At 45.7% G+C, this 115,343-nt stretch carries 95 protein-coding genes and 2 pseudogenes (2 of these 97 cut by a window edge); 75 read left to right on the forward strand and 22 right to left on the reverse strand.

Annotated features, from left to right (window positions below; genetic code table 11):
* The 5 genes from BMX45_RS23250 to BMX45_RS23270 all read left to right on the forward strand — a co-directional run.
* Positions 1-1,671 carry the 3' portion of a cache domain-containing sensor histidine kinase gene (locus BMX45_RS23250; protein WP_090912231.1) on the forward strand. 141 nt of this gene lie to the left of the window's left edge, so the window shows 1,671 of its 1,812 coding nt (coding positions 142-1,812); the start codon falls outside the window, past its left edge; its stop codon occupies positions 1,669-1,671.
* Positions 1,664-3,286, forward strand: coding sequence for a response regulator transcription factor (locus tag BMX45_RS23255; RefSeq protein ID WP_090912233.1), 1,623 nt, complete (start codon positions 1,664-1,666; stop codon positions 3,284-3,286). Before BMX45_RS23250 ends, BMX45_RS23255 begins: the two co-directional genes overlap by 8 nt.
* A gap of 62 nt (positions 3,287-3,348) precedes the next feature.
* Positions 3,349-5,313: a heparinase II/III domain-containing protein gene (locus tag BMX45_RS23260; protein ID WP_090912235.1), complete on the forward strand. Its 1,965-nt coding sequence runs from the start codon at positions 3,349-3,351 to the stop codon at positions 5,311-5,313.
* 18 nt (positions 5,314-5,331) lie between these two features.
* Positions 5,332-6,468: a glycoside hydrolase family protein gene (locus BMX45_RS23265; protein WP_090912237.1), complete on the forward strand. Its 1,137-nt coding sequence runs from the start codon at positions 5,332-5,334 to the stop codon at positions 6,466-6,468.
* Between the two features lie 102 nt (positions 6,469-6,570).
* On the forward strand, positions 6,571-8,457 hold the full coding sequence (locus tag BMX45_RS23270; RefSeq protein ID WP_090912239.1) for a DUF2264 domain-containing protein: 1,887 nt from the start codon (positions 6,571-6,573) through the stop codon (positions 8,455-8,457).
* A 149-nt stretch (positions 8,458-8,606) separates the two neighbouring features.
* Here the strand turns inward: BMX45_RS23270 and BMX45_RS23275 are convergent, their stop codons facing one another.
* Complete coding sequence (locus BMX45_RS23275; RefSeq protein WP_090912241.1) at positions 8,607-9,314, reverse strand: hypothetical protein; 708 nt, start codon at positions 9,312-9,314, stop codon at positions 8,607-8,609.
* A 286-nt stretch (positions 9,315-9,600) separates the two neighbouring features.
* On the opposite strand from BMX45_RS23275, the gene ilvA reads away from it, so the two are divergent.
* Positions 9,601-10,869, forward strand: a complete 1,269-nt coding sequence (ilvA, locus tag BMX45_RS23280) for a threonine ammonia-lyase IlvA (protein WP_009592278.1) — start codon at positions 9,601-9,603, stop codon at positions 10,867-10,869.
* Between the two features lie 121 nt (positions 10,870-10,990).
* Here the strand turns inward: ilvA and BMX45_RS23285 are convergent, their stop codons facing one another.
* The 3 genes from BMX45_RS23285 to BMX45_RS23295 form a co-directional block, all read right to left on the reverse strand.
* The gene (locus tag BMX45_RS23285) at positions 10,991-11,923 is read right to left on the reverse strand and encodes a hypothetical protein (RefSeq protein ID WP_090912243.1); all 933 of its coding nucleotides are present in this window, start codon (positions 11,921-11,923) and stop codon (positions 10,991-10,993) included.
* A gap of 126 nt (positions 11,924-12,049) precedes the next feature.
* Positions 12,050-12,712: a DUF1129 family protein gene (locus BMX45_RS23290; protein ID WP_090912245.1), complete on the reverse strand. Its 663-nt coding sequence runs from the start codon at positions 12,710-12,712 to the stop codon at positions 12,050-12,052.
* A 2-nt stretch (positions 12,713-12,714) separates the two neighbouring features.
* On the reverse strand, positions 12,715-13,050 hold the full coding sequence (locus BMX45_RS23295; RefSeq protein ID WP_009592352.1) for a PadR family transcriptional regulator: 336 nt from the start codon (positions 13,048-13,050) through the stop codon (positions 12,715-12,717).
* A gap of 266 nt (positions 13,051-13,316) precedes the next feature.
* Between BMX45_RS23295 and BMX45_RS23305 the strand changes: the two genes are divergently transcribed.
* The 3 genes from BMX45_RS23305 (at position 13,317) to BMX45_RS23315 (ending at position 15,448) form a co-directional block, all read left to right on the forward strand.
* Positions 13,317-13,571 carry a hypothetical protein gene (locus BMX45_RS23305; RefSeq protein ID WP_090912250.1) on the forward strand — a complete coding sequence of 85 codons (255 nt, stop codon included), beginning with the start codon at positions 13,317-13,319 and terminating at the stop codon, positions 13,569-13,571.
* A 195-nt stretch (positions 13,572-13,766) separates the two neighbouring features.
* Positions 13,767-14,594 (forward strand): alpha/beta hydrolase, encoded by an 828-nt coding sequence (locus BMX45_RS23310; RefSeq protein ID WP_090912252.1) that lies wholly within the window; start codon positions 13,767-13,769, stop codon positions 14,592-14,594.
* A gap of 77 nt (positions 14,595-14,671) precedes the next feature.
* Positions 14,672-15,448, forward strand: coding sequence for a DODA-type extradiol aromatic ring-opening family dioxygenase (locus tag BMX45_RS23315; RefSeq protein WP_090912254.1), 777 nt, complete (start codon positions 14,672-14,674; stop codon positions 15,446-15,448).
* Between the two features lie 332 nt (positions 15,449-15,780).
* Here the strand turns inward: BMX45_RS23315 and BMX45_RS23320 are convergent, their stop codons facing one another.
* From BMX45_RS23320 to BMX45_RS23330, 3 genes are all read right to left on the reverse strand, one after another.
* A complete protein-coding gene (locus tag BMX45_RS23320) occupies positions 15,781-16,320 on the reverse strand; it encodes a DoxX family protein (protein WP_090912256.1) in 540 nt (179 codons plus the stop codon).
* 839 nt (positions 16,321-17,159) lie between these two features.
* Entirely contained in the window at positions 17,160-17,684 is a 525-nt protein-coding gene (locus tag BMX45_RS23325) for a DoxX family protein (protein WP_090912258.1), read from the reverse strand.
* Between the two features lie 261 nt (positions 17,685-17,945).
* Positions 17,946-18,482, reverse strand: a complete 537-nt coding sequence (locus BMX45_RS23330) for a DoxX family protein (protein ID WP_090912260.1) — start codon at positions 18,480-18,482, stop codon at positions 17,946-17,948.
* A gap of 726 nt (positions 18,483-19,208) precedes the next feature.
* On the opposite strand from BMX45_RS23330, the gene BMX45_RS23335 reads away from it, so the two are divergent.
* From BMX45_RS23335 to BMX45_RS23365, 7 genes are all read left to right on the forward strand, one after another.
* Complete coding sequence (locus BMX45_RS23335; protein WP_090912262.1) at positions 19,209-20,315, forward strand: hypothetical protein; 1,107 nt, start codon at positions 19,209-19,211, stop codon at positions 20,313-20,315.
* A 122-nt stretch (positions 20,316-20,437) separates the two neighbouring features.
* Positions 20,438-20,887: a hypothetical protein gene (locus BMX45_RS23340; RefSeq protein WP_090912265.1), complete on the forward strand. Its 450-nt coding sequence runs from the start codon at positions 20,438-20,440 to the stop codon at positions 20,885-20,887.
* Between the two features lie 481 nt (positions 20,888-21,368).
* Positions 21,369-22,499, forward strand: a complete 1,131-nt coding sequence (locus BMX45_RS23345) for a DUF3048 domain-containing protein (protein WP_090912267.1) — start codon at positions 21,369-21,371, stop codon at positions 22,497-22,499.
* Positions 22,500-22,731: 232 nt separating this feature from the next.
* Positions 22,732-23,346 carry a DUF47 domain-containing protein gene (locus BMX45_RS23350; protein WP_012819132.1) on the forward strand — a complete coding sequence of 205 codons (615 nt, stop codon included), beginning with the start codon at positions 22,732-22,734 and terminating at the stop codon, positions 23,344-23,346.
* Between the two features lie 14 nt (positions 23,347-23,360).
* Positions 23,361-24,350, forward strand: coding sequence for an inorganic phosphate transporter (locus BMX45_RS23355; RefSeq protein ID WP_090912270.1), 990 nt, complete (start codon positions 23,361-23,363; stop codon positions 24,348-24,350).
* 108 nt (positions 24,351-24,458) lie between these two features.
* A complete protein-coding gene (gene corA / locus BMX45_RS23360; RefSeq protein WP_090912271.1) occupies positions 24,459-25,415 on the forward strand; it encodes a magnesium/cobalt transporter CorA in 957 nt (318 codons plus the stop codon).
* A 207-nt stretch (positions 25,416-25,622) separates the two neighbouring features.
* Complete coding sequence (locus BMX45_RS23365) at positions 25,623-25,988, forward strand: YrhK family protein (RefSeq protein WP_090912273.1); 366 nt, start codon at positions 25,623-25,625, stop codon at positions 25,986-25,988.
* 215 nt (positions 25,989-26,203) lie between these two features.
* On the opposite strand, the gene BMX45_RS23370 is transcribed toward BMX45_RS23365, so the two are convergent.
* Positions 26,204-26,794 carry a hypothetical protein gene (locus BMX45_RS23370; protein WP_090912275.1) on the reverse strand — a complete coding sequence of 197 codons (591 nt, stop codon included), beginning with the start codon at positions 26,792-26,794 and terminating at the stop codon, positions 26,204-26,206.
* Between the two features lie 292 nt (positions 26,795-27,086).
* On the opposite strand from BMX45_RS23370, the gene BMX45_RS23375 reads away from it, so the two are divergent.
* The 5 genes from BMX45_RS23375 (at position 27,087) to BMX45_RS23395 (ending at position 32,593) form a co-directional block, all read left to right on the forward strand.
* Positions 27,087-27,377 (forward strand): YerC/YecD family TrpR-related protein, encoded by a 291-nt coding sequence (locus tag BMX45_RS23375; protein WP_009592310.1) that lies wholly within the window; start codon positions 27,087-27,089, stop codon positions 27,375-27,377.
* A gap of 3 nt (positions 27,378-27,380) precedes the next feature.
* Positions 27,381-28,145, forward strand: coding sequence for a sirohydrochlorin chelatase (locus tag BMX45_RS23380; RefSeq protein ID WP_090912277.1), 765 nt, complete (start codon positions 27,381-27,383; stop codon positions 28,143-28,145).
* Between the two features lie 18 nt (positions 28,146-28,163).
* Entirely contained in the window at positions 28,164-29,045 is an 882-nt protein-coding gene (locus BMX45_RS23385) for a diacylglycerol kinase (protein WP_009592325.1), read from the forward strand.
* 619 nt (positions 29,046-29,664) lie between these two features.
* Positions 29,665-31,230 carry a 23S rRNA (uracil(1939)-C(5))-methyltransferase RlmD gene (gene rlmD, locus BMX45_RS23390; protein WP_090912279.1) on the forward strand — a complete coding sequence of 522 codons (1,566 nt, stop codon included), beginning with the start codon at positions 29,665-29,667 and terminating at the stop codon, positions 31,228-31,230.
* Between the two features lie 346 nt (positions 31,231-31,576).
* A complete protein-coding gene (locus BMX45_RS23395) occupies positions 31,577-32,593 on the forward strand; it encodes a carbohydrate-binding protein (protein ID WP_090912281.1) in 1,017 nt (338 codons plus the stop codon).
* 159 nt (positions 32,594-32,752) lie between these two features.
* Here BMX45_RS23395 and BMX45_RS31430 read toward each other — a convergent pair whose 3' ends face one another.
* Positions 32,753-33,511, reverse strand: a complete 759-nt coding sequence (locus BMX45_RS31430) for a hypothetical protein (protein WP_090912283.1) — start codon at positions 33,509-33,511, stop codon at positions 32,753-32,755.
* 415 nt (positions 33,512-33,926) lie between these two features.
* Between BMX45_RS31430 and BMX45_RS23405 the strand changes: the two genes are divergently transcribed.
* Positions 33,927-34,493 (forward strand): SF0329 family protein, encoded by a 567-nt coding sequence (locus tag BMX45_RS23405; RefSeq protein WP_090912284.1) that lies wholly within the window; start codon positions 33,927-33,929, stop codon positions 34,491-34,493.
* A 162-nt stretch (positions 34,494-34,655) separates the two neighbouring features.
* Here the strand turns inward: BMX45_RS23405 and BMX45_RS23410 are convergent, their stop codons facing one another.
* From BMX45_RS23410 to BMX45_RS23420, 3 genes are read right to left on the reverse strand one after another with little or no spacing between them, the layout of a single operon-like run.
* The gene (locus BMX45_RS23410) at positions 34,656-34,841 is read right to left on the reverse strand and encodes a hypothetical protein (protein WP_090912286.1); all 186 of its coding nucleotides are present in this window, start codon (positions 34,839-34,841) and stop codon (positions 34,656-34,658) included.
* A complete protein-coding gene (locus tag BMX45_RS23415; RefSeq protein ID WP_090912288.1) occupies positions 34,822-35,982 on the reverse strand; it encodes a hypothetical protein in 1,161 nt (386 codons plus the stop codon). Before BMX45_RS23415 ends, BMX45_RS23410 begins: the two co-directional genes overlap by 20 nt.
* 45 nt (positions 35,983-36,027) lie before the next feature.
* Positions 36,028-37,221, reverse strand: coding sequence for an MBOAT family O-acyltransferase (locus BMX45_RS23420; protein ID WP_090912290.1), 1,194 nt, complete (start codon positions 37,219-37,221; stop codon positions 36,028-36,030).
* Positions 37,222-37,760: 539 nt separating this feature from the next.
* Here BMX45_RS23420 and BMX45_RS23425 point away from each other — a divergent pair.
* On the forward strand, positions 37,761-38,741 hold the full coding sequence (locus BMX45_RS23425) for a tRNA dihydrouridine synthase (RefSeq protein WP_090912293.1): 981 nt from the start codon (positions 37,761-37,763) through the stop codon (positions 38,739-38,741).
* A 105-nt stretch (positions 38,742-38,846) separates the two neighbouring features.
* Here BMX45_RS23425 and BMX45_RS31975 read toward each other — a convergent pair.
* Positions 38,847-39,000, reverse strand: a pseudogene (locus tag BMX45_RS31975) (IS30 family transposase); the annotation flags it as partial.
* Between the two features lie 160 nt (positions 39,001-39,160).
* Here BMX45_RS31975 and BMX45_RS23430 point away from each other — a divergent pair.
* Complete coding sequence (locus tag BMX45_RS23430) at positions 39,161-40,216, forward strand: zinc-dependent alcohol dehydrogenase (RefSeq protein ID WP_090912295.1); 1,056 nt, start codon at positions 39,161-39,163, stop codon at positions 40,214-40,216.
* An 87-nt stretch (positions 40,217-40,303) separates the two neighbouring features.
* Here the strand turns inward: BMX45_RS23430 and BMX45_RS23435 are convergent, their stop codons facing one another.
* Positions 40,304-40,942: a GntR family transcriptional regulator gene (locus BMX45_RS23435; protein ID WP_254778207.1), complete on the reverse strand. Its 639-nt coding sequence runs from the start codon at positions 40,940-40,942 to the stop codon at positions 40,304-40,306.
* A 173-nt stretch (positions 40,943-41,115) separates the two neighbouring features.
* Here BMX45_RS23435 and BMX45_RS23440 point away from each other — a divergent pair, with 173 nt between their 5' ends.
* From BMX45_RS23440 to BMX45_RS23480, 9 genes are all read left to right on the forward strand, one after another.
* A complete protein-coding gene (locus BMX45_RS23440; protein WP_090912299.1) occupies positions 41,116-42,276 on the forward strand; it encodes a mandelate racemase/muconate lactonizing enzyme family protein in 1,161 nt (386 codons plus the stop codon).
* Between the two features lie 46 nt (positions 42,277-42,322).
* Positions 42,323-42,523, forward strand: coding sequence for a TRAP transporter large permease subunit (locus tag BMX45_RS23445; RefSeq protein WP_368087181.1), 201 nt, complete (start codon positions 42,323-42,325; stop codon positions 42,521-42,523).
* Between the two features lie 17 nt (positions 42,524-42,540).
* Positions 42,541-43,848: an ABC transporter substrate-binding protein gene (locus BMX45_RS23450; protein ID WP_090912303.1), complete on the forward strand. Its 1,308-nt coding sequence runs from the start codon at positions 42,541-42,543 to the stop codon at positions 43,846-43,848.
* A gap of 13 nt (positions 43,849-43,861) precedes the next feature.
* Positions 43,862-44,746, forward strand: a complete 885-nt coding sequence (locus BMX45_RS23455; RefSeq protein ID WP_254778213.1) for a carbohydrate ABC transporter permease — start codon at positions 43,862-43,864, stop codon at positions 44,744-44,746.
* On the forward strand, positions 44,743-45,567 hold the full coding sequence (locus BMX45_RS23460; protein ID WP_090912305.1) for a carbohydrate ABC transporter permease: 825 nt from the start codon (positions 44,743-44,745) through the stop codon (positions 45,565-45,567). The genes BMX45_RS23455 and BMX45_RS23460 overlap by 4 nt, the downstream gene beginning before the upstream one ends.
* Before the next feature lie 21 nt (positions 45,568-45,588).
* A complete protein-coding gene (locus BMX45_RS23465; RefSeq protein ID WP_090912307.1) occupies positions 45,589-46,293 on the forward strand; it encodes a PIG-L deacetylase family protein in 705 nt (234 codons plus the stop codon).
* Between the two features lie 26 nt (positions 46,294-46,319).
* A complete protein-coding gene (locus tag BMX45_RS23470; RefSeq protein ID WP_090912309.1) occupies positions 46,320-47,072 on the forward strand; it encodes an HAD family hydrolase in 753 nt (250 codons plus the stop codon).
* A 289-nt stretch (positions 47,073-47,361) separates the two neighbouring features.
* Entirely contained in the window at positions 47,362-47,916 is a 555-nt protein-coding gene (locus BMX45_RS23475) for an NAD(P)-dependent oxidoreductase (protein WP_090912311.1), read from the forward strand.
* Between the two features lie 75 nt (positions 47,917-47,991).
* Positions 47,992-49,152: a cobalamin-independent methionine synthase II family protein gene (locus tag BMX45_RS23480; RefSeq protein ID WP_090912313.1), complete on the forward strand. Its 1,161-nt coding sequence runs from the start codon at positions 47,992-47,994 to the stop codon at positions 49,150-49,152.
* A 198-nt stretch (positions 49,153-49,350) separates the two neighbouring features.
* Here the strand turns inward: BMX45_RS23480 and BMX45_RS23485 are convergent, their stop codons facing one another.
* Together BMX45_RS23485 and BMX45_RS23490 are read right to left on the reverse strand one after the other, a co-directional pair.
* Positions 49,351-50,523, reverse strand: coding sequence for an MFS transporter (locus tag BMX45_RS23485; RefSeq protein ID WP_090912315.1), 1,173 nt, complete (start codon positions 50,521-50,523; stop codon positions 49,351-49,353).
* 136 nt (positions 50,524-50,659) lie between these two features.
* Positions 50,660-50,957 (reverse strand): annotated as a pseudogene (locus tag BMX45_RS23490) (nitroreductase family protein); the annotation flags it as partial.
* Between the two features lie 189 nt (positions 50,958-51,146).
* On the opposite strand from BMX45_RS23490, the gene BMX45_RS23495 reads away from it, so the two are divergent.
* The 8 genes from BMX45_RS23495 to BMX45_RS23530 all read left to right on the forward strand — a co-directional run bounded on the left by BMX45_RS23495 (position 51,147) and on the right by BMX45_RS23530 (position 60,876).
* Complete coding sequence (locus BMX45_RS23495; protein ID WP_090912316.1) at positions 51,147-51,737, forward strand: TetR/AcrR family transcriptional regulator; 591 nt, start codon at positions 51,147-51,149, stop codon at positions 51,735-51,737.
* 264 nt (positions 51,738-52,001) lie between these two features.
* Positions 52,002-52,811, forward strand: coding sequence for an AAA family ATPase (locus tag BMX45_RS23500; protein ID WP_090912318.1), 810 nt, complete (start codon positions 52,002-52,004; stop codon positions 52,809-52,811).
* A gap of 237 nt (positions 52,812-53,048) precedes the next feature.
* Positions 53,049-54,224: a DUF4317 domain-containing protein gene (locus BMX45_RS23505; protein WP_090912321.1), complete on the forward strand. Its 1,176-nt coding sequence runs from the start codon at positions 53,049-53,051 to the stop codon at positions 54,222-54,224.
* A 305-nt stretch (positions 54,225-54,529) separates the two neighbouring features.
* Positions 54,530-54,985: a hypothetical protein gene (locus tag BMX45_RS23510; protein WP_090912323.1), complete on the forward strand. Its 456-nt coding sequence runs from the start codon at positions 54,530-54,532 to the stop codon at positions 54,983-54,985.
* Positions 54,986-55,289: 304 nt separating this feature from the next.
* The gene (locus BMX45_RS23515) at positions 55,290-55,994 is read left to right on the forward strand and encodes an ABC transporter ATP-binding protein (protein ID WP_090912505.1); all 705 of its coding nucleotides are present in this window, start codon (positions 55,290-55,292) and stop codon (positions 55,992-55,994) included.
* Positions 55,994-58,321, forward strand: a complete 2,328-nt coding sequence (locus BMX45_RS23520; RefSeq protein ID WP_090912325.1) for an ABC transporter permease — start codon at positions 55,994-55,996, stop codon at positions 58,319-58,321. Before BMX45_RS23515 ends, BMX45_RS23520 begins: the two co-directional genes overlap by 1 nt.
* A gap of 644 nt (positions 58,322-58,965) precedes the next feature.
* Entirely contained in the window at positions 58,966-59,637 is a 672-nt protein-coding gene (locus BMX45_RS23525) for a hypothetical protein (RefSeq protein ID WP_090912327.1), read from the forward strand.
* 210 nt (positions 59,638-59,847) lie between these two features.
* Positions 59,848-60,876: a Gfo/Idh/MocA family protein gene (locus tag BMX45_RS23530; RefSeq protein ID WP_368087177.1), complete on the forward strand. Its 1,029-nt coding sequence runs from the start codon at positions 59,848-59,850 to the stop codon at positions 60,874-60,876.
* A gap of 660 nt (positions 60,877-61,536) precedes the next feature.
* Here BMX45_RS23530 and BMX45_RS23535 read toward each other — a convergent pair.
* Complete coding sequence (locus BMX45_RS23535; protein ID WP_090912331.1) at positions 61,537-62,073, reverse strand: hypothetical protein; 537 nt, start codon at positions 62,071-62,073, stop codon at positions 61,537-61,539.
* A gap of 145 nt (positions 62,074-62,218) precedes the next feature.
* On the opposite strand from BMX45_RS23535, the gene BMX45_RS23540 reads away from it, so the two are divergent.
* From BMX45_RS23540 to BMX45_RS23590, 11 genes are all read left to right on the forward strand, one after another.
* Positions 62,219-63,067: a P-loop NTPase family protein gene (locus BMX45_RS23540; RefSeq protein ID WP_090912333.1), complete on the forward strand. Its 849-nt coding sequence runs from the start codon at positions 62,219-62,221 to the stop codon at positions 63,065-63,067.
* A 33-nt stretch (positions 63,068-63,100) separates the two neighbouring features.
* A complete protein-coding gene (locus BMX45_RS23545; protein WP_090912335.1) occupies positions 63,101-63,541 on the forward strand; it encodes a YhfM domain-containing protein in 441 nt (146 codons plus the stop codon).
* 124 nt (positions 63,542-63,665) lie between these two features.
* Positions 63,666-64,418: a superoxide dismutase family protein gene (locus BMX45_RS23550; protein WP_090912337.1), complete on the forward strand. Its 753-nt coding sequence runs from the start codon at positions 63,666-63,668 to the stop codon at positions 64,416-64,418.
* Positions 64,419-64,735: 317 nt separating this feature from the next.
* A complete protein-coding gene (locus tag BMX45_RS23555; protein WP_090912339.1) occupies positions 64,736-65,689 on the forward strand; it encodes a carbohydrate ABC transporter permease in 954 nt (317 codons plus the stop codon).
* Positions 65,686-66,531: a carbohydrate ABC transporter permease gene (locus BMX45_RS23560; protein WP_090912341.1), complete on the forward strand. Its 846-nt coding sequence runs from the start codon at positions 65,686-65,688 to the stop codon at positions 66,529-66,531. The genes BMX45_RS23555 and BMX45_RS23560 overlap by 4 nt, the downstream gene beginning before the upstream one ends.
* A gap of 111 nt (positions 66,532-66,642) precedes the next feature.
* A complete protein-coding gene (locus BMX45_RS23565; protein ID WP_090912343.1) occupies positions 66,643-68,364 on the forward strand; it encodes a cache domain-containing sensor histidine kinase in 1,722 nt (573 codons plus the stop codon).
* A gap of 113 nt (positions 68,365-68,477) precedes the next feature.
* Positions 68,478-69,803 (forward strand): ABC transporter substrate-binding protein, encoded by a 1,326-nt coding sequence (locus tag BMX45_RS23570; RefSeq protein ID WP_090912345.1) that lies wholly within the window; start codon positions 68,478-68,480, stop codon positions 69,801-69,803.
* A gap of 137 nt (positions 69,804-69,940) precedes the next feature.
* A complete protein-coding gene (locus BMX45_RS23575; protein ID WP_090912347.1) occupies positions 69,941-71,563 on the forward strand; it encodes a response regulator transcription factor in 1,623 nt (540 codons plus the stop codon).
* 15 nt (positions 71,564-71,578) lie between these two features.
* Positions 71,579-73,660: an alpha-glucuronidase family glycosyl hydrolase gene (locus BMX45_RS23580; RefSeq protein ID WP_090912349.1), complete on the forward strand. Its 2,082-nt coding sequence runs from the start codon at positions 71,579-71,581 to the stop codon at positions 73,658-73,660.
* Between the two features lie 213 nt (positions 73,661-73,873).
* A complete protein-coding gene (locus tag BMX45_RS23585; RefSeq protein ID WP_090912351.1) occupies positions 73,874-74,206 on the forward strand; it encodes a nucleoside triphosphate pyrophosphohydrolase in 333 nt (110 codons plus the stop codon).
* 15 nt (positions 74,207-74,221) lie between these two features.
* On the forward strand, positions 74,222-74,635 hold the full coding sequence (locus BMX45_RS23590; RefSeq protein ID WP_254778214.1) for a hypothetical protein: 414 nt from the start codon (positions 74,222-74,224) through the stop codon (positions 74,633-74,635).
* A 557-nt stretch (positions 74,636-75,192) separates the two neighbouring features.
* On the opposite strand, the gene BMX45_RS23595 is transcribed toward BMX45_RS23590, so the two are convergent.
* The gene (locus BMX45_RS23595) at positions 75,193-75,411 is read right to left on the reverse strand and encodes a helix-turn-helix domain-containing protein (protein WP_090912353.1); all 219 of its coding nucleotides are present in this window, start codon (positions 75,409-75,411) and stop codon (positions 75,193-75,195) included.
* Positions 75,412-75,622: 211 nt separating this feature from the next.
* Here BMX45_RS23595 and BMX45_RS23600 point away from each other — a divergent pair, with 211 nt between their 5' ends.
* From BMX45_RS23600 to BMX45_RS23655, 12 genes are all read left to right on the forward strand, one after another.
* Complete coding sequence (locus BMX45_RS23600; protein ID WP_090912507.1) at positions 75,623-76,501, forward strand: DUF4007 family protein; 879 nt, start codon at positions 75,623-75,625, stop codon at positions 76,499-76,501.
* A gap of 10 nt (positions 76,502-76,511) precedes the next feature.
* Positions 76,512-79,979, forward strand: coding sequence for a hypothetical protein (locus BMX45_RS23605; RefSeq protein WP_090912355.1), 3,468 nt, complete (start codon positions 76,512-76,514; stop codon positions 79,977-79,979).
* A 4-nt stretch (positions 79,980-79,983) separates the two neighbouring features.
* Positions 79,984-80,862, forward strand: coding sequence for a hypothetical protein (locus tag BMX45_RS23610; RefSeq protein WP_090912357.1), 879 nt, complete (start codon positions 79,984-79,986; stop codon positions 80,860-80,862).
* Between the two features lie 208 nt (positions 80,863-81,070).
* The gene (locus BMX45_RS23615) at positions 81,071-82,912 is read left to right on the forward strand and encodes a hypothetical protein (protein WP_090912359.1); all 1,842 of its coding nucleotides are present in this window, start codon (positions 81,071-81,073) and stop codon (positions 82,910-82,912) included.
* Positions 82,905-84,452 carry a methylation-associated defense system protein MAD7 family protein gene (locus tag BMX45_RS23620; RefSeq protein ID WP_090912361.1) on the forward strand — a complete coding sequence of 516 codons (1,548 nt, stop codon included), beginning with the start codon at positions 82,905-82,907 and terminating at the stop codon, positions 84,450-84,452. The genes BMX45_RS23615 and BMX45_RS23620 overlap by 8 nt, the downstream gene beginning before the upstream one ends.
* Positions 84,445-89,766 (forward strand): FtsK/SpoIIIE domain-containing protein, encoded by a 5,322-nt coding sequence (locus BMX45_RS23625; protein ID WP_090912363.1) that lies wholly within the window; start codon positions 84,445-84,447, stop codon positions 89,764-89,766. The genes BMX45_RS23620 and BMX45_RS23625 overlap by 8 nt, the downstream gene beginning before the upstream one ends.
* A gap of 17 nt (positions 89,767-89,783) precedes the next feature.
* The gene (locus BMX45_RS23630) at positions 89,784-91,040 is read left to right on the forward strand and encodes a DUF262 domain-containing protein (protein WP_090912365.1); all 1,257 of its coding nucleotides are present in this window, start codon (positions 89,784-89,786) and stop codon (positions 91,038-91,040) included.
* 19 nt (positions 91,041-91,059) lie between these two features.
* Positions 91,060-91,941: a protein kinase domain-containing protein gene (locus BMX45_RS23635; protein WP_090912367.1), complete on the forward strand. Its 882-nt coding sequence runs from the start codon at positions 91,060-91,062 to the stop codon at positions 91,939-91,941.
* 376 nt (positions 91,942-92,317) lie between these two features.
* Positions 92,318-94,468 (forward strand): McrB family protein, encoded by a 2,151-nt coding sequence (locus tag BMX45_RS31980; protein ID WP_254778216.1) that lies wholly within the window; start codon positions 92,318-92,320, stop codon positions 94,466-94,468.
* A gap of 370 nt (positions 94,469-94,838) precedes the next feature.
* Entirely contained in the window at positions 94,839-96,872 is a 2,034-nt protein-coding gene (locus tag BMX45_RS23645; RefSeq protein ID WP_368087178.1) for a DUF2357 domain-containing protein, read from the forward strand.
* A 235-nt stretch (positions 96,873-97,107) separates the two neighbouring features.
* Positions 97,108-99,060: an AAA family ATPase gene (locus tag BMX45_RS23650; RefSeq protein WP_090912371.1), complete on the forward strand. Its 1,953-nt coding sequence runs from the start codon at positions 97,108-97,110 to the stop codon at positions 99,058-99,060.
* Positions 99,057-100,316 carry an McrC family protein gene (locus BMX45_RS23655; protein WP_090912373.1) on the forward strand — a complete coding sequence of 420 codons (1,260 nt, stop codon included), beginning with the start codon at positions 99,057-99,059 and terminating at the stop codon, positions 100,314-100,316. The genes BMX45_RS23650 and BMX45_RS23655 overlap by 4 nt, the downstream gene beginning before the upstream one ends.
* 616 nt (positions 100,317-100,932) lie before the next feature.
* On the opposite strand, the gene BMX45_RS23660 is transcribed toward BMX45_RS23655, so the two are convergent.
* Entirely contained in the window at positions 100,933-101,274 is a 342-nt protein-coding gene (locus BMX45_RS23660; protein WP_090912375.1) for a helix-turn-helix domain-containing protein, read from the reverse strand.
* A 202-nt stretch (positions 101,275-101,476) separates the two neighbouring features.
* Between BMX45_RS23660 and BMX45_RS23665 the strand changes: the two genes are divergently transcribed.
* The 7 genes from BMX45_RS23665 to BMX45_RS23700 all read left to right on the forward strand — a co-directional run bounded on the left by BMX45_RS23665 (position 101,477) and on the right by BMX45_RS23700 (position 106,076).
* Complete coding sequence (locus BMX45_RS23665) at positions 101,477-101,971, forward strand: hypothetical protein (RefSeq protein WP_090912377.1); 495 nt, start codon at positions 101,477-101,479, stop codon at positions 101,969-101,971.
* 1,079 nt (positions 101,972-103,050) lie between these two features.
* The gene (locus BMX45_RS23675; RefSeq protein WP_090912379.1) at positions 103,051-104,316 is read left to right on the forward strand and encodes a WXG100 family type VII secretion target; all 1,266 of its coding nucleotides are present in this window, start codon (positions 103,051-103,053) and stop codon (positions 104,314-104,316) included.
* Complete coding sequence (locus tag BMX45_RS23680) at positions 104,316-104,645, forward strand: hypothetical protein (RefSeq protein WP_012819198.1); 330 nt, start codon at positions 104,316-104,318, stop codon at positions 104,643-104,645. The genes BMX45_RS23675 and BMX45_RS23680 overlap by 1 nt, the downstream gene beginning before the upstream one ends.
* A gap of 231 nt (positions 104,646-104,876) precedes the next feature.
* Entirely contained in the window at positions 104,877-105,029 is a 153-nt protein-coding gene (locus BMX45_RS31435) for a hypothetical protein (RefSeq protein WP_175495191.1), read from the forward strand.
* A gap of 127 nt (positions 105,030-105,156) precedes the next feature.
* Positions 105,157-105,246 carry a polymorphic toxin type 50 domain-containing protein gene (locus BMX45_RS32165; RefSeq protein WP_261979580.1) on the forward strand — a complete coding sequence of 30 codons (90 nt, stop codon included), beginning with the start codon at positions 105,157-105,159 and terminating at the stop codon, positions 105,244-105,246.
* A gap of 21 nt (positions 105,247-105,267) precedes the next feature.
* Positions 105,268-105,606 carry a hypothetical protein gene (locus tag BMX45_RS23695; protein ID WP_139212488.1) on the forward strand — a complete coding sequence of 113 codons (339 nt, stop codon included), beginning with the start codon at positions 105,268-105,270 and terminating at the stop codon, positions 105,604-105,606.
* Positions 105,603-106,076, forward strand: a complete 474-nt coding sequence (locus BMX45_RS23700; RefSeq protein WP_254778218.1) for a hypothetical protein — start codon at positions 105,603-105,605, stop codon at positions 106,074-106,076. Before BMX45_RS23695 ends, BMX45_RS23700 begins: the two co-directional genes overlap by 4 nt.
* 327 nt (positions 106,077-106,403) lie before the next feature.
* Here BMX45_RS23700 and BMX45_RS23705 read toward each other — a convergent pair whose 3' ends face one another.
* Together BMX45_RS23705 and BMX45_RS23710 are read right to left on the reverse strand one after the other, a co-directional pair.
* On the reverse strand, positions 106,404-108,011 hold the full coding sequence (locus BMX45_RS23705) for a response regulator transcription factor (RefSeq protein ID WP_090912383.1): 1,608 nt from the start codon (positions 108,009-108,011) through the stop codon (positions 106,404-106,406).
* Entirely contained in the window at positions 108,004-109,794 is a 1,791-nt protein-coding gene (locus tag BMX45_RS23710) for a sensor histidine kinase (protein ID WP_090912385.1), read from the reverse strand. The genes BMX45_RS23705 and BMX45_RS23710 overlap by 8 nt, the downstream gene beginning before the upstream one ends.
* A gap of 208 nt (positions 109,795-110,002) precedes the next feature.
* Here BMX45_RS23710 and BMX45_RS23715 point away from each other — a divergent pair, with 208 nt between their 5' ends.
* The 4 genes from BMX45_RS23715 (at position 110,003) to uidA (ending at position 114,969) form a co-directional block, all read left to right on the forward strand.
* Positions 110,003-110,896 carry a carbohydrate ABC transporter permease gene (locus tag BMX45_RS23715; protein ID WP_090912387.1) on the forward strand — a complete coding sequence of 298 codons (894 nt, stop codon included), beginning with the start codon at positions 110,003-110,005 and terminating at the stop codon, positions 110,894-110,896.
* Between the two features lie 13 nt (positions 110,897-110,909).
* Complete coding sequence (locus BMX45_RS23720) at positions 110,910-111,740, forward strand: carbohydrate ABC transporter permease (protein ID WP_090912389.1); 831 nt, start codon at positions 110,910-110,912, stop codon at positions 111,738-111,740.
* Between the two features lie 74 nt (positions 111,741-111,814).
* Positions 111,815-113,158: an ABC transporter substrate-binding protein gene (locus BMX45_RS23725; protein WP_090912391.1), complete on the forward strand. Its 1,344-nt coding sequence runs from the start codon at positions 111,815-111,817 to the stop codon at positions 113,156-113,158.
* An 11-nt stretch (positions 113,159-113,169) separates the two neighbouring features.
* Complete coding sequence (gene uidA, locus BMX45_RS23730; protein ID WP_090912393.1) at positions 113,170-114,969, forward strand: beta-glucuronidase; 1,800 nt, start codon at positions 113,170-113,172, stop codon at positions 114,967-114,969.
* A 240-nt stretch (positions 114,970-115,209) separates the two neighbouring features.
* On the opposite strand, the gene BMX45_RS23735 is transcribed toward uidA, so the two are convergent.
* On the reverse strand, positions 115,210-115,343 hold the 3' end of the coding sequence (locus tag BMX45_RS23735) for an ABC transporter substrate-binding protein (protein ID WP_090912509.1). Its footprint extends 853 nt past the window's final position; 134 of the gene's 987 nt are visible here — the last part of the coding sequence; its start codon lies beyond the right edge, outside the window; it ends in the stop codon at positions 115,210-115,212.

A 115,343-nucleotide genomic window follows, 5' to 3' on the forward strand; every position in this document is an offset into this window, starting at 1 on the left:
GCGGTATCCAACGCTAGCGATGCCCTTCAGCTGGTCCGCGGATCGGTGACGAATCTGCTCTTAAGCAAAATCAATATCGCCAACTATATCCAGATGAATTCCGGTTTGAATTCCTATTTCAAGCAGGTGGTCTCCGGCAACGAAGACCCGGATCCTTACCGCAGGTTCATGGAATCCAACCGGGTGCTGGAGCATCTGGACAGCTTGACGGTCGTCGGCGAGAAAAGTTATGTGACCGTCATTCTGGAGAACGGCTCCTATTACATGAATTATTCCGTAAGCGATTACAATCCGCTCGATTACAGGCAGCGCCCTTGGTTTGGCCAGATTTCGGGGCTGCAAGGCTTGGAGTCCCTGTGGACGGAGCCGGAAGCCACGATGTTCCGCCCCGACCAGATCGATCATCCGACGCAGCTATCGATGGTGCGCACGCTCCGGCTGCCGGATTCCGAGATATACGGCTACGTGATCGTGACGTTCATGGAGGATCAGATCAGCGGGATTTTCAACTCCCTTTCAGAAGGCAACGAGCTGGTGCTGCTGGATGCCGAGGGAACGATCGTTTCCGGCAGTCATCAGAACCAGATCGGAACGACCTTTGCTTATCTCGATGATTTGGATCAAGAGAAGCCGTATTCCATTGTGCCGATGAAGGGGGAGAAGCAGCTGATGGTACACCAGGACATTCCGTTTGCCGGATGGCGTCTGGTGCTGATGCAGCCGTACAAGGATGCGATCGTCAATATCAACTCGATTTTCAACCGCGTGTTTTGGTTCCAGATATGCTCCTTCCTGATCTTTCTGCTGCTGCTCATTGGACTTGTCCGCGCGTTTACCAAGCCGTTAGTCAAGCTCGGCAAAGTGGCAACCGCCGTGCAGCGCGGAAATCTGGAAGTGAGGTCGCATGTCCATGGCAATGATGAGGTTGGACGGCTGGGGCATTTATTCGACGACATGCTGGACCGGTTCAAAGCCATGATCTCGGAAATATCCGAAAACCAGGCGAGAAAACGAACAGCGGAGCTCCGAATGCTCCAAGCCCAGATCCATCCCCATTTTCTGTTCAATGTCCTGAATTCGATCCGGATGAAGGTCATGAAACGAGGCGATCCCGAAAGCGCCAAGATGATCGGCTCCCTGTCCGTGCTGCTCCGCATGACGATCAGCCGCGAAGAGGACGAGATTGCGCTACACGAAGAAATCGACCTGATCTCGCATTACGTCGCCCTGATGAACCTTCGGCAGAAGGAGGAGGTCAGGCTGGAGCTGGATATCGCGCCGGAGGCTTTCCTCTTCAAGGTGCCGCGCTTTTTTCTTCAGCCGATCGTGGAGAATGCATTAATCCATGGGCTCAACCAGCAGGCAGGGACGATTCGGATTACAGCCGCCATGCAGGGCAGGCATCTCGTGCTGGCGGTGAAGGACGACGGCATCGGCATGGATGCCGCGATGAGGGAGTCGATTGCCCGAAGAATCCAGGGCGGATCCGCCGGGTCTTCGATGCAGGAGGAGGCAAGCGGAGGCAGCTTCTCCCATATCGGTCTGCAAAATGTGATGGAACGGATGAGCATGGTGTTCGGCGAGGCTTTTCAATGCCGCGTCTGCAGCGAGCCTGGCCAAGGAACGGTGATCGAGATGTATATACCGGAAAGAGGGAATGCGGATGTATAACGTGATGCTGGTGGACGATGATTACCCGGTCATTGAGCTGTTGTCGGAGGCCATCTCGTGGAATGAGCTGGGCTTGAACCTGATGGGAAGCTATGAGAACGGAATGAGTGCTTGGGAGGAGGCGAAATCTTCGCCCCCGGACATTCTGATTACGGATATCGGCATGCCCAAAATGAACGGGCTTGAGCTGTCCGCACGCATCAAAGAAGTGAAGGCCGATGTGCGGATCGCCATTCTGTCCTGCCATAACGAATTCCAATATGCCCAGCAGGCCATGCGCCTGAACGTGCAGGATTATCTGCTGAAGGATGCGCTCGACCCCGAGGAGCTGGCACAGCTGCTGAGGCGGTTCAAGCAGGCGATGGACGAGGAGGCCCAGAAGGGCTGGGAGCGGTCGCGGATGATCCATCTGGTGGACGAATCCAAGGAGCTGCGGAAGGAGCAGAGCCTCAAAAATTTCATCCATCAGCCTCTCCTGTCTCCCGAAACATGGCGGCATGAGCTGTCGGAGTACGGAGTGCTGAAGCCGGGTTATCACTGCCTACCCGTGGTCGGCCATCTGGAGGATGTCCGGGAGATCAAGCACCGCTTCGCCTCCAATCAGACGCTGCATTTTGCCCTGGGCAACGTGCTGCGGGAGGTGCTGGATCAACTGAATCCGGATGCGGTACATGTCCTATATGATGCAAAGTCCTCGCTGCTCCTGTTCGCGTATCGACCCGGCTTGGGCAGCAACATATACGATGAGGCCGCCGCCTGCCTGAAGGAGGTGCAGCGGACGCTCGAGCGCGTGCTGCGAATCCGCATGTCGTTCCTGATCGGCCGGGGGTACGCGGAGCCGGAGGGATTAAAGGCAGGGCTCAATGAACTGCTGGCCTGCCGGCATCAACGATTCTATCTGGAGCCGCAGGAGATATCCAAACTGAACGGAGCGCTTGAACAGAAAAGTCTTAATGGGGATCCCGATCTCTTTGCTTATTATGACCGGGCCAGTTCGGAGCTGCGGGAATCGCTGCTCGGAAAAGAGGGGTTATGCGCGGTGCGCGACACAGTCGATCGGTGGATCGTTTGGATTCAAGAGAAGCGGTACGCACCGGAATCGGTCAAGGACTGGGTATTGAAGCTCCTGCTGGATCTAAAGCTGAGGCTTCATCTACTGCATTCCCTGTCACCCGCCTATACGGCCGATGCGCTTCATAAAGAGATCATGGACATGGATTCCCTGAACGAGCTGAAATCCTGGCTTCACGATTATTTGGAATCCACCCTGCAGGCTATGGACCGGGGATTCGGGGGCAGCAGACGATCGGAAGTGGCGGAGGCCTGCAAATACGTGTCCCTTCGGCTTGACCAGAGGATCACGCTGGATGACGTTGCGGGCTGCCTGCACTTGAATCCGAGCTACTTCAGCCGGATGTTCAAGAAAGAGACCGGCGTTACCTTCATCGAATACGTCACCCGCATGAAGATGGAGCGAGCCAAGGAGCTGCTGCGGCAGACGGACCGCACGGTCGGGGAAATCTGCGAAAGTCTGGCTTATGACAATGTGAGTTATTTCAGCAAAACATTCAAAGCGTATGCGGGGGTAACCCCCGTAGAATTCCGGAATGGTTGAAAGGATGTCTATCCGGCGTCACCAACAGGCGTTGAAACGGGAAGGAGGAGGGTCCTAGTCCGATGAACAGGTTACAAGAGCTGACAAGGATCGTGAACGGGATGGCTCCCGCCGATCTGCGGATGTATTACCAAAGCGGGGACCAGAGGTCCTTCTGGGAAGAGAACCGGCAAAGCGAAGATTACGAGCAGGACATATCCGAGATTCGCGAGGAGGGGGAGCGGCTGTTGTCTGTCCCGAACCCTCCGCTGACGTATGACTTATTCACCCGGTTTGCCCGGCAGGGAACGAGGCTGGATTATGAGAAGGTGTATTTTGAGCGTAGGCGCCGGCTGAATACCTTTGCTCTGCTGACCCTTCTCGAGCCGGATAAGGAAGCGTACCGGACGGCTCTCCAGGAGATGATCTGGTCCATCTGCGATGAGTATACCTGGTGTTTGCCGGCGCATGTGAACGCGGAATCGCCGGGCGGCATCAAAGGGACGATTGATCTGTTCAGCGCCGAGACCGGGTTTACCCTCAGCGAGATCCGCGTGCTGCTGCGGGACCGTCTGCCATCGCTGCTGATCTCGAGAATCGGGGAGGAGGTTGAAGCGCGGTTGTTCCTCCCTTTCCTAAGCCGTGAGCACGGCTGGGAGACGGCGACGCATAATTGGTCTGCCGTCTGTGCCGGTTCCATCGGCTCCGCGGCGCTGCTGCTTATGGAAAGCGGGGAATCGCTTGCAAAGGTTCTGCTGAAGACGGAGCGGTGCATGGACTATTACCTGCAGGGCTTTGGCCCCGATGGAGCTTGTCTGGAAGGGCTGGGATATTGGAATTACGGGTTCGGGTATTTCGTGTATTATGCCGATTTGCTGCGCAAGCGCACCCGGGGCGAGATGGACTGGTTCCGTGCGGAGAAGGTCGGCCGCATCGCCTTGTTTCAGCAGCAGGGCTTCTTGGGAGGAAAGGCCGTCGTCAACTTCTCCGATTCGCAGCCGGAAAGTACGGTACATATCGGCTTATCTCATTATCTGGCCGGATTGTACCCAGACTTCGAGTCTCCGCCGCAGTCTCTCCGGTCGGGTTACCGCGACGACCATTGCAGCCGCTGGGCTCCGGCTTTGCGCAACCTGATCTGGCGGAACCCCTTGCTGGCGGGAAGCGATTGGGAAGAGGCAAGTTATTATTTGCCCGATGCCCAGTGGCTGATCTCCCGCAGCTTCCATGGGGGCGAAGTGTACGCGTTTGCCGCCAAGGGCGGCAGCAACGGCGAGCCGCACAATCATAATGATCTTGGGCATTTTATCCTGTACGGCGCCGGGGAAGCATGGTGCTCGGATCTCGGCTGCGGCGAATACACGGCGGAGTATTTTGGCGAAGGACGGTATGGCTATGATTGCAACGGCTCCCAAGGCCACTCCGTGCCGATCATCGACGGCCATGTTCAGCAAGAGGGCCCGGATAGCGCCGCGGTTGTCTTGGAAGCGGTGACGGGTGAAGCCGTGGATCGGCTTGCGCTTGAGCTGACCTCGGCCTACCGGGCTCCTGCTCTACAGTCATTCACGAGGACGCTGGAGTGGAACAAGCAGGGGAAGCGGCCGGAACTGACGCTGAGCGACCGGTTTACGTTCGGTTCGCCCCCGGAGAGTCTGGTGGAGCGGATCGTCACCAGGATACAGCCCGAGCTGGTACTGATCGATGGCCGGCAGGCTGTTAGGTTGCGGACACCGGGTACTTATGAGCAAGCAGAGGCAGGGGGACCGGAGGTCGTTCAGGCCTTAGAAAAGAAGAAGGAGCCGATTGCAGCTGAAGAAGGGACCGGGGAGCAGCCTAAGGTACAGGACACAAAGACGGATCCTGCCTTTTCCGTGGATGACAGGCCCAGCCTGCTGATCCACTATGACAGCAAGCTGGTGGAGCCTAAGCTGACAAGCCATGTTTTCCGTGATCACTTCGGCAAAGAAGCGGCTTGGTATGCCGTGGATTTTAAAGTGAAGGCACCTGGCTTGCATGCAAATATCGAATTCAAATTTCAATTCATATGAACAGAGGAGTGGAGAGGAATGAAAACGGAGGTCGCTTTGGATTGGTTGACGGAGGCATGGGAAAAATCGCTTGCGAAGACGCGGCGGAACGTAGCGCGGATCGGAGCGAGGTTTCCGCATGCCAGCCAGAATGGCGTCTACCAGCTGGAGCCGCCGCATTGGTGGACGGCCGGCTTCTGGCCGGGCCTGCTGTGGCTTCTGTACAACGATAGCGGGGTGGCGGAGCTTAGAGCAACCGCCGAGCAGTGCGAGCTCATTCTGGATGACGTACTGAACCAGTATGTGCGCCTGGACCATGATCTTGGCTTCATGTGGACGCTGACCAGCATGGCTTCCTACAAGCTGACCGGCAGCGAAGAGTCCAAGGTACGCGTGCTCAAGGCAGCCAACTACCTGGCTGCACGCTTCAACCTGAAGGGACAGTATATCCGAGCCTGGAACCCGTGGTCGGAAGGGGAGGATAACGCGGGTCTCGCGATCATCGATTGCGCCATGAATACGCCCCTGTTGTTCCTGGCGTCGCAGATCAGCGGCGATCCCCGCTACCAGCATATGGCCGAAGCGCATATGGACACGGTGGTCCGGGACTTCGTCCGGCCGGATGGTTCCGTCTATCACATCGTACGGTACGATCCCGTTACCGGTGAGCGCCTGGAAGGGATCGGCGGGCAGGGCTTTGCGCCTGAATCCGCCTGGTCCAGGGGAACGGCGTGGGCGATTTACGGCTTGACGCTTGCCTACCATCACACGGGCAAGTCGATTTACCTCGATACGGCCAAAACGGTGGCGCATTTCTTTCTGGCGAATCTGCCGGAAGACCATGTGCCGTTCTGGGACTTCCGCGCGCCGGACGAGGCCCGCATCTACCGGGATTCGTCCGCCGGAGCTTGCGCCGCCAGCGGGCTGCTGCTGCTGGCTGACAAGGTGGAGCCGGGGCAGGCGGCCGTATACCGGACATCCGCGGTCCGGATTCTGGAATCGCTGTACCGGAATTACGGCACATGGGACAATGATGGGGAGGAAGGGCTGATACTCCATGGGACCAGTCATTATCCGGAGGGCAAGAATATCGACGTGCCCCTGATTTACGGCGACTTTTTCTTTGTGGAAGGGCTGGCGCGGCTGAGTGGGAAGGGGCCGTTTTACTGGGAATAACGGAGATTGAAACGGCGCTCGGGAATGAAATAGTGGGAGCAAGGCTAGGAAGAGGATAAGGGAACTAGAAGAAGCATTCCGGGAATGGAGTGAGAATGTTAGATGAGCATACAGGCTACTGGGAATCCTGAGGGCGGCTTAATCCATCCGGTCGCCCGGAATCCGTTGAGAACAAGACGGGACGTGCAGGAGGCGCTCTCGCAGCTGCTGGAGCCTTTAAGCAGATGCTACAGCGAGGGGCGCGCACGCTTAATCCTTGAGCGTTCGGGCGCCGATGCCTATGCCGATATTGCGGAGATGGAGGGTTTCTCTCGCGTCTTGTGGGGACTCGTTCCCGCCGTTGCCGGCGGCTCCCATGACGAGCTGTGGGAGCTGTGCCTGCAAGGGATACGCGCAGGGACGGATCCGGAGCATGCGGAGTACTGGGGGCAGGTTAATGACTATGATCAACGGCTGGTGGAGATGGCGGTGTTCGGATTGGCCTTTGCCCTGATTCCGGACCGCATCTGGCAGCCGCTGAGCGAAAAGGAGAAGGACAACCTCTATCAGTGGCTCGATCAAATCAACCATCATCCTTGCTATGATTGCAATTGGCTGTTCTTCCATGTATTTGTCAACGTTGGTTTCCGCAAGGCAGGCTTACCCTACGATGCCGGGCAGCTGGAGAGCAATCTCCGGCGCATTGAGGAATTTTATCTGGATGCAGGCTGGTATAGCGACGGGATCGGGGGGCACTGTGATTATTACGTGCCGTATGCTTTTCATTTTTATGGCTTGATCTATGCTCAGCTGATGGGAGACGAAGATCCGGACCGCGCCGGGCGCTACAGGGAGCGGGCAGCGTTGTTTGCACGCGATTTCATCCACTGGTTTGCTCCCGACGGGACGGCCGTTCCTTACGGACGCAGCTTGACGTACCGCTTTGCGCAGTCGGCCTTCTGGTCGGCTGCGGCTTATGCCGGGCTGGACGGGTTTAGTCCGGGCCAGCTGAAGGGACTGGTCCTTAGAAATCTCAGATGGTGGTTTAAGCAGCCTATATTCGACCGGGACGGCGTGTTGACGGTGGGCTACGCTTACCCGAACCGAATCATGTCGGAGAACTATAACGCAGCTGGCTCCGTGTACTGGGCGCTGAAAACGTTCCTGATCCTGGCTTTGCCGGACGGGGATCCTTTCTGGATGGCCGAGGAACAGGAACTGGCGGAGACGGAACATATTTCGGTGCAAGAGCCTGCACATCTGGTGCTTTGCAGGGAGCCGCAGACCGGCCATGTGGCCGCGTTCAATACGGGCCACCCGTCTACTAACGAGCATACGCATACTTCCGCCAAGTACGAGAAGTTCGTCTACTCTACCGCCTTTGCGTTCAGCGTGCCAAGGGCGGAATGGGGACTGGCCCAGGGGGCTTTCGATTCCATGCTTGCCCTTAGCGAGGGCGATCGGCTGTTTCGGGTCAAGCGCTTATGCGAGGAGACGCGGATTCAGGAGCATGTGCTGTATGCAAAATGGAGGCCGTGGAGAGACGTCGAGGTAAGGACCTGGATAGCGGCAGGGCTTCCATGGCATATTCGCATTCATCGGATCAGCACGGAACGAATACTCGATGCTGCCGAGGGCGGGTTTGCTTTAGGCTTGGGATCTCTGAGCAGCTCCATGGTTGGAGAAGAGGCAGCATCGGCTTCCGGGACCTTCGGCACGAGTGCCATCTATGGCATGCTCGGTTACGATACGGCAGAGCTTATCTATCCTCATGCTAATACGAACCTTCTGCGTCCCCGCACCGTCATTCCTACGTTGAGGGCGGCGCTCGAACCCGGAATCCATTGGCTCATCGCGGCCGTGCATGGCACCCCCAGCGATGCCGGAACTCCCGCCATTGAGGAGCCTTCCATGGAAGACATGAAAGAAAGGCTGGGCGTCGAGATAGGAGAGTGTGAGATTAAAATTACGACGCTGACGGGGAATATCATCGTGATTCCGATGGACTAACGGGCAGGTGGTCTCGCCCTAACAGGTATGAAGCCGTGGTTTGTCAGAGCTAATATAGATCATACAGATAGACAGGCGAAAGCCGGGGGTCATGAACCCCCGGCTTTCAATATCATGGACTTCCGCCCGCGCGAATCATCGCATAGACTTTATTTTGTCAAATAGGAACTGGTCAGAGGAACAAACAAGGAAGTGCCCGGACCTTCATCAACGATCTCCACAAAAATAAAATCGGCAGCCGATACATCGACGTCTACGCCGACCAGGCCATCTTCAGCAGCCAGGGACACCTTTTTGAGCGTTGAGTTGTTGTGGTCCATAATTACGATTTCTTGTGCACCGCCAGTCACGGCCAGCTCAAGATGCAGATTGGCATATTTTTTACCCGTCATGATCTGGAAGCTGTTGCCTTGTTTGGCCGAATCGGTATGTAAATAAACGTCTTTATAATCCTTGCCTTTGTAGACCGTATCGCTGGAATCTTTGGTGTGCCAGGCCGATGTCCCCAATACGGAGGCTCCGAGCGAGCTTAATGATAACGGACTGGAGGTTTCGGATGGGGATCCCTGATTGCCGCCAATCAGTACTGAAGAAGTTGCGCTGTCATAACGAATGTCGATATTCATCAGATCGCCTACAGCTCGCACAGGCAAGTACGTCGTGCCGTTGTAAGTAATCGGCAGCACGGTTTTGCCGCTTGCGTCTTTCGGCGTGACCACCGTACCGTTTAACTTCAGGGAAATCTTGCTGTTCAAATAGGCTTTGATTGGCTCCAAAGCTGACGACGCCATAGCGCCTGTACCGATCCCCAGCGTAAGTGTACCCGCCAATAACCCATACAATACTTTCTTCTTCATTAAAACCCCTCCCAAAATTTAGGTTAATTTTCATGCTTTATAGTAGTAAAGTGTCAGAAGGAAGTCAACCCTCTTTAAAGGGAAGGCCCGATCCTTCATTGCCATATCCGGGTAATGGCTGTGCATCCCGGCTAATGCTTGTTGCGAAAATGACTCTTTTGCGAAAGCTTGCCAGAAAAGGGCGGGATATTTTCATGAAAAGTGATACAATGATAGAAATACGTAAATAAGGGTAGCGGATGGATCAACGTTTACCTGGCAGCGAAGTGGGAGTGTGATCGAGAGAATGGAAGAGACGTATACGGCAAAACGGGCAGTCAGCATGGAGGACATCGTGCGCGCACACCACGTGCTTCGCGAAGTGATCGTACGCACGCCGCTGCAGCGGGATGCAGTACTATCAGCCAAGTATGACTGCGAAGTGTATCTGAAGCGCGAGGACCTGCAGGTGGTTCGCTCCTTCAAGATCCGCGGCGCTTACAATATGATTCGCAGCTTGTCGGAGGAAGAACGCAGCAACGGCATTGTGTGCGCAAGCGCGGGCAACCACGCACAAGGGGTGGCTTTCTCCTGCAACGCGCTGAATATCAAAGGCAAGATTTACATGCCGAGCACGACCCCGAACCAGAAGGTGAAGCAGGTGAAGCGTTTTGGCGGGGGCAGCGTCGAGGTCATTCTGACAGGGGATACCTTCGATGATGCATATGCCGAAGCGATTAAGGCATGCGACGAGTACGGCATGACTTTTATCCACCCGTTTGATGAAGCGAAGATCATCGCGGGCAACGGCACGATCGGGATGGAGGTTATGGAGGAGCTGGACGCACCTGCCGACTATATGTTTGTCACCATCGGCGGCGGCGGTCTTGCGGCCGGCGTGGCAACCTACGTCAAAACCGTCAGCCCAACGACACAAGTCATTGGCGTCGAACCGCTTGGCGCAGCGTCCATGATCGAGTCCAAGAAACAGGGCGAGGTCGTCACCATGCATGAGATCGACAAATTCGTGGATGGCGCCGCCGTGAAGCGCGTCGGGCAGCTGACGTATGACATCTGCTGCGAGTTGGTGGACGACATCGTGACGGTACCGGAAGGCAAGGCCTGCACCACCATCCTGGAGCTGTATAACGAGAATGCGATCGTTGTGGAGCCAGCGGGATCGCTGGCCGTAGCGGCGCTGGATATGAACCGGGACCGGATTCGCGGGAAAACGGTCGTCTGCATCATCAGCGGCGGCAATAACGATATCGACCGGATGCAGGAAATCAAGGAGCGCTCCTTGATTTACGAAGGGTTGAAGCATTACTTCATGATCAACTTCCCGCAGCGTGCGGGCGCACTCCGCGAGTTTCTGGAGGAAGTGCTCGGTCCCGACGACGATATCGCGCGCTTCGAGTACACGAAGAAGCATAACAAGGAAGACGGGCCTGCCCTGGTGGGCATCGAGCTCTTGAGGCCGGAGGATTACGGCCCGCTGGTGGAGCGGATGCAGCGCAAGGGACTGGATTACACGGAGCTGAACAAGAACATGAATCTGTTCAATCTGCTGATTTAAGAGGTACACGAAAGCACCATAAAAAGCCGGATTCCCCTAACGGGAACTCCGGCTTTTCTAGTTATTTCATGTATGTCCTCTTGCGATCCAGGGTGTCACCCGTCGTTAACGTCAGGATGGCTCAGTCAATGGGAACCGCCTTGGCACGGTACCGCTCCACTTCCTGGTTCAGCTTGTCTTTGTTGCTCTCCAGTACGTCGGACCAGGACTTGAGCTTTTTGAGGAGCGCGCTTTTGGAGACAGCATCGCTGTCCTTCAGTGCTTTATCGAATGCTTGCCTCACTTCCGGGTCCAGCAGATTGTCCTCGTATTTGAACAGCGGCGTGTTGTTATAACCGTAATATAGGCTAAGCTCGGTGAATCGAAGCTTCAGCTTCACGTCCGCAGTCCGATTGGATTTGGGATAAGAACTGATAAAGGCCTCTTGCGTCAGTCCCCGATCAATGACCTCGCTCCATGGGATCACCAAAGCGGCATCACTGACGGCCGGCTTCTCGGATTCAACGACCATGATGTCGATATAGGCTTGAATATCCTTGTTGATATAAGGCTTGTAGGGCTTCAGCGTGGTATAGTCGATAATCGGGAAGATCACGCCCTCGGTCGTATACAGCCTGTAGCCGCTGTCTCTCAGGTTGATGAGCACCTTTCGGAGCGTTTCATCTTTGGTTTTGTTAATGGTGGTGTTAATCGGCTCCCCGTATTTGTACAGGTTCATCAGTTTATCCTGAATGCCGATTTCGTACACCTTGTCGGTTTTTGCCGGGAGCGCATCATTCATCGCATTCTCCAGCTTAAGCACCAGCATGGTCGCCTGATACGCGGTCACGCTGCGAATATGCTTGGTGATGTAAGACTTGGCATAAGCCACGTCGGATTCCTTCAGCAGTTGATTGGCTTTGTTGTACACGGCATTGCCGAAGGCGGCAGCTTTGCTTGAAACTGCGTTTGAGCCAGCTTGGGATGCGGGTGCTGCGTTAGCGATAATGCCGGTCTGGAACGATAGAATAAGTGCAAGGATGGCAGCAATAGCGGATTTTTTCGACTTTAACATGGTTTTTCCTCCCTTACCACACATTACCCTTATCCTATCATCTTCTATAGAACATTACTTTACAAAGAACGAAAAAATATTAAAGATTTTGTTATGCGACGCACGCGAATTCATGACGAGTTTGTATTATTTGCTCGAAAAAAGAAGTTTGGTCCCTGCGATTCCGATGAGGAATATGACGAGGCTTATCCATGGCGCAACCGTCAGCACCGGCAGCAGCCGTCCCAGCCACACGCCCGCTACCAATATCAATACCGTGATGACGATATAAATCCCGATATTGCGAGCATTCACCTTGCGCTTGTCTTCCTCCGGCTTGAAGGTGTCGTTCTTCATCCATCTCAGCAATGCATGGATCAGCATATAGGAACCGCCTGCGATCAGAATCAGGGTCGATATGCGCACCTGCGTCATGCGTTCGACCGGCCCCCCGGCCCACATCGTGATGAACCCGACCAAGGCTTGAACGAAGAAAAACCAGGTTAAGGCCACCCAAGGGATCATGAGATGGAACTGGAGGCTGCTGAGGCCTTTCATTTTTGGCAGCTGCTCGACCAGCTCCTTGCAGTAGGATTCGGGATCGCTTCCGAATACCTCCTCGGCGCTTTTGCCTTTGGCTTGCGCGTCCAGCAGGTGCTGGGCGATTTCGAGCAGCAGTTCCTCGCCTTTTTGCTCCTGCACGGAGCTGCTGCGGATATAGACCACCATGTCTTGGTAGTAGCTCAGGTTGTTTGGGTTCATGGCATCCTGAAGTCGGTTGTTCTCTTTGATCATCTGTTTGGTATTCATCTTTATTGTCCTCCGCGGGTTAAAATGTGGTCCACACTATCTTTAAGCGTTCCCCAATGTTCCTTGAATTGTTGAAGAACCTGCCGGCCTTTATCGGTTAGATTGTAATATTTGCGTGGCGGTCCCCCGGCACCGGGCGCGGGCCTTAGGGTGCCTTCGATGAGCTGCTCTTTCTGCATGCGCAGCAGCAGGGGATAGATGCTGCCTTCGCTCACAAACGTTAGCCCGCTGTCTTCCAGCAGCGTGCTGAGCTCATAACCGTAAACCTCCCGATGCTCCATGAGCGAGAGGATGCAGCCTTCGAGAATGCCTTTTAGCATTTGACTTTGGGTGGTCATGAATGTGGGAATTCCTCCTTCAGGTATATTGCTATGCAAGGTAGTGAGGCGCAATGGGCCGGACTACTAGAAGGTACGATAGCAGACTACCTTGTTATGCAATATATCATAGCAGACAACATGCTTGCAATGCAAGGTAGTACTGCTGAATCTTGTCACATTCGTGAACAAGGTATAATTCTCCGGCTCCTATTTCACAATAATAAGCATTCTGAATCTATACACGACGCCCTGATCATTCAGGGACAAGAAGGAGGAGTTATCAGATGAGCGCTAGCTTTTTTGACGATGAATTGCACGGAGGAGACGCTGTGCCGGCACAAGGCCAGGAGGTAATCGCAAGCAGCGGTGCTCCGGATGGTTCACCGGCCCAGCCTGAAGGCGGATTCGTCTCCGAGCGTGAGGACCATGATCACTCCGCCGCATCCTTATGGGAGAATGATCCGGTCGGGAAAACCTGGATGAACGATTGGAGCGGGCGCGAAGAAACCCATGCGATGTTTCGCCAGAGCTACGAGTAAGGCTGGATTTAGTTGTTTACCGCCATTTCAGCGTTCATCACACCGTCACACCTATGCTCAGTTTGCGTTTGCCGGTGCTCAATTGCGTTGACAATCCATAATCACGATGCTAAGATAAGTTTAATTAATTCATATTAATCTTATCGGAATTATTAATATTATGATTACGGCGCGTTATCGCAAGGAGGAATCGGCATGGAGCGGCAAATTACAATCCGGCATAATCAAGAGGAACTTACGGCAACCATCCATTACCCATTGAAGGAATCGGCTCACGGAAGCCGGTGCAATCGGGTTCCGCTGGTCATCATCTGCCATGGCTTTGTGGGAAGCCGAATCGGCGTGGATCGGTTGTTTGTCAAAACGGCGCGCGAGTTTGCCGAAGACGGGTACATGGTGATTCGTTTCGACTATATCGGATGCGGGGAAAGTTCGGGCAATTACGGCAGCGAAGGTCTCGACTCGATGATTGCCCAGACGCGTTCCGTTCTTGATTACGGACTCAGCTGCGCGGATGTCGATCCGATGCGCATCACGCTCCTCGGACATAGCCTGGGCGGCGCCGTCGCCCTGCAGACGGCCGTTCGCGATCGACGGGTGAAGAATCTGGTTCTGTGGTCCGCGGTAGGATATCCGTTCAACGATATCGTCAAAATCACCGGTCGCGATGTGTACGACACCTCGGTTAAGTCGGGATCCGCCGATTATTTGGGATACTCGTTTACCCCGGTCTTTTTCGATTCGCTGGCTCAGGGGCAGCCATTCCAGGAAGCGATCAAGTTTACGGGCAATGTGCTGGTCGTCCATGGTACCTCGGATGAGGTGATTCCGGTGGACTACGCTTTCCTGTTTCAAAAAGTGTTCTGGATGCGTCAGGAAGGCCGCTGCGATAAGGAGATTATTTTCCAGGCCGATCACACGTACTCTGCCGGACCCCAGCGCCAGCTGCTCCTTGAGCGGACGCGGGATTGGTTGAACGGGCAGGAGAACATTCAGCAGGAATGGCAGCACTGGATGATTTAAGGGAGTTATTTGGCATAATGGGCGATTTAACGGTACAATAGAGTTGTCCCTTGATTTTGAAGCTGGAGGTGGCATCGATGACGTTACCTGCTTTATTTATTGCCCATGGTTCGCCGATGATGGCCCTGGAGGACAACGAGTACACCCGCTTCCTGGAGCAGTTGGGGCGGGAGCTGCCTGCACCTAGAGGCATTGCGGTATTTTCAGCCCATTGGGACGATCCTGATCAACGGTTGACCGAGGACGCCGAGCATGGAACCATGCATGATTTTTACGGATTTCCGGAAGAGATGTACAAGATTACGTACCCTGCCCGAGGCAGTGCGGAGCTGGCAGCTCAGATCCGTCAGCGTTTTGAGGCAAAGAATCTGCACGCCAAAGCCGTAACCGGCCGCGGACTGGACCATGGGGTATGGGTCATTCTGCGCAAAATGTACCCCGATGCGAATATCCCCGTGGTGGCCTTGTCCGTGGACTCCAAGCGCTCGCCAAGCGAACAATATTCCATCGGTGCGATGCTGTCCGATTTGCGTGATGAAGGCATTCTGATTATCGGCAGCGGCGGCTTGGTGCACAATCTGCGGATGGTGCATCAGAGCGATGAGCCGGATGCATGGGCGACTGAATTCGACGAATGGGTTGCGGAGCAGCTGTCGTATTGGGACCTCCACAATCTGTTTGCGTATGACAAAAAAGCGCCTCATGCCAGCGACGCCGTACCTTCCTACGGACGGGAGCATTTTGTTCCCTTGTTCTATGCGATGGGGGCTGCGGACAACGGCCGCAAGGCGAAGCGATTGTTTCAATCTTACCAATATGGCAGTTTGAGCCTGAACTGCTGGTCATTCGAATAATGAGAAGCCGAGCTTGGATCACAAGCTCGGCTTTTGTTGTTGCTGGGGGATGTCTGCGGGCGCGAGTCGGGCAGATGTCTGGGGAGAAGCCCTCTCGTTGCAAGCAGGACCCAGCGGTACGGCCCGGTCGGATGCAGCGTTACGGCCCAGCCGGGCCCTGTGGGACCACAGATCCGCTATTTTTTGCCCGCATTAAGGGGATCTATCGGACACACGATCCGTTAAACTGAGCCGTAACTCCAACGTGCCACAACAAAACCAACCCGGCTTGATGGCTCAAGTCGGGTTGTTTACACTAGGTTAGATTGTTTAGGTTTCAGTTGCTTACAATGTTATGCGGTTTGTTTTTTGAAAGGTGTGTGGGTGGTGCCGTCGCCTTTAGTTGTTCTGTGCGTCATTTTGTTCCACAAGCCGCGGAGGTAAGGGAGAACCCACCGGTCGAGACCGATTTTACCAGCGTTGGCAGCAGCGACGATGATCAGCACTTCAAGCAGCAGCATTTGGGCGTTGGTGCTCACGGTGCCCGAGAAGAGGAACGCGGCGTTCATGACCAGACCCATCAGGGCTGCGAAGGTGGTGAAGGTACCGAGGATGAGTCCGACCCCGACGAGGAACTCACCGAGCGGGATGATGAAGTTGAAGAGCTTCACGCCCGGCAGTGCCGCGTGCTCCAGGAACGCTGCCCACCAGCCTTGGACGGCGGGGTGATCGCCGGCTGCTTTGGCAATCGCGCCTTGCAGGAATCCGCCTGCTTCGAATCCGCCCGTCAATTTGCCCCAACCTGCTACCATCCATTCATACCCGATGTAGACCCGGATGAAGGTCAGTAACCACATTGCCACTTTGTTTGTTCTCAGCCAGTTGTTAAACATATAAACCACTCCTTAAAAGTATGATTTTCTTTTTATGAAAGCTTCCTTGCCAATTCTCGGATGTGTTGAAGTTCGTTCTGTGATGTTGGTTCTTTAGGAAGATGATCATCTCTTTCATGTCTTTATTATAAGTGAAATAAATCACAATATATGTGATTTAAATCACATTAGTGATAAAAATCATAAAAAACTTTAAATTCGTGAGTTGGCAGGGGGAAGTGATAGGTGAAAATGGGCTGGAAGAACAGGTGCAATATAGCAGAGGCGGAGGAGAATATACGAGACAGTGTGAGGGAGATTACCAGTATGATACGTGATGGTAAGCATGGTTGTGTAGGGTGTTGTAGGAGTGGGCAAATATCCAGTAAAAGATATGCAAAATAGGAGGTGGCAAATGCAAAACCAGCAAGCAGAGCAGATAAGTAGTTAGCGAAAATCCAGCTACGCTGTAAGCAGTATGCGCAAAGCAGCACCTAGTACCTGAAACGCATAGAAACGCAGCGCAACGCATTGGGAGGTAGCATTTCGCTGGTCAGGTTGGCTCGTCGTGAATTTATTACTAGGCAAAACTGCTTATAAAACACGGATGACCGGTACCGGTGGCCGCGGTCACCCGATGACTTATTGAAAAGGCAAGCAGAAAGAGTTCGGATAGAGGAGAAACATTCAAATCTTACTGTCAGGAAGAAGAACCGAGATGGATTTAGCTATGGGACAGGGGAGCCAGAAACGAATTTAGCTGACGAGAAGTGTATGACTGAATACGACCGAATACGATCCAACTTGAGATTACTTTAAATTATCTTTTAATTCTAATTTACTCCCGCATTCCTGGTGAGTCAGACCGCCTGATTTTGCAGAGGGGAGGAGTCGCTGCTGATTTTCGCTTTGCGCGTGAATTTATTCTGAAGATAAGGCATGAGCCAACGGTCGATGCCGATCTTACCGCTGTTGGCCGCTGAGAGGATGATCAGGAATTCGAGCAGCAGGAGTTGACCGTTGATGCTGATCGAACCGGAGAAGAGGAACGCCGAGTTCATCACCAGTCCCATCAGCGCCGCGAACACGGTGAACGAGCCGAGGACCAGGCCTAGCCCGACAAGGAATTCGCCCAGAGGAATGATGACGTTGAACCATTTGACGCCGGGGAGTGCGGCATGCTTGAGGAATAGGGCCCACCAATCTTGAACCGCGGGATTCTCACCGGTGGATTTGGCGATGGCCCCCTGCATAAATCCGCTCGCATCGAAGCCTCCCGTTAACTTGCCCCAGCCAGCAGACAACCACTTATACCCGACGTACACCCGAATGACCGTCAGCAGCCACATTGCGATTTTGCTGGATTGCAACCATTGAATAAACATCAACACCACTCCTCCAATGAATAATCATTCTCTTTTTTGTTTTCAGATTTTTGCAAATTTAAAATTCGTAAGCGCGACGAAAGCCGAAAAAAACAGCAACGATCTATATAATGTCGCATCATAACAAATTATTCATATTTGCAAAAATCTGTATTTAAATACAGTATTCGCATAGACTGTGATTTGGCATAGGTTCTTGGCATGAAAAAAAGACGATGGAGAACCGGAGTTCTCCACCGTCTTGCAGGGATCGTTACGAAGTTAAGCTGTGCGTTTTTTTAGACGAGTCGTCGGTGCTTTTGGCTCATGATCGCGGTGCGTCATTTTGTTCCACAGGCCGCGGAGATAAGGGAGAACCCACCGGTCGAGACCGATTTTACCAGCGTTGGCAGCAGCAACGACGATCAGCACTTCAAGCAGCAGCATTTGGGCGTTGGTGCTCACGGTGCCCGAGAAGAGGAACGCGGCATTCATCACCAGTCCCATCAGAGCAGCGAAGGTGGTGAAGGTACCGAGGATGAGTCCGACCCCGACGAGGAACTCACCGAGCGGGATGATGAAGTTGAAGAGCTTCACGCCCGGCAGTGCCGCGTGCTCCAGGAACGCTGCCCACCAGCCTTGGACGGCGGGGTGATCGCCGGCTGCTTTGGCAATCGCGCCTTGCAGGAATCCGCCTGCTTCGAATCCGCCTGTCAATTTGCCCCAACCTGCCGTCATCCATTCATACCCGATGTAGACGCGGATGAATGTCAGTAACCACATTGCCACTTTGTTTGTTCTCAGCCAGTTGTTAAACATATAAACCACTCCTTAAATGAGTTTTAATTTTTTTGGATTAACATGATTGCTTTGTTTCTGATGTCGATGATGTGTGTTCATGTTGCCTTGGGAAGTGATCACCTTCTCTATGTCTTTATTATAAGTGAAAATATTCACAATACATGTGATAAATATCACAAAGTTGTGAACATTTCAAAAAACACTCGCAAGAATATGACAAGCGTGAAATAACAGTCTGTGTGGAATGTATAAATCATGCCAAGCTGCAGACGACAAAATAAATAATTCATAACTAATTAAAGATTTCTGAATTTAGAGATCATTAGAGAGTACTTGATAAATGTTTTGTGGAACAGTTTGGTACAGATGAGCTACTGTCAAGTTTGAAATAATAACATCCAATAATTGAGAAAAATAAAAAATAATACATAACTTATTGTGTTTCTGGGTGTTTTATATAATGAGTAAGTTTAAAGCAACAAGATATTAAAAAATTTTTAAGAACAATTCCGGTATTAATTAATTCTCGATTGTAACAGTACTATTTCTGTTAACAATAATAAGCTGCATCTAATAATTATTGTAAGAAGAATCATTGGAGCAGCTCAGGCGATCCCTAAATTCACAAAATGTACAATTACATAACGGGATTATTTTGGCCATGGAAAGGAGTCGAGGATGTACATCATTACTAGATTGGTTATTACTTTCTAAATCAATAAAAATCTTGGAGGTATGTATTCAATGCGAAAATTTATTACTCTTTTTTTACTTTTTGTATTAAGCATAAATTTTTCGAATAATTCATCAGCATTTGCGGATGATGGGAGCGATGATCAACAGGCGTTGAGTAAGGATGTCCCAATAGAATTAACCGTATTTGAAGAACACCAAGGGATATTAGTTTCATTTGGTAATTCTTACCAGTCATTAGATAAGGAAAAAGAAAGTAACAAAAAAAGCTACACAATTAAACAAATGGGTAAACAACAAGAGCACACATTATATGAAGTAGTGGACGGAGGGGATCTTTCTTACAATAAGGTGTTAGATGTTCATGGTGATCAAAGTATTTTTCAAGCAGTAGGTGAAATTGCAATAAATTCTAATAATATTGACAAAGTAAAAAATGATAATCGGCTTTCTGCAGAAATTAAGAGTGATGTAGATAAACTTTTGCAGGAGATTAAGGAGAGGAATCTGAATGATGTTTCAGTTACCTTATACTCTCCTAATTTGCTAGGTTCTGATACATTAGCAGATGAGGTTTCTGTAATGGCACCAGGTCATAGTTGGACTTCACCAACTTATTGGTGGGGAGAAGGTGGGCATAGATACAAACTTGAGACGTTAATGATCAGAAACTATGTTTCAAATACGGGTGATAAATATTTTAACTCTAAACTTGAGGCGCGAGATTTTTGGAACAAAGTATTTAGCAATACTGTAAAAACACTTGTTAATAATATAACGGGACTCTGGGAAGTTACTGATATCCCCGCCCAAATCAGTGGTATTATTCCGTTTCCAAGCCAAATTGGTGGAACAACTGGAGATAGAATAAGAGCGTATATAACAGAAGATAAAAATATTAATTATTATTCCATCCAATATCCACAAGCTGATTATACGACTAAGGCAATTGGTGAAGAATCTTGGCACAGATTGGTAGGGATTACGATTGTCAATGGTGAAAGTACGATGACACAATCAAATGTGATTTATAAAAAGACTCCTGAATTTAATAATTTAGCACATTATTGTTACCTGTTTAGAGATAGTACTTCCCAGTATAGAGAATGGCTCTTGACGTGGAATTATTATGGTTTAGTGTTTCAAAGTGCTAGCTAATTTCAAATACAAGAGGTTGAAATAGAATGTTCTATATCTAAAGTTGTCAAGAAAGTAACAATGAAATAAACTAACTACATGTTCATGGAGTTAGTTTATTTCATAAGGAGGGAGAATGAATAATGACAATTAAAAAAAAGTACATAAAAGTCTTTCTGTTTTTTCTCTTTGTAATATTGATTATTGGGACAATTTATTATTTTCGCCCTCAAAGTGCGAACGATGTGTTTGAATTGAATGACGTGGAGAAAATAAATTTTAATGTAAGATTTGATGAAACTAAAGATAGTAAGTTTTTAAATACTGAAATTAGTGGAGAAGATGTAGATTATTTTATCAATTTATTGGAACTCTCCAAGTACCAAAGAGTTTTTGGTGGAACGAATATTCAAAGTCAAACAAATGCATATGATATCGTAATAGTTAATAAGTCAAATAATTATTCAATTGTGATTAATGATAGAGGCTATGTAGTTGTTGAAGTTAGTAATAACGAGAAAAAATATAAGATCTTAAGTTCAAAAAGCGACACACTGATAAAATTAATAGACTATATGCTAATGACTCAATAGTAGTTTTCTCTATTTAATATTGACTTAAAGTATACTTAAATGTCTAAAGCTTCATATTCTGTTTGTACCATCTTGCAGTCTAACACTGGCATGTTTAATATTCTCACTATCTCATTGAGGTGCAACAATGAGTGAAAAGTAAGTCATTTTAGGAATTACTGAACCTTAACTAAGTATGAAAAAATGCTGATACGTCGAGGGTCAAATGCATAAATCAGATGTCGCGGATACCGCGGCTTTTTTTATATCTCGCGTCAAGAACTTATACATATTTTAGGGGAGGAGCTAGATAATAAATTCCAAAAATATCTAAAGGAGGCAAGGGGAACCATGATCCGAATGTATCCCTTCTTAATACAGACAAAGCACGGATTTTGTGATTAAATGTAAATTAAAGTTGAAACGTCGGTTGGAAATTACGGGTAAATGGTCTGGAAATTTAGGGTAATAAGTAATGGGAGCGTTCATAGGGGGAAACAATATGTTTAGCAAAGGGTCTTTGTCATTCCAAAAAATCGCGTGGGGGACAAGCTTGTTGTCCATGGCGACAGTATTGCTGCTGTCCGGATGCGGCGGCAAACAGCAGGCGGAGCCAACGCCGGCACCCGCGGTGGAGGCTCCGGTCGAGCAGCCGGTCGAAGTGCCTCAGGAGGAAACCTCTTCTCCATATAAGGCACCTCTGACGGGATTGCCGTTAGAAGCCTCACTGACGCAGCGTCCGCTGGCCGTTATGATCAATAACGCACCAGCCGCTAGGCCGCAGTCGGGTCTCAGTCAAGCGGACATGGTGTATGAAGTGCTGGCGGAGGGAGGAATCACGCGGCTGATTGGCATTTTCCAAAGCCAGAGCGACATTGAGAAGATCGGGCCGATTCGCAGCATTCGACCGTATCTGATCAATCTTGGCGAGAGCTACGGCGGCGTTCTGGTGCATGCGGGAGGAAGCCCGGAAGCCTACAGCATCATTCAAAGGCAAGGGAAGCAGGACATGGACGAGATCGGGAATGCAGGCGCCTACTTCTGGAGAGCCAAGGACCGCAAAGCGCCGCATAATCTGTATTCCAGCGACGAGAAGCTCCGCGAAGGAGCGGCCAAGCTGAATTACGGCAACGACGTAAAGGTGCCAGAGTATTCGTTCTATCCGGAGGCGATCGCTGCAAGCGCCGATGGCGAAGAGGGCACTGAACCGGTTGAGGTTATTTCCGGGGAGGCTGCAGAGAAGGTAGAAATCAAATTTTTATTGGACAGCTATGTCGTGGATTATCAGTATGACGGTTCCTCCAACACGTACAAACGGTCGATCAACGGATCGCCGCATGTGGATCTCAACGATAACGTTCAGCTGGAGGCCGCGAATGTGATCGTGCTGGGGGCGGACCATAAGGTGCTGGATGACGTGGGCCGGCTTGCCGTGAACGTGGAGGCGGGCGGGGAAGCGATGCTGTTCCAGCGCGGGGTAGTCATCAAGGGGCAGTGGGTACGCGCTGCGGGCGATGCAATCCGTTTCGTGAAGGACGGCAAGGAAGTGCCGCTGGTTCCGGGAACGACATATTTCAACATTGTGCCCAACTCGCCTTCTTTTGAAAGCCACGTAACAATCTCGAATCCCTAGAACTCGAGGCAGCGAATCAGGCCTGCCGTTTCGGGATAATTTGCACGCATACGGAGATGTTAATAGGCAAGGGAATTGAAGGGAAATCCAAGCATCTTCTGTTTTGTTAGTTCCTTACATTTTTGAGTGTTACTTTTCTATACACACCCTGCTATGGATGTGATAAGATAGTCAAGGTTGTCTATCTTTTCAGGGCGTTCGCGGCAATTTATCGAAAAAAGGGGTTAAGAGTATGAAAATGAAGAAAAAGGATATATTCTTCCAAACGCTGGAGAATATGGCCGATACGGTGGTACAAGCCGCAGACTATTTTTCGCAGCACGTTTCCAATCTTGAAGATGTGCTTGAATTTGCCAACGAAATGAAGAAGTACGAGTCGCAGTGTGATACCTACACGCATACCATCATTACTGAACTCAACAAAACATTTATCACGCCAATCGAACGCGACGACATCATGGACCTGACAACCAGCATGGACGATGTAATGGACGGATTGGAAGCGACCGCATCCCGTTTCTATATGTATCAGCTGGGCAAGCCTGACGAGTACATGGTGCAGTTTGCAGAGATTCTGCGTCAATCGGCTTATGAAATCCAGAAAGCCATTCATTTGCTCTCCCAGAAGAAACTGCTGGCGATTCGTGAATACACGATCCGCTTGAACGATCTGGAGAACCAAGGCGACGAGCTGCTGCGGATCTGCATCAAGGATCTGTTTGCCACCGTCTCTGACCCGATTCTGCTGATCAAGAAGAAAGAGATTTACGAACGACTTGAGACAACCACGGACACTTGCGAAGACGTGGCCAATATGCTGGAATCCATCATTATGCGCAACTCGTAAGGGAGTCCTGAACAATGGATACAACGATGTTAGTATTAGTAATAGTTGTTTTTTTGGCGCTTGCATTTGACTTCATCAACGGGTTCCATGATACGGCGAATGCCATTGCAACATCGGTATCGACCCGGGCCCTGAAGCCGCGGGTAGCCATACTGCTCGCAGCGAGCATGAACTTCGTCGGCGCGATGATGTTCACGGGCGTTGCCAAAACCATCGGCGGCAGCGTCGCGGATCCGACCAAGCTGGATAACGGGATCGAGGTTGTTATTGCAACATTGCTTGCAGCAATCATCTGGAACCTGGTTACCTGGTGGTTCGGATTGCCATCGTCCTCTTCCCATGCCCTGATCGGGGCATTGGCCGGTGCAGTATTCGTCGGTGCGGGAAGCGACATGTTGAATTACGGCGGATTTAAGGACATCGTGCTCGCATTGATCCTGTCGCCGATTATCGCATTCGTGATCGGTTATCTGGTCATGCAGCTGCTCAAGGTTATCTTTGCTAAGCGCAGTCCGCATACGGTGAACAAGGGCTTTCGTACGATGCAGATCTTTACGGCAGCGCTGCAATCCTTTACGCACGGAACCAACGACGCGCAGAAGGCAATGGGTATCATTACTTTTGCTCTCGTGACGTCCGGTCAATTGCAGGAGATGGAAGTGCCCTTCTGGGTTAAAGTCTCTGCAGCAACAGCGATGGCGCTCGGTACGTCGGTAGGCGGCTGGAAGATCATCAAGACCATGGGTACGAAAATATTCAAAATCGAGCCGATCAACGGGTTCGCCGCGGATTTCTCGGCCGCTTCCGTTATCTTCTCGGCAACATTGCTTCACTTGCCGATCAGTACGACGCATGCCATTACGTCGGCAATTCTCGGCGTAGGCTCGGCGAAACGCTTCTCCGCCGTAAAATGGTCCTTGGCAGGACGCATCGTGGTAACCTGGTTTATTACGATTCCGATTACGGCCATACTGGCAGGAGTCATCTTTAAAATTCTTTTCTAGACATGAATCATTACACATAGAGAAACGGATAGTTGTGGGGCCAATCAGGAATCGATTGGCTTTTTTTGTTCAAAGAATCGATGGTACGGGGGAAGGGGACATCCAATCATGATACGTGTTTTGGCGATTACGCCAAGCTATGAACCGGTGACCGGGCTTACGCTGGAAGAGATCCGGATGGAGGACTATGCCTGGATCTGGGCCGATTTCAGCAATCCCACGCCGGAGGAAGCGCGGAAGCTGGAGAGCTATTTTCACTTTCATCCGCTGGCGGTGGAGGATTGCCTGCACGTCCTGCAGCGGCCGAAGCTGGATTATTACGACAACATGCAGTTCTTTGTCCTGCATGCCCTTCAGCCGGATACGCTGCAGGCGGTCGAAGTGGATGTGTTCCTGGCTCCTTCGTTCGTGGTCTCCTTCCACCAGCAAGCGCTGCCGGAAATGGACGAGGCTTGGGAACGCGTGCTCTCGGCTGCCGGCAAGGGGCCGCTGGGCCAGGACGGCCCTAGCTTCACGGCGTATACGATTATGGATAAGCTGGTGGACCAGTATTTTCCCAGCCTGTTCGCCATCGAGGACGAGCTGGCCGAGCTGGAAAGCCAAGGGGAGAAGGATTCGGTCGAGGACCTAATGAATCAGGTGTTTGCGCTGCGTTCAAGGCTGCTCCGCTTGCGGCGCACGGTGGTGCCGATGCGGGATCTGCTGTACCGGATCGTGAACTCGCAGCATATGGAGCATCACGCGCATCATGCTTATTTTTCCGATATTTATGACCATCTGCTGAAGCTGGCGGACATGATCGAGGCGGACCGCGAGATGACCGCGGATCTACGGGATAGCTACATATCGGTGAATTCGAACCGGATGAACACGATCATGAAGACGTTGACCGTCATTACGACGATCTTCATGCCGCTCACCCTGATCGCCGGGATTTATGGGATGAATTTCGAGAACATGCCGGAGCTGGGGTGGCATTACGGATACTTCTTTGTACTCCTTCTCATGTTCGTGCTGGGCGGCGGCATGGTGTTGTGGTTTATGCGCAGAGGCTGGTTTAAATAAGGAGGTTCTAAGGCGGTAAATACTGTTAAGCCAACCGAACGGGATTCCAGCCGGGACCCTCTGCGTCGGCCGAAGTCCTGGGGCAGTAAGTGATTTGAAGAGAGACGATCGGGGAAGGTTGTCCCATATCTTACATGGCGAATGCTAAATAGCTGTCGTTTCATGTCCTTCCGTAAGGGGTAAAGGCTTGCTGAGGAGGGACTGCATATGAAACTCGGGCTCAAACGACATCCCAAGAAGCGTTCATCGCGTCAACCAGACGAGCCTTTGCGTTCCCGGCTGCTGCGCCGGATGCTTCGCTTGGCTAGGAAACGAAAACGAAAGCTCGCCGTCTCGAACCGTTACGAGGCGGGCATGGTCATCAGCGAGATCGCCACGGGCCTGCTGTTCATCGCAGGCAGCATCATGATGTTCTATCCCCAGATGAAACGAATCCCGACGGTGCTGTACCTGCTCGGCAGTATTACGATGCTGCTGCGTTCCGGTTTGCGCGGTTCGTATTGGTTCCGGTTAAAATCGCTGGAAAGCGTCGAGAATAAAGAAGCCGGCCCCGAAGGGGACTGGACGCGCTGATGAGGATTTACAGGCCGTAAAAAGATAGGGCTCCAGTCTGGGGGTACAGACTGGAGCCTGCGTGATGCATGAGGGTTCCGTGCATACCGCCATGGTGGGCCCAAACGTATCTGATGGACCCATCCCGACAGATCTGATGCTTCGCTGATCAGAACCTGCACCGTTTGATTAGAATTGCACGGCATATAAAGTGTCGTGTGCACCGATTACATAGGTTAACGACGCCGTCTTTTGCTGGAGGACGATTTACGCGAGCCGGAGCGGCGTCTGCTTCCCGAGGACCGCCGTCTTCTCGGTCTGTATTCGTAGCCGTCTTCATTCTGATCCGTATAGGCAGTCGAAGACGATCCGCTACCCTTCTTCTTAAGTGCGCCTGCCAGCACGGAGAACATGGGCGCAAGCTGCTGGAAGCCCTGCATGACCTTTTGTACCTTGCCGATGTTGTTGACGATGCCGTCGATGCCGCCCATCCGGTCGATGAGTCCCTTGATGTCGCTCATATTGTTGACCCCGAGCCCGCCGAGGAGCTTGCTTAATCCACCGCCGCTGCCGCCTCCGCCGCCGAGGAGACCTGCCAGCCCGCCGCCGCCGGAATTCGAGGAGGGAGCGAGAGCCGAAGCCGAAGCCTCCAAATCCGTTACGCCGTCGGTATATGGATATAACGCCGTTTCACCGACTTCCGGATAATCGCCGTATGGCGTGATGCCAGGGTACGGTGTTGGATCCTGCGGCAGTGATTCATATGAATTGAGGGAGCGATGATTATTCGTGGGTCGGCGATGATAATAGTGAGAATGACGCGTCATGATATCACTTTCCTTTTTGAGTTAAGATACTATACTGTATGATACGGGCGGGCGATGGGTTTAGGCGGGTGTCCCGATTTTCGGGATAGGAGCGGAATCGGGCGATGGCCCAGGAAGATTTTAGCGGGCCTCTATCGGACGTGAATGAGAGCGTTTATGCGGGATGAGTTCCCCTTAGGGGTGGTTGTCCTGTAGTGCGTGAAATCGTTAATGCTTGAAAATACTATATCCGCTCGGGTACAATGGGAGTGCGAGTGTTATACACACAGTAACAATAGGGGATGATCATCCAGTGCAATTAAAGAAGCTAAATGATAAAAGCATCGATCAATTATTCGAAGCGATATTAACCCTGGACAGCGTGGAGGAATGTTATGTATTCTTCGACGATCTCTGTACCGTGAACGAAATCCAATCCTTGTCGCAGCGGCTGGAAGTGGCGCGCATGCTGGGCAAGGGATGCACATACAACCAGATTGAAGCAGAAACGGGAGCCAGCACCGCCACGATTTCGCGCGTGAAGCGCTGCCTGAATTACGGCAATGACGGTTACAAAATGACGCTGGAGCGTCTGGGACGTTAATTCATGACGAAGCCGGGTGTGCTGGTCATCAGTCATGGCTCACGTGAACGGAAATGGGTGTCGCTTGTGGACGAGGCCGTCCACGAACTGGCATCCCGCATGGATATACCGGTCGTATCTTCGTACCTGGAATTGGTAGAGGGCCGTCTGATTCAGGACGGCATCACGGCCTTGGAAGACCAGGGTGTCACCGACATTGTGGTCATTCCTCTATTTGTCTCGTCCGGCAGCACACATGTCGACGAAATAGCTTATGCTATAGGAGCGAAGGCCGTTCCGGACATGGAGACGGACCTGGCGCCGTTTCGGGTTCGGTCCCGGGTTCATTTCGGTACGCCGATGGACGACGATCCCGAGATTGCGGCCATGGTATGGGATAAGGTGAAAGAACTGTCCGTGAACCCGGCGCAGGAGGTCATTCTCCTCGTCGGACACGGCAGCAGGCATGATCTGTTTCGCAGCCGCTGGGAAAAGGGTATTAACTCTTTGGCACAGCGAGTTAGCGAGGTCAGCGGAACCGGCGCGGATTATGCCTTGCTCAGTCCCGGCGATGTACGGGACAAGGTGACAGCATGGATGGAGCGCGGCTGCGATGTGATCGTAGCTCCGCTTTTTTTGAGTGAGGGGTATTTTACGGAGAAGGTAATACCCGATCGGCTCCAGGGGCTGGAATGCCGGTATTCCGGCAGGACCTTGCTTCCGCATCCGCTGCTCCTGCAGTGGATGGAGTCGCAGGCCAAACGTCTTCTTCAATCCTTGAAATCATAAGTAGGTGGCGTATCGTTAATGAGAAATGCAAGGTTAATCTATAACCCAACCTCCGGCCGGGAGGAAATGAAGCGTCGGCTTGCTGATATATTGCACCGTCTGGACAGTGCTGGCATCGAAACCTCCTGTCATGCAACGACCGGAGAGGGGGATGCGACCCGTGAAGCGGCGGATGCCGTGGAGCGCGGGTACGATCTTGTGATCGCGGCCGGCGGAGACGGTACGCTCAATGAGGTCATCAACGGGATGGCCGGCAGGGATAACCTCCCGCCGCTGGGCATTTTCCCGCTGGGGACCACGAACGATTTTGCGCGGGCGCTCGGCATCTCGAAGAACTGGGAGGAATATTGCGATCTGGTGATTCGGGGCGAGACGCGTCCGATTGACGTGGGCAAAGCGAATGATCGCTACTTCATCAATATCGCGGGTGGCGGTACGCTGACCGAGCTTACGTACGAGGTGCCAAGCAAGCTGAAGACGATGATCGGGCAGCTTGCGTATTATTTGAAGGGGATCGAGAAAATGGTCAGCCTCGCGCCGCAGGAGCTCATCATCAACGCCAGCGGTCATCCGGCGATCCATGACGAATTCATGGTGTTCCTCATTGCGAACAGCAACTCGGTTGGCGGCTTCGACAAAATCGCGCCGGGCGCGAGCATCGACGACGGCTTGTTCGACGTCATTGCGCTGCGCAAGTGCAATCTGGCGGAGTTCGTGCGTGTGGCTACGCTAGCTCTTCGCGGCGAGCATATCAACGACAAGCGAGTCGTGCATTTCCGCACCGACTATATGGAGGTTGTCTCTCCGGGACCGGTTCAGCTGAATCTGGATGGCGAGTTTGGCGGCGTTCTGCCGGGCACGTTCCGCGTGCTGCCGCAGCATTTGCGGATTTTTGGCTGAGATGGGCCATTTTAAATGATGGAACAGGCCGAGGATCGCCCCTTAGGCTTCAGGCTCTTGTAAGTAAATGATTGGATTTGCAGGCTGAATGGATTGAATAACATACGAGGCTCCCGTATAATGATGGACGTGAGCTTGTGCGCTAAGCTCCCTTGGGGGAGCTTTTTGTTGTTTAAGCGTTGAAGGTTAACGGAAGATCATCCGCTATTAAGTGCGTGTTCAAAAAGGTCGGTTTTCAGCACCAAGAAGGTTGGATGAAGCTAGGGACTGAGGAGTGGAGCGTACGCTTGGGTACGTGAGCACCTGAAATGTTTCCGCAGGAAACATACTTCGAAAGCATCTGCTTAGGCCCGGCTGAATTCAAGATTCGATGCCGATTGGCTTCCTGATTCACTTCGTGTTAGATATAGAATTTATGAGTTATCAGAGGAACTGATGAAATTCTATACCGCAAGAAAACCTACCTATGCATCGCGGTCGCTCATCCATGAAGTGGCCTCGATAAAGGTTTTCTTATCAAAAGCGAGCTTTTTGAACAACTTCTATTATGGATGGGATGCCGAATGGGAATATAGAGTGGTAAGGGACAAGTTGAACGGAAAGAAGTGAACAGCACATCATGAAGAAGAACCGCAAGGGAAGCGACACGCGCCGCAGCGGCAAGCCGGCGGCTTCGGCGGCCCTCCTGGACCTGCCGGTGGCGAAGAACGATGAGGTCGTGATCGATATTATAGGAATGAACCATGACGGGGAAGGGGTCGGCCGTGCGGACGGCTACACCCTGTTCGTTCAGGGCGCCCTGCCGGGCGAGAAGGCCCGGGTGAAGGTGCTCAAGACCAAGAAGCAGTATGGCTACGCCAAGCTGCTGGAGCTGGTCGAGCAGAGCCCGAACCGCATCGCGGCCCCGTGCCCGATCTACGACCAATGCGGCGGCTGTCAGCTGCAGCATATGAGTTACGCCGGGCAGCTGGAGTGGAAGCGCCAGATGGTGGTGGACAACCTGGAGCGGATCGGGAAGCTGCGGGTTGTGAGAGAGGCTACAGGTGCTGGAGAGACGCGTGCGGGCAGTGAGCGGAGTGGCACAGATGGTGGAGGGGACATTGAGAATATTAAAACCAATGGGGCGAATCCTGCCGTGTCCGGCGTTGATTCAGATCAAGAGGGGATCCTTGTGCGTCCGACACTCGGTATGAGTGAGCCTTGGCGCTACCGCAACAAGTCCCAGGTGCCCATCGGCGTAACGGAAGGCGGCCTAGTCGGCGGCTTCTACGCCCGCGGCAGCCATCGGATCGTGGATATGGAGACTTGCCTCATCCAGCATGAGCAGAACGACGAGGTCGTCAGCCGCGTTAAAGCCATCGGGCGGAAACTAGGCATCACCGCGTACAATGAAGAGACAGGTCAGGGCCTGCTTCGCCATGTGGTGGTGAAGATCGGTTTTGCTACCCGGGAGATGATGATTGTGCTCGTTACTAATGGTGAGCGCATTCCACGAGTGAACGAGTGGATCGCGGCGATCCGTGAGGAGCTCCCTGCCGTGGTAAGCGTTTGTCAGAACGTGAATACACGCAAAACGAACGTCATTTTTGGCGATGTGACTCGAGTGTTATGGGGTCGTGAAGTCATCCATGACTATATCGGTGATGTGAAATTCGCGATTTCCGCGCGTTCCTTCTACCAGGTGAACCCGGCTCAGACCGAAGTGCTGTACGGGAAGACAGTGGAGTATGCCGGATTAACCGGGGAAGAGATCGTGATCGATGCGTATTGCGGCATCGGGACGATATCCCTGTTCTTGGCACAGCATGCCAAGAAGGTATATGGGGTCGAGATCGTGAAGGAAGCGATCGAGGATGCGCGTGCGAATGCGGAACTCAATGGTATGAAGCATGTAGAGTTTGAAGTCGGCGCGTCCGAAGATGTGATTCCACGCTGGAAAGAGCAGGGCATCGAGGCGGATGTCATCGTGGTCGATCCACCGCGTAAAGGGTGCGATCCGCGCCTGCTAGAGACGATTCTTGAGATGAAACCGGAGCGGGTTGTGTATGTGAGTTGTAATCCTTCCACGCTGGCGAGAGATTTAAGGATACTCGAAGATGGAGGATACAGTACGGTGGAGGTTACGCCGGTGGATATGTTTCCGCATACGGTGCATGTGGAGAGTTGCGCACTGTTAGTGCGTTAGGTGTAGAACGCAATTAAAGTCATCTCAAAGCCTATAAATAAAGTCGTGTTAAAGCCTAAAGTTGTGTTACAAAACCGGGCGAAATTCAGGTATCCACTCCTGTTTTTCCTCGGTTTTTTTATTGAATCCTTCCCCCTTCATTTTCCATAGTCTTCTTCTGTTTTTAGCACGACTTTAATTACCTTTTTGGTCCCGATCTTCGTATCCTCCTCCTGTAATAATCTGATTAAAAAATTATGGAATTAATTTAAAAAATGTAAATAAAGTAAGATAATAGTACAGTAAAAATCTGTGGCATGTCTCATGGGAGCGCTACAGATAAATAAAGAAACAAGGAGGTTTGAAAATGACTGATAAAAGGTTTTCTTTTAAGCGCTTATCACTGTTGGTAGTTTTAGCCGTATTTCTATCCACATTTTGCGCAGCCTTACCGTCAGTAAATGCAGCAGCTAGAGGGGCATGGGCTCCAAATACGGCCTATGCAGTAAATGACACAGTAACCTATAGTGGAAGCACTTATACCTGTCTTCAGGCACATACTTCTCTCGTAGGTTGGGAACCGTCCAATGTTCCTGCTTTATGGCAGAAAGGCGGTAGCGGCGGAACTACGCCACCAACCACACCACCGACAACGAACGGAGTAACATTCTATGCAGATATAAACTATGGAGGAAAAGCAGTGACACTCGGGATAGGCAATTATACACTGTCTCAGTTGAACGCAAACGGAATTCCGAATGACTGGATGTCGTCTCTTAAGGTTCCAAGCGGTTGGACGGTTGAAGTATATGAGAATGATAATTTTGGAGGAACCAAGTGGACCTTTACTTCAGATTCTTCCTGGGTTGGCAACACGATCAATGACAAAATGTCATCGGTCAAGATTTATACGGGCTCACCACCTCCTACAGTAACAAAGCCTGCCGAGGTTCCAAGCCATATATGGACATATGTCATGAATGCGGACAATGCCTATGGGAAAGGCGGAGATTTTGCTTTATTGCTAAGTGCTGTTATCAAAAAGGAAAGCAGCTTTGGAGCAGGTTTACCAGGTAGTCCATCGGCCGGCGACGGATTGATGCAGGTAGAACCAAACACCCGCAATGCGTATTTATCTCAATTCAGCTCAAAATTTGGCCGTGCATATAATCATAGCAGTGAACAAGATCAGGTATATCTAGGCGCGTTAATTTTAAATGAGAAGATTACGAAGTTTGGAAATATCTACAAAGGATTATTACACTACAACGGTGGAGATAACTGGTATCCGGGAGCTACGGATTCTTATGGCCGTCCGATTCTGGCAGATCAATATGCAGATGCCGTTTACGCTACTTATAAGGGCTATGGCGGTAAGAATTAAGGTGTTACATTAAATATGAGACGTGAAAGGATTTTCTTGTTGAGTGGATGCGGCTTAATAATTTGAAAAGGGCACGAATTACCAAGCAGACCCTATTTAAAAAGTACCTGCTCATCCTTTGAGCAGGTACTTTATGTGGTTGCGATTGGTATCTTGAGTTTACGCGCTAATCACGTTACCGCAATAGTCGCATTCCTTCTCATCGTTAGCATACACGATGATCCTGGCTCCGCAGCTCGGGCATTCCATGGATCTAGGTTCGCGCCCCCGATCCTCGCTTTCATCGTATTCGTCTTCATATTCCACATCGTCGTATTCGTCGTCTTCATATTCCTCATCACCATATTCGTCAACATATTCTTCATCATAATCAGCATCGTATGCTTCATGATACCCTTCGGGCTCAAGTTCGAGGATGCCATTTATGATTCGGCCGAAGGGCAGCATGTGCTCTGTGATCATAAAATCCAAGTCTCGAATGACGTGACTGGGAGATTGTTTCGTCGCTACGGCGATATGATCCATTTCTCTGATCCTTCTGTTCATCACAAGGTGGTAATACTGTTGCAATAATAGGCTGAATTTGCTATCTGCCCGGCTGCCCAATATGAAAAAAACGATAGCCGGAATTAGAAGTATTATTCCATATAGCCAGGCAGAATCCCAAAAAAGTTGAACATCCTCAGGGTTGTTAAAGTCAAAAGCTAAAATAAATAATCCCATGATCAAAATATAAGTATAAACCCAAAGCCATCCAATCAGTCGATGATTTCTTCCCTTGCGAGCGTGATGAACATGAGTCGTAAGTACGCGGAACAATGTCATCAAGAGACCGACGGGATATAATGTGAAGGCGAGTGTTAAAATGACACGGTCGAACTTGGAATATTTTGATTTATAAGGTAAATAATCTTCCATTCATAGTACTCCTTTTCATGAATATTCGTATCATATGAAACTAAGCTGCCTTCAAAACCGGATCAGAAAGGAAATCTTGCGTTCATTGAGGTCCGTCATACTTAACAATCTCAACCCTGCCATTCCATGTAGTCATACGGTACTATCCACTATATGTATCATGGTTCTAATATACTATCATTGTATACGATTCATGGTCTTTGTTGTTGCATGATTTGGAAAAAAACGGTGCGGACATAAGGGGAAATGCAGATAAGGAAGCCTTGATGAGCTGGCTAAACGAACCTAGAAGCAGCTATTCCATTCAATATGTGGGACATGTTATGGGTTGTTTTTTGGCAGGGGTTTATTCATACTGAATAAGATGTGCAGATTGATCCCGCGCCCCTCAGGGTTTGAGAACATAGGAGGAACCATGTCCTGGAGCAAATTGAAGCAACAGCTGGAGAGCTTTCTCAGTCCTGCATTAGTTGGACGAGTTGAATATCGCGCAACCGGTTATCGTTATTTACCTGATAAAGCAGGACTTTGTTATATTTCGGTAGATAAAAAGAACGTACTCCATATGAGTGATAAAACCAGCTCCATAAGGTGGTATCAGACGGAGCTGGAAATTAAGAATGATCCCCATATCCAAATTCCGATCAGCGACGATGAATTGGAAGCCGTCAGAAAGGAAACCAAAGGGACCGTTCCCGAGGATCGTCTCAACGTAATTGCAAGAAATAGAAAAGTATCGGTCCTCGCAAAGGAGCTTTTGTCAGCACAGGCTGCATTAAGTAAATCCAATTTTGTAGCTACAGCGAATAAGTTCTTATCTACTTCTATAGAAGAAAGCATAGCGAGCGATGATATCTTATTGAATATTCTAGCTTTGGTAGACAGACGAGTTGGCAAAAAGCGGATTGTAAACATGGCAGACAGGATGAAGCTAAAGCATCCAATTGTGCAATATTTTTATGAACTGCGGCGCAGTGCGTGATGAGCATAATTAATGTGTACGCCGTTTGTTTCTTAAGGATAGGGTGGTTGGGGACGAGAATGGGGATGCGCGGCAATCGCGTCTTCGTTCCAATCGTTACGATGAATTGCAAAACGGCATGCAGGACAGGAAGTCAGTCATTGCATGCCGCTTTCATGTACATTAGAAGTTCATATAAATAAATTCCTGCGTTTCTCCGGAAAAGAACAAAATACCAAGTACGATGGCGATCAGGACGATGGCTCCGCCAAGTGCCACTCCCACCATGATCAGTGCCCTTCCGACATGATGAGTGAGGCTGCGGGCTTTCGTTTCGGCCGGTGTGGTGCTATGGGGCTGTAATTCCATAATCTTTCATCCTCATATACAAGATTTCGCCAAACATGTTATTCCCTTTGTCGATAAGATGGGCCGAGTCGCGATAATATTCATGCGGGATTGTATTGTTCTCCTCTTGATTAAATTCGATATAGGGGTATCCTCTCGACTCTACCAACTTCTGATAAGCGCCCATCGCTTCGGTATATTCGCTCCAATTGAAAAGCTTCTTGTTGGCAATATGCTCTTTATCCAGCGGAGCCGAATAGAACATGGCTTTCTTATGATGCTCCTGCAGCAGTTCAAGCGTTTTTTCAATCATGAACAACCCGAAGCTGTGATCTTGATCAAAAGGCTTACTCCACCGATAAAGCTCTGCATAGTGCTTGTCGATGCCTTCCTGTTGAGCGTCATTCATTTTGTCATAAGCGGTATACATCGGCGTATAGCTTTCTTCTATCCCTTTTCTTTCATTTTCGTTCTTTTGGACTTCCTGGCGGATTTTCTCCATCGGCGTACGAGTCATGAACAGACGGTAGCTGATCGCATCGCGATCATGATAGAGAGTCCACTTATTCAGGAAACGGGACGTCACCCAATTGTGGGCGTTGCTTGGGAGCGATTCGCGGTTTTTGTCCAGGAAATCAACCAGCCAGCTTCGAGGGATAGGTTGACCCAGCTTCTCCACCAGCGATGGATAGACGACAACGTTCGGATCATTATCCGAGACGACGACGATCCCATAATTGATCTCATAGACGACAAAATCAATCTCGTCAATCATCGAGGCGAGCAGGGCGTAAGTCTCCGTAAATCTTCCGCCGGAAATCCCAAGGTTGATCACGCGGCTGTCTTTCAAATGAGCCTGAAGGACGCCGGCCGAGGTGTTCTCCCCCTTTTTTACGGTCGTGCCGAAGACCGTGGAGGGCCCGAACATGCCGATCACCTTTGTGCCGTCATCCGGATGCTCCTTCAAGTATTCGACCCATAACGGCGTAAAGACAATGGCATCGTATGTCGGAACGCGAAGCTCTTTTTCCGCATGCGTCACGACTTCTTGCCTCATTTGATCGACCACTTGATCGGCTTCAATGCTCAATCCAAGCAACCCGACCAAGGCAAAGGAGATCAGCATGACGGACACGCTTTTATTCAAAACTAATTTACGCAATATATCTTACACTTCCATTTCCATCCATATTCGAGAATCGGTAACTTATCGCATACCAAGCAGCCGGAGCATTAAATCCCCTCCGTCTGTGATCGGCAATATGAAAAATACGCGGCTGATCGTTACACCGAAGAATGTGATTAACATCGCGACAGTGACCGTTACCGGCTTCAGCCATTTCGGAACAGGCTTTAATGCAGGCTTTATCTGCTTCACATAATAGCGATGAATGCACAGCATCACGCCATGGAACATGCCCCAAATGACGAAATTCCAGGCGGCTCCGTGCCAGAGGCCGGAGACAGTCATCGTCGCCATCAGATTGAAATAGACCCGGGGAGCAGGAACACGGCTTCCCCCGAGGGGAAAATACACATAGCGGGTCAGCCATGAACCGAGCGAAATGTGCCAACGGTTCCAGAACTCGGCTATGCTGCGTGCCAAATAAGGGAAGCGGAAGTTCTCCGGGATGACAATGCCGAACAAGCGAGCTGTCCCGATGGCAATGTCTGAATAGCCAGAAAAATCAAAATAGATGACGAACGTATAGGCGACAAGCGAAATCCAGAGTCTGGCGGTATCTGCCTCAGCTATGCCGGACGCCGAGTAGACGGGCTGCGCCAGCATATCCATGGATCCGGCGAGGACGAGCTTTTTGAAAAGGCCGCACCCGATTCGGGCGACTCCGATCAGCATGTGGTCCACGTGAAATCTCGATGTTAGCTGCGGATGAAACATCTGAAATTGTTTAATTGGGCCCGCCACCATCGACGGGAAGAAGAAAATGAATGACAACAGACCTTCCGGCCGATGCTCCGGCAGCGTTCCGCGTTTGCGTTCAACCAAGTAATGAATCAGCTCGAACGTAAAGTAGGAAATGCCGAGCGGGAGCACAATCTGCTCTGCCTTAGGCAAGAAGGGCTGATGAACAAAAGCAAATAACTCATTTAACGTATCCAGCATCATGTTGGTATACTTGAAATAACCAAGCACGAGAATGGCAGTAAGGATACCAGCGGGGTAAATCCATCGCTTTCTCCATTTCGCCGCGGCTTTCGCGACAACAATGGCAATGACTACTTCCCCAAGCAACAGGAACAGGTAAGCACCTGCATAATTGTAGTAAAATGCGACGCCTGAGGCAAAGAGCACCCAGGGTCTGAGACGATGCGGCATGAGGTGATACGTGACGGCAGCCACGAACACGAACAGCCAATAAAACCAATCCGTATACATCATAATTTTCCGTATCCACCATCCGAGTTGTCAAAAATACTTATCTCTTAAAGCACTTATCCATATTACAGTATCCATCAGTTGAAACGTATGGGAATTTTATGAATATATTTTTTTTAAGGGGTTATCGAATCCGAAACCGATTCAAGTTCATGCCCCTGAGGGGAAGCACATAGAATAGACGATCATCATTCTACCAAAGTTGCAACTGGCCGTTCTAAAGCATCATGGAGGGGGAGCGGGCATGGCAATCGAACCCTAATAATTAGTGCGGGACGACTTTTTAGTTCGTTGCCAACGGAAGCGGACTAAATTTAAGGCCCTTGTTCTAGCGATCGCCCCTCCTTTTTTCAAATCTATGGGGAGTATGCTCCTCTCTGGATTATGATATAGTCATTGAAGTGTCTACGATATAACATAAACTGCCGTTTGATTAAGCTGCTTAAACATGCTATAAGTGAAGAAAAAGCAAGGACATGAACAGGTGTATTTACTATTTCGGGATAAAGATTTGTCCTGGTATGTATAGAGGAGTTTTTAATATGAAAGACAATTTTTGGCGTGATTTACCGCGGCCTTTCTTTATACTGGCGCCCATGGAAGATGTGACGGATGTTGTGTTTCGCCATGTCGTAAGTGAAGCAGCCAGACCGGATGTGTTTTTTACGGAGTTTGCGAATACAGAGAGCTATTGTCACCCGGATGGGAACCACAGTGTGCGCGGACGTTTGACTTTTACAGAGGATGAACAGCCGATGGTCGCCCATATCTGGGGAGATAAGCCGGAATACTTTCGTCAGATGAGTATCGGCATGGCGAAAGAAGGGTTTAAAGGCATCGATATTAATATGGGCTGTCCTGTAGCGAATGTAGCCGAGAATGGGAAGGGAAGCGGGCTGATCTGCCGTCCCGACATTGCAGCGGACATTATCCAGGCGGCCAAAGCCGGGGGATTGCCCGTCAGTGTAAAAACAAGGCTCGGTTTCACAGCTGTAGACGAATGGCGCGGCTGGCTAACCCATATTTTGAAGCAAGACATTGTGAATCTGTCGATTCATCTGCGGACAAGAGAGGAAATGAGCAAAGTCGACGCGCATTGGGAACTGATTCCGGAGATTAAGAAGCTTCGTGATGAGGTGGCGCCCGATACACTGCTGACCATTAACGGGGATATTCCTGACCGTCAGACCGGCATGAAGCTCGCTGAACAATACGGTGTGGATGGCATTATGATTGGGCGCGGGATTTTTCATAATCCATTTGCTTTCGAGAAGGAGCCGAAGGATCATAGCAGTGAGGAATTGCTTGGTCTGCTGCGGCTGCATCTGGATCTCCATGATCAATATTCGGCACAGATGCGGCGCTCCTTCAGCGCACTTGTCCGCTTCTTCAAAATCTATGTCCGTGGATTCCGAGGGGCAAGCGAACTCCGAAATCACTTAATGAACGCAAAGTCGACAAGTGAAGTAAGGGCGCTGCTCGATGAATTTGGAAGCAAGCATTCTGATGAGGCAGATGGATAGGGAAATTAAATGGACAGGCTGGAGAACACCAGCGCTTTAGGAGAACAAATAATATTTTTGGAAAACATGGCCGATTTGGCTGTGTTTTTTTCTTTTGACGGATTGTCAAGCTAAGTGCGACACCTCTTCCATGAAAGCTTCGTGAGCCGAGCCCCATCCGAGGCATTTGCAAGGTCAGCCGGACGGGGTTAGCCAGTTCTTCATCGGTAACGGAAGCGAAATCGTACCCTTTAGGGAAGAACTCCCGGAGAAGACCATTCAGTAAAATTGTTAACAATATTGTTGACAATGAAAAAAGTGGAATTTATACTTTAATTTAATTAGAAATGAAAAGGAGGATAGGTATTTATTAATACAACCTAGGAAGCTCATACAGATTTCAAAATGGGCCAGCAGCTTTAATAAAGGTGGGGTAACGTATGAAATTACCGAAAATGAAAGCGCTAATATGGGAAGGTAAGGGTGTCCTCAGCCTTCGTGAAGTTCCGGTTCCTGAGATAGAGGCCCATGAAGTCCTAATCCGTGTTAGTTACACGGGAATGTGCGCGACAGATAAAGAAATCGTAACGGGAACCTTTCCGACACCTCCCCCCTATATTCTCGGCCATGAGATTACGGGCAGCATTGCAAGTGTAGGAGGCTTAATCCAAAACCTAAAAGCAGGTGACCGGGTTGTAGTGGATCCAGCGATCCCTTGCCAGGAGTGCCCAGCTTGCCACGCTAATCGGCCTGAATACTGTTATGTATATCGTGAAATAGGGATTAATGAGAATGGGGGCTGGGCTGAATTCGTTAAAGTGCCCGGTCGATGCGTGCATCGAATTCCTGATGAAATCACGGATCTTTCAGCGGCGATTTTCGAACCCATGACCTGCCCTTTTGGCGTCGTGGAAGCGGCGAATGTATATCCCGGGGATGATGTTCTTATTTTTGGCGATGGACCGGCAGCCTTCTATTTTGCGCAGATTGTTAAGTTAAAAGGTGCAGGAACCATTTCAATGGTCATGAAACAACTCGAGAGAATAAGTCTGTTTAGCAGTATAGGGGTTAAGAACTTTTACTTCATTGAACAAATGAAGGATCTGGCTTCGAACGCTGTAGTTAAAGAACACAATGGCTTTGACCTGGTGATTGACGCGGTGGGGACGTCAGAAACGGTAAAGCATACCGTAACCTATGCTAAAACGGGTGGCAGAATTATATTTTATGGTTTAAAAGATGCCTCTACAGACTATTTTCCTCATCGGGAAGTTATTTTTAAAAACCTTACGATCTATGGGAAAACCAACTCCCCTTCGATTTGGCCCAAAGCCATTCAATGTGTTAAGCAGGGCGATATTGTCCTCGAACCTTTGATTGAAAAAATAGTTAAACCTGAAGAAGTGCCGGGTTTGCTGCAGCAATGGGAAGGCAAGAAAGCGGTCATCGATTGGAGGATTGGGCACAGTGACTGCTTTTCTAACATCAAGAATTAAAAAGTGCAAGTATGGACTAAACAAAAAACAGTTCATGGATAATACCAGGAACTGTTTTTGTTCATGTGCAGGGCGGGAGGGCTTCACTTAATAAATATGGCGCTGCAATTCTGCTTCGATGTCTGACCAGGATCTGGATTTAATGGCTTCTAGCAGTGAGCGATGCTCTTCAATTAACTTAGTGAAATTATCCTCCTGATGTTTGCGGCCATTTGTCATAAAGTGGAAAATAATGCGCGACGATACGCCTGACCATATAGCCATGAGGTAGGGCTCTTTGGTTGCATGGATCAAATATTCATGAAATTGGAGGTCTTTCTCTATTACTGTTTCCAATTGGTTCTTTTCGCATCCAGCTTCAAGCTCGGATAGAATGGCTCCCAGTCTCATATAATCTTCGTCCGTCAATTGAAGGTATATTTTCTTTAAGGCGTAGGTTTCCAACAAAATGCGTAATGGGTTAAGTAAAGCGGTAACCTCTTCATCCTCGACATCCGCAACGACGGTTTCCCTATGCGTTTGAGTTACTAGTAAACCGTCTCGTTCCAGGAGTAGAATAGCTTCACGGATTGGACCTCGGCTAAGCCCCATTTCCTTGGATAAATCAATTTCACGCAAACGCGTTCCCGGCTTAATCTTTCCATATATAATCGCTCGCTTGATATCTTTAAACACTTGGTTTCGTAATGTATCGGTTTTTTTTACGCTAAAACGAAAATCAGTCATCAGTCATATTAGCCTCCATTTACTGTTTTACTAAAATTATAATACATTTAATCCCTGTCTCCAGTCAACAAAATTGATAATTTTATTGTTAACAATATTGTTGACAATAAAATTTCGACGATGCTATACTGAGATCGAAGTAACACAATAACATTACTTATGGTGGTGAAGGTATGAAAATTATCGATGTATTAACAACCCCGGTTCTTATTCCATTTAAAAAGCCTGCTAAGTGGTCAGGTGGAACAAGACGAAATGCTCCAGCTCTGATGATTCAATTGAAAACCGATGAAGGCCTGGTAGGCATCGGGGAATGCGTGGGGCCAACCATCCCTACGATCCAAACTGTGGTTGAGAAGGAATTCAAGCCGTTTTTAATTGGCAAGGACCCCATGCAGACCGAGTTGATCTTGCACCAATTAGAAGAGTATATTCTTAACTGGTCTCAGATGGGTTATTATGCGCTGGCAGGTATCGACATAGCCTTATTGGATCTGAAAAGTAAAATGTTAAACACACCACTTTATAATTTGCTTGGCGGTTTATACAAACAGGAAACTAGATTTGCAGGATATCTGTTCATTGATGATCCGTTAATCAATGCCAAAGAGGCTGAGGAAATTGTGGCGAAGGGTTATGACGAAATCAAAATCAAAGTGGGCCGTGAAGTCGATTATGACGTGGAAAGAATAAAAGAAATCAGGGCAGCGGTTGGCCCTAACATAAAGCTGCGTGTAGATGCTAATCAAATTTGGAGCGTAAAAACAGCCATCCAAGCGATTAATAAAATGGAGAAATATGACCTGCAGCTCGTAGAGCAGCCAACACCTTACTATGATATTGACGGATTAGCTGAAGTTAGTCGGTCGGTATCCGTGCCGATTACAGCAGATGAATCCTGTACAACCTTTGAAAGCGCACTTAAATTGATTGAGAAAAGAGCAGTCGCTGCATTTACGGTTTATCCTTCTGAGGCGGGCGGATTGTTGAAAGCAAAGCAAATCGTAGAATTGGCAGATACATACGGTATCTGGTGTGTAACCGGCTCTTGGGCAGAAACTGGAGTTGCCACGATGGCCAATGCCCATCTCATTGCTTCATCCAGAAACTTCCCGTTTGCAGCAGATACGCATTACGAATGGTACAGCTCAGATGTGCTTAAGCAACCTATCAATTTTCAACAAGGACGCGTGAAACTCACGGATGCGCCTGGACTTGGAATTGAGCTGGCTGAAAACTTCAACGGCTTAGATAAAGAGGAAATTAGAGAAATGGTTTTCTACGATAGTGAATCCGGCTCGGATTATCAACCTAGAATCGGCATGATCCTATAAATTGAAACAGAATGAAGGGTGGAAATTAAGTAGTATGCCGAGTTTGATGGTTGTTAATTTGGCTATAGGTTTCATTACACCTCCAGTGGGAGTTAATTTATTTGTAGGTTCGGGTATATCCGGAATTTCCATGAAAGCGTTATCAATAGCGGTCATACCTTTCTTTTTTGTTACGGTATTAGCCTTATTACTTATTGTATTCATACCGGATTTATCCCTTTGGATTGGCCATTATTTTTCAATATAAAAAAGGGGCGTGAGATCATGGGAATTTTTAGAGGGAAAAGAGGTTTTAAATTATGGATTATCATGCTGCTGTTACTCAGCGCCGCCTGTTCGAATCAAAGTAATGACCACAGGGATGCATCACAAGAAGTAATATTGGATTTTATGGTCACAACGGAGAATCTAAGCGACCGGTTAAAAAAGGTGATTGAAAATTACGAAGCAGCGACCGGTAACAAGGTGGAGATTCAATCCTTTCCATCCACAGAATACAATAATATTTTGAAAACCAAGATGATGTCGGATGACGGTCCGGACCTCTTTGTTACGGACGATATCGCCATGGCGCAATTTGCAAATCCCAGGACGTGGTTCACAGACTTGTCCTCAGAGGAATGGGTAACCAGGCTGTCTCCCGGCGGAAAACAAATGATTACTTGGAACGACGGACAGATCACAGGCCTTCCCATTACAAATCCAGGCGGATTTGGGCTGATGTACAATAAAGATATTTTCGAGGAGGTAGGCATCACTGAGCTGCCGACTACCTGGGAGCAATTTTTAGACATTTGCGAAACGTTAAAAAAAGCAGGGTATATTCCGATTAATATTCAATTAGCCAATGGAAGTGAGTTTGGTACGACCCATTTAATGCATCAACTGTTTGCCAATGTAGAATTAACACGGCAGGACAAAATTCAGGCTTTCTACGAGGGGCTAAATACAAATCAGATTAAACTAGCCGACGTCTCCGAATACCAACAAGCCTTGGAGCAAATGGTGGAATTAAAAGAAAAGGGATATACCAATGATGATTTTATGTCCACCTCCTTCGACATGACACAAGAGAGGTTTGGCAGCGGTAAAGTGGCCATGCATCCTTGTGGAGATTTTGTTCTGCCTCCGATGCTGGCAAATTACCCCGATTTAAGGGTTGGATTTTTACCAGCACCTTTCAATGATACTCCGGGTGCAGCGGCCTTGTACGCAGGAGTTGGCATATCCGTAAATGCAAAGGCTGATCAAAAAGCAGCGGCCCTTGAATTTATTAGCTTTTTCGCCTCCAAGGCGCAGCAAGAACAGTTTATGAGTACGGCTCCAGGAACCAATGTATTTGCTGATGTAAAGGCCGAGCACAACATGATCAGTCAAGATTTGCAGGTTTACATTGATCAAGGTAGGGCCTTTATGTTGTTGGCGGGAAAGATGGAGCCGTGGCCAGAGATGGAAGCTAGAAAGGCGATGCAAGAAATGATGCTGGGCTCAAAAACGCCGCTGCAGTTTCTAAAAGAGATGGACCAAAAAGCAAGCATCATCGCCAAAGGGAAAAAATTAGAAGGATGGTAAGAGGAGATAAACTATGAGAATGAATGCGAAAAGTGCCATTCGATATCCCATCTTGTTTATAGTTCCTGCGCTTGTGATTTACATGATCTTCTTTATTTACCCCACCTTATCTGGCTTTTACTTTTCATTTACCGATTGGAATGCCTCGAGCACAGAAGTTAAATTTGTTGGAGTTCAACAGTTCATGGATGTGGTACAAAATCCTGATTTTACATTAGCTTTAAAAAATACGTTCCTATTCTCAATCACAACAACGTTAGGGAAAAACATCGTTTCCATTGCTTTAGCTGTGTTTTTAACAACAGCGCTTTTAACAAGAAATGCTTTAAGAGCCGTATATTTCTCTCCGGCCATCTTGAATATTGTTGCGGTGGGATTAATTTTTCAGGGGCTAACCAATCCTGACATAGGTTTTGTTAATCATATGTTTCGAGCTTTAGGTCTGGATTGGTTTGCTCAAGGTTGGATCAGTGATCCCAAGTTATCAATACATGTCGCAAGTGTTATGGAAATTTGGCGTGCAACCGGAATTACAATGGCCATTTATATAGCAGGAATACAAAATATCTCTAGGGATTATTATGAAGCTGCAACCATTGATGGGGCTCCTGCCTGGAGCAAATTTAGGTATATTACGCTCCCGTTGTTAATGCCTGCTGTCACTATCAATGTGTTATTGTCTTTAATTTATGGCTTTCGAATGTTTGAAGGGATTTACTTTTTGACCCAAGGGGGACCAGGAACCTCTTCAGAAGTCATTATGACCATGGTTTATAAATACATGGGACAAGGGCTTTATGGCTATAGTACCGCGCTTAATTTAATATTGGTTGTGATCATTTTGATCTTTTCTTTCCCTATCCTTTCGTATTTGAGAAAAAAGGAGGTTGAGGGATGAAAAGCCAAAAACTCACATTAAGGTTGCTAGAGGGTGTCCTTTGGATGTTCAGTGCATTCATTTTTGTTCCATACTTGCTGGTCCTTTTAACCTCCTTAAAAAATGCAAAAGAGGCTGGCTTATTTACACTCTCAGTTCCTTCGGAAATTCTCATTTTACAGAATTATAAAATAGTGTTTGAACAGGGATACGTGATTCAAGGGTTTGTAAACAGCATGTTGATTGCAGTTCTATCCTTGTTTGTTATCTTGATGTGCTCTGCCCTGCTTAGTTTTTATATTGCGCGGGTAAAGGATGCATTCTCTAGCTTTCTCTATTATTTTTTCATTATGGGAATGATGGCACCGATCAGCCTTGTGACCACATTTGAACTGCTGAAAAGTCTAGACCTGATTAATACTAGAATGGGCGTCGCTATGATATTTGCCAGTACCCTGATTCCTTTTGCCACATTTATTTATGTAGGCTTTGTGAAAGGCTTGCCTAAGGAATTGGATGAATCCTCTACTATAGATGGCTGTGGCCCTTACAAGATGTTTTTTTTGGTGATTATGCCATTGCTGCAGCCCATTACGGTTACAGCAGGCATCCTGGTTTTTATGAATGTCTGGAATGATTCTCAAATTGTGCTTTTCTTTTTAAATGATAACGCGAAGTGGACGATGCCGTTGAACATTTATAGATTTTATGGGTATTACCGCTATGAGTGGAATTATATCTTCGGCAGTGTGCTGCTAACAACACTGCCTGTGTTTCTGCTCTATCTCGTCGGGCAACGATTCATCATTGAAGGTATGACGAGCGGAGCAGTCAAAGGTTAAAATAAAATGGAGGGATCTGCAATGAGAGTACTAGCTGTCGGAGCCCATCCCGATGATGTGGAGCTGCTGTGTGGAGGGACGCTGGCCAAGTATGCAGCAAAGGGTAACAAGGTAACCATTATGATTGCAACAAACGGCAACGTGGGCTCGGAAATATTAAGCAGTGAAGAGATTGCGGCAATACGCAAGCAAGAAGCTGAGCAGGCTGCATCTATCATAGGCGCGGACCTGATTTGGCTGGGATACGACGATGAGTTTCTATTTCATGATCGACCGACGCGGATGGCGTTTATTAATGCCATACGCAGCGCAAATCCTGATGTGATGTTCGTGCACGGGGAACAGGATTATCATCCCGATCATCGTATATGTGGAGAAATCGCAAGGGATTGCCGCATATTAGTAACCGTTCCCTTAATCATCACCGAACACAAGCATATGTTGAAAATCCCCCACGTATTCATTATGGATAACTTAGGGGCTATAGGTTTTGAACCTGAAGCATATGTCGATATCACCGAAGTGTTCGAGACGAAGGCAGCTATGCTGAAATGCCATAAAAGCCAGGACAGCTACCTTGAGCATATGTATGGAATGGATTATGTGCAGTTTATGTCCACGGTGTCTTCAATGCGGGGGCAGGCCATTGGTGTTCGGCACGCCGAGGCGTTTAGAAGCTTACCGATGTATCCGGTAAGTGGAGGGCCTCACCTGCTGCCGATCTAAAATATTATTTCAGAAGGAGTGTAGAAATGAAATCCGTATGGTTTGGCGACGTGCAAGTACAATTGAAAGCAGTAGGATTTGATAAAGATGGAACCCTATTTGATGCCGTACCCTTTTGGGCGTATATCGACCAATTAAGGTGTTCCGAATTTTCTAAAATTGTAGGTCCGGGGTATGAACAGGATTGGCATGCACTTATGGGCTGGAGGCATTATCCTGATGATATTGATTACAATGGAACGTTAGCCATTGCAACGATGGCGGAAGAAATCATTTTGGCCGCAGGACTGATTTATCAAAAAACCGGCAGGCCTTGGTTTCAATGTAAGCAGCTGGCAGAGCAGGTGTTTGCTAAAGCAGATCAGAGTATGGTCATTGCAGAAGCGTTTAGCAAAAAGCCAGGTGTTCCCGAAGTGTTCATTAACTTGAAGCAGCATGGCGTAAATACCGGGATTCTGACTTCTGATAGTTTTATGCGGACTGATGCCTGTATGAAGCTGCTTCAGGTTGATGAGCTGTTGGATTTTGTTATTACGCCCGAAAAAGTGAAAAATGGAAAGCCCAGTCCTGATATGGTAGAAAGCTGCTGCAGCATGTTCAATATTTCACCTTCAGAGCTTGCTGTAGTGGGTGATTCTATCGTAGATCTTAAAATGGCCAAAGCAGCTGGGAGTATTGCCGTTGGATTGGTGACACATGAAGGATCCAGGGAATCGCTGGGTGAATGGGCAGACATTTTAATTGAATCCATGATGGATATTAGAGTAGAACAGAACTGACTCTTCGGTGGGATCCATGCGTGTATAACACAGGATAAGACTCAATCCGTTGGGTACGTCATTGGAGGAGCAACCGGACCCGTCCTTCTTGGCTGGATCCATGATGCTACGCAGAGCTTCTTCATAGCTATTGTGGGGATGATTGTAATTAATGTGTTGATGATAGCCGTTCAATTCATGGCTGTGCCAAGGAAATCCAAAGATACAGTCGATATAACCGTGAAAGGTGTAGAGAGCACGTTTTCGAAATGATCATTTCCAGAGCTATCGGGAAGAAGAGTATCTTACAATGAATATCTTAATATTAGGCGCTACCGGTCGAGTGGGTTTGGAAATGGTTGCTCTTGCACTTATGGAAAGACTTCATGTTACTGCACTTGTTCGCACACCAGCTAAGATGAAATATACCAGTGAAAACTTAACACTGATCCAAGGGAATGCCTTAAATAAAGATGATATCAGGCGTTCTATACATGGGATTGATGTGGTCGTTAGTGCATTAAGTACGGATGGAACATCCACTTTATCGGAAAGTATGCCGCTCATTATGGAAGCAATGAAAACCGAAGGCAAAAAACGACTTGTCACCATTGGAACGGCGGGAATTTTGCAAAGCCGAACCAACCCTGCGATCCTTCGTTATCAGGCAAGTGAATCCAAGCGTAAGTCTACCCGTGCAGCGGAAGAACATCATAAAGTATACGACATGCTGAAACAATCAGTCCTCGAATGGACGATTGTCTGTCCTGCCTATTTATCCGACGGAGAACGGATGGAGAATTATCGTGTAGAACGTGACTTTTTGCCTGAGGGTGGATCTGTTATAGCTTTTAGCTATAACTAGTTATGAGATTTTGGTATGCCTTATAACTCCTCTCGTCGTGATATGATATCGCTATACAACGAGGGGGTTATGTAGATGACTGATAAGTTCCAGATCGTAGGAAGTTTGTTGCGGCCCGAAGAGCTGCTGAAATATAAAACACAAATTGAACATCGTGATGATATCCAGTATCCGTTCTATGATAGCTTCGAAGGGTATGCCGAGTGCGAGACCCAGGCGATCAAACAGGTCGTGAAAAAGGAAATCGAGCATAACCTGTCGGTTGTTACGGACGGCGAATTCTCCAAATCAATGTGGCATCTGGATTTTGTATGGGGCTTTGACGGAGCCCAGCGTTATATCGCGGACCATGGCTACTTTTTCCGGGATGTGGACGGAACCTCAAAATATGAAACGCGCAAAGATATCGGCCTGCGCATTACTGGCAAACTGAGCGGAAAGAATCATCATTTTATTAAGTTGTTCAAACAGCTGCAAGAAACGGCTGGCGACCAGCCAACGAAGCTTTGCGTACCGTCTCCTTCCCATATCTATGGTGAACTTTCCTGGTCGGATAACATTGGCGGCACGGATGCGGTTTATCAGAACAAACAGGAGCTCAAAGCTGGCCTTGTGAACGCGTATAAGGAATTTGTCGCGGAATTCGCTGCGGCAGGCGGCAAAATCCTGCAGTTCGATGATTGCTTATGGGAGCTGTTTGCAGACGACAACCCGAACTCTCCGTTTACAGGGGAGCATATTAATCAAGCGGAAGTTCAGGGTCTCGCTACCGAATTTATTGATATTAACAATACGGTGATTGACTTCGGCCATAGCCTGGGCTTGAAAATGTGGACACACAACTGCCGCGGGAACTATGATTCCCGCAACATGGGCGGTGGCTCTTATGCGAAAATCGCCAACCTGTTCCTGAAGCAATTGAAATATGATCGCTTCTTCCTGGAGTGGGACGATGATCGTGCGGGTTCGATTGAAGCACTGGAGGTTTTCAAGGACAGACCGGAAACGGAGATTGTTCTGGGCCTGCTGTCTTCCAAAACCAATACGCTTGATGATGAAGCACGCGTCATCCGTCTGCTTGACGAAGCATCCAAAATCATTGATAAGGATCGCCTGCTGCTCTCGCATCAATGCGGCTTTGCATCCTGCGATGGCGGGAACGAGCTAAGCGAAGCCGAGCAATGGGCCAAAATCGATCAAGGTCAGAAGCTTGCGAAGCAATATTGGGGTAGCTAGACAATACAACGAGATATTAATATAAACGGCGACCTTTTCCTGGAATTCAATCAGGGGAGAGGTCGCCGTGTTTTTTTGGATGGTCCCTAGTTGTTCAATGTGATCAAACGATCATTTCTGGTCTTTGCATGAGTCATACCTCCAAGATCAACTTAGTGAGCAGAGTCCTTTATTAAATATTCCATGTTTAGCATACCGTTAATCCGCTGTCTGCACCGCCGAATGCCGTGATGCCATGCTGGACAATACAAACACGGCAATGATGGCGATGAGAACGCCGAATACCCCGAACCAGGTAATGGATGCCAAAGAAACACGGTTAACGATCAGCCCGCCGATTCCTGCGCCGACAGCCATGGCAAACTGCATCATGGAACTGTTCAAGCTCAGCATGACGCCCGAGGATTCAGGAACAAGCTTGACCAGGTTAAATTGCTGCGCCGGAGCGGATGACCAGGCGGCAAAAGACCAGAGGATCAAAATGGCGAATACGGCAATGACCGACTGTCCGACTAAGGATAGCAAAATCAACGAAATGACGTGAAGCACCATCCCTGAAACGAGCGTGAATATAATGCCCCGTTTATCCGCGCTGTAGCCGCCGACTTTCGAGCCAATCAAACTGGCAATGCCGAACACGAACAGAGCTGCGCTAATCAATGATTCATTTAAATGAGTCACCTCTAGCAGATAAGGGGAGATGTAAGTATAGGCAAGGGAATATCCGCCCAACCAGAAAAAAGTAATCGCTAAAGCAACCAAAACCTGAGGTTTCTTTAACAAAGCAAATTGTTTGATCAAAGGGACAGGCTTGTCGCCCTGCATATGTGGAAAAACCGCAGCAATGACAAGCATGGCGATGACCCCGACAATTGCGATGGCCAGAAATACCGCTTTCCAGCCAAAAGCCGAGGCTACCATTCTGCCGAGTGGGACGCCGATGATGAGCGATGCGGTAATGCCCATGGTGACGTTGGCGATGGCGCCGGCTTGCTTGCCTGGCGGAGCGATTTTGGCGGCGATACTGAGCGCGTTAACGGTGACCAGCCCTGCGCCTAACGCCGTAATGATTCTAGCGGCAATGAAGAGACCGAAGCCGGACAATATAAATGTCAGCAGATTTGCGATAATAAAGAGGCCCAGCGAATAAAGTAGGAGCTTACGCCGGTCCATTTTGGCCGTCAGCGCCATTAAAATAGGCGTGCCGACCGCATAGGCCAGGGAATAAACCGTAATGAGCTGGCCTGCTGCCGCAACGCTTGTTCCCATCGTCTCTGCGATCCGGTCCAATATCCCGGAAATGATGTAATTGGATGTTCCAACTAAAAAGCTGACCAAGGCTAGGACGTAAACTTTCCATGTGCTCTTCATAATTCACTCTCCTGATGTGTTTAAAACGATGTTTTTAAAAATATCGAAATAAAAATATAAATCAAAATTAATGCATATATAAGCATATACTCATATACAGGTTAATTGTGATCATCAAATCAAAGAAGCCCGCCAATTTATAACACTCCAAATCTCCGAGTACATGCAATGACAGCCGAAGCCTCGACCACTTGCTGTTGATTGAATGCGATCGGAAGCAGCTTCTGCTTCAGCTCCGGCGAGTCGATAACGAGAAACCGCCACGGCTGCAGTTTAGCGGCTGAGGGGGCCAGCGTGGCTTGCCGCAATATTCCGGTCAATTCCTCCAGCGAAATCTTGATCTAGGGATCATAGCTACGAACCGACCGACGTTCTCGAATAACATCAAAAAAAAGTTGGTGCTCCATCGTTAGTGACGGTTGTGAAACCGACATGGTTCTCTCCTCCTTTTGGAAAAGCGGTATTCTGCATTTTGTTTCAATACAACATTAGTTGTTTGAACAACACCTGTTGTATTTATATGTTATGATAACAACAGAATGGTGCGCAACCATCAAAAACCATAAACCGTTGTATAGACAACACCATTTCTATAATGTCGTTTTATTGGGGAGATCAAAACCATGGCAATTAAAAAGAATGAAGCTGATCCTCGTGTGATACGTACACGGCGACTCCTTCAAGACGCTTTTGCTTCGTTAATTCAAGAAAAAGACTTTGAATCGATAACCGTTAGGGATATTGCAGAGCGGGCTACTGTTAACAGAGCGACTTTTTATGCGCACTTTGTAGATAAATTCGAAATTCTAGAGGCCAGACTAATGGAATCCTTTATGACAATCATAAATCGTAGAATAAGCGGTCACGAAGTATTAAATGAAGAAACCATCCAGAGTATTTTTCTGGGTGTATGCGATTTTCACAAAGATCTAAGCACTATGTGCAAAAGAAGGTATACATCGCTTGGAGCTGTATTCGAAATTCAAATAAAGGAAAAAATTCAAACGATACTTCTTTCCTTTATAGACAAAGACAAGATGCTGTCGAGTCCAAACGCGCAATTCTTAATACATACAGCTACTAACATGTTAAGTTGGGGGATGTATGGGGCGGCTTACGCTTGGAACAATGAGGGGCGTCTAATAAGTGCGGAATCATTCGTTAAACAGACTATGCCCTTAGTGATGAACGGAGCTAAAGAATTGCTGGGATAGGTCCTGTCGCTATTGCTCTATCCTGCGGAAGAAACAAGATGCAATGCGGACAATTTGCGAATCCTTATGCAGGAGCGAGGCTTGTACCGACCGTTTAAGAGCGTACCGGAATCATGAGTTTGAGGCGATTCGTCTGACGGCACTGGATATTTGGACCGTTCTTGAATAGAAAGGCTGTTTGGGTCGGATGGTTGCATCCATAGAATGGCCAGGTATGAATATCAAACTAGAATCATTTCATTTTCCGAGAGGGGAGCAAGGGCGATGCTATATTTAAGTAACTTCAAACTCTCTTCTACCATTTCGAGCAACCCGAATATCTATCCCGATCATGTGTTCAGGCACATGGCAGGGGAGGTTCTGCTGTTTGATCGAATCACGGTATTATACGGCAGTAACGGCTCCGGCAAATCCACCTTGCTGAATCTGATCGCCAACAAATTGGGAATCACGGGCGCTGAGCGAATGACAAGTTATGGTCACAACGTGTACGCGCAGCGGTTTATCGAGGAAAGCAGCTATCAGTTCGGGCATGATGATCAGGAGCGTCCCATATATAAGCTTCCCGACCGGAGCCGGTACATCAAGTCAGAGGATCTGTTGTATGAAATCAAGAAAATACAGCAGGAAAGCGTGCTCCGCGAAGGGCTGCTGCATGAGCAGCTCGTTCAGGGAAAGAGCAAGGCCGAGGTAGAAGAGTTGGAGCAGTCGTATGAATTCAAGAAGAAGATGGATATTATTCAATTCGCTCAGGAGAAGTATTCGAATGGGGAAAGCTCGATGCAGTTTTTTGAGGAATATTTGCTTCCCGGGAAACTGTATTTATTGGATGAACCGGAAACGTCGCTTTCTCCCGCGAATCAAATCAAGCTGGCCGAGCAAATGAACGATTTGGCGCGTTATTTCGACAGTCAGTTTATTATTGCTACGCATTCTCCCTTTGTTCTGGGTACGCTTCATGCGAAAATCTATAACCTCGATGCCAAGATTTTGCAAACGGCCGAATGGTTTGAGCTGGATAATGTACAATTCTTTTACCGGTTTTTTCATAAACATCAAAGATTGTTTGAATGAATAGGTTCAAGTATAAGAAGAGGTATCCTTCAAGTGAGGATATCTCTTTTTGGTATGGGGCTCCCACTAGGAATATCCTCGACTCAGTTATTTAAATATGCCACAATAGAGGATCAGGGCCACTGGGAAATGGATCCTAGGCACAGCAATGTAAGCCGCAAGATCACTTACCAATTTGCGTTCCAATAATTTATACTAATTAAGCCAGATTATATTGAAGGAGCTGCCGAATCGGATATGAACAAAAAAGAAGTCGCCAATATACGCAAGCAATTTAAGCTGGATCACGATTTAATGAATATTTATGATATTCTCAATGTCTATATTACAAAGGAAACGAATGAAATCTATCACTGGGAGCGCCTGCCGTTCGAGCTGGTGGATCGGGAGAAGCAAGAGTTATACATGGGGAATTTCAAAAAACTTCTGACCGGCGAGTTGGATCAAAAATTGTTCGAATTGAGATTTCAGGAAGCAGCGGAGGAACCGGCGCAGGTCATGCTTCACCAAGCGCTCGTGTCGGGTGATCCGGAAGAATGGCAGGACTTGATGCTGATGCTGGTGGATCGAATGCTGAAGGATGCCCAATATGAGCGGGATATGGTGGTCACGTTCGTTCGGGGACAGTATTATTTGCCGACCAAGGCGAGAAACGATGAAGCGGAGGAGAGTGAGAAGAACGAGGTGTTCGCCCATCCGTTCATTCTATGCAGCGTGAATTCTACGGAGAAACAACGGAAGACGCTCTTGTTCGATTATGTGGAGCGGGAGTTCAAGTACAATGTCATCGTAGATCCGATTATCAAGTTAAGTGCGCCAGAGCAAGGATTCCTGTACCCTAGCGTGACGGACAATTATTCCGATGTGAATCGTATTTTGTATTGTACGGGAAAATCGAATTTTCCGGACCCGCATTTTGTAGAACAGGTCTTGAACGGAGAAAGATCCGTGACGGCACTTGAAGAGCGGGCGATCTTCGAGGATATCGTCAAGGAAGTGGCCGGCGAACAGCTCGATTCAGCCACCATTGCCCAGGTGTACGAGGAAATCAACCGGGTGATCGAAATAAACGAAGAGACGAAGGAGGAAGAACCTCCGAAGCTGGATTATAAAGATCTGGAGCGCGTGCTGAACGCAAGCGGCGTAGAGGACGTGACAACCGAGAAGGTGGAGCGGGCATTCGAAACCATCGTGGACAACAAGAATTATGAAATGAAAGCAACCAGCGTCATCCCGAAGTATACTTCCAAATCCATTAAGATCGAAACCAAGGTAGCGACGATTTCGATTAGTCCGCAGGATTTAAGGTATGTCAAACAGGTGAATTACCAAGGCAAACGCTGCATCATGATTGAAGTCGACGAAGATGTCGCGATTGAAGGTTTTACGCTGGCTTCAGAGACGCTTTTATAGAGTCTGTTCATCGTACAAGATTCAGCAATTGATGTGGACAAACTCATTCAAAATATTGTTCTGGGAAATAAGCCTAAACATCAATCATACGGAAATCCCTACTGATTATAATAAAACGGTTGTCGAAATAACTTCGGCAGCCATTTTTTTATATGTTTTTAAGAAGAACTGATTCCGAAATCCATGAGTTATTATTGCTAAGGAGAAAAGGGGAATTTCCTAAAATTTCCTTTTTTTCTGCAGAGTGTAACTTTAAACGTTATAATGCGTTAGTATGTATAATAGCGCAAAAATGGAGGTTTATCATGAGAAAAAATAGCAAGGTGCTTATTATAATGATCCTGTTAAGTATCCCGCTTCTACTAATCTCCTGTAGTCATTCAACAGACAAAAAGCCTAGTGCATCTGAAAATCCTCATGAGACTAATGAACCAACTTTCAAGATAGATAGCGAGGAGGTTTCTAGTATTACCGTTTATAGTTATGAAGCAAAGAGACAAGAATCTGCAGACATAAGTAGACGAGAGGACATTGAAACTGTAGTCAATATTCTTAATTCAAACACGATAGAAGAAAATCCGCATACATTGGCTAATTATCGTGATCTTGAAATTCATATGAAGAATGGCTCGACATTAATATTAATGCTCGGTAATGGTCCTCAAATTTCTGTAGAGAATACTGGAACTTTCAAAATTGAAACTCCAGAGGATCATTCGAAGTTAAAACAACTGATTGAACGTGTAGAAAAAGAATATTAGTCAAATAAAAGAGAAGCTCCGGATATACCGAAGCTTCTTTTTTTATAGCCTGTAGTTCAGCGCGTGCTTGATTAAAGCTATGCATTGTGAACTCCACGGAGAAGCAGCGGATAACGCTGGGGCGATAAAGACCCTTCCGAAGACCGATACGTAAATACATCGGCTGCAGGAAGCGGCATCTAAAAGATGGGATATGATGGATATAGAGTGTGACTAGCGTTAGCTGGCAGCGAGGGTTCTTGATAAGAGACTGGGAGTGGCGACGGAGCTATTTCCGAAAATCCAATACGGGGAGATGTACGAAGTGACAACGTTAATCGAATTCAAAAAGGTAACCAAGGCCTATCCAATCGGCGAAGTGACGATTCAAGCCCTTGCGGGTGTTGACTTCTCCATATTAGAGGGTGAATTCGTCGTGATCCTAGGGGCCAGCGGGGCAGGGAAAAGCACGATTTTGAACATTCTCGGCGGGATGGATACGGCTACCTCGGGACAAGTGTTTGTTGGAGATCAAGAGATTACGGGATGGAGCGAGAAGAGATTAACCGAATACCGAGGCGAGCAGGTTGGCTTCGTGTTTCAATTCTATAACCTGATTCCGAATTTGAATGCGCTGGAGAACGTGGAATTTGCGACAGAGGTATGTAAGGACCACCTGGATGCACGAGATATTTTACATAAGGTTGGACTAACGGATCGATTGAAGAACTTCCCTTCCCAGCTCTCTGGCGGCGAACAGCAAAGAGTTGCGATCGCAAGAGCGGTTGCCAAGAATCCCGCGCTTCTCCTCTGCGACGAACCGACCGGTGCTCTGGATTATGTGACAGGAAAGTCGGTCTTAAAGCTTCTTCAAGATTTGAACCAGGAAACGAAGACATGCGTCGTGCTGGTCACCCATAACTCGGCCATCGCGCCAATGGCGGATAAAGTGATTCGCGTCAAGAGCGGAAGAATCGAGAGCATCACGGTCAATGAGCACAAACAAAGCGTTGAAGGGATCGAGTGGTGATGAAGATTTTAGCGTTGAAATTATTACGGGACATGAAACAGTCGGTGGGACAATTCATAGCCATAGTTTTGGTCATCGCGGTGGGGGCTTTTTTCTACACGGGGCTGGTCACCTTGAGCGACAATCTTAGCGGCTATACGAAGGGGTATTTTCAACAACATAATCTAAGCGACTTGAACGTCTATTACAGTCAAATTTCCGCAGGGGATGTCGAGGGTTTAGGGAGCATTGATGGCATTCAACATATCGAATGGCGTTATACCGTCCAGGCCGAACAGGCTTTTGAAGATGATAAAGCTACTTTAACGGTGCATTCGATCCCCGTACCTAATACAATCAACACATCCAGGATGATGGAGGGCAGGATGCCAGCCGACCCGAATGAGATCCTGTTGGACTCCCACTATGCCGAGGCGCATCATTACCGTGTTGGTGATTCCATCCTCCTCCGTGTGAATGACAAGGACATGACGTTCACGATCAGCGGCTTGAATGAGAATGTCGAGCATGCCAAGAAGAACGAAACCCAGGACCACCAAGCTTATGGAATCGCTTATATCCCCGAAGAGACCATACCTGAAATCGCAGGCGGCATGTTCTACAATGAGATCCTGATTGATGCCAAGGACGGTTACGACATGGACCAGTTAGGCCAGGCCATTGAAGCACATTCCCAGTCACTCCCTTATGTAAGCCAGGTTAGCAAAGAACGGACCTTCAACTATTCCCAGACCCAGCAAACGATTCATAATAACAAGCTGATGAGCAGGGTGATCCCGATCGTTCTTTTTTTGATTGAAGCGGTGATCCTGTTTCTGATTATGTCGAGGATTATCGATTCCCAGCGAAACCAAGTGGGCATTATGAAAGCTTTAGGGGTGAAAAAAAGAAGCATCATGCTGCATTACATGGGTTACCCCGTGCTGGCAGGCATCATCGGCTCTATCCTGGGCTATGCTATCGCCGCCGCCCTGTTCATTCCACTCATAACAACGTCGATTGGAAGATCCTACTCCCTGCCTGACCTGACGTTCTCCCTTTCGTTCTTTACGCTCCTACCTCCAATGATTTGCTCCAGTGCGTTTGGCATGCTGTCCTGCTATTTCAGCGGCAGAGTGATCTTGCAAGAACGTGCTGCGCAGGCCATGCGTCCGAAACCGCCCAAGAAGATGAAGAAGCTGCTCATCGAGAACATTCCAGGGGTGTGGAGTCGGCTGTCCTACAGCAACAAGATTATTCTAAGAAATATCTTCTTAAATAAACAAAAAGCACTCGCAAGCTCCGTTGGCGTTGTGGTCAGTACGGTTTTGTTGATCACGGCTTTTGGCACGCAGACGGCCCTGCTCAAGGTAGCCGGTCAGATTGAAGAGGTAAATACGTATGATTTACGAGTCGATTATGCGATCGGATCGTTCCCGGATAGGGCAACACTGCCGTCCGGCATTGCAGACCATTATGGGTTGTCCACCTACCCTGTGGAACTCATCCAAGGGGAAAACAAAGAAAACGCTACGCTCGTGGTAACGGAGCAGGATAATGAGCTGATTCGCTTTTATGATGAACAAGGCAATCGGCTATCGTTAGAAGATCATGGCGTGTTGGTACCGAAATCTTACGCGGATCAGTATCATATAACTGAAGGGGATACGATCCAGCTTCAATTCACCGCACCGGAGCTTAACCAAACCATCGTTGATATGAAGGTTCTGGATATCTCCACACAATACTCGAATCCGTCGTTCTACAGCACACCGAACTATATGAAGAGTTTGGGTATCGACTACGATCCCGCCTCGCTGTTAGTGAGCGTCCCTAGCGCTGCAGATCTGGCGGGCGTTCGCAGCTTCTTCGAGCAAGACCCGCAGGTGGAGGCCATTGCGGACAAGGATGACCTGAAGAAATCAGCGCAGTATATGCTAAAGCAAAACAGCTTTATTTTCATCATGTTTATCATCTGTGCCGTTATTCTATCCTTCGGTGCCATCTACACGATCTCATCCATCAACATTTATGAAAGGAATCGTGAGCTTGCCACGCTGAAGGTATTAGGCTATCCCAAACGTAAAATCAACCGACTAATCTTCTCTGAGAACATGCTGTTAACCGCTTTTGCGGTCATTGTTGCTCTGCCGATCAGCGGTTATGTTTATTCGATTATTATCCAGGCGCTTTCGAGTACGCATCAGCAAATTCCGGATCAATTAAACCTAGTGATTATGCTGGCATCGGTTATGCTGGCGTTCTTCCTGACCCTTCTCTCCAACCTTATGCTGCGGAAGAAAGTGACGCAGATTCATATGATCGAGTCGTTGAAGGGTGTGGAGTGATTAGGATGCCCGCAAGCACCGAGTACTCCAGGCCGCTAAAATATCGGTTGTTAGATATAAAATGAGGGGAATGTGAGTGACACCATGACATAAGAAAGCGCCACGCCTTTTTCATGAGACGTGGCGCTTTTATAAATCTAGCGGCGATGCGTTGACATCCCTAATAATCATCTTTAGTAGATATAACTACTTTGGGGGTAGTCGCATGTCTAACGGCAAAGAGAACTTATGAGGGATTAACCATCAACTACACTCATTTGCACACCAGCTGCGGTTAGCCTTTGGACATTAAAATGAGCTTTGTTTCTCGTCATCTTCTTTATACAAAAGATTCATTGTCTTCTCCATTAAACACAAACCAAACTCCTCTGTCCTCGATGGGTAGCCTAGCCTCCTATCCGATTTGATTCAATGCAGATTGGAGAGCTTCATTCATAGCCGGCTATTTAAATAAAATAATAAATAGAGACACCAAACGTACCTCTGGTAATTGGTGTTATCAATAATGAATGGATCATATTGAAGAATATAGGAGATGCATAATGGACTATTCATCAATAGCAAAGGAACCGCGTATCTTATCCAGAAGAATTAACATATAACATGTCTGGTAATTACGTCTAAACGAGAGGTGATTCATATTTATGGTGTTTAGCAGTAATAACTCTAAAAAAATCCGAAAAAGTTTGTTTATCGGTATAATCGTTGTTGGTTTATCAACAATTATTGCTTGTAGTCCTAAAGAAATAAAAGAAACACAGTTAATAACTGATTATAATCGCCATTTGATTGGAAAAGAAACAATTGGCGATTATATGATATATCGAAACGGGGTTTATATTGATTCTAATGGAGTCGAGTACTCACCAGAGGAATTAAAGAATAGAACACGAAATGGTCTTCCTGAGAATCGGATTATCACAAAGATAATGGAAGAAAATTTTATGCCTCCCTCAATTTTTGAGTTAGAAACAAAAGAAAAAAACGGAGTATATATTTCCCCTGAGATAATTACTGTAAATGGTTCATTAAGCGTCTTAACAGATACTAATGGATCGGGGTGGGAACTAAAAGCGGGTGACTCTGTAGAATATGAATTTGAAAAGTATAAGTCGGAGGTGGTCGAAAATCAAAATATATTAATGGGTTACGTTAAAGACGGCGCTCTATATCCATCGCAAAGATTCGATCAATTAAAGGGGAATTACAATTTAACTATTGAGGAATCAGGGCAATATTACTTTTACATAATAAATGCAAGTTCTGATACGATTGCCTTGAAAGAGGGAACTTTAAGGCTGACAAAAAATAACTGATTTTTTTATTATTGATTCTACTCTTTTAATTTTAAGGGCATTTTACTACCAGCATAGAAAGAAAGTGCCCTGTGCTTTGAATCCAAAGGAATAACGGAACAGTACCGTTTTTGTACATCCAAGTGTACGGGCCGCAGCCCCTTGATCTATAATAGGGGACGTGCATGCAATGGCAAAATTCAATCGAGAATGGAATAGGAGAACAGGATGATGAAACAAAAAATGGCCGTCATTGGCTTAGGGCATATGGGCCGGCAGATGATTCACCGCTTACTGCCACAATATACGGAGAAAATCGAAGTGGTCGCCATTTGCGACAGTGATGAATCCAGTTTGCATCGTGAAGCTGCGGAAGCTGGGATTCGCCCAAGGCTGTACACCGATTATCGCCAGCTGCTGGATGAGGTGACGCTTGACCTAGTGTATATCGCGGTTCCGCCGTCCCTGCATTATGACGTGGCCCGGATCGCATTTGAAAAAGGCATCCACGTCTTCTGCGAGAAGCCGCTGGCTAATAGCTTGACTGAAGCACGGAGTCTGGTAGAGCTGGCTGAGGAGTCCAACGTGCTCCATGCGGTTCATTTCTCGCTTCCGCTTGACCCGGCCGTTCTGAAGCTGCAGGGATTGCTTGAGGATCAGGCGATCGGCCGGATCCAAAGCATGGATCTGTACCTGGAGTTTCCGCAGTGGCCGAGGGCCTGGCAGCAGAATCCATGGATCACGTCAAGGCAGCAGGGCGGATACCTGCTGGAGGTCGGCATTCACTGGATCCAGATGATCCAGCAGGTGTTCGGGCCGATTACGCATGTCAAGAGCGAGATCGAGTTTCCGCCGGATTCGAATCAGTCCGAGAGCCGGGTCCAGGCCGTTCTGAGATTACATCATGATATCGAGATTCGCCTGTCGGGAACCGACCAACGGGAAGGGGAGGAGCGTGTCTCCCTGGTGGTCCACGGTGAAGAAGGTACCTTGGCATTGGAGAACTGGCGGGACCTGTACCGAAGCGGCAAGGATACCGATCTCCAGCCTGTATCTGCAGACGACGTTGTCAGCCCGCTGCCGATCCTGAAGCAAATCATTCAGATTCTAAATGGAGAGTCCGGTCTCATCTATGATTTCTACGACGGGTATAATGCGCAGGTTGTTTTGGAAGCCCTGCGTAAGCCGGGTGAGGGCTTTACGGATGTAAGGCCTCAATTGATGGGGGACAAAACGGAAGGGTTTATTGTAACGACCTGATGGGTGAATGTTCTGTCATAACAAGGACGCCATCTTAGAAGGCGTCTCTCTGGTGAGGCTGTTCAATGCGGCTAGCGAGTTTGTGGGTTTTCCTATCTTGGAACAAGTTTATGACGAGGTTTTCGCATAGGGTGCAGTGGAAATTATGGCGGAGTTGGTAAGAAAGTATACAGGTTTAAATCACATCCCGTTGAGGTGATCCATGGTGTTCGTGCAATGTAGCAGTTTCATCACGCTCGGCCTGTAAAGGATGACGTAACCCTCTTGGCGCCTTTGCAGGCTGGGCCTTATCCCAAGGGGCGTGATGGAATGAAAAGCAAAGGCAACAATCGTACTCGTTCGTATTACCGTCATCATCGACGGAGAGTGATCCAGCGTAAGAGCAGGCTTGCTAAACAGCTTGGTTGGCATGCCAAGTTTACAGGTGAGTTTGCTAAGGGGAAGATTCATTGCTCTTGCAAATATTGCAGGGTGAAATCGAGAGAAAGCGGATGGCCTAAATCTGATCTTGTAAAACTTGCGCGTATGAATGAGTTTAATAGTTTGGAGTAGGGTTTTAGGTTTAGTGTGGGAAAGGCCGTAGATGGTACAGTCTACGGTCTTTTGTTTTGCTCAACGATATTCAATAAAAAAGCGGCAGGGTATACCCTGCCGCTTGCTCTACTCCAGATCCTCTAGAATGTATGTGAAAACATCGTCTACAAGCTTCACGATACTGCGTATTTCCTTATCGAACGTTGAGCTGGTAATTGTTCCTTTATTATAAGAGTCGACGTTCAGCTTGACTCCGGAAGTTTTGGCTAAAGAAATTTCTTTAACTTGTCCATTGAGTTCTTTTTTCGTTTCCGCTGTTTCCTTATTGCAGACTTTCTTTGCTTCACTAAGACTTTTCTTGGCCTTATCAAGTGTTGCCTTCATTTGACTCAGTTCCGTCTTGCTGGCTTTGGACTTCTTGAGGTTGTTGTACTTGGTTGTCAGCTGCTTGGATTGATTCGTGAGGGTGGTTACATTAGAGCACACAGGAGCTTTATATGTCCGTATAGCAGACTTAACCTCCTTTAACCTCTTGTTGTATTCCTCAAAGTAGAGCTTATTAACCTCGGAGATCGACATTTTGATGGAGGGTGGGGCGGCATACGCCTGTGACGGGAGAATTAAGATAGCGAACATCAACAAAAGGGCTAAAGTCTTCTTCATTTATGTATGAACACCTCTCTATAAGTAGTAACATTATCATACCTTAATTTGGGTCTAATCAATAGATAGAGAAAAGGATATTCACAGGCTCCCACAGAATAACATGAAGCTGCACACATTTTTTGAGATTTGAAGGGGATTTGAAATGAAGACGAAATTAATCATGGTTGAGGGCCTGCCGGGGTTCGGCAAGTCGACGACGTCCCGTATGATTCATGCCATTCTTTCCGAGCACAACATCGAGTCCCGGCTGGTGATGGAGGGGGATACAGACCACCCGGCGGATTATGAGGGAACCGCGTGTCTGACGGAAGAGGAATTCGGGCAGTTGCTGGAAGTCGCAGGTCCTTTTAAAGAAATATGGATCGAACGGGCTGTCAAAAAAGGCAGCTGGAACCTCTTGCCCTACCAGAAGCTGAAGAACGAATATGGCGCTTCTTTTCCGGATGATCTTTATCATTCGTTGGCTAAGAAGGATATTTACGAGCTCCCGCTGGACCTCAACCGGTGGCTCATCACCGATCGGTGGGAGGCATTTGCCGAGCAGGCGCTGCATGAGCCTGCTGTCACGATTTTTGAGTGCTGTTTCATTCAGAATCCGGTGACCGTCGGCATGGTGAAGCATGATGCGCCGGAAGATCAAGTGACGGACTACGTATTGGGGCTGGAAAAAGCGGTCCTTCCGCTAAATCCCCTCCTGTTCTACATTGAGCAGAACGACCTGGAATACGCATTCCGCAAGGCCATCCGGGAACGCCCGGAGGCATGGTCTACAGGGTTTGCCCATTACTACACTGGACAGGGGTACGGCAAACATCACGGTCTAGAAGGCGTCGAAGGGACTCTGCAAGTATTGGAGGCCCGGCGCGAGTTGGAGCACAGGATCTTGGACAAGCTCGGACTGAACAAGGAGTTAATCAATAACTCCCTTTATGACCAAGAGACGTACAGAACCATGCTAATGGACAAGCTGAAGCAGCATGGGATCATCTAATAGTATTTTTCATAGATAAGGAAGGACGGTTTAATGAAGCGATTACTCATGATCATGATGGTTTACATGACGGCTCTATTGGTAGGCTGCGAGAAGGAACCCGGTTGGGAGACGATGCAGCTTCTGGACGAAAAGGTTGCCGAAATCCGGATTTCGGATTTCGAGACATGGGACGAGATGAACGGGGATACACTGTTGTCCTTTAAGAAAGCGAAAGATGTAAGAGCGTTTGAGGAAGCGATCCGTACCGCTCGGAAGCAGCCGGATAATGCCAAACGAACGGACCCGGATTACGACGTGATGGTCGTCTATGCCCAGCCATCTCCGATCCATGCCATCAAGCTGTGGTTGGGGGAAGAGGGTCAGGAAAGTGTGTTCAGCTATGGGTTCAAGGAATGGGGAGAAGATGTATATGTGGTTTCCGCCAAACATACGGATCGGATGAGAGAACTCATTTTGCCAGAGGGGCGTTAAAGCCGTCATCGGAGCCCCTCTCTGACCAACGCCGAATGCCTCATATCCCATAAAATAACGACTGAGATGTATAAAATCAGAGGATTGGGGAGATGAATGATATCATCATTCAGGAGGCGATGAAGTGAAAAAGTTGACCAACAAGTTAAAATATATGGCTGGAGCGTTTCTTGCCGGAGCCCTGCTGATTATAGGGATTATGTTCGCTGCTGCGAATCCCGAAGGCACCTTAGGTACGATTCAACACACGATGTCTAAAATAAGCCACTTCGTTAACGGCAAGGACAATGCCACCGCCGATGGCCCATTTGCGGAACAAGAGACGGCGACCTCGGATCCTAAGATTTCTACCGACAGCAGCGATGCGCCAGCTCGCATGGTTTCAGATCCGGTTAACCAACCCGTGTACTGGGGCGAGGCTTCCAGGAAAGAATCCCTGGGGCAGCCTGTAGTCAAGCTGTACAATGCGGCGGGCGAGCCGGTTGGTTCCGCTACCTTGGAGCAGATCCATGACGGGGTTAAGGTGAAGATTTCCGCATCCGGCCTCACACCAGGCAAGCATGGGTTCCATGTGCATGAGAATGCAATTCAGGGAACGGATTTTAAATCTGCCGGAGGGCATTTTAATCCGACCCACAAGCATCATGGCCTGGAGAATCCGCAAGGAAGCCATGTCGGGGACATGCCGAACCTGGTCGTGGGCGCAGACGGCACCGTGGAAGCGGAGACGATCATTCAGCATGGCACGCTGGAAAAGAACCAGCCGAACTCGGTGCTGGGGCGCTCGCTGATCATACATGCCGGCGAGGATGACAATGTCACCGACCCGGCGGGCAATTCCGGCGACCGCGTGGCGGGCGGGAATATTCCGGAGTAATCTGGCAAGTTGCCGTTCACCGGTTTGCAGCTTATGAAATCCAGTAAAAACGCATCTCCACGGGGAGGTGCGTTTTTTTGTTAAGTTATGCTGGTTCAAGTGCACCTGGAGAATGAACCCCGCAAGGTACAATTGAATTACTCGCTACGACGCGGTGGGGTTCTTGGTCGTATCAGGATTATCCGGCAAAGCTTGATTCCGTTTTTTCGTTTCTGACGACACATTCTGAAAATATTGAATGATTTTGAGCAATTGTCTCATGTAGTTCCCGGCGGCTCTCCTTCTATACTTAAGGTACGGAAAAGGAGAGTGAATTCATGGAACGAGCAACATCTTTAGCATCCGAAATACCTGTTCGCAAAAAGTCATTTCGCAAGCGCTGGGACTCTCCCCTTGCAGGTTATCTGTTTATTTCCCCTTGGCTGATCGGATTTCTGGCGTTGACAGCCTATCCGATGCTGTTGTCCCTGTACTATTCCTTCACAAATTACACCCTCATGAAGCCGATCGAGTGGGTCGGCTTAGACAATTACGAGCGCATCATTACGGCGGACGACAAATTTGCCCAATCACTCAAGCTCACGTTTTATTATGTACTCGCCTCGGTGCCGCTGAAGCTAATTGCCGCGCTGATGGTTGCTCTCCTGCTAAAAAAGGCAGTGCGCGGGATATCCGTCTATCGAACGGCCATTTATTTCCCTTCCTTGATCGGGGCGAGCATCGCGGTTTCCCTGCTATGGAAAAATATTTTCGGTGTGGACGGCTTCTTCAATCAAGTGCTTGGATTCTTCGGAATTCCCGGAACGGGCTGGGTCACGAACCCGGATACCGCATTATGGTCTCTCATTGGCTTGTCGGTATGGCAATTCGGCTCATCGATGGTGATTTTCCTTGCTGGCTTGAAGCAGATCCCGAATGATCTGTATGAAGCTTCCGCGGTGGATGGCGCGGGCAAGCTAAAGCAATTTTTCAAAATCACGCTTCCGATGCTGTCACCCACGTTATTTTTCAATCTCATCATGGGGGTCATTAACTCCTTTCAGATGTTTACGCCTGCTTACGTTATTACCGGCGGCGGGCCGATGAACTCTACCTATGTCTATGCGTTATACCTGTATGAACGGGCATTCAGCCGTTATCAGCTGGGCTATTCCTCTTCCTTGGCCTGGATCATGCTGATCTTGATTGTGGCTGCCGCCGTGATCATTAACCTGACTTCGAAATACTGGGTATTCTACGAATCCGAGAGCCAAGGAGGGAAAGGAAAATGACCAGACGCAAATGGAACCCCGTGATCCGCCATTCGGTCCTCATTATGTTCAGCTTGATTATGGTTTATCCGGTCATTTGGTGGATTGGCGCTTCGCTGAAAACGAACCAGGAGCTCAGTTCCCCGTCCATCTTCCCGTCCGTGCCGCAGTGGTCCAATTACATCAACGGATGGCATTCCGTTCCGGGGTTCACCTTTACCGACTTTTATTTGAATACGTTCTATTTAATTACTGCGGTGATCATTGTAACGGTGATTTCCTGTACGCTGGTTGCCTTCGGATTTGCAAGGCTGGACTTTCCGCTTCGAGGCTTCTGGTTTTCGCTGCTCATGCTCACGCTGATGCTGCCGGGCCAAGTGCTCATCATTCCGCAGTATGCGATGTTCCACCAATTTGGTTGGGTCAACACCTACCTGCCGTTTATCGTGCCCCATGCATTAGCGGGAGGGGCGGGAGGAACCTTCTTCGTCTTCCTGCTCGTTCAATTCATACGCGGGATCCCGCGGGAGCTGGATGAATCGGCCAAGATCGACGGATGCAGCTGGTTCGGGATTTATTGGAGAATTGTGATGCCCTTGATGAAGCCTTCCATCGTGACGGTCATTATCTTCTGCTTCCTATGGAACTGGGATGATTTCCTTGGTCATCTCCTGTACATTAATTCTGTCGACAAATATACGGTTGGCTTGGCTTTACGGATGATTAACGATTCGCAAGGCGGCGCGGAATGGGGACAATTGCTGGCGATGTCTCTCGTATCCATTCTACCGGCTACATTGCTGTTTATCTTTGCCCAGAAATACTTTGTGGAGGGTGTAGCTACCACAGGACTAAAAGGGTAGTAGCTAGCTCTACCGATATATTATAAAATGAGGAAACATTGAGGCAGCGGTACGCCGCACAGCTTCAATGTTTTTTTCTGATAGGAATGTAAAGCATGGAGGATGAGAATTATGATCAATCCCTTCAAAAAATACCGGATCGATTCCCTGTTTATTATTTGCTTTGCAGGGCTGATCACGATTGTGCTGGCGATCACGGTATGGACCAGTTATGTCATGACTTCGCGGGAATTGGCTGAAAACACGTCTTATTATCAAAAAAGACTGCTTGAGGAGCTGAACAACGAAATTACGGGCCGCCTGACGTCGATCGAGCAGATCTCGCTGACCACGTCCAGGGACAATGATTTACTTACGTTTCTGTCGGGAAAAGAAGATGAGTTCAACCACTACAGGAGGTCCAAGGGCATACAAGAAGCGCTGGCTCATCTAACCTATTCGATTCCGCAAATTCAGGCCATCGATTTATACATGGAACAGCCGGAGTGGGGGGATCGGCAGAGCTATATTCAGTTCCATGGATTAACGGAGGCTGCGACAAAGCCATGGTATCCTTTGCTGCAGAACAATGACTTCTCCTGGTCAGAGGAGCATGATTTAACGACCTATAATGGGAACGTGCCTGTGCTCAGCTTTTCCCGCAAGGTGTACAACAACTCCCGGTACTTGGGTATTCTTGTCGTGCATGTGAAAGCGGATTGGATCCGCGGGATTCTCGAAGGATACTCTAAAGATTCGAACCGGATGCTGCTGGATCTGAACGGCAGGGAGCTGCTGAGCGTCGGGAAATCAATGAGGGATGCCGGATTGCAGGAGCAGGATTTGCGGTTCACGGACCAATCCGGTGTGTCACGGCTGCATACACAGCATGGCGTCGAGTCTCTGGTCGTCTATTCCAAAGTCGCCGACTCCAACTGGATGCTGGTGGAGATTACCCCTTGGGAGAGAATTACGTCAGGTAGCGTCAAGCTGGCTGGAGCGATTATTACCATCGGCATCGGAGCCCTATTGCTGGCTTTCTTGTTAACGCTCTGGTTAAGCAGGCAATTGTTGAAGCCGATCGCCCAGTTAGTGAGAGCCATGAAGAATTACGATGTCGGTGGGAGGCAAGCTGAGCTGGCCGGTGATTACACGAATGAATTCGGCATTCTGTTTGCAGGGTTTCGCAGACTGAATGAGAGAATCCAGGCTTTGTACGCATCCCTTGCGCAGCGTTACGAGCAGCAGCGGAAGGCGGAAATCGAAGCGCTCCAAGCCAATATTAATCCGCATTTTCTATATAACACCTTGGACCAGCTGAACTGGATGGCGATTGCGGAGGGACAGGAGAAGATGAGCCGCATTCTGGAGCTGATGGGCCGCATGTTCCGCATCGGATTATCGCATGGAGAAAGCTTTATTACGATTGAAGAAGAGCTGACTCACGTCGCATGCTATTTGGAAATCCAGCAGATCCGGTGGGAAGACGGTCTGGAATACGAGGTGCATGCCTCCCAGAAAATCCGCAACTTATTCATTCCCAAAATGACGCTCCAGCCTTTCGTCGAAAATTCAATCATACACGGATTTAATTCAAGGCAAAACGGCCGAATTCAGATTAAGGCTGAGGAAGAGGGCAGCCGGATCCGAATGACGATTATCGACGACGGGAGCGGGCTTGCTCCTCAGAGCAAAGGGAACCATCGCCGCAAAGGAGGTTACGGGATCCGGAATGTGAGAGAGCGGTTCTCGGCGTTCTTCAACGATAATTACGAGATCGTCGTTAAGGATGGCGAGAAAGGAGGGGTGGTTGTATCGATCACCTTCCCAAGGCTTGAGGAAGCACAGCGGTAAAACATAATCAGACGATTTTATAATAAATTGTGCATCTCTCTTATACTCCCGTCATCCTGGAATTGATAGGATACATATTGACCATAATCTTTTGTTATTAGGGGGAAGTCGGCATGAACAAATGGAAGCGATTGCAGATTGTCGCGTTATGGATGGTGTTCTCCTTGCTGGTAGCGGCATGCGGCGGTAACGGAAGCACCAACTCAAGCACGGGAAGCACAACCTCAACCAAGAACAATACACAGGCCGAAAGCGGTTCGGCGGCGGAAAATGTCAAGCTGCGGATTATGTGGTGGGGTTCGCAGCCGCGTCACGAAGCTACACTGAAGGCATTGGAGACCTATACGCAGAAAAATCCGCACGTTACCTTCGAGCCCGAATATTCCGGGATGGACGGTTACCTGGATAAACTCTCCACGCAGGCAGCGGCGCATAACGAGCCGGATATTTTCCAAATGGACCCGGGCTGGGTTTCGGACTGGACATCCCGCAACCAGCTCGAAGAGCTCGACACCAAGGTTAAACTGGATGAATTGACGCCGAGCCTGCTGCCGATCGGGCAGAGAGACGGCAAGCAATATGGGGTGCCGCTGGGATCGGTTGCTTTTGGGATGATCTACGACAAGGCGGCTCTTGAGAAGCTGGGCGCAACGATGCCGACAGACGGCTGGACATGGGATGATTTCTTCGCATTGGCGGAAGAGGTAAAGCCTAAACTGGCGGAAGGCCAATATTTCACGCTGGATTATGCCGGCAACTACTTTATGTTCAGCGCTTATCACTATGCCAAGGGTAAAGGCACCTTGATTACGGAAGACGGCAAATTCAATATTGATGAAGCGACTTTCCTGGAATGGACCAAGAAGTTTGAACAGCTGCGCAAGGATGGACTTATACCTCCAGCCGATTTGAACGCATCCGACAAGGAAATGGATCCGACGGCAGACCTGCTGGTCAACGGCAAAATCTTATTCCGCTACTCCTTCTCCAATAACTACACCACATGGGACAGCATGAAGGAAGGGGCGTACGATCTGGTTACGATGCCGCGGGCCGAGGAAGCGGGAGGCTGGCTGAAGCCGTCCATGTACTTCAGTCTTTCGCCTAATTCCAAGCACAAGGAAGAAGCGGCAAAGTTCATCGACTGGTTCATCAATGATCCGGAGGCAGGGGCTATTCTTGGAACTGCTCGAGGCGTGCCTGCCAATGCCAAGATCGCCGAGTCGCTGATTCCGAATCTTCCGGAGGGCGAAAAGGTCGGGATGAAGCTCATCGACGCAACGACGCCGGACGGACAGATATTTACGACAGGGCCGGAAGGCTGGGTGAACTTCATCGACAAAGACTTCCCGCTGGTCCGGGATGAGCTGAGCTTCGGCAGAACAACACCGGAGAAGGCCTATGAATCATTGAAGAAAGCCGCCCAGGAATATGAATAGATCAATAATTCAGCTTATATAGTTTCCGGTCTACTCCCGGTTTACGTCATGCCTAAGCGGTTTTATCGCATCGGGCATGACGTATTACCGTTAATGTGAGGCATTGCCTTTTTGCAAATAAGAAGGAGGATCTTCAGATGTGGAAGATAGGAATCGTTGATGACGACCGCGCCGTGCTGCAGGGAATCCGAAAAGCCATCCCTTGGGATGAACTGAATGCAGAGTGGGCGGGAGAAGCCTTGAACGGGGAAGAAGGGCTTGAAATGATTGAATCGGCCAGCCCCGACATCGTGATTACCGATTTATATATGCCTGTCATGAATGGTCTGGATATGATCGAGCAGCTGCGGAAGAACACCGGCTATTCAGGAAAAGTGATCATTCTGAGCGGTTACTCGGACTTCGAGTATGCCCGTCAAGCCTTGCGCCTGAACGTGAGCGATTACTTGTCCAAGCCGATCAGCCTTCCGACGCTGAAATCTGTTTTAAATGAAGCCATATCCGATTTGGAGGAGCAGGAAGAGCTGCGCATGAAGCAGGATGAACTGCTCCAGAAGCTGCAGCTTTACGAGCCCTTCGTGGAAAAGGAGTGGGTCAAATCGGCCGCAGCGGGTGCACTGCAACATTCAGGTCTCCAAACGGAAATCCCGGAGCCTTATCGGTATTGGTCCGATTTCGATCATACGGTCATTGGCATCGAGCTGATCTCCGATCAACGGGCAGCTAATCTAAGCTTGCCGGACTGGAGCCTCCTTCGATTTGCAATCAGCAATATGGTGTGCGAAATTACGCAGGCGGCATTCCCCCGTTTCGACCATACGGATCTCCACACCAACCGCTCTGTGGTCATTATTCATCATGGTCGAACGGAGTCTGCCGAGCGAGTGCGGCAGCAGCTGGAGCAGCTGGGTGTCCGATTAATCGACTGTGTGCAGAACTACTTGAAGCTGAAGCTCCGGATCGGCATCGGTGATCGCAAGAGCAATATAAGGGAAATCGGTATCTCGACAGAAGAAGCCTTTCGTGCGATCGATGTGAATACGCAGCCGGCGGTTCCGGAGTACGAGCTGTATGTCTACTGTGCACAGGAGCCGGGCAATGCGGAGGCCAAGTCTCCCGTGCGTCCTGTTAAGCTTTACCTGGAGCTGGCCGGTTCGATTCGAACCTCGCAAGAACATCAGGCACAAACGATCATCAGGGATTATATGAAGCGATTGGAACAGCAAGGGGGCATCACCAAACCATATGTCAGCATGCTGGCAGGGGAGCTGTGGGGAATTATCGCCTTCTCTTTCTATGAGACGGGGACCGTCGTTGACGATTTCTTCCCGAATGACAGCATTACGCGCGAAATGGCGAAGCTGCAGCGTCCATCCGAGCTTGCGGAATGGCTGATCACCAAGATCGGGCTCGTGTTCGGCAGTCGCGAATGGGGCGGGAACGGAAAGCATCGCCAGGCTGTGGACTTTATGATCGAATACATTCACGAGCACTATGCCGAAGATCTCACGCTTGGGGGACTGGCGGATAAGGTATATATTTCGAGAAACTACTTGTCGATGATTTTTAAGAATTTGACGGGAGAAACGTTCAACAATTATTTGACCAGAGTGCGGGTCGAGAAGGCCCGTGAGCTGCTGATGGAGAAAAATGCATTGGTTTACCAAGTGGCAGAACAGGTCGGATATAAAAACATTCCGTATTTCAGCACGGTATTTAAGAAATTCACGGGCATGAACCCGACGGAGCTCGTGAAATGATCATGAGGAGGCATTATGAACAGCAGTTATGATCCGGCATGGTTGCAGGTTGATGGGAGCTCGCTGAAGCATGCTGCGGCAATCAAGCCGCTGGAAAGCTATTTGGGCAAGATCGTGACCGCGCAGGCGGTTTCTTCGCAAGTATTTCGTACGGCGATTGAAGAATTGACCACAGGCATTGCTCTGCTGACAGGTGAGCAGCCCTTCATTAGTGAAGAGATAGAAACCGGCCCCTGCTTGGTCGCAGGGACGCTAGGGAGCATCAAAGGGAAGTTGCTTGACGCCTCGCTGGAAGCCGAGGAAGCCGGACGTGTGGGAGATGAAGGTTACATCATACGCCGCGTCGTAAGAGGAGACCAGGATTACATATTCATTGCAGGAGGATCGGACAGAGGGCTTCTGTACGGGGTCTTTCATTTTATGCGTCTCCTGCAGACGGGCCAAGCAAACGAAGCACTTGATCTGATCGAACATCCGAAGTACCGGCTTCGCATGGTGAATCAGTGGGACAATATGGACGGAACCATTGAACGCGGATATGCGGGCCGATCGATATTTTATAAGGACCATACCATCGTCTCCGATCTGACTCGTGTCCGGGCGTATGCGAGAATGCTGGCCTCTGTTGGGATTAACGGAATCACGATCAATAATGTGAATGTGCATCAGACCGAGACGAAGCTGATCACGCCGCAATTGCTACCGGATGTGGCACGCATAGCGGATGTGTTCCGCGATTACGGCATCAGCCTCTACCTCAGCGTGAACTTTGCTGCGCCGATCGAGCTGGGGGATATGTCCACGGCTGACCCGTTAGAAACTGCCGTTCAGAATTGGTGGAAGCAGAAAGCGGCCGATATTTACCGAACCATTCCTGACTTTGGCGGATTTCTGGTCAAGGCCGACTCGGAGAACCGTCCCGGCCCGTTTACCTATGGACGCCATCATGCGGATGGAGCCAATATGCTGGCAGAAGCGCTGGAGCCTTACGGCGGACTCGTCTTATGGAGATGCTTCGTGTACGATTGCCATCAGGATTGGCGGGATCGCCAGACGGACCGCGCCCGAGCCGCCTATGATCATTTCAAACCGCTGGACGGCAAATTCAAGGACAATGTGATCCTGCAGATCAAGAACGGTCCGATGGATTTTCAGGTCAGAGAGCCGGTATCGCCATTGTTTGGAGCGATGGAGCGGACGAATCAGCTGCTGGAATTTCAGATTACGCAGGAGTATACGGGTCAGCAGAGACACATATGCTATTTGATTCCGCAATGGAAAGAGGTGCTGGAATTCGATACGCTCTGCCAAGGGGAGGGCAGCAAGGTAAAAGATATTGTAGCCGGACAAGTGTATCCTTATCAGCACAGCGGCATAACAGCCGTGTCCAATATTGGTGACGATTTCAACTGGACCGGCCACTACCTTGCCCAGTCCAATCTTTACGGCTATGGCCGCTTGCTGTGGAATCCGGAGCTGACGGCGGAGGAAATCGGCGAGGAATGGACCCGGATGACCTTTGGACCCGATCCGGATGTGATGAGGACCGTGATGGACATTATGATGGAATCGTGGCCGGCCTACGAGAATTATACCTCTCCGCTTGGCGTGGGCTGGATGGTCGTGCCTCATGTTCACTATGGCCCTGACGTGGACGGCTACGAATACTCCAAATGGGGAACATATCATTTCGCGGACCGTGACGGGATCGGCGTTGACAGGACGCAGGCGACGGGGACGAGGTACGCCGGCCAATATATTGGCGCCAATGCGTTGATGTATGAGCGATTGGAGACTTGCCCGGATGAATTGCTGCTATTTTTCCACCATGTTCCTTATACCCATGTGTTAAAGTCCGGTAAGACGGTCATTCAGCATATTTATGACACTCATTTTGCAGGTGTCGAGCAGGTGGAGCGGTGGCTCGCACGCTGGAATGCCTTGGAGCCTAAGCTTGATCCGCAGCGCTTCCTGCATGTTAAACAGCGCTTGCTGGAACAACTGGAGAGCGCAAAGGAATGGCGCGATGTCATCAATACGTATTTTTATCGAAAATCGGGTATCGCAGATGAGCATCATCGAATGATCTATTCGTAGCGGTAAGGACCTTGAATTTCAACTGGGTTGGAATTCGGGGTCTTTTTTGTTGCGGGTGATAGGGGATGGTGGGGAGCAGATTTTGTGAAAATAAATTGGGCATTCGTTGTATTTCCGTTTTCAGGGAAAAGAGTAGTCTTTTGTTCGAGCGATTCTTTGATATGATACAAATATGAATGAATACATAATTAGCCATGTAAAGGATGAGAATCTATGCCGGTTTATAATAAGCTCGTTCGGGATCTGATTCCCCAAGTCATTGAATCTACAGGCAAAAAATTTCGCACACGGATTTTGGATGAGGAAGAGTATAAGAAAGAATTGATCATAAAGCTCAAAGAAGAGTCGGAGGAGTACTTTACCGCTCAAAATTCAAAGGAGTCATTGGAAGAACTTGCAGATATGCTTGAGGTTATACGGGCATTGGCGGTTATACATGGAGCAACATGGGAAGAGCTTGAAGCCTTGAGAGAGAAGAAGGCGGAAGCTCGGGGCGGATTCCAGGAACGGGTGTATTTAATCGATGTCGACGACCAGGATCCGTAAATCACGAATTACGCGATGCCGGCAGGGAATTTTATCACCGAAAAGGAGAAGATCATGAGCCGTTATCCTGTCGCTATTGAAGAGTTTCACCAAACACTCCTCCAGCTAAGAGGCATTACAGAAATCGAGAGCGAAGTAGAGAATTTGGAGGGAACCTTGGCGATTGAGAACTGGCGCAACCTGTACCGGAGTGGCAAAGATACCAACCCGCAGCCTGTACCTGTGGATGATGTTGTCAGTCCGCTGCCAATTCTGAAGCAGATCATTCAGATTCTAAATGGTGAGTCTGTTGTCATTTATGATTTCTATGACGGGTATAATGCGCAGGTCATTTTGGAAGCCCTGCGTAAGCCGGGTGAGGGCTTTACGGATATAAGGCCTCAATTGATGGGGTATAAGAGTCAGGATTGTTTTAGCCCCTGGTGGTAGAAGCTCGTTAACAACAAAAAGGGCGCCATAATTAGATGGCGTCCTTTTTATTGTTAACGTAGTTCAATGAGGTGGACGAGTTTGCTAGTTTAGTAACCATAGGAGCAGGTCTAGGACAGGGATGAGATGAGATTCCGCATAGGACCATACTCGGAGAATCATGAAGACAATAATTGTAGAAGTTCCATAAAAGAAGTGATTCCACCATAAATGAAGACCGGGAAGAAGTATAAATCTCAGCTCTTATTATTTAAGTAAGTATATAAGCTAAGCTCTGATGGAGTATAAGGAATACTTCGTGGGAAAGGGGGAGGGTTATCACCGGATTACAGCATGATAATTAATTCCAACCATATCCTTCTAAACCTTAATTTCAATAAATTAAAAGAAAGGCGAAATATTCTCTTCTTAATGTCTATTTAAGTTTAATAAACGGATTTGTATGAAAGACAAGGCGTGTTGATTCGAAGATAACACTACAAACATGGCTTGTTGAAGATGAGACTTGAAATATTTTAGTCCATGGGCGAGAAATCCTTTGTAAGGAATTAAATTTACTATTCTTCCTCCACAACATCAATTATCTCACGAATATCTTTTATATTTAAGGCATTAGCTATTTTTTCAATATGTGAAAAACTAATACTTTCTCTTTTTTGATTACTAAGTTCACTTAAAGCAGCATGCCGAATATCGGTAAGTCGAGATAATTCTCGTAATGAAATGTTTCTTTCATTTAGTAACTGTTTTATTTTAACAACTACTTTTGTGTTCATATAAATAATCCCCTATTCAAATTGACTTACTTATAAAGGTAACGTATACTCAAAACAAATATGGTACGCATATGAGTAACATTTTATTTATACTTGGAACGTATGTTCTTGAAAAAAGGTATTATATTTTTAGTTTCTATAGTATAATTACTCCTGGTAAGACTTCTCCAGGAATGATTATATTGCGATTTTATTAAGGAAGTGAGAAATGATGGCTTATGCAAGACATCAAAGTTTTTATATAAGGGATAAATGGTTTAGCAAAGGATTAAAGGCAGTAAATCAGGAAAAAAGATTTTTCTTTGATAAGTTTGCTTTTGAAACGATAGGATTAGGTAAGAATATGGTAGAGTCTTTAAAATATTGGCTGCTTGCTTTTAATGTTATTGAGGAAATAACAGAAGATGGGCAGAAAGTACATAAGTTAACGGACCTTGGGAGAATCTTGTTTGAAAATGATAAGCTCTTACAACGAAATGAAACATTAGCTATATTACACTACAATTTAATTAGAAATATAAAAGACCAATCCACTGTTTTTGATTGGTTTTTCAATAAATACAAAGAGACATCAGTTAGTAAACCTGAATTATTAAATTCTTTTATCACTTGGGTAAGTCAGAATGAAACAAAAGAGATTTCCGATAAATCCTTGAAGAGGGATATCGATTGCTTGATTCAATTCTACACTAAGACTCCTGATGAAAATGATCCGGAAGACGTTATTTTTTGTCCGTTTTCAAGATTAGGATTAATGAAATGCAAACATTCTGGAGAAGGATATGACACAATAAAAAAAGTAGTTCCCGAGCTTGATAACATAGGTATTGTTCCGATGTATTACATCTTGCTAACCTATCAAAACTTAAATGAGAGTGACCTTATAAGTGTTGATGAAATACTCAATAGCGAATTTCTTTTAGGGAAAACATTTAATCTTACTCGAGGTAAAGTTGTTGAGGTGCTTAACATTCTTACTAACCACGAGAATTATCCAATTCAGTATGTTAGAACAAATAATTTAGATTATATAAAATTAGCTAAAGTCTCACCAATAGAGTATTTGAAGAGCGAGTTTTTGAAAGGATGACTTACTAAAAATGGCATTCAAGTCAAGCGTAAATATCAAATTTGACATAGGAAATGTTGATTTTATACAACGATATATTCCCACTCCTTCCCATGCTGAGGCTATAAGAGGGATCTTAAATGGATTTGTTGTAGAGAATTCCAATCATTCACACATTATTATCGGACCATATGGGACAGGTAAATCACTATTAGCAAATGTCACAGGAAGTCTTGTGTCGAAATTGATTAACCCTAGTGATATTTCGGGACTAGTTAATAGGTTTAAACAAGTGGACGATCATATAGCAACAATTATAAAAAAAGTTACAGATATATCGATTACGTATCTACCGATCTTATTAAGTGGTAATGAGGGCAGGTTCAGACAGTCTATTTTGACAAATATTCTAAAAAAACTTACGGATCAAGGTATTGATGTTGTGTTACCTGGATTAGCTACAAAAATACTGAATTCAATTAAAGTTTGGGAAAATAATTTCCCTGAAACTTATAAGAAATTTAGTATTCAGTTGGAGCGAGATAATAAACAGCTTGCTATGTGGATTGATGAAATAAAAAAACAAAATGATGCCGAAATTAAATATTTCTCGGAAATTTATCCGCTTCTTACGTCGGGGGCTTCTTTTGATGTAGACTACGATAACAGTTTTATTTCACAAATGGAGTATCTGGTTAGTGTCTTGGAAAGCTATAATCTAGGGGTTTTTATTGTTTATGATGAATTTGCAAGGTTTTTACAAGGTCTTAATGCCAGTAGATTTAATGAAGCAATGCAAGATATTCAAGACCTTGCAGAACTTGCGAACAGATCGAAAGCAATACATTTTTTGCTGATTACTCATAAGAGCTTACGTCATTATTTTAATGTCTCGAATGTCGAATCAGCAAGAGAGTTTCAACGCATTGAAAAGCGTTTCAATCAATACCTAGTAAAGAGTGATCAAGCGACATTTCTTAGGATTGCTGAGATCATTATGAAGGAAAATATCGAAAAAAAACCTAGAATATCAACATCTAAGTTTACTAGTACTCAAAACATGATGCGGAAGTTTCCTCTTTTCCCAAGTATAAATCAAACCGAGAGGGACGAACTAGTAATACGTGGGATGTTTCCGCTCCATCCCGTTGCGATATTTTTACTACCAAATCTAACTCGGGTATTTGGACAAAATGAAAGAACATTATTTACTTTTTTAGAGAGTCATGAAACCTATGGACTAGTGAATCACATAATTAAAAAAAATAATGAGTATTACTTAGCTTGCCAATTATTTGACTTCTTTTTTCCAGATTCAAATGATATTAGTAATGACGATGTTTTTGAGCATATTCTTTTATATAAAAAGGCAATGGCACGATTACCTCAGAATATCTCTAATATACAGCTAGCTGTAAATATTGTGAAATTTATAACTCTCTGGAATTTATGCGGCGCTCAAAGTGATCATAAGTTAACTACAGACTTTTTACAGTTCGCAACACAAACTAGCGAATCTCAACTTTTGGAAATTTTAACGCCTTTGTGTGAAAGTAAAGTTATAAGATTTAATCGAGTAAATGATTACTGGGAGCTGTTCGCAGGTAGCTCAGTTGATCTACATGAAATATTGGAAAATGAAAAACAATTATTGAAAATTAATTCTTTCAAAGAAGTTGAGGTATTACAAAATAATCTAGACAGGAAGTTTTATTTTCCGGAAGAATATAATGATAATAAGGGCATGACTAGATTCGCTGCTATTAAAGTTGTGTATGGACAAGACATATTACAAAGCAAGGTTGAGGATAGTGATACATTAGCTGATCTTACTATTTATTATGTCTTACCTGAAGATATGGCAGGCCGAGATTATTTGGAAACAGCATTAGTAGATTTAAGTAAAGATTCCGAATCGAAATATTATTTCTTACATCCAGAACCAGTAGAAGGAATAAAAGCAGAAATTCACAATTACATTGGTTTGGAATTACTTAAACGAGATAAGTCGTTGTTGGCAGAAGATAAAGGCATTATCGAGGAATTAGAGCTACTTAGTAATGAGGCTAAGTTTAGAATTTCTAATTACTTGTCTAAATTATCATCCTTCAACGGGGAAGATTTATGGTACCTTGATGGCCAGAATATATCAATTCATTCAGAATTTGAGTTAACAGAAATTCTATCCGAGAAGTGCTATAGATTATACAATAATACGCCAATAGTGCTGAACGATTCATTTAATAGAAATACTATCTCAGGAGCACAAAGAAATGCAGCAATAATTCTTATTGAAAAATTATTAACGGAATACCAAGAGAGTCGATTTGGTATAGTTGGAAATGGACCAGAGTATGCGTTATACGCATCGATCTTCAAGAATAACGATCAGTTTGATGTAAATATAAACAACTTAGATTATGCCAATATAGGAAATCAAGCCTTCTCTATGCTAAGGGAGAGATTGATTGATAGATTGGAAATGAATCCAAAAGGTAATTTTAAAGATATAATTGATTTATTCGCAAGACCCCCATTTGGTATTCGTAAACCTTTAATTCCAATTCTTTTAGTGGCTTTATTAAGGGATCGTTGGAATGAGTTTATGTTATATCGTAATGAAATGTTTGTTCCAGGGGTTAATGGAACTAAACTATTTGATATTATTATTGAGGCCGGTCCCGAAAATTATGAGTATGTGTATGAGGTTATTAATCAGGATTATATATTATTTTTTAATAATATTGAGGTATACTTCCAGGAGTTCTTAGAGACACGTCTTGATAACCAGTCGAGACTTATATACGTATGTGGGACTTTACTCAAATGGTTAAGGTCTTTACCGAAAGTTATCCAAACATCCGAACAGATAGAACAAAATTTCAGACAATTTAGAGAGTGCATTAAAAGATCCGAAATTGATCCACAACAGACCATTTCTCAACTTTATGATCTTTTCCATGATGATTTCCAAAAGATGCTTTCTCTTAAACAGTATGGTGAGAACTTCGTTTCGATCTTTAAAAAGGATTTGTACCAAAAAGTCATTAAAATAATAGGAGTAACGAGTCTTGAAGAACTTAAAAATTGGGTTGGAGAGCAGAGTGCTTCTAACAATAATAAATTGATTACTAAGTTAAGTGCTTCTCTTGAAGATGAAGGATATTGGTTAGACCAATTTGCAGAGAGTTATATAGGTGTTAAATTAACAGAGTGGTCAGATACTACTTTAGATCTGTTTGTGACACAATTAGAGCATGATTACAAAGAGTTAGTATATGCGAAGGATTCGAGTTTGCAAGATGCTAGCAATATAGTCACTATTCAATTAGATAATAGTAGAATAACCATAGATAAAGTCGATTTATCTGTTAAATCGAAAACGGTATACTCGAATCTTGAAAGAATGATAAATAGTGCAGGAAGAAACGTGCCACGGCAAGAACTGGAGTATATTGTTTATAGTCTTTTTGAAAATTACGTAGTAAAAGCGGAGTGATACAATGGACAACGAAGAAAAAAAAGTCGTACACGTGGCGATGTTTAGTGGCGGAGCAGGAAGTGCTTATGTTGCTAATCATATGGTTCAAACTTACGGTAAAGAGAATTGTATTTTATTCTTTACAAACACCTTATGGGAAGATGAAGATAATTATAGATTTATGGATGAGGTATCCGAACATATTGGTTTAGAGATTACAGAGAGAATTGATGGAAGAACTCCAGAGGAAGTTTTCTATGATGAAAGATTTTTGGGTAATGCTAGGTTAGCTAAGTGCTCTGAGGAACTCAAGGTAAGACAAACGATTCTTTTCTTAGAAGATGAACTAAGGAATCAAAAGAATCTTGAACCGATTCTCTACTTTGGAATCGGACCTCATGAGAGACATCGTGCGGTTAATTTGAAAGAATTTTATGAACATTTTCCTATAGAACCGATAGAAACCAGATTCCCCTTGATTGATTTGTTTAGAGAAGATCTCGATGCTAAAGGAATCATTCGGGATGAGTGGGGGATTGAGTTACCTCGAATGTACAATATTGCAGAACAGCTAGCATTAGAAGAGAATAATGAAAATGCTAAACTTGCTTTGAAATATGGTATCAAGGGGTTCTCCCATGCAAATTGTGCAGGTAGATGTGTCCGTGGTGGATTTCAGCATTATGCACTTTTATATGCGATTTGGCCAGAAAGATATCGTGAACAAGAAGAAATGGAGGAGCGATTTAGAGCAACACTTAATAAAGACGTCTCCATCCTTAAAAAGGACGGGAGTTCATATACTATGAAGGAATTCCGTGAGGTTATGGATAAGGAAGGATTTGAAAAATTTCTTTTTAAAGCAGATGCTGACATTCCATGTGTTTGTTCATTTTCATAAAATTAATAAAAATCCGTCGATGACATTCGACGGATTTTTTATGTTGTTAAAGTGAAACTTCACTCGATAAAATTCCTTTTTGGTAGATTATCACGAGTCAATTCTTTAAGATAATACATATAAATAATTTTGGTAAATCATAGGGGAAATGGTGGACGGTGTCGAATGATACATAAGAACTATTTTTCCGATAAGGTGGTAGTGCAAAATGATCATTAATAAATCTGAATGGATTAGTTTTCTCCGACAATACGGGCCTATTCCTCGTAACGATAATATGTATGATGAAGCAATCCATAGAATAATTAAACGAAAAAAAATGAAACCTATAATTATTGAATCTGTTTATTTATCCGAACTCATTGAAAACTTTAAATCTAACAATCCTAAATCAGTAATTTTAACAGGTACAGCTGGGGATGGGAAAACATTCAATTGTAGAGAAGTATGGTTGGAGTTAGGAGGTCAAGTAGATGTTTGGCAAAATGAAGAAAAGATCAAGGAGCTTGTGCTATCTAATTTAAAGAAATTGTATGTTATAAAGGATCTCAGTGAGCTAAAAGATGAGGAAAGAGGTATCCTAAAACTCTTTATTAACTCTGTTCTTAATCCTGATGCTAGCAATGTTTTTTTAGTTGCTGCTAATGATGGGCAATTAATTGAAGCGTGGAAACATGTTGAAAGTGATCTTCAAACCGATGGTGTAAGAAATTGCATTGAACAAATGCTTGTTTCAGAGATACAGGAAATTAGCGGCTTTAATCTAAAACTATACAATTTAAGTCGAATAAGCTCTGCGATACTTTTTCCTAAGTTAGTAGATGTTGTACTGGAGCATCCTGGGTGGAATGATTGTAATAACTGTGTTTTAAGGGTGGACGATCAAACAGATAAAAAGTGTCCTATTTGGGAAAATCGAAAAAGACTTGAAGGGAACGGAGACGAAAAACTAATTCGTTCAAGAGTTACTGATCTTTTGGAGTTATGCGAGCTGAATGGGGTACATCTTCCAATTAGGCAGTTGCTACTATTAGTATCAAATATGCTCTTAGGTCATCCAGAAGCAAAGGATCGTTTGATGTCATGTTCTGATGCAATGAAAATAGTCAACGATAATAAGACATCACTTGCAAGTATCTATAGGAATATTTTAGGCGAAAACCTAACAGAGAGGCGTCGAGAATCAACGGACGTATTTTCTACGCTAGGCAGATTTGGGATTGGATATGAGACAAGTAATACTATTGATAATATCTTGATTTTCGGAGAAGACGATCCTGATCTCTCTTCGTATTATCAACAACTCGTATTAGATGATACCTACTATGGGGCAGACCCGACGTTTCGTGCGAATCAAAAAGATTATTTGGAAGGTGTAATGGATAGTGGTGAGCTGTTTTTAACATCACTTCGATCCCAGAGACAAAGGTTGTTTTTTGTGATCCCTAAAGATAAAGAAGAAGAACTTAAGCTTTGGCAACTAACTACATTTCAGTATGCTGGTGAATTTTTAACTGATGTTTACAGAATAGCAGCTAAGAGTGATAGAGTATCAACACAAATTGGTTCTAGAATATCTCAAGGGTTAAATCGAATTTTTACTGGATTGTTGGCAAAGAACAATAATGAACTTATTTTAGCTACATCCGGAAGCCATTCTCAAGCCAAAGTAAGTAGAATCTTTGAAGAAAGTGTTTCTGTTCCTAGAAAACGCGGCGAAAGCATGCAAGTCAAAATAAACGATTTTGGAAAACTCGTTATTGAAGTAAGATTTTCACCTTCTATTCCCGCTGTTGAGTTAGTATTGCAGTTAGCTCGGTATGAATTTCTGTCAAGAGTTGCAGAAGGTGCGCTACCGGGTAGTTTTTCAAGGGAATGTTATGAAGACATTCTTGGATTTAAGAGTAAACTTCTTAAACAATTGGAATTACGTCGCAAATTAGAAGAAGATACGAATGATGAAAGTGATGATCTATCGTTTAGAATAATTCGGCTTAATCAAGATGGTTTAATAGACGATAAAATTGTAGAGGTAAATTACAATGAATAATAGACTTCCACGTCCAACTCAAATTGATTCAGATATGTGGGTAGATGAGGCTATTTGGGGGCATCGCTTATATGATGAGCAGACTCCATGGTTGTGTTTTATGGAATTTTTAAATGTGCTTCAAGCTGAATATGACGCAGGAAAGGCATTTAATGAAACTGAGCCTAATAAGTGGGCTTACTTACCCCAATCAAGATTATATTTGAGAAACATATTGTTTAATAATCCTCAAATAACATTAATAGCTAGCAGATATAACTACGATGATAAAGAAGCATGGTCACAATGGTACGAAGTTATGAATAAGGGGCAGACTGGAATCCTAAATGCGGATTTTTCATATTTAGAAAAGCGTTTTCCAAAATTCGAAGATTTTGCTTTAGTAGTACAATTTCTAAGAGAGACAACTATAGAAGGTGATAATAATAAACGATGGAGCTCGCAATTCATTTTCCCTTACGGGCCAAATTGCTTGTACGAGGATCTAAATGTTAAAGAAAATAAGACTCCCACAAATGATAGGAGATTCTTTGGTAGAACAGGTGAACTTTTGTATTTAATGTTGGTGAGAAGTGGTAGAGGGTCTAGAATACTTCAAGGCTTACAAAATAGTGTTTTGAACCCGAATAATAAATTTAATCGTCTTGTTGCTGCACTAGAACCTAGTGAACCAGTAAACTCTTCAACTGTGAAACCAGGGGGATATCTTCCTTATTTATTTCTACCTGAATATCAAGCGCTTGCAGATGATTGGTTGAGTTTATTAGAGAGCGATATTCCGAGTTATGATGCAATACCTCACCTTGTTAATATAACAGGATTACACATGATCTTATACAGCTTAAAACGGGCAAAAGAAGTTCTGAAGGATGATAAAAAATTAACATTTATATTAGAAATTGTATCACCTAAAAAAACAATTATCAGGGAACTTTCATCTGATTCATTTACAGAGCATAACAAATTGTCACAAAAAGCAATAGAAGCCTATATTAGACAGATTGTTAATACAGAAGAGTGGGGACAAATAACCGATATCAGCGAAGCAATCACATTGCTGAAAAATAAATATGCTTGGCCAAAAGATAATAAAGAGAGTGATATAGAATCTGCAAATTCTCCTGAAGACTTGGTAAATAAATTTGTATCCGCTGCTACAAACAGACACAAACAGCATGTAAATAAGTTTCATAGTGTGTGGGGGAAAGAAATTGGACTTTCTTCTAGAAGGAGCTCAAGAAGGCTTAGATACGCTCCTCAAGATATGCTATTAAAGTCTTTAGTGTTATGTGTTGTACCAGGGAGAATGGAATTTCAAGACTTCTTAGATAAATTGTATGAAAAGTATGGATTCATTATTGGTGATAAACAGGCTTTTGAACTGACAGAGACCGGTAGAGTAGATATGGAGGCTTTTTCTGACAATTCAAGGCGGCTAGAGCAACGGTTAGCTAGTATGGGATTGTTGCGTAGATTATCAGATGCTTGCGCGTATGTCGAAAATCCCTTCGGAAATCAGGAGGAAACGATTCATGAATGAACTAGAATTAATCGGAAAAGTTGCAACGGAATATCTACGTCGTCATTTACAGAATAGCCAATCCGAAGAGGGAGTAGCACGTTTTTTACTAGATCGACTTACAGGGGAGCAAGTTATTCATATATGCAAAACAATTAATCAGGATGTATTCCTGTCCTCAGTAACAGATATTAAAATTCCTAGGAAATTAGTTGAGGGCAGTGATTTACCTGATGCTATGGTAACTGATGAAAAGACCACATACTGGAGAAATGCTCCGTGTGATAAACCTGCTATATTATTAGCTAATACAAACGATGATCAAGGGCCATCCCTAAAAGATATTTCAAGAATTGGAGCGGGGGATTTAAAGGGGCGGCAAGATATTTGGGTTAAGGTTGCAAGTAAGGATTTACCTTTAAGTGATGATCAAAAAAAATACTGGCAACAAGCATTAAAGGGATTACAGGAAGCAAATGAATGCAGCCTTGAAGAATTTAGCGAATTCGTTGTAAAGGTTCGTGAAAAAATTAATGAGGACAGCGTTCCTATAGTTCGTGCACTTGGCTGGGCATTGCCGGCTCTTCGCATTCCTCGAGATTCTTTTTACTTTGATGCTATTCCTGAAAAAGCATTAGGTCATGCTAGCCGATGGAAAAAAATGTTTGCTGATGCATATACTAAAAGAGCTTGTTATTTATATAAGCAACATCCAAATCGGCAAGTTATCGAAAATAGTGATATTCAAGCAACTTACAATAAAGTTAAAAGTCAAATAGATCCGTCCGTTCAAGTAATTATGGAATTATTTATTGAGTCTGATATTAATTGGTCTACTGCTGCAGAAAATTTGTCAGAATTAGAATGGGAATCGGATAAAGTGAATTTATTGTTTTTTGAGTTAAAGCCTTTGAAAATTAATTTGGCAGAAAAGACTCGCCAGCTTTATGAAGACGAATTTCCTGATACCCTTACAGATGATGAAATCACTTATTTGAACAATCTTAATGAACTCTTTATTAAAAGGAAAGCGAAGGAAGCTTCTGAGGAAGATAAAGAGTTTTATGATAAGCATCGACAAAACTTAGAGACCGATAAGGCTATAAAAGCAGAGTGGGATCGGTTTGTTTATGGAAAGCCGATTGAATGTACTGACTTTTTAGTTGGTTTATTAGAAGCAACTGAGCGACTTTTTGCACAATGTGAGAATTTTGACGGAAAAAAGGTTCTGAAAATACGTACCCAAAAGACAACCAGTAAAAAGTCTTGGCTGGATTTAAATGAAGATGTGGGTTTGTTTTTCTGCAATTCATATAGAGGCCTAGAAAAATTAACGAATTGGCAAGTGACTTGGGATACATTTCACTTATTTAAATATGATCAATTGATTTCAGAGTCAAAGCAGAAAGACAAATATAAAAAAAATACTTCAACGGCTAAATCCGCTATCCAGATTTCTTTTTATATCGAACTAACATATTTTGATTTGCAAGGATCTAAGCAAAAAAATGAAGTGAAGTTAATTTGGCAAGGGAATCCGTTGGAAATTGGATTGGAACTCCATGATGATTTGAAAAGATTATCTGGGCACCCCTTCTCTTATTCTACTGTATCGCAAAATCCAGTTAGCAAAAAAGGAAAACTCCAAGGGCTATCTTTGAGTGATGTAGGTACAATACAAGCAGTATTCGGCCAGGATAGAGGATCTCTAGTCTCAGTTTACGCAAAAACAACGGATTTAGAAAAACTTATCTTAAGGAATTTGAAGAAATCATTTGATGAAAATAGAATCTCTCAGAAGGATTTCGATACTCTTAATGAAGCATGGGGAGAATTCGCGGATAAATATAAGCAATCTATTAAAGAATGGCTTGAAGATGGAATTAACTCAGATTCGATGATTGAGCAAAGTGAGTTGTATGATAAGTTCTTACGATCTCTACAAGAGTATGCACTGGGAGATATAAATCGAATTAACATTATGCAACCTGTTATGAGTATTGGAAATGTTAGAGTGGATGGGGATAAAAACAAACCGATGACTATAGTTGCTCCATGGCACCCGATGCGTATGGCAGCTAAGTCCGTGAAAGCCCGACAAGTTATTGGATTAATAAATTACGTATTAACTACAGACCAAGTAGACTTTGGTGATCCACGACTTTTCTTTACAGATCTTAAAGAGGAAATTTTAAGTCCATACTATCCGGAAGTTGCGGTAGGTTATAAAGGGCAAGAGCCAGTACTTCTCTCAATTACAGATGCAAAAAATGATTACACCTTAATGGAATATCCGGTACGCGAGGATGTTGTCGATACACAGACTAATGAAGACCCAAAAGAAGCAAGTAATAAGCTGCTAAGTCTGGTTGAACGTTATCTAGATCTTCAACCTCACGAAAAGACAAATTTAAGTTTGATTCTGTATAATTGTGACTCTACGAGACTACCCGAAACAATCGTAAATTCACTCGCCACTATGCATGAGGCAGAGGAAGAAGTCCGTTGTCAGGTGATATTGAGACACCGTGACACGAATAAGTTAAATGAATTGTATATGAAAATGATTGAGAATGCGGGTAGTGATGCAGATTCTTTTGTAGCAAGTGAAGTAACTCGTGATTTTATGGCACGTTTGCGTGTCGGTGTCATGGCACATGAAGCGACTTCCTTGGATCCTAAAGAAGGGAAATTGGCTGATATTGTGTTCCTGCAAGATGTAATTTCAAGACAAGCCAATCTTGAATGGGATGAAGTACAGGTTAGGCAGATTCCAGAACTTCTTGATCATTACCCTCCTCGATGGACGAAAAGACGCTCATCGACAAAGGATGAGCTCAAATCAACTGTATATCTAGCATGTCCAAGCCAACCTTCTGTTGGGTGGTCATATCTTTCAGCAGTTTATTCTGTAGTAAGAGGTATTGATGCAGATCCAGGGAAATACTTCCTGCCGGCTAGGCAGATCTCCTTTCAAAACGAAAAAGTTAAAGTTATTTTTGACGAGGCACATAAATTAGGTGAATGGGTTGTCAACTATGACGAACTATTAGAGCGAAGACAATTGAAGAATCTTGGTGTTAAAGTTATAAAATATCAACATAATAAATCTCATGGCTCTAATGTAGTTGTCTCCTCAAAAACGCAATTGAATTTGCTTAATGTGCTAGTAAAAAGAAGACTGAGTGCTTTGAATTTAGGTTTAACAGACGCTGAGTTGGTACAACTCACTGATCGTTTTATTGAGGATGCCAATGCAATATCAGGTGATATTGTACTTCGTGCAGCAAAGCGTGGTGTATTTGCTGGTGAATTAATTGGAGTGGTATTAAGCAAAACGATTCTCCAATCTGAGATGGAGAGTGGACAGTATGCAGGGTGGTTTTTCTTAGATGATTATGCAGCATGGCTTGGACAAAAAGAGGAACAGATTGCAGATATATTAGCTATAGGTCCTAAAATAGTAGATGGTAAAACTCAGCTCCAAGTATTCATATCTGAAGCGAAGTATGTCGATGCAAAAGGTGTTTCCGAAGCGAAAAAAAATTCTTCAAAGCAGTTACGGGATACTGTATCGAGAATGGATAGTGCGCTTTTTGGCGATCCAGGAAGGCTTGATAGAGACTTATGGCTATCTAGAATAAGTGATCTGGTGAATGATGGTATTGATTTACCTCCGGGTGCCCCATTTACAGTTGAGGAGTTAAGAGAAGGGATTCGCAATGGAAATATTCCTATTGAGATTAAGGGATACTCCCATGTATTTTTATCCACGTTGCCGGATATTTCATTGGATAGTGAAAGGTTTCCGATTGCAAATGCTAAAAAATGTTATCAAGAAGTGTTTACTCGGGATCTTTTACGAGAATTAGTATTGGCATATCACAGAGACGAGTCTATCCTCTCAATTCGTGAGGAACTGGATGATAGCAAGCCGTGGGAAGTATCCGAAGCTAAGCTACCCGCTCCAAGAATCAATTATGTTGTTGCGAGTAACAATGGAGATGTTTCCAATCAAGGTATTGTCCCAGAAAACAGAGAAGACGCGGGGATAGAAAGAGATTCTGATGAAGCTGAAGAGAACACATCTGAGGCAAATCAAGATGTGGATCAAGTAGAAAAGAACAATCTTGATGATTTAGCAAATGAAAAAGAAACAGTTGTTGAAAGTAATACTGATATACCATGGGCTAGTCCCCAATTAGCTAATTGGATTCAGCGAAACACCCAAATTACAGAAGAAAATAGCGAGGATCGATCTTGGGTTAATGAAACGGTTAATAAACTAAGGTTGGCACTAATAAGCTACAATCTACAAGCAAAGGTTATTGGACATCGGCTAACGCCAAACGCTATTGTTATAAGGTTAAAAGGTTCTGATCAATTAAAGGTTGATGATATCGAGAAAAGAAGATCCATGCTTCTTACAACCCACGCCCTTGACGTAATAAACGTCATGGCACATCCAGGTGAAATTGTTGTTTCTTTGGCACGACCACATAGGCAGAGTATTTCGTTGGCTGATGTTTGGAAGATAAGAAAGGTTCAAAATGATGCATCTGGCCTAAACATGAGTTTCGTTATTGGAGTTAAAGAAATTGATGGTGAACTTCTTTATTTAAATCTAGGTGGAGAGTTTGAAGGCGGAGCTCAGCATGCACCACATACTCTTATCGCTGGTGCTACAGGAAGCGGTAAATCTGTATTGCTGCAAAATCTAATACTGGACATATGTGTGACAAATAGTGATAAACTTGCGAATATTTATTTAATTGATCCTAAGTTCGGTGTCGATTATATGCATCTTGCTGATCTACCACATCTTGTTGAAGGTATCATTGATGATCAGAATAAAGCTACTCAAATACTAGAGGATCTTGTCATTGAAATGAATGACAGGTATCAGAAATTCAAAGAAATTAAAGTGAATAACTTGAAGGATTATAATGCAAAAGTATCAGAAGAGGAAAAGCTTCCACTTATTTTCTTAATTCACGATGAGTTTGCCGAGTGGATGTTGGTCGATGAATATAAGAGTGCAGTTTCTTCCATAGTTCAACGGTTAGGGGTAAAGGCTCGTGCAGCAGGTATTCATTTAATATTTGCAGCTCAGCGACCAGATGCTAATGTATTACCAGTTCAGTTAAGGGATAACTTAGGTAATAGATTAATATTGAGAGTTGAGAGTGTAGGTACCTCAGAGATTTCCCTTGGAGAAAAAGGGGCGGAAAAACTACTCGGGAAAGGGCATTTGGTAGCAAGACTGCAAGGAGAAGCTAATTTGATATATGCACAAGTGCCATATATGGATACAAGTGAATTTTCAATAATTTAAAACGAGGTGATAGAAAAATGATTTGGACACCTACTAATCAGAGTATTGCTGATTTAAGAGATTGGGCCAATTCCAATACTCTTGAGATAACTCCTGATTTTCAAAGAAAAGAAGTATGGTCTAGAGCTGCACAAATAATGTTGATTGATTCTATATTAAAAAATATACCTATGCCCAAAATTATTGTGCAATCAATAATAAGAGACGGAAGGATATACAGAAAGGTAATTGATGGACAACAGCGTATAAAATCAATTTTATCTTTTATGAGAGATGAATATGCCCTAACGAAACCATATGAAGGTCCGTACAAGGGAAAGAAATTCTCACAACTGCCTGAAGAAGAAGGAAATCAAGTGCAAACTGCATTTTTGTCTTATGTGATAGATTTTAATGAGTTGAAAAATGCAACTGAAGAAAATGCTAGAGAGATATACTCTAGGTTGAACAAATATAATATTCCTCTTAACAAACAAGAACTAAGAAGGGCCGATTTTCCAGGTGATTTCTTAAATTTATCTGAATTGAAGGCTGAAATACCCTTTTTTGATGAATCAAGAATATTTACAGCTGCAAACAGCAAGAGAATGGGTGATGTCGAATTTATCTCCGAGCTTTTGGCTGCCACTATAGAAGGACCCCAAGATAAAAAAGAAACGTTGGATAATTTCTACATTGAATATGGAAATTGGGAAGAGGAGCATCGAAAGAAGACAGATAGCGAGTTCGCTCATGTAATAAATGATATTGATTATATATTTAATGAGGATTTAAAACTGTCTAATTCGAGATTTCGTCAAAAATCTGACTTTTATAGTTTATATCTTGCTATATTAGAACTATATAGAGAAAATAAGACACTGAATACAGAGTTCAAGTTACAAGATAAAGAGTTAGTGTATTTACGCAAAGACCTGAAGATGTTAAATGACTTTACTGCTCCTGAGTCTGATGTTGAGTTCCTATCGGAATATGCAATAAAGTGTGTATCGAATGCTAATTCATTATCGAGTAGAAAATGGAGGAAAGATTTCCTCAAGAATATATTAAATGGAACATACAAGGGAAAGCCTCCTGAGGGTAATTTTAAAGAAGAGTTAAAATCAATTATTTTTGACATTAAATCAATCACTCGAATGAAAGAAAGTTGTCCATTGTGTAACGAGAAAATTGATTTTACAGATGAGTCTATTGAAAATCTTGATTTGACTTGGAATTCTAACTCTGAAATATTCCAAATGTCCAATTCCATATTTACACATAAAGAATGTTAGTTGAAATGGGGCGATTTTCATGGTGGATACTATCCCTCTTTTTTTAGAGCAAAATAAAAAAGAAGTATACTATGTTTCTAATAGAATTAAAGATATAAACGGAAGGGTTTATATAGTTGATGGAGAAAGGTTGGGAAATGGAGGGAATGCCGTTGTTCATAAATGCATTGACTACATCACAGGTGAAGAGTACGCTATTAAATTCCAATTATCACTTCAACCTAAAAAAATCAAGAGATTTCTGAACGAGATCAAACTATTACAAGAAGTTGAACACGACCAATTAATAAAATATTATACACATGGAGAATGTGCTGGTAAGTATAAGTTAAAAAAGGGTCCGGAAAAAGAAAAAAATATCCCCTTTTTAATTATGACTTTAGCAAATAAAACTTTAAAAGAATTTATGTTTGAGCAAGGGAACGTGGATTTCCCAGAATATATAGCGCAGTTTCAAGGCTTAGCTGCAGCATTAGCAGAACTGCACAAAAAAGCAATTCACAGAGACATTAAACCAGAAAATATTTTGGTATCTGGTGAAACCTGGATATTGAGTGACTTTGGGCTTTGTAAGTTTCTTGAAACAGAGGAAGAAGAGGATTTAACAGGTGAAAAGGAAAATGTTGGTCCCAAGTTCTGGATGTCACCTGAAGCACTTAATAGGACTATTGGAAACAAAGATGAAATATTGAAATGTTCAGATGTCTATCAATTATGTAGCGTATTTTGGTATATAATAAATAAAAGACATCCATCTGGTATTCTTACTAAGGAAGATTGGGTGGGTCCTGACCATATATTTGATGTTATTTATAATTCATTATCACATGACCCTAATAAAAGACCCTATGATGGTGAAAAGTTATTTCAAGAATTATATGAGGCTACATTAGCCGGTTGAATTTTTACAATATTCAATATTTTTCAAACGAAACAGTCTGCCTGCAGCAAATAGGGTTCTTAACCAACCTGAATACAGAACGCTTTTCGATATATTATTTATAGTGATGACTTTCTTTATTAGATTTTATCGTACATAAGTTATGATATATTGAAATGAGATGGTTAGACGAAGCTTTATTTTTAGAATAATGGAGAAATAGCTTGATCTAAATTTATATCTTTATATGTTGTCGCCCGATATTTGAATCGGGCGTATTTATTTTTAGCTATTTACTCAACATTGTTCTTACACAAAAAGGATTACAAGTAGGTTAGGTTTCTGGGGTTTTATATATAGACCATTTAATTAATAAATATCGAAATGAGGAAGCAACATGATTACACAAGTCAGAAGTTGGACTCACGATGATAAGATACCAAATATGATTGGCAGAAAGAAAGTAGACTGGTCGATTTTTGAATATGGAAGCACCATACCTAACGACTTTAAGACTTTCTTCTATAAAGCTAATGCTGGCGAAGAGATTAAGATTGGCAAAGGGAAGCAGGTTACATTGATATATGAAGATAACCAATACCAAGCTTCTCTAAGAAACGTGGATCAAAAAAGTGCTGGTAGAGAAACACTACAACTACGTTACCATTCAAATGACTTAAAGGAACTGATGTTAACTCATTTTAAACATTCCTTTGAATATATATCTGCACGAAAGCCTCAGGATCCAGGCAATAAAAAGCAAGTTGTTGTCCCTGATGAATTAGCAGAGTACTTGGAACTGTATTCAACAGATATTCCATATACTTATGAAATGAAATTGATTACCACTAAAAATGCTAGTGGTCCGAACCCAAATATTTGGTGGGTCAATCAAGGGGCTACTTTGTCGGCGGAGAAAGATGAAGGTATCATTTGGGCACCGCTTACCGGCAAGGGAGGACGTTCACAGTATCATTGGGATACCATGGATGAAGTAAAGCAAGGAGATATCATCCTTCATTATGCCAATGGATCATTGCGATATGTAAGTAGAGCTCTCGAAGACTGCATACACGCTGAAAAACCAGCTTCGATGTCGAATTCAGATTGGAATGAAGAGGGGAGACTTGTGCGTGTTGATTATCATGAGTTGCAGCCTCATGTTCCACTAATCGAATTTTCGCAAGCTATTATGAGCTTGCAAATTCATCAAGGTCCCATTCATTCAGGAGCAGGAGTTAAACAGGGGTATTTATTCCGCTTTAATATGCAAGGTTTGCAAGTCATTCAAGAGAACGCTCCAGAAGTAGAATGGCCAGAGTTTACAAATTTTAAGCAAATTACAAATAAAGCAAAAGCAGTGGTGACAACCTTGCCTAAATTAGAAGATACCGAAATAGCTAGTAGCTTAGAGAAAATCAAATCCCACATCACCCACCAAGGCTTCCACTATCCAGACGGCATAATCGAGAATCTTTACCTATCCCTTAAGACAAAACCTTTTGTCATTCTGGCAGGGGTATCCGGCACGGGTAAAACCAAGCTTGTGAAGCTGTTTGCTGAAGCAGTAGGTGCTACTAAAGATAATGGACAGTTTGCACTTATTCCCGTTCGGCCGGACTGGAGTGATCCTTCTGATTTGCTGGGATACAAAGACTTGTCCGGTGTGTTCCGCCCTGGGCGTTTAGCAGAAGTATTGGTGGAGGCTTCAAGGCCGGAGAATCTGCATAAGCCGTATTTTATCTGTTTAGATGAAATGAACCTGGCCCGGGTCGAGTATTATTTTAGTGATATCCTTAGTGTGATTGAAACTCAAGAGTGGAAGCAGGATCGAATTGTCACTTCGGCATTAATTCACGGGGAGTCCTTGTTACCTGAGGATAGGTTACTGTACGGAGACTTAGCTATACCAGATAACGTGTACCTGATTGGTACCGTTAACATGGACGAAACGACACATCCTTTTAGCAAAAAGGTGCTAGACCGTGCCAACACGATTGAGTTTAACTATATTGATCTCAAGCAATACCCGGAGATTGAATCTCGGGAGGAAGAGGCACTTCATCCAGTACATAATTCATTCTTAAGAAGTGAGTATTTGCAGCTCGTTGATGTGTATTCGGAGTACACAGAACTGGTTCAGTCCACCACCGATAAGCTGGTGAAGATCAATCATATTTTAGAAGAGATTCATTCCCATGTGGGATTCCGAATTCGAGATTCCATCTGCTTTTACATGATATATAATGAGCGGTTTGGACTTCTTAAGAAGGAGGAGGCCTTTGATCTACAACTCTTACAAAAGATTTTACCTCGCGTCCAAGGTAGCAGCTTATCGATAAAGAGAGTTCTTTTGAAGCTTCTTGAGGGTGCGTTAGGTGAAAAGTTACGTATAAATGAGCTTTTGGATGATGCCTCAGAAATCTATCTCAAATGGAATGAGAATATAGAGGAGAAGAAGCCCAAGCATCCTCTAAGCGCTCGGAAAATCGCTTTTATGCTGCGGAGGTTAGAAGAAGATGGATTCACCTCATACTGGCTCTCTTAATCAAAGCGTCGAGTTACTGCGGATCGAAACCAATCTTTTTAATCTTTACATTCAGGGCAAGCCTTATCATCCTACGGTAGAAACAATGCAACTCCATCGTCAAGGGGACGGAGATTGGATCGACACAAGTCTTCAAGTCCAGTCTCTCTCTAGCGAGCTACAGGTTGAGCGAATCTCCATGTTCACACCCGAAACAGGGGAGCTCACTCCTTGGATCGTAGGAGAGAAAAGCCGTCCTTTGTTTTTTGAGACGCAATCCTATGAATTTGTCATTGAGAAAAAGAAACCGATCTCTCTAACTTTTCATCATGAGAATGCTAGTGTAAGGCAGGCAATTAAGCCGCTTGGTCCAAGTATTCTGTCCGGAATTTTGAATTTTCAGAATGAGGTTGGGCTGTCTGAGCTTGAGCTCCGACTGGATGGACAGGATATTTTTCAACTGCAGATTGAAGTATTTCCTTCCAAAATGGATTACAAAAAAGATTACCAAATGATCCTGGATGATGTGAATCGGCAGATTTACAACTTGTCCTTTGATTTTTTTCGGAAAACTTATCATTTAACTGGTTTGAAAGAAACCAAGCACCAGAGTTTGACCGAGTTTTTTGCGATTTTACAGCATGTATTTGAACAACTGGTTCGTGCAGTGGAACGGATCGACCATTCGCCACATTATAAGCTGGAGAAAGAAATGCGGAAGGTGGAGGCTGCCAGAGTTAAGAAGGCTGGTAAGGACAACTTGGCATATCTGAGCAAGCATCCGCATTTGCTTCGACAAGATGAGAAGATCGGATTCATTCCCGTGAACGGGCAGAGCCTATATCCCAGTCATGTGCTGGAAACGAAGCGACGAATTCAATATGATACGTTGGAAAATCGTTTTGTGCGGTGGGTACTGGAACGTATATCAAGCAAGCTGAAAATGTTGAAGACGAGATTATCAAGGATAACTAGAATGCAGGATCCCATTCTTCTGGATAAAATCAATGCGATGCAGAATCAGATCATACGGCTGCTGAGGCTTGATTTTTTGAATGTAAGTGGAATGAAGCAGTTTTCCGTTTCTCTAGTGCTACAGATGGCACCCGGGTATCGAGAAGTATACCGTAATTACTTAATGCTGATGAAGGGGCTAGCGATCCAAAGTGATTTGTTTCGCCTCTCGATGAAAGACTTAGCGCAGCTGTATGAGTATTGGTGTTTCCTGAAGATTCATGATCTGCTTAGCAAGAAGTATGAGCTTCTCAAGCAGGATATTATCAAGGTGCAGCGTACCGGGGTTTTTGTAACTCTGGACAAGTCTGCACAAGCTAAAATGGTGTACCGGAACCCGAACAATGGAGAGACGTTTACGCTATTTTACAATTCACTTCCTCAAGGTGACCGAAGTGTAACGCCAGGGCAGAGGCCGGATAATGTGCTGACACTGAATAAGAACGAGGCTGCCGTGGAGTATAAGTATATTTTTGATGCCAAGTACCGTATAAATCCTGCATATGAAGGAACCTACTATTATGATAAGTACAAGCAGCCGGGTCCAGAGGAAGACGATATAAACACGATGCACAGGTACCGGGATGCGATTGTATATGCTGATGGACAAGGACAGGAGTATGAGCGAAGCATGTTTGGGGCATATGTGCTCTTTCCTTATCATGATGAGGAGAAGTTCCGGGAGCATCGTTTTTATAAGAGCATCGAGCTTGTGAATGTGGGGGCTTTTCCGTTCTTACCTAACTCCACTGATCTGATGGAAACCTTCCTGGATGAGATTATTAGGGACAGTCCGGAAAAAGCCTATGAGCGCTCCACTCGTCCAAGAGGTACGAAGAGTTACTATCAGAATCAAATGGCTGGGAAAAATGTTTTAATTGGTTCGTTACGCGAGCCTACTCAGCTAGAACAAGCGCTGTCGCTAAGCTTTTACCATATGCCGCTTGAAAATGTTACCGATCACAAGCTGTTAACACAGATCGAATATGTTGCACTTTATCAATCTAAAGGAAGGTTTGCTTCTACCGGGAAAACGGGAGTTCATTGGTACGGGCGGGTGACCGATTGGAAGGTACTTCATCGCAAAGAAATTACCGAGCGTCCAGCAAGAAAGGGCATGGAGGAAAAATTGTACGTCAAATTCACGATCGAAGAGTGGAAGAAGCGAGATAAACCGATCATTCCAGGTGGACGAGGGATTCAGAAGGTCTTGTTTACGTCGAAATATATTTTTGATCGGGCTGCGGAAATCGCGGAGCTGAAGCTGGAGACGGAAGAAGATCTCGTAAAATGGCGTGAGCAAAGACGTGTGGGTAAAGTAAAAGTTGAGCTGGATCATGAACAGGTGGATTTGGCGAAGCGGGTATTAGGGATCCGTGGTTCGGATGGGTTTAATCATAGGGAAGGGTAAACTTCGATATGCGTATTACGTTTAAAGGCGAGGGTCGACAAATCCATATATATTAACTCTAAGTTACTTTAGGAATAGGGATAGTCAATTGATAATTGCATTGCAGATATCCATGAAATTTCTACAGATGTAAAGCTTAAGTCCATCCCCAATTTTTACGACCAACCTATCGTAAAGGTCCTATATATGTATTATTTATAGCTATTATATCGCACCTGAAAGAGGTAATAGAGGAATGACTATAGATGAGATAAAACAAAGGATTAAAAAGAGTGTTGCGAATCAGGAATATATTAAAGGAAAAGAGACTCGCTTTTACATTTTGACCTTGAAATATAGTGACAACCACTATGGAGTTAAGCTTTTAGATCATCACAAGGAGGTTGAATCGACTGATATTAATGGCAGGTTGGATGCCGCTAAGCAAGCTGGTATGAGATTGCTTCAACGTCACTTTTCCAGTGCAATAATTTCGGATATAACAATGGTGCATTATAAAGATGATCGTCCAAGCGGAGTGCCTTGGCTGAAAGATAGAGATGAAGTATTACTCGAACTTTTAACAAAGATAAAATCAACAGATATAGATAATGAATTTAATTGGAGTGGAGGTAAGTCCGACAATATGAATAAAACTGTTTCAAAAAACCAGATCCTTTATGGCCCTCCGGGTACAGGGAAGACTTTCAATGTTATTAATCATGCGTTAAAAATTCTCAATCCAGATATAGATTCTGACCTACTTACTGATCCAGCTAGACGTGATGAGGCTGTTCAATTATATAATCGATACATTGAAAGCAATCAAGTCGTGTTTTGTACATTTCATCAGTCATACAGCTACGAGGACTTCGTAGAAGGTATTCGTTTTGTGAAGGAATCCGAAGGATATGAGGTCCGCGATGGCGTGTTCAAGCGTATTTGTAATGCAGCTAGAGCTGTTGTAACCAATAGAAGGCATACATATGATTTTGATCTAAGCACTACGAATTTTCATAAAATATCGTTGGGTAACACGAAGGATGCCAATGATGATATTTATGATTATTGCATACAGAACAATCAGATTGCTATGGGCTGGGGAAACCAAGTTGATTATAGTCTGTGCAGCAATAAGGACGAAATTCGTGGAAAATATTTGGAATTTGCTAATGATGATAGGAAATTTGGTGTAGATGCGGTTGATCGATTCAAACATGGAATTGATATTGACGACATCGTTATTGTTTCCAACGGCAACTATAAAGCTCGAGCGATCGGCAAAGTCACTGGCGAATATGAATATGACGAGGCAGGAGTTATTGACTATCATCACTTTCGCAGCGTAGAGTGGCTATGGGTTAGTAAAGATGATGCTGACATCGTTCCAGTAGAACGGATTCTGATTGATAAAATATTTTCACAGCAGGCGATTTATATGCTGGCAAAAGATGATTTGAATTTAGAAAGCCTTCGAGAGTTGATTACCGGTAGAAATGAACAGGGGACTGGTGAATCCCAGTTTATTATTGTGATCGATGAGATAAACCGCGGTAATATTTCTAAAATATTTGGTGAACTAATTACCCTTATTGAACCGGATAAGCGACTAGGACAAAAAAATGAAATATCGATTACATTGCCTTATTCAGGCCTCAAATTCAATGTGCCTTCTAATATTCACATTCTTGGTACAATGAATACAGCTGATCGTTCTATCGCATTGCTAGATACTGCACTTCGCAGAAGGTTTGATTTTATCGAGATGATGCCCAATTATAATGTGCTGCCATCAGATGTTGAAGGGTTGGATGCTCGACTTCTGCTTCAAACGTTGAACGACCGAATTGAATATTTATATGATCGAGATCATGTTATTGGACATGCTTACTTTATTACTGAGGAACCAACACTAGACTTCTATATTAGCGTAATGCAACAAAAAATCATTCCATTGTTACAAGAATATTTTTATGATAACTGGGAATCTATTGAGCAAGTGTTAGGTGGGGCAGGAAAGAACGAAAAGGACACCGATTTTTTGATTATAAAGAAAACAGTTTCTGCTAAGCAATTGTTTGTCCACACATCTAAGTTGCCAGAGTATGAGAAAGCTCGTTATGTAATACAAGCGAATCCAACACTGAAGGCATTGACTCGCATTTATAAACAAAATGGAAATGCTGATAAGCAGGAAGCAGTCGAATGAAACATTTTTCTGTAACGGAGTGCTACGGTTTAATTCCCATATCCGATTATGAGAGTGATGCCTTATCTACATTACAGGCGGATGAACTATCCAGTTATATATCAATGAATCGTTTGGATCAGGATCTGATCCGAGTAACAAGAAAGAGTGTTACTTTCATTAATTATGTTGGCTTCATTCAATTATCATCTTGCTCTATTGAAATACTTCCGAAAGTATCTAGCAATGAACCCTCACAATCACGACGGGTACTATTGCATATGCTTGAACGAACAGGTTACCTAGATATTCACGAGAGCCAGATTGGGCAAATTGAATATGAGAAAATGAACTTGTTTGAGATTCTTGCCTCGCTTTTTACAGAGAAGGTTCTTAGAGAGCTAACACGAGGGGTTCTCCGAACGTACATTACTCAGCAAGATGAGCTGAATACTGTGCGAGGTAGAATTGATACAACCTCACAAATGAAGCGTGCTCATATTAAATCGACAGCAGTGAGTTGTATTTACGATGAATTCCATCCTGACCACATACTGAATCGAATTCTGAAAGCTACACTAAGAAAGATTATGATGCAGTCGAATCAATTGAATACTCGTAAGCGGGCTGGTCACGCCATGATGTATCTAGATGAAGTGACTGATTCCATTGACCAGAGAATTTTCCGTTCGACTATTTATTTTGATCGTAACAATCGCAGATACGAAGCGAGCCATCGACTTGCCATGCTCTTATTGTCTCAGTCTGCTCCAATACCGCGAAAAGGAAATAAAAGCGCAAGTTCAGTTTTATTTAAGATGAATGACCTGTTTGAAAGTTACATAGCGCATCTGGCTCGAAAGTTAATATCTCATGCTGTTATAAAAGATCGTTCGTATAAACTGTTAATCAAGGAGAATACTGATCGGGGTGTATTTCAATTAGAACCTGACTTATTGATCTCTGGAATCGATGGCCTATCTATGATTATAGATACAAAGTGGAAAGTGGTAGATAGCTCGCATAGCCGTCATGGTGTGAAAAGGGAAGATTTTTATCAGATGTATGCCTATCTGACTCGCTATGAGCATGTAGAGTCTGTTATTTTGCTCTATCCTGATCACAATGGTATCGAACGGAACAATGGATTACCATTGGAGTCATGGTACGTGGAGGGGCGACCGGATAAAAGATTGCTTGTTTACGCTATCAACTATGAGGATGAAAGTCTTGCACTTTTAGAGTTAAAGTCAATAATGAAAGGTTATTTAGCTTAGGATCTATTTAGATATGATAACATCAGAAATGAGGGCTTATAGTGTAAGTATGATGGCCGTAGATTGTAAAGTCTAAGGTTTATTATTTCAGTCAGCAGAGGCCGATCATTCTGCTATTGAAGAACACGCGGAACGATTGGCATCAAGCAAGAGATCGTTAAGAGGTGCGAGCAGTTGTATAGCACATTTGCAATATGGCCGAAGCAACATCGAATGGGAAAGAGTACAATCGTCTGAATATAACCATAGTTCTGTATGAATGGGTTGAACGTTCTTTGGCTCAATGATAAATAAGTCCTGCGGAGTATTACCGATTTCAAGCGAAATAGCCATGTCTAGAAGTTGGCCAGAAATAAGACTATGACAGAGGAGGCAGTACAAGAGCTGCCTCCTTCAAGGATTCAATTCAGGATATTACCAGCCCTCACCCTCACCATGGCTATTTGTAGTTTTAACAGGTGCAGGGAACTTCACTGGCTTCGGAGGACTGCAAAAATAAACCTGATGCTTGCTATTCTAACTTGAGGGGATTTCTTTAGATGAGACACGAGGGCTTATAGATCAAAAATTATGAATTAAGGCTGCTAACAAGCGGCCTTTTTGCTATGTATCATATTTACTTATGATTAAAAATCGCTTTAAGTACGTTCTTTGCCATAGCGATTTGCTGAGGATTTTGGTGTTCGAGCATATGCATTATTTCTTGAAGATCAGATTGTGATTCTTCGTTACTTTCAACATTGGGATAGATGAAGAGTTGCGATATTTCTACCTCTAATGCCTCAGCAATCTTTGCAAGATTTAATAGAGCAACGTTTTTTTCTCCCCGCTCGATTTGTCCGATATAAGAAAAATGGAACCCACCTTTTTCTCCGAGAGCTTCTTGCGTTAATCCTTTTTCTTTTCTTAAGTCACGTAAACGAGCACCTAACCGAAGAAGGATCTCTTTATCCGTCATCATTCCACACCTCACTACTAAAAAGTGTAGATAATATCTCAATTGCAATACACTGGTGTCTGAATATTGAAAATAATATCTATAGGTATTAATATGGTGTATAATGGTAAATATAAGTATTCCCACGATCCATGAATTCAAAACATCTTAGGCAATGTTTTCAATATGAGTCGTACAATAACCAAGCGGGAGTTGAAAGTTAGTGGACAATCATTCAACCTCCATGAATACTGGTAAAGATATGATGAAGACGTCAAAATTACAGAGAAGCGGATCTACTCAAGCTAGAATCATTGATAGGCTACATGAACGCTCACAGATTTATATGAATTCGGCTTTTCGTTTTACACACCAATCCTCAGCTCATATTTGCATTGTGCTAGGTGATCGAGCATTGGAATCCATGCTGATGGCGATGTATATAAAAGATAAAAATTTGACTACTCCTCCTCATTCGCTATCCCTAAATGACGTAATTCAGCTTACTGGTAGGGAGTCAGGCCCTGATTTGGATACTGTGATGTTTATTCATTCCATTCATTTTCTAGCAAGTTTCAAAGATACTGCCCTCCTTCAAAAAATCCAAATAGCTCATCTTCAGAGGTTGTTAAGGAGAGTGGACGATGTACTAGCTAACTTATCACGAAGCATTGCAACCTCTTGCTCAGGAGAGTACCAATCCATCTTTTCTAAATGAGATGAATCTTCTCAGGTGCAATTCTCAATGATAAAGAGGGGATCTTGTAACACGTTAGTCCAGTGGAAATCTGGAGACAATCAGCGAAACCTCATCTCGATGTTCAATGGCTTAAAAAAGTACCAGAACACAGCACACTGCCGTTCAAATTTCTAGAAAATTGATAATGCGGATTTTATTATAGTGGATATTCTTAATTTATCTGGAGCGGATTTGAAAAGACTGATGGAGTTGTATTACAAAAAATCAAGGGTATTCTGTTGAGCGTTTTAGTGGTATGGGTGAACGAGGTTGATCTGATTCTTCCGGGAAAGAGAGGAAGATAGATTTTTTCACCAGGATATGATTCTTCTTCATGCCAGTTGCTCACAAGAATACATGAAATTATCCATGCATTTCTTGGATAGAAAGCTGCTTTACGTCAGTTTATTATTATGCAACAAGGCATTAAAATCCATGTTAAATGCCCTGTATATCAAGAAGGAGGAAAGGCAGCCTATGTCAGACATTTTACTAGAAGATATGCTGCGGGTGCTCCCTAAGGTCTCAGGAATGAATGCGGATTCGTTGATATTTATGCAGTCTGTATCCTTTTTGTCACAGGAGAGCTCTTTAATCCGTAAAATGCAGTCCGCACATCTGATGAATCTGATCAAGAGAGCAGATGAACTCCTTCTCCAAATATCCAGCCTGCTAGAATTGCCCTACCAATCATACCACTCCGTTTTCAAAATATAAGACCTAAGGACAAGTACAAATTATTTTTTTCTAAACAGATATTCAGTGCAAGCAAGGGCGAGAATAATGAAGGATAAGTTAACCCATCTATTCCCCCCCTTTTTTTACGGTATGTTGTTCCGTGACTCCCTTCATCCTACAATTCCTATAATGATGGTCATATTACTGAGAACGTCGCTCGTAATAAAGTCCCGTTACTAACTGAGAAAAAGATCCTAGTTTTAAAGTGACATAGCAGGGCCTCGAGAACCTTTTCCATATAATTCAAGTAGAGTAAAATATTTAAGTTAACTATGATCGGAAATCGGGTTCAATCCCGAAAGCAAGATGGAGAGGTTGTTATGAGTAGAATTTTGGTCACACCGGAGATGTTGCTGCACGTTGCAGAGCAATGCTCCAGGGCGCATGAACAGCTGGAAGCAATGATATACATGCTGAACCAGAACATCCATATGCTGGAGTCTGTGTGGGAAGGTACGACGAGGTCTCGTTTTTATTCGGATTTTCAGCAGGCGCATCGAGAGATGACACTGACCACGGAGCATATCCAGCGGACAAGCCTGGAGCTGAGAGGGATTGCCCAACGATTTAAGTCAGCAGATGAGCGGGTACAACCGATTCAAGTTGCTGGGCATGTGCTGGGAGCATTCCCTATGATGAGGGGACCCGCAGGCCATAGTGCCGTAGAGGATGCCGGGAGAAAAGCGGAGGAAGCCTGGAATTCGGTGCAGCAGGAAGCCGGGAAGGCATGGGACACCGTGAAGCAGGAAGCAGGGGAACTATGGGAGGGCGTAAAGATCGGGGCCGCCCAGTTAGGGAACTCGTTGAAGGATACGGCGATATCCTTGTACGAAGATCCGCTTGGAACCGGGAAAGACATGCTCTATAATGCAACCATCGGGACGGTCGAGGATATTTGGGACACAGCGGCATGGGCCGGCCGAATGGTTTTTAGTAACGAATATCGTGAAAAAATCGTGGCAGACACCATGAAAGAAGTCGATTCAGCAGGCGGCTGGTCCAATTACTTGGGTCAACAGTCGGCTATGATCCTTGGAGGCGCTATTCTCTACCGTGCTGGAATTAGGGGGAGAGGCCCGCTGAATAATAAGCATGATGATCTTGGTGGCAGTAATAGTGGCGCTAGTGGTGACGGTAGGAAGTCGGGGGATGAGGGTGCCGGTAATGTTAAACAGGTAAAAGAAGTAGAAATTGTTGATAAGAATGGAAGACCAATCGGTGAGTTAGACGAAATCGATTTGAAGAACGGTGTTTTTTATGAAGATAAAACAGCTAAAGGATTAAATATAGTAAATCCTAAGACAGGGTTACCTGCCCAAACTCCTCAGCAGTTTGCTGATAAGCAAATACTAGATAAGACTAGAAAAAGGATAGTTAACCTGGAAGAAGCTATTGCAACTAGACCGACAAAAAATGGTACACCGGATGTACCTTCACTAGACCAAATCCAAAATATCCGTAAGTTCGTCTTTAGATTAGACGGAGATACACCTGAACTAAGGCAGGCAGTCGAGAACAGCCTAAATCAACTAAGAAAAGAATTTCCTGACCACACATTTGAAGCAATATTTGGAGGGAAAGATTAATGTCTATTGCAGCTATGATATTAAACTCAGAAAACGAGTTCGAGGAAAAATTTTATATTCCTGTAGCATCAGAAGCTTTTTTCGAAGAATGTTGGATACCTGCTATTGAAGAACTGAACTTAGAATGGATTAATGTTTTTTCCGTTGGATTAGATATGGAGAAGGAAGACTTGCCTTTTGTGATGAAGGAGCTATCTCAGATAAAGGAGTGGGCAAAAACAAATTTACCCAGCGAAAAACAAGATAAGATAATTGAAAGAATTGAATTACTTGAAGCTGAACTTCCTATCGCTTTTCGAAGAGAAGGGGCAGTAGTGTTTATTGGCTAGGTTTCAATAAGTACTGGTGGGGCTACCCAGTGCCGAATAAAACATTATACCTATGTTTGGCTAACCTACCAGGGGTTGATTAGTGGCTATTAAACAGCCGTGCCTATTTCGGAAATATTCTGCCCGCCGTGCACCACGCATCGCCCGTTAATCGGCCGGGAGATAACGAAGCCAAGCAAATTCATCTTTCATGCAAGAGAGGATCGTTCCGTTGAGCTTCTAAAAGAGCGAATGAGCAGTGAAGGATGGAGCTATGTCCAGCAAGAAGGCTCTAATTATTTTTTTGAAAAGGGAAATGAAGAAACGATTGTTACCGTGCAACAATGGAATCATAAATATATCATTTATCAGGTTAAAGATAACGTCATCAATATAGCGGACTAGTAAGCAATTAGGTTGTACAGTTTAGTGAACAGACCCCTATCATTGTTATTTGAAAATGGAGGGGGTTTGTTTAATTAATTCTTTATCAACTTTAAATAAGGCTGCATCATAACGTTTATAGAGGCGAATGAGTCACGGAAGTATAGAGACTCATAGAGGGATGATACATTATGGAAAAGATGGTGCTCATATAGTACCAGCTAAACCATCAGAATAAAAAATAAGAAAGAGGATGTCTATGGAAGCAGATTCTTTATTTAAAACATTAAGAGAGTATGGAGGTGTAGAAATCATATTAGAGTGGGAAAGTGGATTAAGAATTGTAGGCAAAACAGACACATTTTTTGAGACAGATAATGGATTAGATGATGATGATCCCGAGTACGCAGAATATTATGCAACTGCATTTCAAGTAAATCAAATTTTATCCTATCCTTCTATTAACGAAGGTAGTGTATATAATTGGTTGAAAGAAGGAAAAAGATCATTGGTTGAGATTTCTCTCTATGAAGATCCACCAAGTTCAGTAAATTTAATCGACGGAAAGAAAGTATGGGAAAGGGGGCAAGCGGATTGAGAAAAAGAACTAAGAATATTCTGATTTCTTTCTTTGTAATAACGCTGATTATCTTTTCTATACTTTTGATTAATCAAAACAACAAAAACGATAGAGATTTAAAAATGAAACTGGAATCTATAATAGGTAATTCCGTATTTGAAGTCTGGAATTTTTATCATAATCTTGGCAACTTTCAAGATTTGGATGGTAAAAGCATTCAGGAGATAAATAATCGGCTATATCGTGTAGAGGGCTATTCTAAAGTTATAGATTCGGGAGTATCGACAGAGTTATTAGTTCCTATTGCCAATAAAATGAATACAAAAATTAGCGCAATATCTTCTAACTATAATGAAACAGAGGAAATAACTGAAGCTGATCAGGAAGTATTCAATCAAATGGTCCAAGATTCAAGAAAGATCTCTGAGCTGATTACAGAAATTTATTATCAAAATAACATTCATCAAGAAGGGAAAAATCAAACTTAAAATTACGAACTATGAAGAGTTAACGAAATTTAAATAATTTAAATGACAACTAAGATGGAACAACGTAGCGTGTAGATAGGGGTGGTTATCCGATTACGGGCGACCTACTTCTTTTGTGGTTCAATTCTAGGTCAATCGTTTAAGCAAAAAAAGGACACCAAGTCCTAAGCAGACCTCGTGCTCCCAGATAAATTGGTTATTGATGCTCGCAACATGACCCATGATAGTGGATCGGTTGAACTTCATAAGAAAAACAGGAGACCATCTCTCGCAAACAGAGGCAGGTCTCCTGTTTTTCTTCATGACAACTTTCAGTAAGCTGATGCCTTATATTGATCGCCGGTATTCGCTCGGCGACATCCCGGCGTAATTCCGGAATAGCTTATTAAAATAGCTCGTGTGCTCATATCCGAGCTGCTCGGAAATTTCCGCAACGTTTAAATCGGACTGGTTCAACAACTCCTGGGCTCTTTCCATTTTCGTGCGGGTGACGAATTCAACGAAGGTTTCTCCAGTTTCCTGCTTGAAAATACGACTGAAATGAGACGGGTTCAGATTCAAGCGATGGGCCATTTCTTCCATGGCAATTTTCTCGCCCATATGGAGGCGGACGTATCGCTGCGCCTCGGCAATTTCTCGGCGTACGACGGTTTGTTCCCGAAGCGACTCGATTTCGACGGATTTTTTTTCGAGAAATTCCTGGAGCCATTCCAGCAAATGGTCCAGCGTTTCAATCGAGGCGATTTTCCGCTGGAGCCTTTCGGTATTGAAGTTCGTGACGAAGTTTTGCATGACGGTGTACTTGAGCTGGAGTTCCATGGTCATTTTGAGCACCCAGCATTTTACCGCCTCCACAGGATAGACCTTGCTTTCTATAAAACCTTTCCATTCTCTGACGGCAAGCGAAATCCGGGTCTTGTCCCCGGCAAGAATGCAATCTTTCAAATCCTGCAGGGCTTTGGAATAATGCAGGAAAATATCCTCTTCCGTCGTCTCCAGGGGCAGCATTTTGGCATAAACGCGCTCGCCCGTATAGAATCGAAACGTTGCGGCATCAAGCAATTTCTGACTCTCTTTTTTCAAATGAAGTAATTCGCGGCTCACTTCCCCGCGGATAAACGAAATGCCGATGCGCAGATGTTGAAACATCTGTTGTTGGACTCGAAACAGTTCGTCCTGAACGTCCTCATAGAGATTCCGTGTCAACGTATGCGGGAAGGGGAACAGCAACAGGTATTGGCGTTCGTTCAGGACAAACAGGAAGCTTCCGTTAAAACGAACTAACTCCTGCAAGGCGTTATGGATCACAAACTGCATGTTGACGGCTCCGCCGAACCGGACTTCCAATTCGGCGGCTCTCTCCGGCAGGGCCAGGACTGGCAGATAAGGGACGCCGTCCCGGAGAAGGATACCGAAATTTTGAAATTCGTTCGCCCATTCGGCTTCGCTCCAGACCGGTTGTTCTAGAAACTTGCGGATCAATCCGGATCGAATGGAGGAAAGATGTTGTTGGATTTTCTTTTGGAGCTGGTTCCGGTCGTGTTCCAAGTCATTTTCCACGGTCAATTGGTTCGTCAATCGGCCCAGCACGGAAACGACCTGATCAATCCGAAGACTCTCCTTTAAAATATATTCGACCACGTTAAGTTTTACGGCCGTCTGCGCGTAGTGAAAATCTTCGTGGCAGGACAAAATGACCGCCTTCAACCGCGGGTTGGCTGCGCGTGCTTTCTCGATTAATTCCAGTCCGTCCATGACGGGCATTCCGATATCCGTTACGAGAATGTCCGGACGATGAATTTGGCAAGCTTCCCAGGCTTCGCCGCCGTCGGAACAAACGGCAGCCAATTCCAGACCTAGTGTCGGCCAGGGAATGCCGGCACTCAAATAATCCAATACCGTATAATGATCGTCGGCGAGAAGAACTTTAAACATGATGATCATCCTCCCCTGCATTCTCGATCGGCAGCAGCAGCTCCACAGTCGTGCGTCGCCCGTACTCGCTTTGAATGTTCATTTCAAACCGCTCCCCGTACAACAATTTCAATCGGCTGAAGACGTTGATCAGGCCGATACCGTCAGAAGAGATCCGTTCGCCCAAGTTCTTCTGCGCGATGATATCCTCCTTTTGATAGCTAAGCCGTTTCTTTAATTCCTCAAGCGTATCCGGATTCATGCCTAAGCCGTTATCCTCGACCGTGATGTTTAATGAAGCGCCGGCGGTTCGCGCACGAATCCAAATCATCCCCCCGCTCTTCGAAAAGCCGTGTTTATACGCGTTCTCGATAATTGGCTGCAAGATAAAGCGGGGGACGGTAACGGCAAACGGGTCCGCATGGATATGCCAATGAATCTCGATCGGAAATCGCGTAGTAAACTTCATTAAGTCCGTAAATTGTTTGGCTGTTTCCATTTCGGTATAAAACGTGACGAATTCATCCTGCCTAAGACTTGTTCGGAGCAACGAGGATAGCGACTCGACGGTGACAGCGTTTTCATCATCACCTCTCATTAACAATTTCAGTCGGATCGAATTCAGAACGTTAAAGAGGAAATGCGGATGAACTTGCGCCTGCAGCATCGCCATTTCAGCTTGACGCTTCAATTCCTGCTCCATCTTCACCTGCGTCAGGATTTGCTGGATGCGGTCGAGCATAAAGTCGAACGAACGGCCGAGCCGGCCGATTTCATCAGGTCCGCGAATGTTGGAACGCACGCTTAAATCCCCGGATTCCACTTTCTTTGCCGCCTCCCCGAGCGCCAGAACCGGCTTGGTGAAGCGCCTCAACAAATAGGTAAGGGCGAGCAAAAAGCCAATCGCGAACATGGCTTGCAGAAATAGCATCGTTTTATAAATCCCGTTCAATTTTCCCGTAAGCTGTTCGTAAGGAGCCACGCTTACAAGCTTCCATCCCGAAAAACGAAGCGGGAGCGAAAGAAGCAATTGATTTTCTCCGCCGATTAGAACAATCTCCGGCGAAGCTGAAATAGGATGCGGCAGCACGTTCTCGAACCGGTCTCCGATCCAATCGGCATGGCGATTCGATAGGATGCGATTGTTCTCGTCCACCAGATACACGTCCTCTTCCATATCGGCAAAGAGCTCACGAATGCTGTTTTCCGTGCGGCTGACCACGAGGTAGGCAAACGGCGCTTTATGAACGGTCTCGGTCAATGCCCGAGCGGTCATATAAACATATTTCTGTTCAGGGTACAGCGGTGGCAGATAGTTTTCCAGTCCGCCTAAAAATAATGTCTCGTAAGGCGTCAAGCGTTCCGCCCTGGGATACCAGTCCTGCCGGAAAAAGCGCTGTGGCTGAAAGTCGTAGAAGGAGTAATCGGAATATGCCCGGCCGTCCTCTGTCAGCAAGGTCAGGCGCAGGTCCTGCTTCTCGCCGGCGACCTGCTCCAATCGGGTCGTTAGCTGCCTCGCGGCGACCGGACTTTTTTTCGCCTCTTCCAATAGTGTTTTAATTTCCGGATCGAATTGGACGAAGTTCGATATGGACACCATTTCCTCCAGTATCGCTTCCACTTGAGATTGCACAATCATGAGCGATTGCTCCGCTTTTCCGAGCGTGTGCTCGCGAATGATGATTTTGGAGTATACGCCGGTGGTGTAAAGCATGCCGATGGCAGGCAGTACGAGGCAAGCAATGGAAGTAAGAATCAGTTTTTTTCGCAGGGACACATGCTTGAAATTCAGTCGGATGCGCATTCGTTGTCGATCACCTCGGCCACAATGAATCGATTGCTTTTGCGTTATAAGTAAATATTAAAGCATTCTGTGGACGGATTCATTCAACATTTTTTTCTATGCGGGAAAAAATATCGCAAAAATCTTTTTCGATTAGAAAAAATCGTTTCATGTGCACCGGATACACCGATGTCTATAATGAGAAAAAATAGAGAATGTAAAAGAGGTGATGAGGGTGATCCGAAGACGAGCGTTTTATGAGACCGTTACCGGATATTTGTTTATTTTACCGATGCTGGTCTTGACGATGACCTTGGTCGTCATCCCGATTGTGCTGTCGGGGGTGATCAGTTTTACGGACTGGAATTTCATTGCGGGCATTGGGGGGCTGAACATCGTCGGATGGGACAACTACACGGAGTTGTTTCGGGATGAAGCGTTTCACCGTTCCTTGCGAAATAACATCGTGTTGATCGCGGTCGTTCCGGTGTCCATGTTCATTGCGATGGTGCTCGCGGCACTGATTAACAAGGGGACGTACTTCAAGAGCTTTTTTAAGGTCATCTATTTTATGCCGTTTATTTCTAGTATTGTCGCAATCGCTTTGCTTTGGAGGGTGCTGTTCCATCCGAACAGCGGGCCGATTAACGGCTTTTTACGGTCGATCGGTATCGATCACCCACCGATGTGGCTGGCGGATCCGAACTACGCGCTGCTGGCCGTCATGATCATCATGATCTGGACTTCGCTAGGGTTTAACATGATCATTTATTTGGCTGGACTGCAAGGCATTCCGAAGGATCTTTATGAGGCGGCCGAAGTGGACGGGGCTTCGCCGATACGCCAGTTTTTCAACATTACGGTGCCTATGCTGTCGCCGACAACCTTTTTCCTGTTGATTACGGGGATTGTAGGATCTTTCAAAGTTTTTGATCTGATTATGGTGCTAACGAACGGCGGGCCGGCCGGTTCGACCTCCGTTATTGTTTTCTATCTGTATGAAGAGGCTTTCGTGAATCTGGAATCCGGGTATGCGTCCGCCATGGGGATTGTTCTGTTGATTCTGATACTGTTCATCACCTTGATCCAATGGGTAGGACAGAAGAAGTGGGTAAATTACTAGGAGGCCGTTAAACATGAAATCCATTCGACTAAACCGGGTCGTCATTACGGCCCTGATGGGCATCGCAGGGATCTTCTTTATCCTGCCGTTTCTGTGGATGTTGTCGGCATCGTTCAAGCCGGAGCTTGAGGTGATGACTTATCCGATTCAGTGGATCCCGAGCACGTGGAGAATCATTGAAAATTACAGCCAGGTATGGCTGGGGAGCATCCCGTTCGGGCTTTATTATCTAAACAGCATCAAGGTAACTTTGCTGACGACTGCATTATCTTTGGTCATCTCCGCCATGGCGGCTTACGGCTTTTCCAAGGTTCATTTCATAGGACGGGATGCGGTCTTTATACTGGTATTGGCTACGTACATGATTCCGCATCAAGCTATTCTTGTTCCGCAATTTATCATGTTTCGCTGGCTCGGATTGTTTGACAATCACATGAGCCTCGTGTTGCTGGGCGCCTCGGGGGTATTGGGCACGTTTTTGCTGCGCCAGTTTTTCATGGGGGTTCATAACGAGATTATCGAATCCGCAAGAATCGACGGCGCGAACCACTGGAGGATCTTTTTCCGGATCGGGCTGCCGCTGGTCAAACCCGCGCTTTCGACCTACATGATACTCCGTTTCATTTGGACCTGGAACGATTATCAGAACCCGCTGATCTTCCTGCGCACCGATTCGCTGTTCACGCTCCAGCTTGGCATTCGGAAATTTGCCGATTTTAACGGCGAATTTTATTCACTCATGATGGCGGGAGCCGTATCCGCAATCCTGCCGCTGCTGATTATTTTCATTATCGGTCAAAAACAAGTCATAGAAGGGGTGGCCTCGGGAAGTGTCAAAGGATAAACGATTTAAGCAGTAGTTCAAACCGTCATCTTCTGGCTTATTGGCTTATTATCATATACCAAGGGGGAATTCACATGTTCAAAAGAAATTGGAAGCGCTTTTTCGCTGCTGTGGCAATCCTTTCGCTCATCGTTTCCGGATGTGCTTCGGGTTCGGGAGAAAGCCAGGGCGGAGATTCGAACGGCGGCGCAGCGGACGGTACAGTAACCATCAAACTGCATACCTGGTATCCGAAGAAGACCGACAACTGGGATGCTGCCATCGCGGAATTCGAAAAAATACATCCCCATATCAAAGTGGAATTCGTATCCGCAGAAGACAACAATTCCAACGAATACTACAAGAAGCTCGATCTCGCCGCCGCCTCCGGAGAAGCGCTCGACGTCGTCATGTTCAGCAACATGAATTACCTCAGCCAGCGTATGGAACTCGGCATGCTGGAACCGATCGACGGCTATCTGGAGCAAGAAGGTGCCGTCCTTGTTGACGAGTATACAGTAGATACCAGGATTGGGGGGGAAACGTACGGGCTGCCGGGCAAATCGGTTCTCCCCTTTGTGTTCATCAATGAAAACCATCTCAAGGAGGCAGGGCTTGAACTTCCGAAGGAATGGACGTGGGACGAGTATATGCAGTATGCCAAGGCGATGACAAAAACCGAAGCGGGCAAAACAAGATACGGAACCTATTTCCATAGTTGGCCCACGCAGGCGTACTTTATTCAGAGCATGAATCAAGCGGTCGGAGCGAACTTGACCACGGACGACGGAACGAAAGCCAACGCGGATACGCCGAGCGTTCGCAAGTCGTTGGAGCTTCGGCTGCAAGGGGAGGAGGAGGCCTTCGTGACGCCGTATTCGGAAGTCATCAGCCAAAAATTGAACTACCGCCCCCAATATTTCAATCAGGAAACGAGCATGATTTCAATGGGATCATTCCTGGTTCCGGAAACCGGAGGAACGGATCAAGTGCCGGCGACATTCAAAACAGTCTTCGCTCCCCTTCCGAAGGTGAATAAGGAAGATCCGGTTTCGGGCAATGTCAGCGGCGATGTGTTGGGGATCTATAGCAAATCGAAGCATAAAGAAGAAGCGTACACGTTTATTCGTTGGTATACGACAGAGGGAATCGCCCTTCAAGGGAAGTACTTTCCTTCCTGGAAGAAGGTGAATATGGACGAAGTCGTCGATAACATCATCGCCGGCACGAAAACCCCGGAAATGATCGACAAGGAATCATTGCTCTACGTCCTTGAACATATGAACCAAACGACGGCGGCGGTCGCGGTGCCGTTCCATGCGGAGCTGGAGAAAGTGTTCATCGAAGAATTCGACGCGATGATGCTGTCGGGCCAAGATCTTGATACAACCGTAAAAAACGCGCAGCAACGCATTCAAAAAATCATCGATTCCAAGTAGGAGGGAACCCTATGCTTTATCCCATTATGACCGCATCCCGGACGGTCTTCGATTTAAACGGAATATGGAATTTTAAACTTGATTCCGGCAACGGATTCGCCGAGAAATGGCAGGAACGTCCGCTTTCGGATACGATCCCGATGGCGGTACCTTCCTCATACAATGATGTGGGCGTGAGCGCCGAAATTCGCGATCATGTCGGCTGGGTGTGGTATGAGCGGGAATTCATCGTTCCAAGCATGCTTTCCTCAGAGCGAATCGTTCTCCGATTCGGATCGGCCACGCATGAGGCGAAGGTGTACGTCAACGGTCGCTTGGCGGCCGGACACGCGGGCGGATTTACGCCGTTTGAGGCCGAAATCAACGAGTGGTTAACCGCAGGGGAAAATCGGCTTACCGTTGCGGTTTGTAACGTGCTGGATGAATCGACACTGCCCGTCGGCAACTATTCAGAGCAGGAGGTTGAAGGACTCGGCAAAATCATTCGCAATCGTCCGAATTTCGATTTCTTTAATTATGGGGGACTTCACCGACCGGTCAAAATCTATACGACGCCCCGGGTCTACATTCGGGATGTCGAGATCGTATCCGGCGTGCAGCCTGATGGTTCTGCCTTGGTGAATTATTCGGTGGCTGCAAGCGACATGGTGGAGACAAGGGTCAGCATCCTTGATGAGGAGGGCATCGTTGTCGCGAGTGGAGAAGGGGCGGAAGGCAAATTAATGATCAGGGAAGCGAAGCTCTGGGAGCCGCTGAACGCTTACTTGTACAGGGTGAAAATCGAGCTGCTGCAACAGGGCGAGACGATCGACGAATACGAGCAGCCCTTCGGGATCCGAACGGTGGAAGTGAAAGAAGGAAAGTTTCTCATCAACGGAAAACCGTTCTATTTTAAAGGATTCGGCAAGCACGAGGATTCCCCGATTCACGGCAGAGGATTCAACGAGGCGGCCAACGTGATGGATTTTCAATTGATGAAATGGATCGGCGCCAATTCGCTCCGGACGTCCCATTATCCGTACTCGGAAGAGTTCATGCGGCTAGCCGATCGGGAAGGCTTTGTTGTCATCGACGAGGTGGCGGCTGTCGGCTTGCATTTGAACTTTATGGCGATTCATGCAAACGGCCCGAAACGGAATACGTGGAAGGAAATCAATACCCGCGAGGCACATCGGGAGGCCATTCGTGAATTGGTTGCGAGGGATAAAAACCATGCCTGTGTCGTGATGTGGTCAATCGCCAACGAGCCGGCAACGGCGGAGGACGGGGCGTATGAGTACTTTGAACCGCTGTTCCGGCTGACGAAGGAATGCGATCCGCAGCAGCGTCCCGTCACGGTAGTAACCTTGCAGGAAGGCAGCCCAGAGGATTGCAAGGTTTCGGATCTGGCGGATGTCCTGTGCTTAAACCGCTACTACGGTTGGTATGTGGAAGGCGGGGAGTGGGAGTTGGCTCAGGCCAAGCTCCGCCGTGAATTCGAAGGCTGGAACAAACGCTGTCCGGACAAACCGATCATCATGACGGAATACGGCGCGGATACGATCGCCGGATTCCACGATGTCGCTCCCGTCATGTTCACCGAGGAGTTCCAGGTTAAGTTTTTGCAGGCGAATCACGAAATTTTTGACGCATGCGGAAATTTCGTCGGGGAACACGTCTGGAACTTCGCCGACTTCCATACCAGTCAAAATATCATTCGGGTTCAGGGAAACAAGAAAGGGGTTTTTACCCGCGATCGCAAACCGAAAGCTGCTGCACACGAGTTGAGAAAGCGGTGGCATTCGATACCCGATTTTGAGTACAAGCCTTAAATTTTCCTGTCCGCAATGATAAGGAAGCGGCTTTAAATGGAAAGGCAAAGAGCTTAGTCTCCTTGCCTTTTTCAATATTAAACGTGACCAGGGTCATGACTGCCCCTACCACCAAATGAAGTTCCTCTTGTTTTAGAATCTCACCCTTCAGATTGATCTCCATTTACTAGGCGTCATCCCGGTTTCTTTTTACGAACACTGCCTGATGCCCACTGCTCCTCTAAGCTTCCTCAAGCGGCTTCACTTCAACGTCCTTACATCCACCGTATTGGATAGGACATCCACTTCATTCGGAATAATCCCTTTCTCAAACATATAATCGGCGACTGCTTGCCAACGTTGGCGAACGGTGTCATCAATCGGGTCAAACGGGT

Source organism: Paenibacillus sp. cl141a (genome assembly GCF_900109305.1).
In the GTDB taxonomy this organism is placed as follows: domain Bacteria; phylum Bacillota; class Bacilli; order Paenibacillales; family Paenibacillaceae; genus Paenibacillus_AQ; species Paenibacillus_AQ lautus_A.

What these genes read in the sequence shown, in the direction of transcription:
- BMX45_RS23255 (WP_090912233.1), top strand. Translation starts at nt 1,664, where the DNA reads ATGTATAACGTGATGCTGGTGGACGATGATTACCCGGTCATTGAGCTG.
- BMX45_RS23260 (WP_090912235.1), top strand. Translation starts at nt 3,349, where the DNA reads ATGAACAGGTTACAAGAGCTGACAAGGATCGTGAACGGGATGGCTCCC.
- BMX45_RS23265 (WP_090912237.1), top strand. Translation starts at nt 5,332, where the DNA reads ATGAAAACGGAGGTCGCTTTGGATTGGTTGACGGAGGCATGGGAAAAA.
- BMX45_RS23270 (WP_090912239.1), top strand. Translation starts at nt 6,571, where the DNA reads ATGAGCATACAGGCTACTGGGAATCCTGAGGGCGGCTTAATCCATCCG.
- BMX45_RS23275 (WP_090912241.1), bottom strand. Translation starts at nt 9,314, where the DNA reads ATGAAGAAGAAAGTATTGTATGGGTTATTGGCGGGTACACTTACGCTG.
- ilvA (WP_009592278.1), top strand. Translation starts at nt 9,601, where the DNA reads ATGGAAGAGACGTATACGGCAAAACGGGCAGTCAGCATGGAGGACATC.
- BMX45_RS23285 (WP_090912243.1), bottom strand. Translation starts at nt 11,923, where the DNA reads ATGTTAAAGTCGAAAAAATCCGCTATTGCTGCCATCCTTGCACTTATT.
- BMX45_RS23290 (WP_090912245.1), bottom strand. Translation starts at nt 12,712, where the DNA reads ATGAATACCAAACAGATGATCAAAGAGAACAACCGACTTCAGGATGCC.
- BMX45_RS23295 (WP_009592352.1), bottom strand. Translation starts at nt 13,050, where the DNA reads ATGACCACCCAAAGTCAAATGCTAAAAGGCATTCTCGAAGGCTGCATC.
- BMX45_RS23305 (WP_090912250.1), top strand. Translation starts at nt 13,317, where the DNA reads ATGAGCGCTAGCTTTTTTGACGATGAATTGCACGGAGGAGACGCTGTG.
- BMX45_RS23310 (WP_090912252.1), top strand. Translation starts at nt 13,767, where the DNA reads ATGGAGCGGCAAATTACAATCCGGCATAATCAAGAGGAACTTACGGCA.
- BMX45_RS23315 (WP_090912254.1), top strand. Translation starts at nt 14,672, where the DNA reads ATGACGTTACCTGCTTTATTTATTGCCCATGGTTCGCCGATGATGGCC.
- BMX45_RS23320 (WP_090912256.1), bottom strand. Translation starts at nt 16,320, where the DNA reads ATGTTTAACAACTGGCTGAGAACAAACAAAGTGGCAATGTGGTTACTG.
- BMX45_RS23325 (WP_090912258.1), bottom strand. Translation starts at nt 17,684, where the DNA reads ATGTTTATTCAATGGTTGCAATCCAGCAAAATCGCAATGTGGCTGCTG.
- BMX45_RS23330 (WP_090912260.1), bottom strand. Translation starts at nt 18,482, where the DNA reads ATGTTTAACAACTGGCTGAGAACAAACAAAGTGGCAATGTGGTTACTG.
- BMX45_RS23335 (WP_090912262.1), top strand. Translation starts at nt 19,209, where the DNA reads ATGCGAAAATTTATTACTCTTTTTTTACTTTTTGTATTAAGCATAAAT.
- BMX45_RS23340 (WP_090912265.1), top strand. Translation starts at nt 20,438, where the DNA reads ATGACAATTAAAAAAAAGTACATAAAAGTCTTTCTGTTTTTTCTCTTT.
- BMX45_RS23345 (WP_090912267.1), top strand. Translation starts at nt 21,369, where the DNA reads ATGTTTAGCAAAGGGTCTTTGTCATTCCAAAAAATCGCGTGGGGGACA.
- BMX45_RS23350 (WP_012819132.1), top strand. Translation starts at nt 22,732, where the DNA reads ATGAAAATGAAGAAAAAGGATATATTCTTCCAAACGCTGGAGAATATG.
- BMX45_RS23355 (WP_090912270.1), top strand. Translation starts at nt 23,361, where the DNA reads ATGGATACAACGATGTTAGTATTAGTAATAGTTGTTTTTTTGGCGCTT.
- corA (WP_090912271.1), top strand. Translation starts at nt 24,459, where the DNA reads ATGATACGTGTTTTGGCGATTACGCCAAGCTATGAACCGGTGACCGGG.
- BMX45_RS23365 (WP_090912273.1), top strand. Translation starts at nt 25,623, where the DNA reads ATGAAACTCGGGCTCAAACGACATCCCAAGAAGCGTTCATCGCGTCAA.
- BMX45_RS23370 (WP_090912275.1), bottom strand. Translation starts at nt 26,794, where the DNA reads ATGACGCGTCATTCTCACTATTATCATCGCCGACCCACGAATAATCAT.
- BMX45_RS23380 (WP_090912277.1), top strand. Translation starts at nt 27,381, where the DNA reads ATGACGAAGCCGGGTGTGCTGGTCATCAGTCATGGCTCACGTGAACGG.
- BMX45_RS23385 (WP_009592325.1), top strand. Translation starts at nt 28,164, where the DNA reads ATGAGAAATGCAAGGTTAATCTATAACCCAACCTCCGGCCGGGAGGAA.
- rlmD (WP_090912279.1), top strand. Translation starts at nt 29,665, where the DNA reads ATGAAGAAGAACCGCAAGGGAAGCGACACGCGCCGCAGCGGCAAGCCG.
- BMX45_RS23395 (WP_090912281.1), top strand. Translation starts at nt 31,577, where the DNA reads ATGACTGATAAAAGGTTTTCTTTTAAGCGCTTATCACTGTTGGTAGTT.
- BMX45_RS31430 (WP_090912283.1), bottom strand. Translation starts at nt 33,511, where the DNA reads ATGGAAGATTATTTACCTTATAAATCAAAATATTCCAAGTTCGACCGT.
- BMX45_RS23405 (WP_090912284.1), top strand. Translation starts at nt 33,927, where the DNA reads ATGTCCTGGAGCAAATTGAAGCAACAGCTGGAGAGCTTTCTCAGTCCT.
- BMX45_RS23410 (WP_090912286.1), bottom strand. Translation starts at nt 34,841, where the DNA reads ATGGAATTACAGCCCCATAGCACCACACCGGCCGAAACGAAAGCCCGC.
- BMX45_RS23420 (WP_090912290.1), bottom strand. Translation starts at nt 37,221, where the DNA reads ATGATGTATACGGATTGGTTTTATTGGCTGTTCGTGTTCGTGGCTGCC.
- BMX45_RS23425 (WP_090912293.1), top strand. Translation starts at nt 37,761, where the DNA reads ATGAAAGACAATTTTTGGCGTGATTTACCGCGGCCTTTCTTTATACTG.
- BMX45_RS23430 (WP_090912295.1), top strand. Translation starts at nt 39,161, where the DNA reads ATGAAATTACCGAAAATGAAAGCGCTAATATGGGAAGGTAAGGGTGTC.
- BMX45_RS23435 (WP_254778207.1), bottom strand. Translation starts at nt 40,942, where the DNA reads ATGACTGATTTTCGTTTTAGCGTAAAAAAAACCGATACATTACGAAAC.
- BMX45_RS23440 (WP_090912299.1), top strand. Translation starts at nt 41,116, where the DNA reads ATGAAAATTATCGATGTATTAACAACCCCGGTTCTTATTCCATTTAAA.
- BMX45_RS23445 (WP_368087181.1), top strand. Translation starts at nt 42,323, where the DNA reads ATGGTTGTTAATTTGGCTATAGGTTTCATTACACCTCCAGTGGGAGTT.
- BMX45_RS23450 (WP_090912303.1), top strand. Translation starts at nt 42,541, where the DNA reads ATGGGAATTTTTAGAGGGAAAAGAGGTTTTAAATTATGGATTATCATG.
- BMX45_RS23455 (WP_254778213.1), top strand. Translation starts at nt 43,862, where the DNA reads ATGAGAATGAATGCGAAAAGTGCCATTCGATATCCCATCTTGTTTATA.
- BMX45_RS23460 (WP_090912305.1), top strand. Translation starts at nt 44,743, where the DNA reads ATGAAAAGCCAAAAACTCACATTAAGGTTGCTAGAGGGTGTCCTTTGG.
- BMX45_RS23465 (WP_090912307.1), top strand. Translation starts at nt 45,589, where the DNA reads ATGAGAGTACTAGCTGTCGGAGCCCATCCCGATGATGTGGAGCTGCTG.
- BMX45_RS23470 (WP_090912309.1), top strand. Translation starts at nt 46,320, where the DNA reads ATGAAATCCGTATGGTTTGGCGACGTGCAAGTACAATTGAAAGCAGTA.
- BMX45_RS23475 (WP_090912311.1), top strand. Translation starts at nt 47,362, where the DNA reads ATGAATATCTTAATATTAGGCGCTACCGGTCGAGTGGGTTTGGAAATG.
- BMX45_RS23480 (WP_090912313.1), top strand. Translation starts at nt 47,992, where the DNA reads ATGACTGATAAGTTCCAGATCGTAGGAAGTTTGTTGCGGCCCGAAGAG.
- BMX45_RS23485 (WP_090912315.1), bottom strand. Translation starts at nt 50,523, where the DNA reads ATGAAGAGCACATGGAAAGTTTACGTCCTAGCCTTGGTCAGCTTTTTA.
- BMX45_RS23495 (WP_090912316.1), top strand. Translation starts at nt 51,147, where the DNA reads ATGGCAATTAAAAAGAATGAAGCTGATCCTCGTGTGATACGTACACGG.
- BMX45_RS23500 (WP_090912318.1), top strand. Translation starts at nt 52,002, where the DNA reads ATGCTATATTTAAGTAACTTCAAACTCTCTTCTACCATTTCGAGCAAC.
- BMX45_RS23505 (WP_090912321.1), top strand. Translation starts at nt 53,049, where the DNA reads ATGAACAAAAAAGAAGTCGCCAATATACGCAAGCAATTTAAGCTGGAT.
- BMX45_RS23510 (WP_090912323.1), top strand. Translation starts at nt 54,530, where the DNA reads ATGAGAAAAAATAGCAAGGTGCTTATTATAATGATCCTGTTAAGTATC.
- BMX45_RS23520 (WP_090912325.1), top strand. Translation starts at nt 55,994, where the DNA reads ATGAAGATTTTAGCGTTGAAATTATTACGGGACATGAAACAGTCGGTG.
- BMX45_RS23525 (WP_090912327.1), top strand. Translation starts at nt 58,966, where the DNA reads ATGGTGTTTAGCAGTAATAACTCTAAAAAAATCCGAAAAAGTTTGTTT.
- BMX45_RS23530 (WP_368087177.1), top strand. Translation starts at nt 59,848, where the DNA reads ATGAAACAAAAAATGGCCGTCATTGGCTTAGGGCATATGGGCCGGCAG.
- BMX45_RS23535 (WP_090912331.1), bottom strand. Translation starts at nt 62,073, where the DNA reads ATGAAGAAGACTTTAGCCCTTTTGTTGATGTTCGCTATCTTAATTCTC.
- BMX45_RS23540 (WP_090912333.1), top strand. Translation starts at nt 62,219, where the DNA reads ATGAAGACGAAATTAATCATGGTTGAGGGCCTGCCGGGGTTCGGCAAG.
- BMX45_RS23545 (WP_090912335.1), top strand. Translation starts at nt 63,101, where the DNA reads ATGAAGCGATTACTCATGATCATGATGGTTTACATGACGGCTCTATTG.
- BMX45_RS23555 (WP_090912339.1), top strand. Translation starts at nt 64,736, where the DNA reads ATGGAACGAGCAACATCTTTAGCATCCGAAATACCTGTTCGCAAAAAG.
- BMX45_RS23560 (WP_090912341.1), top strand. Translation starts at nt 65,686, where the DNA reads ATGACCAGACGCAAATGGAACCCCGTGATCCGCCATTCGGTCCTCATT.
- BMX45_RS23565 (WP_090912343.1), top strand. Translation starts at nt 66,643, where the DNA reads ATGATCAATCCCTTCAAAAAATACCGGATCGATTCCCTGTTTATTATT.
- BMX45_RS23570 (WP_090912345.1), top strand. Translation starts at nt 68,478, where the DNA reads ATGAACAAATGGAAGCGATTGCAGATTGTCGCGTTATGGATGGTGTTC.
- BMX45_RS23575 (WP_090912347.1), top strand. Translation starts at nt 69,941, where the DNA reads ATGTGGAAGATAGGAATCGTTGATGACGACCGCGCCGTGCTGCAGGGA.
- BMX45_RS23580 (WP_090912349.1), top strand. Translation starts at nt 71,579, where the DNA reads ATGAACAGCAGTTATGATCCGGCATGGTTGCAGGTTGATGGGAGCTCG.
- BMX45_RS23585 (WP_090912351.1), top strand. Translation starts at nt 73,874, where the DNA reads ATGCCGGTTTATAATAAGCTCGTTCGGGATCTGATTCCCCAAGTCATT.
- BMX45_RS23590 (WP_254778214.1), top strand. Translation starts at nt 74,222, where the DNA reads ATGCCGGCAGGGAATTTTATCACCGAAAAGGAGAAGATCATGAGCCGT.
- BMX45_RS23595 (WP_090912353.1), bottom strand. Translation starts at nt 75,411, where the DNA reads ATGAACACAAAAGTAGTTGTTAAAATAAAACAGTTACTAAATGAAAGA.
- BMX45_RS23600 (WP_090912507.1), top strand. Translation starts at nt 75,623, where the DNA reads ATGGCTTATGCAAGACATCAAAGTTTTTATATAAGGGATAAATGGTTT.
- BMX45_RS23605 (WP_090912355.1), top strand. Translation starts at nt 76,512, where the DNA reads ATGGCATTCAAGTCAAGCGTAAATATCAAATTTGACATAGGAAATGTT.
- BMX45_RS23610 (WP_090912357.1), top strand. Translation starts at nt 79,984, where the DNA reads ATGGACAACGAAGAAAAAAAAGTCGTACACGTGGCGATGTTTAGTGGC.
- BMX45_RS23615 (WP_090912359.1), top strand. Translation starts at nt 81,071, where the DNA reads ATGATCATTAATAAATCTGAATGGATTAGTTTTCTCCGACAATACGGG.
- BMX45_RS23620 (WP_090912361.1), top strand. Translation starts at nt 82,905, where the DNA reads ATGAATAATAGACTTCCACGTCCAACTCAAATTGATTCAGATATGTGG.
- BMX45_RS23625 (WP_090912363.1), top strand. Translation starts at nt 84,445, where the DNA reads ATGAATGAACTAGAATTAATCGGAAAAGTTGCAACGGAATATCTACGT.
- BMX45_RS23630 (WP_090912365.1), top strand. Translation starts at nt 89,784, where the DNA reads ATGATTTGGACACCTACTAATCAGAGTATTGCTGATTTAAGAGATTGG.
- BMX45_RS23635 (WP_090912367.1), top strand. Translation starts at nt 91,060, where the DNA reads ATGGTGGATACTATCCCTCTTTTTTTAGAGCAAAATAAAAAAGAAGTA.
- BMX45_RS31980 (WP_254778216.1), top strand. Translation starts at nt 92,318, where the DNA reads ATGATTACACAAGTCAGAAGTTGGACTCACGATGATAAGATACCAAAT.
- BMX45_RS23650 (WP_090912371.1), top strand. Translation starts at nt 97,108, where the DNA reads ATGACTATAGATGAGATAAAACAAAGGATTAAAAAGAGTGTTGCGAAT.
- BMX45_RS23655 (WP_090912373.1), top strand. Translation starts at nt 99,057, where the DNA reads ATGAAACATTTTTCTGTAACGGAGTGCTACGGTTTAATTCCCATATCC.
- BMX45_RS23660 (WP_090912375.1), bottom strand. Translation starts at nt 101,274, where the DNA reads ATGACGGATAAAGAGATCCTTCTTCGGTTAGGTGCTCGTTTACGTGAC.
- BMX45_RS23675 (WP_090912379.1), top strand. Translation starts at nt 103,051, where the DNA reads ATGAGTAGAATTTTGGTCACACCGGAGATGTTGCTGCACGTTGCAGAG.
- BMX45_RS23680 (WP_012819198.1), top strand. Translation starts at nt 104,316, where the DNA reads ATGTCTATTGCAGCTATGATATTAAACTCAGAAAACGAGTTCGAGGAA.
- BMX45_RS31435 (WP_175495191.1), top strand. Translation starts at nt 104,877, where the DNA reads ATGAGCAGTGAAGGATGGAGCTATGTCCAGCAAGAAGGCTCTAATTAT.
- BMX45_RS32165 (WP_261979580.1), top strand. Translation starts at nt 105,157, where the DNA reads ATGAGTCACGGAAGTATAGAGACTCATAGAGGGATGATACATTATGGA.
- BMX45_RS23695 (WP_139212488.1), top strand. Translation starts at nt 105,268, where the DNA reads ATGGAAGCAGATTCTTTATTTAAAACATTAAGAGAGTATGGAGGTGTA.
- BMX45_RS23705 (WP_090912383.1), bottom strand. Translation starts at nt 108,011, where the DNA reads ATGTTTAAAGTTCTTCTCGCCGACGATCATTATACGGTATTGGATTAT.
- BMX45_RS23710 (WP_090912385.1), bottom strand. Translation starts at nt 109,794, where the DNA reads ATGCGCATCCGACTGAATTTCAAGCATGTGTCCCTGCGAAAAAAACTG.
- BMX45_RS23715 (WP_090912387.1), top strand. Translation starts at nt 110,003, where the DNA reads ATGAGGGTGATCCGAAGACGAGCGTTTTATGAGACCGTTACCGGATAT.
- BMX45_RS23720 (WP_090912389.1), top strand. Translation starts at nt 110,910, where the DNA reads ATGAAATCCATTCGACTAAACCGGGTCGTCATTACGGCCCTGATGGGC.
- BMX45_RS23725 (WP_090912391.1), top strand. Translation starts at nt 111,815, where the DNA reads ATGTTCAAAAGAAATTGGAAGCGCTTTTTCGCTGCTGTGGCAATCCTT.
- uidA (WP_090912393.1), top strand. Translation starts at nt 113,170, where the DNA reads ATGCTTTATCCCATTATGACCGCATCCCGGACGGTCTTCGATTTAAAC.